Genomic DNA, 115,343 nt, shown 5'->3' on the forward strand with positions numbered 1-115,343 from the left:
TCTAAATTATTTAAATCTTCATCAAATTTTTCAAAATTCCTTTTTGTTTCTTGTTTGAATTCATCTACTTTTTTTTCAACTTGATTGATGTTTTCTTTTAAGTGTTCGCTTTTTAAATTGATATTGTCTTTTAAGTATTCGTTTTCAAGTTTCATGCCTTCTTTCAAATTATTATTATTGAAATTACAGATTATGATTGTTGTTAAAGTAAAAATTATTAAACAAATATAAGGTGAATATTTTTGAATAGTTTCCATTTTGTTTTCTCGCTTTCTAATTATTTATTTTCTTTTGTGTTGTGTTTTTGAGTGTATAGGGTGATGTAGGCTTGTTTGGGGTTGAAGTGGAGGTAGTAGGTTTTGTATTTCAAAGAACCTTCAGGACTTCTCTTGTTTGAGATGCAATTTACTTCATCCATGAAAAAGTCTTTGTCTTCTTCGAGTAACCATTTAGGGCCTTCGTATGTAATTTCTATGTAGTGATTTGTTGGATCTACACTAACATGACCGTCCTTTTTAAATTGTGAATCTTTATGTTGGAATTTTGTGTGGAAAACTCCAAACTTATCTGATGTTAAATCTCCGTCGTACCAATTATCAAATGGGTTTTTGACGAATGGTGCGAGGTCGGTTGGTTGGTGTTCGGTGTGTTTTCCGCGACCAAGGCCGTTTAGGCTATAAAAAACATATTTTTTTTCTACTTTTGTTTCGTCTTTTGGAGGTTTTAGGTGTTTTAATAGGCCTTGTTTCCATGCTTCATATTGGTCTTCGCATTCTTTTCTACGTTTTTTAATATCGGTTATATCTTTATTGATGCCTTGTTTTACATCCATCACTTCTTCTAAGTCGGACGGCAACATTACTTCATGAATTGGATTCATTGATTTATATTTATTAGTTTTATTGTAAGCTTCATTAATAATAGTTGTTAAATCACGGTTAGAATAGTTTTTACCTTTGCATCTTGTTGCAATTTCTTTTAAATGAAGGTAAGTATGATAACTAATTTGATAAGGGGTTGTTAAGAATTCCAAGAAACCTTCAATTTCTTCGTCTTTTATTAAATCAATTTTTATTTCTTTGGAAAATCTACTTCTTAAAGCTTTATCAATTTGGCCGAGGTGGTTTGTTGAGCCCATTAAAACTATTTTTTTGTCAGCGCTATTAAAACCATCTAATTTAGTTAACATATTATTGATTATATTTTTGCTTGTGTTGTTAACGTTTTTATCTTCTCTATTAGCAAGTCCGCTTATTTCATCAATGAAGATAATAGTTTTATTGTGATTTTGCGCATCTTTCCAGATGTTTTCCCATTCTTCGGTTCCTTCTCCAATATATTTTTTGTCTAATTTAGATGGTTCAAATTCAATAAAATAAGCTCCGCTTTCGTTGCATAAAGCTTTCATTAAAAAGGTTTTTCCTGTTCCTGGGGGACCATATAATAAGTATCCTTTTGGTTTAATTTTGTCATAATTTACTAAATCATTGTTATCATCTTTAAAATAATAAATTAAATCTTCTAATTCTTCTTTTTCTCTTTCCATTCCATATACATCTTTAAACATAACTTTCTTTTTTTCAAGTTTGGGTGTATTTGGGTTTTTAATTATTTCAATTTCATTGTTTAGCTGTTTAATTTGTTTTTCGAATTGAATTAATTGATCGTCTAAGAATAAATCATAGCTTTTTAAGTTTTGGATTTCTTGGGGATTATCCTGATTTTTAGTTATTTGTTCTTTTATTAATTCTTTGTTTGCGTTATTGTAATTAATTGCTTTTTGTAAGATGTTGATTTTTTCATAAATATCTTTAAAATTGGTAGTTTTATTTATTTCTGAGTTAGTTTCTTGAATTGTGTTGTGGTTGGTTAATTGAGATTGTGTGATTTCTATTCGTTTTTTAGTTAGTGGTTTTGTTTCATTATTGATGTTATCGCGTTGTTGTGTTAAATTAGAGATTTCTTGATTTAAGTTGTTTAAATCAGTTTTTAATTTCTTTTTTTCTTCGTCAGTTAAGTTAGTTTCTTTGTTGTTTAATTGTTTGGTTTTTTCTTCTAATTGGTTATTGAGGTTATTTATTTCTTGATTTAAAGTGTTTATCTTTGTTAAATTAGAATTGATTTTTTGTGATAAAATGTTGTCTTCTTCTTTTAATTTTTTTGAGTTTTCTATATTTTTTTGATTACTTTTTTCTAATTCTTGTAAACGAGCTTGTAATTTGGCAAGATCTTCTTTATCTTTGGGATTTAGTTCTTTTTGGTTTGTTGGGGGTTGTATTGTTGGATTTTGGTTGGGAATGGGTGTGGATGGTGATTTGGTTAATCCAACAATAAATAAAACAATTAGAATTAAACTAAATATTGCTAAAAAACTAAGATATATTTTGGTTGAAAGTTTCATATTTTCTCCTTTCTTTAAAGAGCGGTGTTTTTATAATGATAAGCGATGTATAATGAGTCGACTTTTGTTTTTGAGGGACCTTTATGGCTAAAATTTTGAGTCTATTTTTTTATGTTTTGTTTTATTACTTAATTTTAGTTAGTTTTTTTAAATAAGTAGTTTTAGCTAGTTCTTCTTTTGCTTTATTTAGAAGATTTAAATATTTTTTACTATCAGCAATCATTTTAGGGATGAAGGTTTTATCTTGATAAATGCGGACAACATGAAAGTTTATGTCATCAAAATAAACCAAAAAGTAAGCAAATTTAGCTTGACTACAATATAATTGGCATTGAACTTGGGCCCAGTAGTTAATGGGGACTTCTTTATTTGAAAAAAAGCCGTTCCAAGATGCAGATGTTTTATTGTTTTCATCCACATAAGGACATTTTATTTCTAACAAAGTGTTAGTTTTAGAATTATATCCATCAAGAGAGGATGAAAACATTTTTGTTTTATCGTCAGTAAAGATGGTATCAGGGAAATTTAGTTTAGTTGTTTTTTCAAAGAAACTACGTGCTAGGGGTTCAGTTTTGTTGCCGTGTTCGGTGTATTTGTTGGAAGTAAAAGTTGTTCCAAATATTTTGTCATGTATTAATTGTTCTAAGGTTCTAAATTTATCATTTCCAGTGATACTTCCTATTTCAGATGCATTGATGTATTTTTTACGGTGTTGGTACCATAATTTGGTGCGTTGATTTAAATTTTTGATTTGCATAATAATTATTCTTTTTCTATTTCTTTGTTATTTAATTCAATTGGTTTTTGTTTTGGATTAATTGGATTGTTGTTTTCTGTTTTAGTGTTTAATTGTTTGATTGATTCTAGTTCTTGTAATCTTTTTTTTATTTCTTTTGTTTCTTGGGGATGAGAATGTTGAAAAAGAGAGAAGAATAGTTTTTTAAAAAGGAACATCAAAGCAGTTGTAAACAAACAACCAATTAAAAAACCAATAGTAAAATTTAAATCATTCATTTTCGTTATCCTTTCTGATATTCGATTGATTGTTTTTATGTAATTTTAACAATCTTTTTCTTTCTTTTTTATCTTTCCAATGAGAAACTTTGATTCTTTGGGTGGCAATTTTGTTTTGGAGTTTTTCTTGGTTTTCGTTGATTTTATCTAATTTTTTTATTAATTGTTGTTCTAAGTATTCTTGTTTGGCATTTTTGATTTCTAAATTTCGGAGTTTTTTGTTGGGGAAAAAGATGCCGATGATGGTATCTTTGCAAAAAATAATGATGTTAAATAATAGTGTAAAAATTGGTTTAAAACCTGTGACAACAAAGATTGTTAAAAGAGTTGTTTGAATTACATCCATTCTTCGGTCAAGAATTTCGGTGATGGTAAATCCTTTGGTAAATTTAACAACAAAATTGCTAATGTACGTAAATATTGAAAAAATAAACATAATTTAAATCCTTCTTTCTTTAATAATTTTTAATTCTTTTAGTTTTAAGTTCTTTCTTTTTGTTTTTCATGGTTTTAGTTGGATGTTTTAAGTTAAGCCATGTACCTTTCGGATTTTTATATTTGTTGGTTTGTTTTTTTGAAGTTTTTGAACGGTCCTTGAAGTAAGTACCACAGTATGCTTCTGACATTCCATCGCTCATATTTTTTCCTCCTTTGGGTTTATTGAAATTAATATTAAAAAAATAATTATAAAAATTAAAGATATTATAATTGTCAGTGTTATTTTACTTACGGTTTCTATGCTTAAGGTAAAATATTCAAATATTTTGAAAAGCGAAAACGAAATTGATGTTGGAACTATAATAATAAGGATTGTTGATAATATAGCTTTTAAAAATTTATTCATTTTGTTTTATTCCTCCTTTGGGTTTATTGAAATTAATATAAAAAATAAAATATTTTGCAACAAAATTCCAAATGTTGTAATGTGGAATATAGTTTTTGCACTTAATTCAAAATAATTAATTATTTTGAAAGTAAAAAATGCAATTATTACGGAGTATATAGTAACCGCAAATATAGGTATGAAATTATTTTTTATTTTCATATTATTCTCCTTTGTTGGTTTTAATTTAATTCTAGTTTCTTAACTTCATCTTTGATGGTTTTAGAAAGTTTAAAAGTGACTACTGTTTTGGCAGGTATTTTTAGTTTTTTTCCAGTTTTAGGATTTCTTCCTATGTGGGCTTTTCTTGATTTTAAGATGAATTTGCCGATTTGTGGGGATAAAACCACTTCTGCGTTGGATGTTATTGCCATCTTTAAAGCATACTCAAATGAGTTATAAAATTCCTCGGTTTTTGTGATTGAGGTTTTATTTACCTCAGCTATTTTTCTAATTAATTCTTTTTTATTCATTTTTTTAAGTTCTCCTTTGGTTTTTTTGTTTTTTGAGTTGTTGGATTTTTTCTTTGTATTCTTGGGCTTCTGCTGTTCGTTTTCGTGCTTGCGTTTCATATTCTTTGGCCGCAACTGAAAACATTTGTGCTAATGCTGGGTGTTTTTTCGTTTTTATTGTGTATTTTTTTTCTTTTGTTCTGAATCGTTGAGCTTCTGTTGTGCTATTTTGTGACATTTTTATTAACACTTGTGATGATGCTTCGTATTCTTTTATTTTTGCTTCTAATTCTTTGATTTGTTTTTCAATGTCTTTTTTAGTCGTTTTTTTATTTTTCCTTCTTTTTATTGGTTTATTTATCATCATCGTTATTGTTTTCGTAGTCATCATCGTCATTTTCATAAACGATTTCAATGTTTTCATCTTTACAATATTCTAATAAATCATTAACTTCATCATCAAGTGATTCAAGCACGTTTTTGCTAATGTCATCTTTGAGTTTGTAAAAATAATATTGAATTGATGATAAAAAGGAATTAATTTCTTCTTTGTCATCATCAGTTAAATTTTTTGAATATTCAATTTTATCTGAAACTTCTACGTTCCAAACGGTGCCATTCGCAGCTCTAAAAATTCGCGATAATTTAAATCTTGTGCATCTTCCGTTAGGTATGTAATTGATGATAAAAATTCTAATAATATTTTTTTATTTTTCATTTTTTATTTCTCCTTATTTTTTTTGTTCGTTTTTTACGTAATTGGTGTTTGAGTGGTGAGTTTTTGTTGCGCGTTCGTCTTTGTTGTATTCGATGATGAAATCGATTGTTTTGCTGTTGTGTTGGAAATGGGTTGATTTGGTTAGGCGACCTGTTTGAGGATTGTAATCGGCGATGTACTCGATTGTTTTGCCGTTGGGTTGGTATTGGGTTATTTTGATTAGTTGTTTGTTTTCGTTAGTTTGTTTGATTATTCTATAACCGTATTTGTCGGTTGTTTCTTTGATTGTTGTTTTCATTTGATTTTGTTTCTCCTTTGGATTTGTTATAGTTTGTGTTGATTGTTTAGTTGTTTTTATAATTGGTGATTTTTTTGGTTTGAGTTTGTTTTTTATAGGGGTTGTTTTTGACATAATATTTTCTCACTTTCTTTATTTAATTTTTGATTTTAATAACCACAATATTCGCAATTGGCATTCGTGGTCGTCATCATCTTCGGGAAAAATTTTCAACCTCTTCAATTGTGCCGTCGGATTTGTAGTAGGTTGATTTGGTTTCGTTTCCTGTTTGGGGGTTGTATTCGGTGATGTACCAAATTGTTGTGCCGTTGGGGCGGAATGTGGTTTGTTTGATTGGTTTATTTGTTTTAGGATTGTATTCGATGATGTAGTCGATTGTTGTGCTATTGGAGTTGTATTCGGTTTTTTTGGTTTGGTATCCTGTTTTGGGGTCATATTCGTCGATGGAACTAATTGTTTTACCATTGGAGCCGTAATAGGTTTCTTTGGTTTGGTATCCTGTTTGAGGATTGTAGTTGGCGATGGCTTCGATTTTACCATCAGAACCGTACCAGGTTTGTTTGGTTTGGTATTCTGTTTGAGGATCGAATTCTTCGATGTACCAAATTGTTGTATTGTCGGAATGGAATGTGGTTTGTTTGATTACTTTATTTGATTGGGGGTCTAGTTCTTGGATTCCTTTGTAACCATATTCGTTGGTTGTTTCTTTTTTTATTGTTTGCATTTTTTTAATTCTCCTTTTATTTTTAGTTTGGTTCATCGGTTAGTTTAATGTGATTTCTTCATATTCTTTTATTTCGTTGGTTTGATTTATTGGGAGTATTTCTTTTTTTTGTTATTTTTTTCACTCTTTTTAATTTCTCCTTTTTATTTATTTTCTTCTTTGATAATTCAATTAAACAAACATTTTCATTGTTATAATCATCAAGAGATGTCTTAATTATTTTTCTTGTATACATTGAATTATAAGGGTTGAATTCGGTGATATACCAAATTGTCTTACCGTCATCGTGGTAATAGGTTCTTTTGAGGAAAGGGTCGTATTCGTAGATGTGGTCGATTGTTTTTCCGTCGGAGTTGTACCAGGTTTCTTTGGTTTCGTTTCCTGTTTGGGGGTTGTATTCTTTGATGCAACTAATGGTTGAGGCATGAATGCCGTAGCTGGTGTATTTGATTTGATTACCTGTTTTGGGGTCGTATTTGGCGATGAAAAGGAATTCACCATCTTCTTTGTAGCTGGTGTGTTTGATTTTTTTACCTGTTTCAAGGTCGTATTTGGTGATGGAATGAATTGTTTTTCCGTCGGAGTTGTACCAGGTTTCTTTGGTTTTGGTTCCTGTTTTTGGGTCGAATTCGTCGATGTGCCAAATTGTTGTGCCGTCGGATTTGTAGTAGGTTGATTTGGTTTCGTTTCCTGTTTGGGGGTTATATTCGGTGATGTGCCAAATTGTTTCGGTGTTGGGGCGGAATGCGATTACTTTTGATTAATTGGTTTTGTGAATTAGTTTCTTTGATTATTCTATAACCATATTTGTCGGTTGTTTCTTTGATTATATTCATTTTTATATTTCCTTTTTTAATCTTTCAATTTCATTTTCTAATTGTTGTGCTTTTACTGTGTATTCTTGCGCCTCCGCTATGTCTTCTTGCGCATAGGTTGTGTATCTTTGTGCCATCGCTGTGTATTCTTGCGTCAAAGATACGCATTCTTGTGCCTCCGCTGTGTATTCTTGCGCATTCTCTGTGTAATCTTGTACCTTCTCTCTGTAAGGTTTGGCGGTTTTAGTTAATGATTTAATTTTTTTGCTTGTTTTTTTACTCATTTTATTTTATTTCTCCTATTTGTTTAATTTTTATTATATTTTTTTAAAATGTTAATTGTGAAAGAAGTTAACCCATATAAAAAAGATGAATCTAAATAAACACGGGAGTAAAAATTAAGCTCAAAAATATTTTTACAAATGTGATTGTAAAGATGGATTGAATCAATTTCATACAATCTTTGATGTTGATTTAAAGAAATTAATTTTTCTTTCAATTTTTGAAAACCTACAATGTAATATTCTTGGATGATTTCAATTTTGTGTTGGAGTTCCTCGTTGTCTGCTAAAAGTTCTTGAATTTCTAGTTCTATTTCAAAATAAATATCTGAATAAGAGTTTTTAGATGGCAAAAGGTTAAATAATTTATTGATTTGTATGTTGTTTTTATCAATTATTGTTTTTAATAAATCAATTTGTAGGTGGTGGCGTTTGATGAAATTTTTTGTTTGAGATAAAAAAGTTAATGAATTTGTCATTTTTTATTACCTTTTTTTGAAAATTTAAAATATTTTTTTAATGGTTAAAATTTTAATTATTTGTTTTAGAATTTTATTTTTAGATTGTGTTGCATTAATTAAAAAACTATTGCAATTTTCGTGTTTGCAATTTGGATTATTGCAGTATTTGTGTTGGTTTAAGTAATTTTTGCGAACATTTGTAAAATAATTTAATGGTTTTTGTTCGATTGGATCTAATTTGTGATTGGGTTGATTTTGTTTTCTTTGTAATCCTATTTTAGGTGTAATATCTAGATATATAGTTAAATTAGGTTTAATTAAGAAATGATTTATGATTTTTGAAGTCGTTATTTCGTCGCCATAATCAAGGTTCATATCGTCACTTTGATAAGCAAAAGTAGAATCATACCAACGATCAACTAAAACAATGTAATTTTTGGATAAACCAGGAATAATGAGCTCTTCTTGGGTTTGGAGCATGTTAGTTAAACTAAGTAAAAATCTAGTATTAGGTGATAAATTTGATTGATTTAAAAATAAATTTCTAATTGGTTTACCAATTAAAGAGCTTCCTAATCCTTGACACAAAATTACTTTTTTGTTTTGGTTTTTGAAATATTTTTTTAATTGTTTAATTAAAGTAGTTTTTCCGCTGCCATCTAAACCTTCAAAAACGATTAATTTATTTGTCATTTGAGTGCACCATTTTTTTAATTAAATTAATTGGTGAAAAAGAGATGAATTGGTTGGTAAGTAAGTTTTGTAAAAAATGATTGGCGGTGTTAGAAAATAGATTAATGACTTGATTTATTCCTTGAACTTTGCCATTTGCAATTTTGTTGTTTAGTCTTTGGGATTCAATAGTGTTGTTAGTTAATAAATAGAATTCAAAACGGGTATCTAGTTTTTTTAATTGTTGGGCTTCGACAATTGTTTGTTTGTAACGGTCTCGTAGGGACGTTTTGAAATTGAATGCAATTATGCGCTTGGTTTTAGTGAATAAAACCAAATCGAATTTGATGTCGGGAATGAAGAATAAATAGGATTGCGTATAAAGGTTTGTGATTCCTTTGTTGTTTAGATAAAGTAAAATTAAGTATTCGTTTATTTTGCCACGAATTGCTTTTTGGCTTTGGGAGTTGTATTGGTTTTTATCTGGATATTTATTTAGATTATTGTGAGATTCTAACATATATTCATTAAAAGGCTTAGTAAAAAAAGATGGTTGACATATTTGTTTGGTTATGTTAACACATGAATTTTGATTATTAAAAACATTAATATTTTTGAAATGTAAATTAGTTAATTGATTCATTTTATTATTTCCTTTTTTAATTTAAAACTTCAAATTTTTGGATTTGTTTGTAAAAATTAAAATTACATTCACCTAGTTGTCCACTGCGGTTTTTGGCAATGATTAAATTAGTGAATGGGTTATTGTCTGGTTTTTGATAATAACTTTCGCGGTGTAAAAACATTACAACATCAGCATCTTGTTCGATAGTGCCTGAATCTCTTAAATCCGATAATTGTGGTGATTTGACTTCTCTTATGTTTGTCGCGCGATTCATTTGACTTAAAGCTATGATTGGAATATTAAGTTCACTTGCTAGTTTTTTGAGTTCACGCGAAATTACTGCTGTTGCTTGATAGGTATTGTAATTTTGTTCTTCTTTTAATAAGTGTAAATAATCAATAAAAACAACATCAAGTCCTTTTGTATATTTCATTTGGCGACATTTGTTTTTAATATCTTCAATTTTATTATTTCTATCATCATCAATTAAAATATTTAATTTAGTTAATTCAAATTCAGCTTTGGCTAATGCAAATCTATCTTCTTTATTTAAGGTTTTGTGTTGCAGTTTTGTTAAGGGTACTTGTGATACTGATGAAATTAAACGAATTCCTAATTCTTCTGATGTCATTTCTAAACTAAAAATTACTGCATTTTGTTTTTTTGGTTTTGATTCTAATTCTTGTTTTTGATGAAAATTTTTTGTAATGTTTGTGATTAAATTTAGCATAAAAGCGGTTTTACCCATTCCAGTTCTTGCGCCTAAAATAATTAATTGTTTATTTTTAAACCCAGAAACTAATTCATCGAGATTGTCAAAACCTGTTTTAATTCCTATAAACTGGTTATCTTCGTTATCAGTAATAATGTTTTGGCGAAGAGAAGGGATTAATGTTTTTGTAGAAATAAAAGGTGATTTAGTATTTTGGATAAATCCTTCAACTTGATTTTTGACTGTTTGTAAATAATTATGTATATTTTTAGTTTTTGATAATTCAATAGGTAAATGTTTGATTAAATCTAATAAATCAGTTTTAAGGGTGTTTTCTTTGATTAAATCAATATAAGTGTCTAAATATTGAGTTGGTGGGGTTTCTTCGGTTAATTCAATCAAATAGTCAATTCCTCCTATTTTGTTTAAATTATTATTAGTTTCTAAAGTAGAACTAACAGAAACGTAATCAATCTCGCGATTTAGTTTTCGTAGGTGCTTCATTGCCTCAAATATATAGCGATGTTGTGATGTGGTGAAATTGCGAGTTTCAATTAAAATTCTCACAGCATCCATCTTTTCTGGATTTAAAAACAAACTACCTAACAATGCACGTTCAGCTTCTAACATCTTTTCTCCTTTTTTGCATTTGGGTACAAAAAATACCCAAACTATTTATTTTTAATTAATAAATAATTTGGGTATTTTGTTGCTTTAAACCAGTTCACTTTTTTTGGGGCAGTCTAATAGAATAATCAAACAAACTAACGAAAACAAACAACTAATCAAAATAACCCAATACCAACCCAACGGCAAAACAATCGAGTACATCGCCGATTACAATCCTCAAACAGGTCGCCTAACCAAATCAACCCATTTCCAACACAACAGCAAAACAATCGATTTCATCATCGAATACAACAAAGACGAACGCGCAACAAAAACTCACCACTCAAACACCAATTACGTAAAAAACGAACAAAAAAAATAAGGAGAAATAAAAAATGAAAAATAAAAAAATATTATTAGAATTTTTATCATCAATTACATACCTAACGGAAGACGCACAAGATTTAAATTATCGCGAATTTTTAGAGCTGCGAATGGCACCGTTTGGAACGTAGAAGTTTCAGATAAAATTGAATATTCAAAAAATTTAACTGATGATGACAAAGAAGAAATTAATTCCTTTTTATCATCAATTCAATATTATTTTTACAAACTCAAAGATGACATTAGCAAAAACGTGCTTGAATCACTTGATGATGAAGTTAATGATTTATTAGAATATTGTAAAGATGAAAACATTGAAATCGTTTATGAAAATGACGATGATGACTACGAAAACAATAACGATGATGATAAATAAACCAATAAAAAGAAGGAAAAATAAAAAAACGACTAAAAAAGACATTGAAAAACAAATCAAAGAATTAGAAGCAAAAATAAAAGAATACGAAGCATCATCACAAGTGTTAATAAAAATGTCACAAAATAGCACAACAGAAGCTCAACGATTCAGAACAAAAGAAAAAAAATACACAATAAAAACGAAAAAACACCCAGCATTAGCACAAATGTTTTCAGTTGCGGCCAAAGAATATGAAACGCAAGCACGAAAACGAACAGCAGAAGCCCAAGAATACAAAGAAAAAATCCAACAACTCAAAAAACAAAAAAACCAAAGGAGAACTTAAAAAAATGAATAAAAAAGAATTAATTAGAAAAATAGCTGAGGTAAATAAAACCTCAATCACAAAAACCGAGGAATTTTATAACTCATTTGAATTTGTTTTGAATGAGGCAATCACATCCAATGAAGAAGTAGTTTTATCACCTTCTATCGGTAAATTTATTTTAAAATCAAGAAAAGCCCACATAGGAAGAAACCCTCAAACAGGTAAAAAACTAAAAATTCCTGCTAAAACAGTAGTAACTTTCAAACTTTCTAAAACCATCAAAGATTTAGTTTTCGTAGGTGCTTCATTGCCTCAAATATATAGCGATGTTGTGATGTGGTGAAATTGCGAGTTTCAATTAAAATTCTCACAGCATCCATCTTTTCTGGATTTAAAAACAAACTACCTAACAATGCACGTTCAGCTTCTAACATCTTTTCTCCTTTTTTGCATTTGGGTACAAAAAATACCCAAACTATTTATTTTTAATTAATAAATAATTTGAGTATTTTGTTGCTTTAAACCAGTTCACTTTTTTTGGGGCAGTCTAATTAAATCCGCTTTCGTGAACAATTAAAGCGAAAACCGGAATCAAATAAATGTTTAAAAAAAAGAAGATTAAGAAAATCACAAATAAAACTTTTATTTTAATATTTTTAAAAATCTTAAAAGACATAAAACCTCCTAAAAAATTATTTTTATATTTGATAAAATATTTAATCAAATTAAAATATTGTGTTTTTGATGATATTTTTTAAAAATAAATAATAATTTAAAAATTAATATTTCTTTTCAAAAAATTAAAAAAACTAGGATTGAAATTTATCAATTTTAAAAGATTGCTATAGTCTATCTTCTTTTTATATAATTAATTATATATTTTCATACAAGTTTTTGGTTATTTTTGTTTTAATACATCATCTCATGTCTTTTTGATATCGCAAATAAAATAAAATACACAATCACAAGCATATTATAACATTAATTATAATTTTTGTTACTTTTGTAATTAAAATGAGATGTTCCAAAAGTTTAGATACTTTTTATTTTTTAAAAATTATTTAAGACTAACTATCTAAGTTAGTCTTTTTTTCTATTCTCCCTTTAATCATTATAGAAATGAAAAACCGATATTTAATAAAAAAGTATAATGACAATGTTTTTTAAAACTTTTTACAATTTAATCAAACAATAGACTCATTTTTTAAGTGATTTTTTTTATATACTTTTTCAAAATTGAGAAATAATAAAAAAATGTAAAATATTACAAAAGAATTTGGACTGCCAAAAAAAAGAGACTCCTAAAAGTCTCTTATTTATTCATTTTCAATATCGTTATTGCAACAATTATTTTTTACAATAATTTTTCAATTTTTTCTCGAGTAATTGTTTCTTGTTCTAAAAGCGTAACTACTATTTTATCTAATAAAGATTTATTTTCTTTTATAATAATTTGAGCTTGCTTAAAACATTCATCGATGATTTTTTTTATTTCTATATCAATCGCTTTTTTATCTGAAAATTCGGAATCTTGTACTGGTCCTAATTCACTCATGCCATATTTAGTTACCATTAAGCGAGCTATTTTAGTTGCTTGTTTAAAATCGTCATAAGCACCACTAGAAATATCATCAAACACTAATTCTTCAGCGACTCTTCCCCCTAAAAAAGAAATAATATTTGCTAACATTCTTTTTTTAGAAGAAAAGAAAGTTTCTTTTTCTGGCATCATTAAATTATAACCCCCTGCAGAACCTCGAGGAATAATAGTAATTTTTTGAACAATTTGTGCATGAGGTAATTTGATACCAATCACCGCGTGTCCAGCTTCATGATAAGCTACCATTTTTCTTTCTTCTTCTGTATATTTAATAGACTTCTTTGCTGGTCCCATTAAAACACGGTCGATTGCTTCTTCTAATTCAGTCATTGTTATTAAGTCTTTTTGGTTACGAACAGTTAAAATGGAAGCTTCGTTTAAAACAGCCCCTAATTGTGCACCACTCATACCTGGTGTTTGTTTCGCTAATTGATGGAAATCAATATCATTAACTATTTTTTTATTACGAGCGTGAACTTTTAAAATAGCTTCACGTGCTTTGACATCAGGTAACCCTACTTTAAAAATACGGTCAAATCTACCAGGTCGTAATAAAGCAGGATCTAGGATATCAGCGCGGTTAGTAGCGCCAACAATAATAATACCTTTAGATTGAGTAAAGCCATCCATTTCAGTTAAAAGTTGGTTTAAAGTTTGATCTTTTTCTCGAGAACCACCAGAAAAATTTCCTCCTCTTTTACCACCTAAAACATCTATTTCATCAATAAATAAAATACAAGGAGCGTTTTGTTTGGCTTCTTGAAATAGTTTTCTGATACGGCTGGCACCAACTCCAACGTACATTTCAACAAATTCAGAACCTGAGGCGGCGTAAAAAGGTACTTGAGCTTCACCAGCTAAAGCTTTAGCTAATAAAGTTTTTCCAGTTCCTGGTGGTCCTTCAAGTAGAACTCCTTTTGGAACTTGAGCTCCAATAGAGGCGTATTTTTGAGGTTGTTTTAAAAAATCAATTAATTCTTTTATTTCTTCTTTTTCTTCTTCATTTCCTGCTACATCTTTGAAAGTAAAAAGGGATTTTTGTTTGGAAGATACTAAAGGATTGGAATTGAGTTGGCCTGAGGATTTCGTAATATTTATAAATATATAAAAGAAAAATAAAGTGGATGATATATTTTTGAAAAAATCATAAATAAAATCAACAAATCTAGAAATTCTTAAAATTGTATTAAATGTGGTTGGTAAATATTCTAAATAAGATATTTTTAACAAAATTTTAATTAATAAATGAATACAAACAAAATATATAAAAACTTTTAAAAAATTTATTTTTCTAATCAACCTATTAAACATAAAATTTTTCCTTTTTTTCGTATAAATATCTTATTTTTTAATTTATATATTTTTATATGTTAAAAACATGTTTCATGATAAAAAATTTTATATAGTGGAAATAGATTTATTATATTCATAATTTGTTTCATCGTTAAAATCTTTCAATTCATATTGGCCCGAAACTTTTTTATAATATTTTTTTATTTTTTTCTTTAATTTATTATCTTCATAATTGTTTATTTCTTCTATTTTAACTGGATCTACATTATTTGGTTGGAGAATTTCTTTTTTTATAATGTTATGGTTTGTATCATAGGTATACATTCTTGTTTCTATTATTTGTTGGTTAACATTATTGTAAATCGTCTCTTGTGTTAAAAGATTTGGCTCGTGATATTCGTTGCGTTGATAAGTTTTTAATAATATCGAGTTATTATTTGGACTTAAATTTTTATTATTATAATTATCAATTTTTATTATCGTTTTACCATTTGTATCATAAATAAATTTATATTCAAATGTTGTATTGAATATTTTTGCGGTTTTTTTAATCAATTTATTATTCGAATCGTATTCATATTCAACAGATTCATAAGGGGTGTTTTCGCCTTTGAAAAATCTCTCTTCCTTTTTTAATAAATTATGAACATTATATAAATAATTTACAAATTCATCATTCTTTATTCTTGTTTCAGAGTTAGTTTTAAAAGACATTTTTCTAGATATCAAGTATCCTTGATCATTATAATCGTAAATAATATTTTGGATATCTTCTGTTTCTGGTTGGTTGAGTAACTGGTTATTTGTATTTTTTTGAGTTTCTTTTATAATTTCTGACATAATTCTATTATTAGATTTGTTAAATCTTTTTTCATTCATAATATTGCATACTATATAACCTTTTTTTGTGTTAGTAATTGATAAATTATAATATGATTCCTGCCTGTTTTTATTTGCTTTGTTTTTTTGACCATTGTCATAATCTCTTTGTATTAACCAAACAATTATACTAATCGTCAAAACAATAAATACCAAAGAAAAAAAATAAAAGAGATATTTTTTATTTTTTTTAATAAATACTTTTAAATTCATTTTTTTCCTTTTCTCTTTTTTTATTCTATTTCAATAATCATAGCAAATATTTAAATTAACTATTTTGCAAATTCAAAAAATAATTTAAACTTCACTATTAGTTATAATTATACACCAAAAAAACAAGTTTAACACTCAGAAAAATTAATTTACTAAGGTTTTAACTTGATATCATCAAGTTTCTTAAAATTTTTTACAAATTCAAAAAAATTTAATTCAAGAAAGTTTTTTAACTAAAAAATTTATAATCTCGAAATAATATTAATTCCTATCAAAATAAAAAAATTAATATATTAGTAATACACATCAAAAAAAATAATTTTAGCGCTTAGTAAAATGTTTTTTTAAATTATCTTGGATTGCTTTTTTTCGCTTCTCATCAAATTTAATTAATAAATAATTGATTGTTTCTGTCAACATAAAAAAAAGACTCTAATGAATAAAGTCCTAATTAAATATTGTTTATTGATTAATTATAATGTTTTTATAAATCTTTTTTTTGATATCGTTTTAAATATCTTTTATGACTTTTTTAAAGGATATTTTTGACAAATATCGTAAAGTTCATCTCGTGATAAAATTTTTTTAATTGTCAAAAATTTGGCTATTTGATCTAAAGTTTCTTTGTTTAAAGAAAGTAAATCTTCACTTTGTTTTAACAACAAATTAAAATCATTTTTAGGATTTTTAGAATTTCTATTTAATATCTTGCGAGCTTTGCTAAAATCTGAACCAGAACCTTTTCCAACTTTTTGTTTATCTATTTGATTATTGCAAGCTACTAAAGATTCAGCTGCAGTACCAGCTAAAGCAACTAAAACATTATTTTTCCAATCATTTTTTAAAATTTTATGTTTAGAGTGTCCTAAAGTTGATCCGCGCGGAATAATTGTTACATAAGACATTTCATAATTATGTGGATATAAAAGGGTGATTAAAGCATGTCCGGCTTCATGATAAGCAGTTGTTTCTTCATTAGTTAATTTAGTTTTTGCTTCAGGTTGATAAAAACCAAAAACATTTAAAAAACAACGGTTGATTAAGGGGTGATGACCCCAATAAATAATAGTTAAAAAAAACACATTAAGAGATATTAAATAAATTATAATTAACCATTTTTTAGTATTATCAAAAGGTTTATTTGTTATCACGTGCCACCTTCACTTGTTTCTTTTTTTTATTGTCTTTTTAATGTTGTCTGAAGGTTAATCTTCATATTAATTTTTCAAAAAAATCATTAATTCTTGAATCTGAATTGCTTTTGTTTTGATTAATAAAATTTTGTTTATTTGTTTGAAAATTATTAGCGTTTCGTTGTTGTTCTGATATTATATTTCGTAATGCTGTTCTAGCTTCAGTTTCTTTTTGTTCTTCAGCTGCTCTTTGTGTTTCTTTATTCGGAATAGTGGTTTCTTTTAAAGTTTTAATTTTCCCTGCTAAATTATCTTTTGCTGTTTTAGCATCTTTTTCTTTTTGTTCTTCCGCTGCTCTTTGTATTTCTTTATTCGGAATAGTGGTTTCTTTTAAAGTTTTAATTTCCCCTGCTAAATTATCTTTTGCTGTTTTAGCATCTTTTTCTTTTTGTTCTTCCACCGCTTTTTCTTTTTCATAAAAAGGAATAGTGATTTCTTTTAAAGTTTGAATTTCTTGTGTTAATTCATTAACTTTGTTTTCTGCTTTTTTTATTTCTTGATGCTTCAGAACTATTTTTTCTTCTTTTTCTTTTACTGTTTTATTCGTAGTTTCTAAGTTTTTAATTTCTTGAATAAAGTTTAAATTTGACTCTAATTTAATAAAATTATTTAATTCTTCTTTATTAGGGATTATTTTTTCATGTGCCTCATTTAATAGCGAAAAAGCATCTTTTCCTTGATTAAATGTTTGTTGGGAATCAGTTGTAGAAGTTGTTGTTGAATCTGATAGTTGAAAAAATGTAACTATATTTATTTTTTCAACAACATATTCACTAAGGTTTTTTAATTTTTCTTGGGATGAATTTTTTATATTTTCAGCTTTTTGGCAATCTAAAAAAACTTTTTTAATTTCAATGTTAATTTGTTTAACAACTTCGTCTAAATAACTTTTTTCTTCAGATGTCAATTCAGTAATTTCAAATTTTTGGAATTGGTTGTTTAATATATCTTTATATTTTGTTAAACATTCTTTCATCCAATTTACATTTTGATAAGAATAAGTTGTTGTTTGAGAAGTGTTTTCTTGTGGGTTTATAGATTCAATTATTTGTTTTATTTGTTCTTGTTCTTGTTCTTTTTTATTTGGTGTTAACGAAGGATTATCAAGTTGTTGTATTAATTGTTTAATTTTTTCTTCCCTTAGTTTTAAGATGTTTTCTTTGACTGTTTTCAAATCTTTGTTATATTTGTTTAAATATGTGTTCTTGGTTTTATAAACATGTTGAAAATGAAGAATTTTTTTAAAATAATTGTCGACAAATTGACTAAAAAAATTTTTTTCTGCTTGTGGATTTTGAGAAGCTTTATTGATTTTTGTTAACGCATTTGTAATTTTTTCATAAAGTTTTTTTAAATCTTCGGGATATACTTTTGTTAACTCTTCCAAAGGAAGATTAATAAAAGTATTTTTTAACTCTTCAATCCCCTTAGTTAATTTATCTTTTACGTCTTGTTCTTTTTGTAAAAAAACTTCTCTTAGGTTATTACTTTGATCTTTATAAATTGCTTCTATATCTTTTGTTTGTTCTTCTAAATCTTTATTTAAAGAATTTAAATAATTGTTAAGATCCTCAATTTTGTTTTTATAATTTGTTTTAAATTCATTAATGGCTAGTTCTAATAAATTTCCTACAACTTTGTTTTGAAGATTTATGCTTTTAGTAAATTCATTTTTATCTTCTTCTTTTAAAAGATAACGTCTTTTCATCCATGATTTATATAATTCATTATAAATATCGTTTAAATTATTGATAATTGATTCATGGTTTCTTTTTAAGTTATAGAAATTATTACAATATAAGAAATTTAATGAATGGTTATGATTTTCAGAACCATCAAGCAAACTATTGTTTATTTTTGTGATACTTTTAATAATTTCTAATTTACCTAAATTAAACCCTGAGTAATTGTTGGGTAGTTCAAGTTGTAAGTTATTAAAATTTATTGAGGACGAATAATCATTCCCTTGATTTTGCCATATTTCATTAGTTAAAAAAATTTTAGCGTTTTTAACAAACTCATCATTTTGATTGATTGCTTCTTTTAACTCGGGTGAAGTAGTGGATTCATTTTTAAAGTCTTCTAAACGTTTTTCTATAAATTTCTCAATTAATCGGTTAATGGAATTTTCATTTTGGCTATTTGAAAATGAATTAAGTTCTTTTAGTTTTGTTTGCAATTTTGATGATAAAGAAGCATCATTTCCTTCACTTAACTCTTTTAACTCTTCAGGTGAATGAAATAAATATTTAAAATATGATAATTTCTTACTTAATTCTTTTTGAATAACTCTTATTTCTTTTAAGGTTTTTTGAAAAATACGTAAATATTCTATTTGAAATTGGAGATTAGTTGATTCTTTTAAATGACTAAAACTTTGCGTTCGTTTTAAATTTGCTTCTTTTCTTGGAGTATCATATTGTTCATTTTGATATAATTCAAACATCTTATCACAAACAAAGTAGAGGTATTCTTCTTTTAAATTAAAGTTATCTGGTTGTAAATGTGTTTGTAATTTTTTTAATTGCTTTAAATCTTGAATTGTTTTTTTTATATTTTCAATTTTTTTTTGCAATTCTTCTTTTTCTTTTACTAATTTTTCTAAATCACCTAATTTATTCAAATTTTGTTGGTAAGAATTCAATATTGATTTATGATAGTCAATGAATTCTAGAATAATGTTTGCCATAAAATCATTAAATAAAGTTATTTCTTTTTCTTGACCTTCAAAAACTTTAAAATTGTTAAATTGAATTACTATTTCGGAATTATTTTGTACTTCTTCTATGTTTTCCCTTTCGTTTAAACTCTTAGTTATTTTTTTAAAGTAATTTTGAAATTCATTCGTATTAAAGAAAGGTTGAAATATTTTTGTTGGACATTTTCTTATTTCATCTTCCAAATAACAAGTATATGCTTGTTTTTTTTGGCAATCCTTTTGTTGTTGTATATACTCTTCATCTGGTTGAACACCAAAAATTTGGTGTTTTGTTTGGTAAGGAAAAAAAGAATTGATAAAAATAGCAATCACAAGACAAAAAATAACAATAATAAAAACTTTTTTTTGAAAATTTTTTCTTTGTTTAACACTCATTTAAGTGATTGTCTCCTTTAATTATTTTTTTTGTTTTAATTGTTTTAATTGTTTGAATTGTTTGAATCATTTCTAGGATGTTGATTAACTTGATTAAATTCTTTTTGATAACCAAAAAAATCTTTAAAAGCTTCTTCTAAGTCACTGATTAAAATTTGATTGTGATTATTTAAAGCCGCTTTATAACCAGCATTTTCTACTAACATTTCTAATTTTCTACCTGAAAGAAGGTCATAAAAATGGACTTTAATTTTTTCTAAATCTTCAAGATTATAAGCTTTATCGTTTATGGATGGGGATTGCAAACATGCATAATCTCTTCTAATTTGCAAATGGTTTAACTCATCATTTATCGAGGATAAATTACCGTAAGGATGTGTTTTGTCACTTGTACCTTTGATTTCAGTTTTTCCTAATGCGGGAATATAATAACCATGTTTTAAGGCAATAGCAAACATTTCGGGATGTTCTAAAGCAAAATTAAATTTCTGCATTAAAATCGGTAAATATTCATTTAAGGCGTGTCGTTCTACTTTCAATGTTTTCTTTTTAAACATTAATTTGACAAAATCTAATCTTTCATTTTCAGAGAAATAACCGATATAAATACTTTCTAACCTTGATAAAATAGCTGAATCAACTTTATCTTTATGATTAGTTGCACCCATAAAAAAAACCGGATTTTCTTTGTCGGTTTTGACCCCATCGATTTCAGCTAATAATAAATCGGTTTTTTTAGTATCCCCTTCTTCTAACATTTTAGAAGTTCTTGATTTAATAATTTCTTCGGCTTCATCAGCAAAAATGATGGCAGGACTATTTTTACGCGCTCTTTTAAAAATATTTTCAATTTCTTCTAAGGTGTGTTTTGGCGTAATGATATAAAAATTCATTTCTGATTCTTTAGCAAAACACTCCGCTAATAAAGTTTTTCCGGTACCAGGAGGACCATAAAATAATACCCCTTTAGGGAAGGACATCGGGTTTTCGGGGCTTATTTGATTGTAATAATTCGCATTTTTAGGATTAAAACGATGAGAAATTTCTTTTAAGCGTTCAATTGGTTCTTTTAAACCATGTATTTCATCAAAACCAGGAAAATTTTCATAATTGGTTTCTGGTGGAGTAAAAAGATCAACAAAAGAACCTAAATTGCCGCGTCCACCAGCTGGGGTTTCGTTTTCTTGATTGGGAGGTTGAGATTCTGGAAAAGACTCAGGTTGTGATTTTGATTGTAAATGATCAATATAAACTATGGCACCAAAGACAAATGCTACAACAGTTAATAACACTAAAACAATAAAAATAATTATTAACTGCCAATTTTTTTTGGGTATAGCGGACTCGTTTTTATTATTTTTTTCCATCTATATTTAAACCTTTCTTTTTCAACAATTTTATTGATTTAGTTGTATGTTTAATCGAGATAATAACCTAGGTATTTCTCTTCTTGCGTTCAATCTAATTGATTTTAATAATTGTTTAGTTAAATCTTCAGTTAAAATATTAGTTATTTGCTTCAATAATGCTTTTTGACTTGGTTTGGCTTCAATGCTTTTTAATTTTTCTGCATCTTCTAAATGCATACTTATAATTTGAGCATAACTGTTTAAATAACTTCTAGCATCTTTTAAATTTTGGATTTTTTCAACTAGAGATGTAGTACTTTGCATGCTTTCTTGAGATAGAGATGGAGTGATATTCATCAAATTTTGATTTTCTTCTATTTGATTTTTGAGATCGTCCCTTAGTTTAGCACCTTGTTGAAATTGTTCAATTAAACGAATCAATTGTTCATAATTTTGCCTTTCTTCGTTGTTTTGAGTCACATTTAGAGAATTTTGAAAGCTTGTTATCGTGCGTTTAAAAATAGCATCTGTTTTTTCGTCTTCTTCGTTGTCTTTAATTATATTTTCTAAAGAATTTATTTTTTCATTTAATTTAAAAAAAAAATTGTTGTCAGTTGATTTTGATTTTAAACTATCCAATAAAAGCTTAAGCTCGTTTTTTGTTTTCGAATCTTCTTGTGGTTTTAATTCTTCTTTAATTTTTTGACATTCACCATATAATTCTTTCTTTAATTTTTTGTTATCAAAAAATAAAATAGTAATACAAATAATTATTATCAGATTAATAAAGATAAAAACATAAACAAATTTATTTTTTATTTTTTCTAACATTTTTTTCTTTTTCCTTTTTTTTTAATTGTCATTAATAAAAAACTAGATTCTTGATTCCAAACCAAAATCAAATACTTTTTCTAAAAAATCAATTAAGTTTGGGTCATAGGCGTTATTAACAAAGACAGTTTCGCAGCCGATAACAAAAAAACGATATAAAACACCATTATTAACATTATTTGGACTGAATTTATTAATAAAAGATTTTTCATCAGCAAAAATTTTTTCAAAATTTTCCCAATTTAATTGCTTAAATTCCAATAACTTTTTATTTTGTTCATTGTTAAATTCTTTTTCAAACTTACTTTTAATTTCGTCATCCCACTTAAAAAAGATATTTTTATCATCAACAATATTTTTTGAATTAATACAATTTATTTCTTCTGGAAATTTTTGGTTATTAATAGATAATTTTTCTTCATTATTGTTATTGCAGAGTGCATAAGGTAAAATAATTTTTTTGGAAATGTCGTTTTTATCGGTATTTTGCAAAAGTTCTAAATTAGCGTTAGTTATTTTTTTAACAAATGCCAAAGTTTGAGTTATTTTTTTGTTAATTTTTTCGTCATCTTTTTTGTTTGTATTCGTTATTGAGTCTGTTACTTCAATTATTTCTTTGAAATAATATTCCAATTCACTTAAAGCTCTTTGATGACTAAACATCTTGCTTATTTGAGTTTGTTTTGCTAACAAGTTTTTAACTTCAACGTAATATTGTTTTAAGAATTGGGTTGCAATTAATAATTTTCTTAATTGCATTTTTTCTTCTAATTGTTGTTCTTTTTCATTTAACTCTTTTTTTAACTCTTTTGTTTTGTTATCTAATACTTGTTGTCGTCTAGTTAATTCTTTTTTATATTCGTTTAATTTTGTTGGTAATTGTAATGTTTGTGTTGGGTCACCATTTTGTAAAAAGTTAAAAAATGAAATAAATTCATGTTTTTTCTTTTGTGCATCAGTTTCTATGTTTGCTTGTTCTTGTTGTGTTTGTGTTTTGAGGCTAATTTGGTTTTGTAATTCTGCAATTTCCCCTGTTAAATTATCTTTTGCTGTTCTAGCTTCAGTTTCTTTTTGTTCTTCCGCTGCTCTTTGTGTTTCTTTATTCGGAATAGTGGTTTCTTTTAAAGTTTTAATTTCCCCTGTTAAATTATCTTTTGCTGTTCTAGCTTCAGTTTCTTTTTGTTCTTCCGCTGCTCTTTGTGTTTCTTTATTCGGAATAGTGGTTTCTTTTAAAGTTTTAATTTCCCCTGTTAAATTATCTTTTGCTGTTCTAGCTTCAGTTTCTTTTTGTTCTTCCGCTGCTCTTTGTGTTTCTTTATTCGGAATAGTGGTTTCTTTTAAAGTTTTAATTTCCCCTGTTAAATTATCTTTTGCTGTTCTAGCTTCAGTTTCTTTTTGTTCTTCCGCTGCTTTTTCAGGTTCGCATTTTTGTTTGATTTCATTTTTGTAATTATTAAATTTCTTTTTCAATTTACCTATTTCTTTTTCTTTCTTTATTGAATCAAGAAATAAACGAGGATAAGTTTTATATTTTATTTCTGCAATGTCTTCTAATAATTTATCAAAAGTACCCTCTTCGTTGTTACATAAACGTCTTATTTCAGCTTCTAAATCTAACTTTTTCCTATGTGGTGTCACATTAAACCAACCCTGATACCGACCTAGGGCACCTATCATTGCTAAAAGCAATAATAAAATTGGTATTCCATAAATTAATATTTTTTTGTAATTTATTTGTCTTTTGTTCATTTACTAAAAATTTTTCCTTTCTTTGAAAATAAAAAAAATGTTGTCGTTACACAAATAAAATTTTTTAAATCTAGCAATTTTTGAAAATAAAACTACTATAATTAAAATTATACATCAAAAAAAAAAAAAAACAAGTTTAACACTCAGAAAAATTAATTTACTAAGGTTTTAACTTGATATCATCAAGTTTCTTAAAATTTTTTACAAATTCAAAAAAATTTAATTCAAGAAAGTTTTTTAACTAAAAAATTTATAATCTTGAAATAATATTAATTCCTATCAAAATAAAAAAAATGTTGTCGTTACACAAATAAAATTTTTTAAATCTAGCAATTTTTGAAAATAAAACTACTATAATTAAAATTATACATCAAAAAAAAAAAAAAACAAGTTTAACGCTCGGAAAAATTAATTTACTAAGGTTTTAACTTGATATCATCAAGAAAGTTTTTTAACTAAAAAATTTATAATCTCGAAATAATATTAATTCCTATCAAAATAAAAAAATTAATATATTAGTAATACACATCAAAAAAATTTAGTGCTTAATAAAATGTTTTTTTAAATTATATTGGATTGCTTTTTTCACCTCTAAAATTTATCATAAGTTCATAAAATACTTTTTTAATTTTTTTTTAGACACTAATCTAAATTGTAAAATTAAAAAAAGAAAATGAAAAGCAAGTGGACTGCTGATGATTTTTTGAGTGATAATTTTTTTTATATAATGCTGTTTAGCATTAACTTTATTTATAAAAAAATTATGATTTTAAAGAAAATAATAAGAAATAGTAAATACAACTAATTTACGCACTAAAACCCATTGGCTATACACTTTTTTAATTTAAAAATCAAAAAATTAATTTTTTTTAGCGTTAAACTTGTTTTTTATTTTTTTTGGTGTATAATGGTGATTGGTATTAATTTTCTTTATGGAAAAATCTTTATGGATGGGGATTTTAAATAGATAAGAAAGCGTAAATACAAAATTTATAATTAAATTAGAAGGGATTTGTATGAATAAGATTAATAATTTATTTTTTAACTTAAAAATTAAAAAATTATTTATTATTACATTTATTATTACTTTTTTACTTGGTTCTAAAGTTATAATGGCGGAGGAAATAGAAAAAAATAATTGTATGCCAATAAACATAGAAGAAGATAATCCATCAATAGACAAAGAAATTACAATAACATCGATGGAAAACAGTGCAGACTTTGAAAAACAAGAACTCGAAATATCGAATTTAAACATCGATATTGAATCATTTAAAACAAAATTAAACAATAAAGACAATCAACTTCAAGAACAAAGAATTAAACTCCAAGAACAAGAAACTCAAATTAACCTTCAAACAACTAAAATTCAAGAACAACTACAAACTAACACTTTTTTAGAAAAACAAATTAAAGAAGAACAAAATTCAAGAACAAATAAATCTGAAAACAATATAACAAACTCAAATAAACCTCAAGAAAATAATTCATCAATTTTATCATCTTTCATGGAAAAATTAAAAAACATCGCAAATAATATAAAAACTTCAATAAAAAACGATATACACTATGCAAAAACTTCAATAGTAGATCCAATAGTAGACGGTATATGCAAAACTATAAATTCAACATTAGATAAAAAAAAAGAATTAAATAATGAAATCGATAATTCAAAAGAACAATTTGAAAAACAAGAACTCGAAATATCGAATTTAAACATTGATATTGAATCATTTAAAACAAAATTAAGCAATAAAGAAGCAGAATTAAAAAATAAAGACAATCAACTTCAAGAACAAAGAATTAAACTCCAAGAACAAGAAACTCAAATTAACTTTCAAACAACTAAAATTCAAAAACAACTACAAACTAACACTTTTTTAGAAGAACAAATTAAAGAAAAACAAAAAGAAGAAAATCAAAATTCAAAAACAAATAAATCTGAAAACGATATAACAACCTCAAATAAACCTCAAGAAAATAATTCATCAATTTTATCATCTTTCATGGAAAAATTAAAAAACATCGCAAATAATATAACAACTTCAATAAAAAACGGTATACACTATGTAAAAACTTTTGCTGAAAACATAACAACTTCAGAAAAAACTAATTCCGAAGATAAACCTTCAACAACTATAAATCCAACATCAGATCAACAAATTCAAGAACAAAGTGTGAATTCAAAAGAAATAACTCAAAAAACACTTTTGCAAACAATAGTAAATGGCTTATACAACTTATGCAACGGAATAACTTTATCCTTAAGCGGCGCATTAGGAAAAAATAAGGAAACATCTAATAACGCAGAAAAGTCTCCTCAAGCAAATCAAAAAGTTCCAGTAACTCCAACAACACAAAAGCAAAAATTATTAATATGTTTGTGTGTAACTTTACTTGTTATCTTTATTTTTTCTTTAATTATATTCATTATTAAAACAACTAAGAAAAAGAACCCAACTAAAAAAACAAGAAAAAAATAATTTAGTTTTGGAAAATAATTTTTGATAAAAAGAGACTTTTAAAGGTCTCTTTTTTTCTTTTATTTATCTTTTAATTCAAATTTTTTAAAACCTTCAATGAATGACAGTATGGTTTAAAATAAGGGTAAACTTAATTGTTTAAAGTTACCGAAACACTTCATTCTATTTACATACTTATTTCATAATCATGTAAACATTATTTCTCACAATTGATTAAAATTGGAAAAATAACACCCTTTTTCTCATAATAATAACCAATTAGCTAACTTTTGTCACCAAAGCATTCATTTATAGCAAAATAAAGTTATAATTTTTTAAAACAAAACTAAAAATCTGTAATTCCCAAACTTAAAAAAATAAATAAGTGTTATAATATAATTGAAAGATAGTAGTTAATTTAAAAACAATGAAAGAGATAATAATTTATAGTTTATGATTTTAATTAAAACTAATCGTCTTTGTGATTTAAAACCTTATTTTTACTATGCTTTAGAATCCTACGTTCTTAATCATTTATTAAAAGAAAATCCGCAAGAAAGCTATTTTTTTCTTTGGAAAATTAAAGGGGTTGTAGTTGGTAAAAATCAAATTATTGAAAATGAAGTTAATTTAGATTATCTTAAAAAACATCAAATTCCTTTATTTAGAAGACCTACAGGTGGCGGTTGTGTTTATAACGATCCACAAACACCGATTTTTAGTATTATCGCTAAAAAAGACAAAAACTTTAGTTTTAAACCTTATTTATCTAAAATAGTTCTTGCTTTACAAAAATTAGGTTTAAATGTTGTTTTTGGTGGTAGAAATGATCTTTTATTGGAAGGTAAAAAAATTTCTGGAAATGCTTTTTTACAAAATCAAAATGGGATGGTGACTCACGGGACTTTACTTTATGATTGTGATTTTAATACCATGATTAATGTTATTACCCCCAATGACCAAAAACTAATTTCAAAAGGAATTGCAAGCATTCGTTCAAGAGTAACCAATCTTAAAAAATTTCTTCCTCAAGAAATATCGCAAAAAGTTTTCATACAATATCTCATTCAAGCTTTGACTGTTACAACATATTCATTAAATCAAGAAGAATTAAAAGTAATAGAAGAAGACGCTTTAAAATATAGTTTGCCTGAATTTATTTCTTTAGAACAACCACATCACACTAAAATACTTAAAAAACGCTTTTCATGGGGGATGTTAGAAATATTTTTAGATATTAGATTTGGTAAAATTCAAAATTTATCTTTAATCGGCGATTTTTTTCACAAAGAGGATAATTTAAAATATTTTTGTCAATTTTTTGAAGGAATTATCTATCAAATTAAGCATTTAGAAAAAGTTTTAGACCAAATTGATATTAACCTTTTTATTCTTGATGCTACTAATGATGATTTTTTAAATTTATTAAAAGAAGGCATTTTAGAAGAAAAACTTAATTATCAGTTTTTTCCTAAAAACCCAGAAGTAAAATCATAAAATAAAAGGGATATTTTTATGTTAAATAGCCAAAAAAATATTTTAAAAAAAATTATTGCGACGTCTTTTTTATTATTCTTAACTTTTTTTTTGGAATTAATTTCTCGATACACCATCAATTTCGGATCTTCTTGTGAATATTCTTTGTTTAAAATCGAATTAATTTTTATTATTTTAATCGGTTTTCTTTTTGGGTTTAAATATAGTTTTTTTGCTAGTTTAGCATATCTTGTAATTCACTATGCCTTCGAATATTTTATTATGGAAATATTATTATCAAGTCATAAACATAATCACGATCAAAATTTCAAATTTCAAATTTTTATTTACAAGTTTTTTTTGCCTTATGTTGTGTGTTGCATATCTGGTTTGTTTTATCAAAAAAAAAGAAATCAACTTTTTGAAAAATGGTCTTTAATTGTTGCTTTGACAATTATTAGTATAGTTCAAATTAGCGCAAGCATTTTATTTATTGATTTACTAAAAGAACATTTTTTAGAAGATCAAAGCGCTATTTTAACTAAAATTATGAAAAGTATAGGTTATTCTGATTTACTAAATGTCATCTATAGCTTTTTATCTGTAATCATCAATAACCTTTTTATTGGAGTCCTACTTTATTTAATTAATTTCCGTCTAAAAGATAAATTAAATTTTTTATATAATTTTACAACAAATTAGTTTTTTAAAGTTTAATATTTTTTCACAAATTTTACATGGAGTTTATACTTAGTGTTTTTCAAACATTTTTTTTTAAAAAACAAAATTATCTTTTTTATTATGATTTTTACTATTTTCATTTTTTTAGTCATTACTTTTTCAGAAATATTTTATTTCATCAAAGAACAAAAACAATTAAAAGACGCGATTTTAATTAATTTTTATGAATTAATCGAAAAAATCCAAGAAAACAATATTGAAAAAATTCATTATATTTATAAAAATAATAATAATTACTTATTTAAAGAATATTACCTCATTCAAGCCCAAGATTATTCAAAACAAAAATATTATTGTTACATTCCTGTTTCTTTTTATAATTTTCTTTTATATTACATCAATTATTATAAATCTTTTTTAAAAAATGTCACAACAACTACTAAAACTAATTATTTAGAATTATATATCAGTTTTATCCTTTTTCTATCTTCTTTTATTTTTATGTTTTATATTGTAATTCAACTTAAAAAACAATTTTTTTATCCGAAAAGAAATTTTTCACAAAAAAATTATCAAAATAAATCTAAAATAAATTTTGAAAATATTGCTGGATTAAAAAAAGAAAAAGAAGAAATATATGAATTAGTTGATTTTTTAAAAAATCCTCAAAAATACACAAATTTAGGAATTTCTATTCCCAAAGGTGTTTTATTGGAGGGTCCTCCGGGAACTGGAAAAACTTTACTCGCCAAAGCTTTAGCTGGAGAAAGTGGCTTCCCTTTTTACGCCACCTCAGGTTCAGAATTTGTTGAAATGTATGTTGGAGTTGGAGCGGCTCGTATTAGAAATCTTTTCCAAGAAATAAAACAAAATACTCCTTGCGTTCTCTTTGTTGATGAAATAGATGCTTTAGGAATCAAAAGAGGGTCGAATTTGCATAATAGTGAAAAAGATCAAACTCTGAACCAGCTTTTAATTGAAATGGATGGTTTTGAACCATTACATCAAATCATTGTTATTGCTGCTACCAATAGAGTCGATATTTTAGATCCTGCTTTACTTCGTCCTGGTAGATTTGATCGAATAATTAAAATTAATTTACCTGACCTAAAAGCTCGTAAAGCTATTTTAGAAGTTCATGCTCGTAATAAAAAAATAAATAATTATATTGACTTTGAACAACTAGCCAAACAAACTGAAGGTGCAAATGGGGCTCAATTAGCTGCTATTTTGAACGAAGCTTTAATTTTGGCTATTAGAGAACAAAAAGAATTTATTGATTTAATAATTTTAGAAAAAGCTTTGGACCGCGTTTTGTTGGGGGTGGCATAAAAACAAAGCCAATATACTTCTGAATAAAAAAAATAATAGCTTATTATGAGATTGAAAAAACTATCATTTGTTTAAAATCTCTTTTAACGTCTGAATTTTTTTAGAGAAGGAGGTCAACTATTAAATTATTTGTACTTAACAACTTGTTATTTAAACGGTATAGAAAACAAACAATTAATTTTTATGATTTTAGCCATACTCAAAAAAATTATTCAATAAATTCAAATTTCTGCAAAAAAATATTTATGCAAAAACAAAATTTTTTAATTTCTAAAATTTTTTTTATCGATAAAATATAAAAAAAGTTAACTTATTATTTTTAAGTTAACTTTTCTCTTTTTATTTACTTTTTATGTATTAAATATTTTTTTCAAAAATAAAAATTTTAGTCGGTATAATTAAACCAGAAACAAAAAATCGGTTTTTTAAAATATTGGTTTTTTCTTCTACACCTTCAATAAGGTGTTTTTCGCGTAAAAAAGGTAAAAAACGATATTCTACGAATTTAATGTTATTGGCCCTTATTACTTTTGAAAGACCCTCATTTAATTTGTTTAATTGTTCTTTTGAAAAATTACTTAAAGGAAGGGTAGAAACTATCCCTTTTATGTTTTTAGTTGCTTCTTTATTATCTTTTAATAAATTTATAAAATCAGCAGCATCTCCATGAATAACTTTTAATTTTGGATATTTATTTTTTAAAACTTGACATAAATCTGAATCATATTCAAGAGCAATAACTTTTTCTTCTCCGAATTTTTCCACTAAATATTTAGTTACGTTACCACTTCCTGAACCTAATTCTAAAATTTTTTCATTATCTTTTAAAGATTGGTTTTCATCTAAAACTAAATTAACCATTTGTAAAGCCATTTCTTGTGTTTCAGGAAAAAGAGAAGAACCCATTTGTTGGGGATGTAAAATTAATTCTTTAGCGTGATTCCAATCACTTATTTCCCTTGGGATAACTGAAGTTAAAAAGAAAACCAAAACCAACATTAAAGCTTTTAAAATAAAATTAATTTTAATTTTGCTAACTCCGATTAAAACCATGGTTAAAAAACTAAAGGCGATAAAAATTTTAAAATAATTTAAAAAATTATTTGTTAAAAAATCAGGAATGATAAAGGGTGATTTTACACTAAATTTTAGAGAAAGAAGAAAAAAGATCAAAAAATAAAGAAAAGGATGAATCAAAACTAACCATCCTTTCCTCCAAGTTACAAAAGTAAGTTTTTTTTGGTAAAAATAAAAACAATAAAATAAAGGTAACAAGATATATTGTAAATAATGGGCAGTTAAGGCAATTATTGATTCATTAGAAACATAAGATTGATTATCATCACGAATAAAATTACCAAAAACTAATCCTACGATTAAAATATTTATTAAAGCAACAAAACTCAAATTGAAATAAATTTGCTTCGTTTTATATTTAGAGAAAGTTAAAAGGGCGATAATAAAAATTAAAAAAACACTTTGTCTAGTAAAGTTAAAAATATTTTGAAAATAATCGACTTCTGGTAAATGGTTTTGAAAACAACTATGAACTATTCCCCAAATTAAAGTGATAAAAGAAATAATCACTAAGGAAATTGAAAGTAAATTTTTTTTTCTAAAAAAATCTTTAAAAAAATGTTTTTCGTTTAGTTTAATTAATTTTGTGATTTTTATGAATAATACTCCATTCAGTTTTTTGTAATATTAAAGTATTACTGTTATTAATTATAAACTAAAAATTAACAAAAATTAACAAAAAAATCTTGTCATTGTCAAAAAAAAATGTTATAATTATTTTATAATGGTTATGTTTCTTTTTTTGTAAACAATACTCTTATTCTAGATCTAGATTATATAACAAAATAAAAGGAAAATTATCAAAATGACTTTAGAAGCTATCAAAATAAAAATAGAAAAGATGATAAAAGATCTTTTAAACCAAGATATTTTTTTACAAGAACAAATCAATAATTGTGATTTTGATTTTTCCTTGCCTTTATTTGTTTATGCCAAAAACAAAAATTCCAAACCTTCTTTAATTTTTGATATTATCAAAAAAGAATTAATTATAAAAGAAGAAATAGAAAAAATAATGTTTTTAAATGGTTTTTTAAACATCAAAGTAAAAAGAGGACTTTTATCAAAAAATCTTTTATTACAAATAAATCAACTTCAAAATAACTATGGTAGTCAAAAAAAAAAGGATAAAACCATAGTCATTGACTATTCTTCACCTAATATTGCCAAAAATTTTTCTGTAGGTCATCTTCGTTCTACCGTTATTGGCAACGCTTTAAAAAATATTTATAAAAAATTAGGTTTTAAAGTGATAGGAATTAATCATTTAGGAGATTGGGGCACTCAATTTGGAAAAATGATTGTCGCTTATCAAAAATGGGGTCAAAAAGAAAAAATTTTAAAAAATCCGATTAATGAATTACAAAAACTCTATTTGCTTTTTCATCAAAAAGCTTTAGAAAATCAATCACTTAACGATGAAGCTAATGAAGCTTTTTTACAATTAGAAAAACAAAATCAAGAATATCTTAAATTATGGCACTATTTTCGTGATGTTTCTTTGCGTGAATTTTGTAAAATTTATGATATTTTAGGGATTTCTTTTGATTATTTTTTGGGAGAATCTTTTTATAACGATAAAATAGAAGATCTTTTAGAAGAATTAAAGCAAAAAAGACTTTTAAAACAAGAAGATCAAATGTTGTTAATACAACTAGATAAATTGCCTCCTGGTCTGGTTAAGAAAACTAACGGTAGTACTTTATATTTAACTAGAGATTTAACTGCTTTTAAATATCGTTACAAAACTTATCGCTGTCAAACTATTTTGTATGTAGTAGGTAATGAACAAAAACTTTATTTTCGTCAATTAAGTCAAATTATCCAAAAAATGGGATATCAGGATGTTACAATAGAAAATATTAATTTTGGTCTAGTTTTAATGGATGGCAAAAAAATTTCGACAAGACATCATAAATTTACTACATTGATGGATGTTATCAAACAAACGACTCACTTAGCACAAAAAATTATCCAAGACAAAAATCCGTCTTTATCTAATGTGGAAGAAACTGCTCAAAAAATTGCTGTTGGAGCTATCATTTTTAATGATCTAAAAAATGATAGGCATTTAGATATTGATTTTAATCTTGAAAATATTTTACAGTTCAAAGGTCAAACAGGTCCTTATTTGCAATATACAGCTGCTCGTCTTAATTCACTTTTAAAAAAAGAAAAAATAGATCTTAGTTTAATTGATGAAAAAATATATCAACAAAATCATTATTTTGTTTTAATCAAACTATTAGGTCAATTTCCTTTGATTTTAGAAAAAAGTCAACATGAAAAAATGCCAAGTATTTTAGCTAGATATCTCGTTAAAATAACGCAAAATGTTAATGGTTTATACGCACAAGAAAAAATTTTATCTACAGATAAAATAATTAAAAACACTAATCTTTTATTAATCAAAACCGTTTTAATTGTCCTTCAAGAAAGTTTAAGAATTTTAGGTGTTCCTTTTTTGGGAAATATGTAATTTTTTTTAATAATGTTTCAAAATAAACTTTTTTTATTAAAAAAAACTTTTTATTATTTTGAAAAAAATATAATAAATTAAATTTTTTGATATAATATACAGGTATAGTATTTTATTATATTTGAAGCTGATGTGGCGGAATGGTAGACGCACTTGACTCAAAATCAAGCGAGTAATTCTCATGTCGGTTCGAATCCGATCATCAGTACCATAAATTCAATAAATGAAATAATTATATCTTAAAATAATAAATAAAAAACCACATGGGATTTCACGTGGTTTTTTATTTATTTTATACTTTTTTTTAAACCAAATATTGTTTTTTTATCTTTATAAAATTAGGTGGTAATTTGCATGTCTATTGATTTATTTCAACATTTCATAAAAGAAAATAGTTTCGATAAAAATTATTTTCAAAAACCTCAATTACAAAAAGTCTCTATTTTAAGCCAAGAAAATAAATGGATTTTGCATATTAGTTTTCAAAAATTACCCTTTGTTAATGATTTATCATCTTTTTTAGAAAAATTAAAACTTTTTTTGGAAAAAAAATGTCAAAAACATAATCCATCAAAGGAAAATGTTATTACAATTGAATATCGTATACATTTCAAAAATTTTGATTATTTATCATCTTTAGCGCAAAGTTATTATCGTTATATTCTTTCTCAAGCTAAATTTAAAAAAAAATATTTAGATTTGGAATTTTTCGAAAATGAGAATTATCAGATTCAATTTGAAAAGGAAAAATTTATAATTTCTGTCAACCCTGAAACTTTTTCAATTTTAAATAATAAAATTAATCTTTTAAAAGAGTTTTTCAGCTATTTTTATAGTTTCCAAAATAATTTTATCTTAGAAAAAGATGATAAAATTAAAATAAAACAAAACAAAGAAAAGATGATAAATCTATTCCCTCAAAAAGAGTTAACAACAAACCAAATAAATACTAATCAAAACTCTATTAAAAAATATTTTAGCTTGGAAATGGAAGAAAATCAAAACAATCAGGTAAAAATTAAAGACATCCCCAAATCTAAAGAAGAATTTTATGACAAAAACAACAAAATTTATCATAAAACAACTTTTATAATTGAAGGTCTTTTGTCGCAATCAATTACAGAAAGTAATTTTCGTAAATATAATTGGAAAGAATTTTATTTTAGTTGTGTTTTAGAAGAAAATAATGGTTTTTCGATTGAAGATAGAGATGCTATTTTAATTAAATCAAAAGTATCAAAAGAAAAAAAAGAAGAATTTTTAAATCATAATATTAAAATTCATCAAAAAATTCAAATCAAAGCCAAAGTTGAATATAATATTTGGGATGATGTCCATTTACTTTTCAATCAAAACGATATTAAGATTTTAAATGAATCTTCTTTGTTTCCAATTAGAGAAGATCACGGTATTCAAGGTAAAAAAAGAATCGAATTTCATACCCACACTAAAATGTCTAATTTAGACGCTATTAATAGTGCTAAAGAATATTTACAAACAGCTGAATCATGGGGGCATGAAGCAATTGCTTTTACCGATCATGACGGTATTTATTCTTATCCTGAAATTTATGAATATTCAAAAAGCAAAAAGATTAAACCAATTTACGGACTAGAAATAGGTTTCATCAAAGAAAAACCAATTTATATTACTAATCAAATAGAAGATAATTTAACTCAAGACTTTAATTTAAAAGAAGCTACCTATGTTATTTTTGATTTAGAAACAACTGGTTTTTCAAGTATACGAGATAAAATTATTGAAATTGCTGGAGTCAAAATTAAGAAAGGTCAAAAAATTGAAGAATTTCAAGCTTTAGTTAATCCACAAGAAAAACTAAATCCAACTATTATTAGTATCACAAATATTACAGATGAAATGTTGGAAGGGCAAAATACAATTAAACAAGTTTTACCGAATTTTTTAGATTTTATTAAAAATTGTATTTTAGTCGCTCACAATGCTACTTTTGATATGAATTTTTTAAAAGAAAAAACAAAAGAATTAAATATAACATTAACCCCACAACCAGTAATTGACACCATGGCGTTATCGCAACGTTATTTCAGTGAATTTTTAAAATATTTTTCTTTAAAAAGATTAACTACTGTTTTCAAAGTTAAAATGGAAAGTCATCACCGTGCTTTAAGTGATGCTAACGCAACAGCTCAAGTTTTTATTAAAATGATAGATCAATTATCAGTTCCCAATAAAGATCCTAAAAATTCAGTAATTACGAATTTTTTCGATTTAAAAGATCCAATTGACCCCAAATATGAAAGGGCTTATCATATCAATATTTTAGTAGCTAATCAAAAAGGTTATCGAAATCTTTTTGAACTTTTAAGTATAGCCTTAACAAATGATTTTCATAAAATACCAAGAGTTTTAAAATCTAGTTTAATTAAATATAGAAAAGGTCTTTTAATTGGTAGTGGTTGTTATAATAGTAATATTTTTGAAATAGCTTTAAATTCAAATATTAAAAAATTAAGAAAAGCAATTGCTTTTTATGATTATATTGAAGTTCAGCCGCCTCAAGCCTACAAACATTTATTTTTTGAATTAGGATCTCAAGGAAAACAAATCATTCATTCAACTTTAATTAAAATCATTGAAGAAGCCAAAAATCAAAATAAAATAATTATTGCAACTGGAGATGTTCATTATATCCACCCTTGGGAAAAAGATTATCGCCAAATTTATATAAGCGCGAAACAAGTAGGAGGGGGATTGCATAAATTATCTAAATATGACACTGACTATTTACCGGATAACCATCTTTTAACTACCAAAGAAATGATTGATGCTTTTAGTTTTTTACAAAATGATAATTTAGCGCGTGAAATCGTTATTGATAACACTCATTTACTTAATTCTAAAATCACAAAAATTAAACCCTTCACTAAAGAGCTATTTTCTTTGAAAGATGATTCTTTTAAAGATGTTTTAAATATACCAAGTGTTAAAAAAGAAATTCAACGTTTAGTTCAAATAAAAGTTCAAAAATTATACAGCGTAAATCCTCATCCTTTGATTAAGGAAAGATTAAAGCAAGAGTTAAAAAACATTATTGGTGATGTCAACGACGCAAAAAGTAATCAAGAAATTGCTCCTATTTATTATTTGTCCCATTTATTGGTTAAAAAATCTTTAGAAGATGGTTATTTAGTTGGTTCTAGGGGTTCTATTGGTTCTTCTTTAGTAGCTACCATGTTAGATATCACTGAAGTTAATCCTTTAAAACCGCATTATCATTGTCCTAATTGTTGTTATGTTATTATCAAATTAAAGCCTGAAGAAAAGGCAAAATATGGTGTTTTAAAAGAACAAAATTATTATGAGGCTTTAGAAAAAGTTTTTTCAGGTTATGACTTAGAAAATAAAAACTGTCCCAAATGTCAATCTCCTTTCAAAAAAGACGGGCACGATATTCCATTTGAAACATTTTTAGGTTTTGAAGGTAATAAAACTCCTGATATTGATCTTAATTTTGCAGGTGATTATCAAAATCAAGCTCATAATTATATTAAAAGTTTAATCGGTGAAAAACATGCTTTTCGGGCTGGCACCATTCAAACGATCGCCAAAAGAAATGCTTATGGTTATGTCATGGGTTTTGTTGAAGAAACCAAAAGAAACTGGCGTAAACAAAAAATATCGCAAATAACAACTAAAATAGAAGGGGTAAAGCGTTCAACTGGACAACATCCAGGTGGTATCGTCATTGTGCCACCAAATCGAAGCATTTATGAAATAACTCCGATTCAATTTCCAGCCAACGATACCACTTCTCAATGGAAAACTACTCATTTTGATTATCATTCTTTTGAGAACAATTTATTTAAATTAGATATTTTAGGTCATGATGATCCTATGATGATAAAATTTTTAATGGATTGTGTCAAAAAAAATCCAAGTAGATTTCCTTTTGAAAAAGCCCAAGATATTCCTTTAGATGATCCTCAAGTCTATAAATTATTTTGTGAAGACCTGAAAATAACTTCTTCTCAAAATGAAACAATTACTATTGATTCTTTAGGGATTCCAGAATTTGGAACTATTTTTGTTAAACAAATGCTTAAAGATATCAAAAATAATCATAAAAATTTGATTAATTTTGCTGATTTAGTTAAAATTTCTGGGCTTTCCCACGGAACTGATGTTTGGCATCAAAATGCTAAAGATGTTATTAATCAAACAGGTGATTTCGAAAAATATAAAAACCAAAATATTTCTTTTGATGATATCATTGGTTGTCGTGATGATATTATGTTACAACTACAAGAAAAAGAAATTGATGTTTTAAAAGCTTTTGAAATTATGGAATTTGTTCGCAAAGGAAAACCACAAAGTGATTCAAAAACTTGGCAATCTTATAAAACTCTGATGGAAGGAAAAGTTGAAAACTGGTATATTGATTCAGCTGAAAAAATAAAATATTTATTTCCAAAAGCTCATGCTACTGCTTACGTTATTATGGCTTTAAGAATTGCTTGGTTCAAAGTTTATGCCCCTTTGATTTTTTATAGTGGTTATTTTTCGAAGCGAGCAGAACAATTTGATCATAAAATTATGATTAGTAATGATGTAACAATCATTGGAAAAAAAATTGAAACATTAAAACAATTAAAAACTAGTAAAAAAATTAAAGCAAAAGATGAAGTTTTAATTAACACTCTCCAAATTGCTAAAGAAATGTTGCAACGAGGTTTTAAATTTTTAAGTGTTGATTTTAATAAATCAGATATTAGTGTTTTTCAAATAGAAAACTATAATTATTTGAGAATGCCTTTACTTTGTCTTGATGGTTTGGGGGTGATTGCTGCCAAAAAAATTATAGAAGCTCGCGAAGAAAAGCCATTTACTAAGGAAAATTTTCGTATTCGTTCTAAGGTTAATAAAAGTGTCTTTGAACAAATTACAAAAGAAAATCTTTTAGATTCCTTATAAAAATAGTGAAAAAAAATAATGATTATTCTAAAAATCCAAACAACTATTTTTTCAAAAAAAAAAAAAAACAAAAAAAAGGGGTTTAAAAATTGATCCAAAAAAAAAGATTAGTATCAGGAATTAAACCAACAGGAGAATTAACTTTAGGTAATTATATTGGTGTTTTACAACCTTTACTTTTTTTGCAAAAATATTTAAAAAATTTTGATTTTTATCTTTTTATAGCTGATTTGCATGCTCTTACTTTTTATCAAGAACCAGTACAACTAAAAAAACAAATTAAAAAAGTAGCAGCTCTTTATTTAGCAGCAGGATTGGAGCCAGAAAAAATAAACTTATTTGTCCAATCAGAAATTATTGAACATTCTTATTTGGGGTATCTTTTGGAATGTAATTCTTATTTTAATGAACTTCAAAGGATGATTCAATATAAAGAAAAAAGTAAAAAAAATAACGATAGCATACGTACTTCTTTATTCACTTATCCAACATTAATGGCAGCTGATATTTTGATTTATGATGCTAACCTTGTGCCAATCGGTCAAGATCAAAAACAGCATTTAGAACTAACTAAAACATTAGCTATCAGGTTTAATAATTTATATGGAAATACTTTTATAGTTCCAGAAGCTTTTTTTAATCCTTTAGGCACTAAAATTAAATCTTTGCAAAATCCTTTAAAAAAAATGAGTAAAAGTAAAACCGAAAATGATAAAAATTATATTTTACTTTTAGATGAACCCAAAGAAATTAAAAAAAAAATCATGTCTGCTATGACTGATTCTGAAACAATCATCAAATATGATCCTGAAAATAAGCCTAGTATTTCTAATCTTTTAACTATTTATGCTTCTTTAAAAAAAGTTAGTATGCAAGAAAGTGAAAAAATATTTCAATTATCTTCTTATAAAAACTTAAAAGATAAAGTTTATGAAGTTATTATAGAATTTATCGTTCCTTTACAACGAAAATTTTATCAGTTAATTGATAGCCCTCAATTAAATGCAATTTTAGATGAAGGAGCTAAAAAAGCTCGTTTTATTGCGGCCTACAAAATCAAAGAAGTACAAAAAAAATTAGGGATTGCTAGATTTTAAAAACTAAAAAAATAAGACCACCTTTGAAGGTGGTCTTTTATTTCTTTTTTTGAATTATTTTTTCCAAAGCCTGCCAAGGAAGAGCAATACAAGCTCTTCTTCCTGAAAATTGGCAAAAATGTTTAAACAATAATAAATCATTTTCTATTTGTTTTTCGTCTAAAGTTTGATTATTGATCATAGATAAAAAATGATTTATTTTATTTAAACATTCGTTAATTTCTATCTTTTTTAAATAAATAGACATTAAACTAGCCGATGCACGACAAATAGCGCAAGATTGAGTTTCATATTTGATATCTTCTATTTTTTGGTGGAAAAACTTAATTTGTAAAATAATGGAATCTCCACAAGAAACGTTTTTATGAGTTAAAGAAATAAAACTGTTATCTTTAGATAAACCCCAATTTTGAGGATTTTTATAATGCTTCATAATTACATCACGATATAATTTATTTATTTCTAACATTTTAAAACCTTTTTACTTTTTAGAAAATTGCATAAAAAAATCTTGTGCTTTTTTCAAGTTTTTTATTAAGATATCAACATCTTTTTGATTGTTATAAATACCTATAGAAATACGTACCACACTAGACTGTTTTATTTTTTTGGCTGCTAAAAAAGCACAACATCTTCCTGTTCTTACGTAAATATTTTCTTGAGCTAAAAAAGTTTCTACATCATGAGCATGAATTTGATTTAAATTGAAAGTAATAATATTAAAAGATTTAGGGTTGTAAATCGTTATTTTGGGAATTTTTTTTAATTCTTTAAGAATTTTTTGATGAATGTTTTTTTCGATTCTTTGAATTTCTTGGAAATTAATTTCTTCAATCAATTCTAAAGCTTTTTTAAAAGCAATAATTCCTGCAATATTAAGAGTTCCTGATTCAAATTTATGAGGAGAATTATTTAACACAAGATGATTTAACGAAAATTCTTGAATAGAATTACCACCAAAAAAGGTTGGTTTTAATTTTTTCAAAAGAGAAATTTTTCCAAATAAAATTCCTACTCCGAAAGGACCATATAATTTATGAGCTGAAAAAGCTAAAAAATCAACATCTAAAAATTTAACATCTATAGGAAAATGACTTGCTGATTGAGCAGCATCCAAAACCACTAAAGCATTTTTTTGATGAGATAAAGCAATTATTTCTTTGATAGGGGTAATATATCCTAATAAATTAGAAATATGCGTTAAAGCTACTATCTTGGTTTTTTCGGTTAAAACTTTTGAAAAATTTTTAACAGTTATTTCGTTTTGGTGATTCAAAGGAATAAAAATTATTTTTGCTTTTTTCATTTTGGCTTGCTTTAGCCAAGGTAATATAGAAGAATTATGTTCTAATTCTGATGTAATAATTTCATCACCTTCTTCTAGGAGATCACCTAAACTTTGGGCTAATAAATTAAGAGAATCAGTAGTTCCTTTGGTAAAAATAACCTCTTCAGATAAACAATTGAGAAAAAAAGCTGTTTTCTCCCTAGTTTCATTTAATAATAAAGTTGTTTGAGATGATAAAAAAGCAAAAGATTTATTACTCATTCCATTATTGTGATAAAAGGAAATTAATTCATCTATTACTTTTTTAGGCTTTAAAGAAGTTGCAGCTGAGTCAAAATAAACAAGTTTAGGGTTGGTTGTCAAAATAGGAAAAAGAGAACGGAAAGATTTTTTTAACACTGTTTATACCCCATTTTATTTGTAAACAAAATTTAAAAAAACATTAATTAAAGATAATTAAAGCGTTGTGTTTTTTACCTTTTTTTAAAAGGGTGTATTTAGTGAATAAAGTAGTTTCTTTAGTAATCAAATAATCAGGATTTTTGATTTTTTGGTTAAAAATTTGAATATTTCCTTTTTGAATAAATTTACGAGCTTCACTTTTAGAAGTTGTTAATTTAGTTTTAACTAAAACATCAACTAAGGAAATGGAATCTAATGGAGTTGAGTAGCAAAATAATGTTTTAGCTAATAAAATGAAATCTTTTTCTTGAAAAGCTTCTTTTTGATTTAAAAATAAAATTTCATTGGTTTTAAGACATTCTTGCAAAACTTTTTGAGAATAAATTAAACAAATGATGTTATTGGCTAAAGTTTTTTGAGCTAATCGCTTTTGAGGATTTTGGAAAGTTGCTTTTTCTAATTCTAAAATCTCTTCTTTAGGAATTAAAGTAAGTTTTTTTAAGTAATTAATAATTTCTTCATCAGAAACATTTAAAAAATATTGATAAATTTCATAAGGAGAGGTTTTTTTAGGATTTAACCACAAAACACCTTGTTCACTTTTGCCAAATTTAGTACCATTAGCATTTAATAAAAGAGGTGTACTAACACCAAAAGCAATATGGTCTTTTGATATTTTTCTAATTAATTCTAAACCACTTGTAATATTACCCCATTGATCAGAACCACCTAATTGCAATTGAACATTATGGTTTTTATATAAATGGTAAAAATCTAAAGATTGTAAAATCATATAAGTAAACTCAGTAAAAGAAATGCCAGAAAACAATCTTTTGGCCACTGTTTTTTTTCCTAACATATAATTAACATTAAAAAACTTACCATATTTTCTTAAAAAAGTAATTATATCTAACTTAGAAAGCCATTCATAATTATTCATAAAATTTATTTTTTCTTGAAATAAAATTGCTTTCAATTGCAATTCAAGATTTTGAGCGTTTTTTAATGATGTTTCCAAAGATAATAATTTTCTTTCTTCTGTCTCTTTTGGATCACCAATTAAACCAGTAGCTCCACCAATCAAAATAAAAGGTAAATGTCCTTGTTTTTGTAATAATAAAATCATTGTTATCTGAACTAAATGTCCTACAGTTAAAGAATCGGAAGTGGGATCAAAACCACAATAAAATTTAACTTGTTTATGATCTAAAATATCTTTTAATTCTTTTTCATTACTACAATCTTTAATTAAATTACGCCATTTTAATTCTTCATAAAAAGACATCTCCAAACTCCTATTTTTTATTTCAAAAACATTTTATTTTTTTGGGAATAAAAAATAACTTATATCAAAAAAATATTGTATTTTAAGAAATTAAGTTATCTTTTTTCTTTAATTCGTGAAGCTTTAGAAGAAAGATTGCGAACATAATGTAATTTAGCACGACGAACAATACCATAACGTACAATTTCTATTTTTTCGTTAGAAGGTGAATACAACGGGAAAGTAAGTTCTACCCCTACCCCTGAAAAGATTTTTCTAACAGTAAAAGTTTCTGACATAAGACGTCCTTGTCGTTTGATAACCAAACCTTCAAAAATTTGAATTCTTTTGCGATTTATTTCTTCAATTTTAATAAAAACTCTAACAGTATCTCCGGGTTTAAAAGAAGGAATTTCTTTCAGTTGGTGTTGAGTGACTGATTCTATTAAATTTTGTCCTTTTAATTGAGACATGCACTTTCTCCTTTGTTTTTTAAAAAAATATTTTAAGAATTATTTGTCAATTCTTGTTTAATTTCTTCTAAAATTACTTTTTCTTTTGGGGTTAATTTCTTATTTGCTAAAAGATCAGGTCTTTTTTGTAAAGTAATTCTTAAACTTTCTTTTTGACGCCAACTTTTAATTTTGGCATGATTGCCAGATAACAAAACTGAAGGTACTTCCTGGTTTTGATAACTTTGTGGTCTTGTATATTGAGGAAATTTCAATAAACCTTGTTGATGTGAATCACAAAGATAAGATTCTTGTTTGATAACACCAGGAATAAGACGAACAATGGCATCAATTAAAACGGTGGCAGCAATTTCTCCTCCGGTTAAAACATAATCACCTATTGAAATTTCTTGATCAATGTATTTTAAGATTCTTGCATCCACCCCTTCATAATTACTACATAAAATAATTAAATGAGATTCTTTTAAAACGTAATTAGTTGCTTGCAATTGATTAAAAAGTTTACCCTGAGGAGAGAGTAAAATAACTTTACTTTGGGGAGTTTTGATTTCTTGAAGACAATCAAAAAAAGGAGGAAAAGAAAGTAACATTCCTGCTCCCCCTCCATAAACACAATCATCTACTTGGTGATGTTTATTAACGCTGTATTTTCTTAAATCATGAACTTTTATTTGAACTTTTTTTTGTTCTAAAGCTCTTTTGATAATAGAATTATCACAAAAACTTCTAAAAAAAAAAGGAAAAATAGTTATAATTTCAATAATCATAATTAAGGGTCACTTTCGATATAATGTGAAATTAACATAATTAAAAAAATTATTTTGTAACACTTGACTTTTTCATTTTGGTTGTTGTTTTGGTAACAAAATTATCTTTTTTCAAGATTTTTTTAACTGTTTTAGTTAGTTGAGCACCATTGGATAACCACTTTTGAATTTTATCATGATCTAACTTGATAATGTTTAAAATAGTATCATAAGTTCCTAAAATTTCTAAAAATTTACCGTCTCTAGCGTTTCTAGAATCACTTGTAACTACCCTATAAAAAGGTCTTTTATGCACTCCGAATCGTTGCAAACGCATTTTTATCGCCATATTAATAAAACTCTACTTTCTTTTTGTAATTAATCTTGAAATTAACAAATTCATCCTAACTATTATGACATAAAAGTCGTTAATTGTCAAGTTTTGTATGTTTTAGATGAATAAAATTATTAAAAAAATATTTTTTTAGTATTTTATTCATTAAAAGGTATTTTACTTAAATATCCATTAATAAAATCATCAATATTGCCATCCATTACTTGTTCTAATTGAAAAATTTCTTGATTAGTGCGATGATCTTTGACCATTTTATAAGGATGAAAAATATAACTTCTAATTTGAGAACCCCAGCCGATTTCTTTTTGCTCGCTTTGAAATTTTTTAGCATTTTCTTCTTTTTGCTGCTTTAAGGCTAACTGAAATAACTTAGTTTTAAGCATTTGTAAGGCTTTTTCGCGATTTTTAATTTGACTACGTTCATTTTGACAACCAACCACCAATCCGGTTGGTAAATGAGTAATTCTAACTGCTGAATCTGTAGTGTTGACATGCTGTCCTCCGGCACCACTACTTCTAAACACATCAATTTTTAAATTCTCTGTTTGCAAATTAATTTTAATTTCATCTTTGATCTCAGGCAAGACATCACAAGAAACAAAAGAAGTATGCCTTTTGGCATTAGCATCGAAAGGAGAAACCCTAACTAAACGATGAACTCCTTTTTCAGCTTTTAAATAACCGTAAGCATAATCACCTTTAACCAATAAAGTAGCCGATTTAAGACCAGCTTCCTCACCTGATTGATAATCAAGGATTTCTATTTTAAAATTCTTTTTTTGAGCGTATTTTTGATACATTCTAAAAAGCATTTCACACCAATCTTGTGATTCAGTTCCGCCTGCTCCAGGGTGAAAAATTAAAATAGCGTTATTATTGTCATAAGGCTGATTTAAAAAAATTTTAATTTTAAAGTTAAAAACAGCTTCTATTAAGTTTTTTAATTCCTCTTCCAAAAAAATAGTTTCATTATTTTGGCTATCTTCGAAATTAAAAAAATCTACTAAATCTTGATAATTATTTTCCAAATGAACTAAAGTGTTTATTTTTTCTTGTAGATCATTAAACTTTTGACTTATTTTAATTGCTTTTTGTGGATTATCCCAAAAATCTTTTTTTTGCATTAAATCATTAAGTTTTATCAAAGTTTGATTATTTTTATTTAAATTAAGAGCTTTTTTTAAATCTCTTAAATTTTGAGATATGTTTTCTAAATTTTGGTTAATTTCATATTTTTCCATAAATTAATTCCAAGGTTTTTTAGAAATGCGAATTTTTCTTCTTTTTTTGACTATATTAGCATTATCAGAATTATTATCATTTAAAATGTTTTTTTGTGGTTTCGGCATGTTTTTAAAGTTTTGTAATAAGGAAAATTTTAAAATAGTATTAGTGATATCAATAGCTATTTGATGAATCATTTTATTAAAAAATAGTTGTCCTTCTTTTTGATATTCAATAAAAGAATCTTGTTGTCCATAACCCACAAAACCAATACCTTGCCTTAAAATACTCATATCGTTAATATGACGTTTATAATGATTATCAATTATTTTTAACATAATCCATCTTATAACTTGATAAAAAAATTGAATATCGCTATTTTCCTTTTCAAAAAAAGTTTTTTGACTTTTTAAAATAGTTGTAATTTTGTCTAATAAGTGTTTTTTAAATTCAATAAAGGTTTTGTTGGTAAATTTTTCAAATATCACTTGGACTTCTTTTAAATCAAAAGTTTCTTTGGGGAAAAAGTTTTTTTCTAAAAAAAGAATTAATGATTTTGCTTGGTTAGAACTTTTTTTATTGGAAAAATAAGGAATAATAGCTTGATTAATTGTTTTTTCAATTAAATTAAGAGCTATTTTTTCAGGATGAGAACTATTTAAAATTTCTTTTCTTTGACCGTATATAATTTCTCTTTGAATTCGCAAAATATCGTCATATTTTAAAAGATATTTACGATAATCAAAATTAGAAGATTCTACTTTTTTCTGTATTTTGGTGAAAAATTTAGTAATCATTTTAGAAGATGTTTTTTTTTCACTAGTGTTTATTTGTTGCAACAAAGAAATAATTTTTTCAATTTTTGTACCACCAAATCTTTGCGCTAGTTCATCTTGGCTAGAAATAAAAAAACGAGAATAACCAGGATCTCCTTGACGTCCAGCGCGTCCTCTCAATTGGTTATCAATTCTTCTTGATTCATGTCTTTCGGTTCCTAAAACAGCCAACCCCCCTAAAGCAATTACGCCTTCACCTAAACGAATATCAGTTCCTCTTCCCGCCATATTAGTAGCTATCGTAACTGAGTTTTTTAGTCCAGCTTTGGTAATTATTTCAGCCTCTTTAGAGTGATTTTTAGCATTTAATATTTCATGTTTAATTAAATGTTTTTTTAGTTTTTTGGCAATAATCTCAGAAACTTCAACTGTAGTTGTCCCAATTAAAATAGGTTGTCCTAATTTATGTCTTTCTAATATTTCATCAATTAAAGCATCATATTTTTCTTTCATAGTCACAAAAATAAAATCAGGTTCATCAATCCTAATCATAGGAAGGTTAGTAGGAATTTCAATCACTTCCATATTATAAATATCTCTAAATTCATCTTCTTCAGTTTTAGCAGTTCCTGTCATCCCTGATAATTTATGATAAAGACGGAAAAAATTTTGATAGGTAATAGTAGCTCCAATAGAAGTTTCTTCTTTGATTAAAACCCCTTCTTTGGCTTCTAAAGCTTGGTGCAAACCATCACTAAATTGACGCCCTTTTAAAACCCTTCCAGTAAATTGATCAATAATTAGAACTTGATTTTGATCAACCAAATAATCTTTATTTTTATGCATTGTAAAAAAAGCTTTTAGGGCGTTTTTGATATGATGAAGCAGTGAAGAATATTGTATATCATATAAATTTTCAATTTGAAAAAAATTTTCAGCTTTGTTCATCCCTTCTTCAGTTAATTCAATGGTTTTGCTTTCTAACTCAATAAGATAATGTTGACTTTTTAGTGTTTTTACAAAGCGATTAGCTTCTTTATATAAATTTTTAGTTTCTTTCGTGCTTTGAGAAATGATTAAAGGAGTGCGGGCTTCATCAATCAAAATAGAATCTACTTCATCGACAATAGCGTAGCTATAAGGTCGTTTCATCACTAAATTATGAGCATCAATTTCCATATTATCTCTTAAATAATCAAAACCAAGTTCAGAATTGATAGTATAAAGGACATCACATAAATAAGCTGCTTGTTTTTCTTCAATGTTTTTATCTTTAATGTTAATTCCAACTGAAAGTCCTAAAAAACGAAAAACTTCCCCAATCTTGCCTTCAAATTCTCTTTTAGCTAAATATTCATTAACTGTAACTATATGCACTGAATCACCACTTAAAGCGTTTAAATAAGCAGGCATAATAGCTGTTAAAGTTTTTCCTTCACCAGTTTTCATTTCAGCAATATTGCCTTGATGCAAAATAATAGCTCCTAAAACCTGAACGTAATAAGGAGTTAAACCTGTAACTCTTTTAGTGGCTTCTCTTGCTAAAGCATAAGCTTCAGGTAATAATTGATTAAGGGTTTCTCCCTTTTGATATCTTTGTTTGAATTTGTTTGTTTTTTCAACAAAATCTTGATCCTGTAATAAAGACATAGTTTGACTTAGATTTTGCACTTTATTAGCAATAACTCTAGCTTTTCTTAAAGCTCTTTTAGAAGAATTAAATATTTTTTTTAAAAAATTAAACATAATGGCTTTAATCCCTTTTCTATATTTTCATTAATTAAACAAAAAATAAAATCTTTTTCCAAATTAGTTATTTTTAATAAATTTTAAGCTCAAAGATAACTAAAAGTCTAAAAGGAAAAAACTAATTTTTTTAAAAAGATTTTTTAATTTCAATTTACTTTTTTTAATTTATGACAAAAGTTAATGTGAAATAATTAAAATATTTAATTTTTCACTTTTTTCCAAAAAAATCATCATATCATTAGGAAATAAAAAAATTAAAAAAAGCAAATATCAATAATATTATACCTTTTTTTAAACTAACAAAAAACTTATTTTAAAATATAGTTTAAATATTTCTTATTATCTACAAAATTGAAAAAAGACAACTTTTTATCTTAAAAATATTTTATTAATTTTAAGTTTAAAATGTTTGAAATCAAAGACTTAATTACTTTTTGACTGTTGACAAATATTGATAATAGGGTTATAAGTTTTACAAAGTTTACCTAAAGAATCATAAAGATTAACCAAACAAGTTTCTGACGATTCTCCAAAAAAATTAGTCCTAATTTTTTTTCCAGTTTGAGGATCGATTTGAGTAATTCTTTTAATAAAACCATTACGAGAAAAATCAATTAAAAGCCCCATTCTTTTTAGTTCTTCTTTTGAATATCCAAATTCTTGAATTAATTTAGATGAACAATTAAGATTTAAACATTTTTGAGGGGTAATTTTTAGTTCTCTTAAATCTAAACCAATATTTGATAATTGAATTAATTCTTGCAACGTATAACCAGCTTTTTGTAATTCTTTAGCGGTGCAACCTGCATTTTTTAATTCATCAAGAGTATAGCCACTTTCTTTTAATTCTTGAATTTTAATTCCCGCAAACAAAAATTGTTCCAAAGAAAATCCTTTTTCTTTTAATTCATCAAGAGTGTAACCAACTTCTTTTAGTTCTTTAGCACTAAATTTAAAATCTTTTAGTTCAGAAATTAAATAACCAGCTTCTTTTAATTGTGAAATAGAAACACCATTTTGATTTAAAACTTTTGGGGTGTAACCAGCTTCTTTGAAATCTTGTAAACTAAAATTGGCATCTTGGAATAATTGCTTAATTGAATATAAAGCAGGTTTTAATTCTTGCAAACTATAACCCATTTCTTTTAAAGCTTTTGCACTAAATCCTGCTTTTTTCAATTCTTGTGGAGTATAACCGATTGATTTGAAACCATATAATGGTAACGTAGTATATCTAAATTGTACCGCTTTAAAACCTACGTCTTTTAATTCTTGAGGAGATACACCAAGATAAAGCATTAATTCTTTTGGGCTAAATCCAGCTTTTTTTAATTGAAAAAGATTATATCCAGATTCCAATTTGATTTTATTAATGGTATATTTAAATGCTAATTCTAAAGGGCTATAACCAATTTGAATTAAATTAAAAATGCTGTATCCTTTTTGTTCTAATTGATCGAATCCAATAAAATCTTTTTTAAAATCTTGAACTTTATATCCAATTTGTTGAAAAATTTTATTATCAAGATTTATAAGTTCTCGTGGAGTATAACCAGCTTTTTTAAAATCTTGGGGGACATAACCAGCTTTAATTAGTTCTTCTGGTAAAAAACCAGCATTTTTTAAATCTTTAATTTTGAATTGTGCAGCTTTTAATTCTTTAGCTGTATATTCTCCTTGTTTTAACTGTTTTGCAGAAATTAAAACTTTTTTTAAAAGATTAGCGGTATAGCCTTTTTGTTTGAGTTCTGAAATACTAAGTCCTTGTTTTATTAAGTTCTTTATTTCGTTAATGTTTGCTTTTGATGGTTCGTTTGGTAAAGTTTTGAACTGTAAGTTGGTTTTTTGAAAATGTTGAAATTGCTCTTTTTTAATTTGATAATCTAACTTTTCATCAAGAGAAATATCTTGAACTTCTTGCTTTAAAACTCTATTTTTTATTTTTTTTTGATTATCTAAATAAAAAAGCAAAAGAAACAATAAAGTTATTAAAATCATTAAAAAAGTGACAATAAAGCGTTTTTTAGAAAAAAAACTAATGCTCATTTTAAAACATTCCTAATTACTTTATAATGAATATTTTTTTTAATCTTTTAATTTTTAAAAACTAAAAATTAATTATAAAAAATTAAAAAAGGGGGGGAGTAAACACAATATTATTATAACCCATATAAACATTATGTAAACTAAAATAATACGTTTTTGGCATATAATTTAATTATTTTTTATTTTTTTTAGTTTTGATTGTTGTTGTTTTTTTGTTCTGATATCTATTTAAATTAACAAAGATTGTTAAAAAAATAGATATTTTTTAGTTCAAAAAAACAAATCACAAATAATTTTTTAAATTTAAAAATTTTTAAGTTATAATGAAAGTATACATAAGATATATCAGTATATATAAGAAATTTAAAATACAAAAATATTAAACTATCCTCAATGTTATTTAACTTAAAAAATTAACGAAAGGGTTTTTTATATAATTTTATGATTAATATAGATAATTTAAAAGTTATTAATTATTTGAATAAAAATTATTATTTAATTATTTCTGGTTTCAATTCCTTTTTTAGCTTGTTTGAAGGTTCTTATTTGCACATTAACAGAAGATATTATTCTTTTAGTTTGTTTACAAAACGAAATACATTAGTTGTAACCTTTCGGTTAATTATTGGATTCTTTCATTTATTTTTTGACTATTCATTTTATTTTTGTTTCAGGTGGTTGCCGTTTTTGGTCCGGCGCCTATATTTAAACTTACAAAAAAAATTTTGTTTGACAATTGTTTTCTTTTTACTTTTTTTTATTTTTCGGCTCAATTCCTAATAATTTAATAATTTTTTTACACATCAAAATTACCATCAAAATCAACAAATATGGATCTTATAATACTCTTTTTTTAAGTTTTTTTGTTATATTTAAAATTATTTTAAAATATTTCATAAATTAAATAAAAATTAAAAAAGGGAGCTAATAATAGATTGTCTGAAGAAAATAACATTATTAATGTTGTTGCTTGCGCAACAAATAAGGGAAAAGATGGTATTATAAATCATTTAAAAGATAACATAGAAGATTGTTATTATTATTTTAAAGAGGAAAATATTTCGGTTTTATCGAATCATTATTGTGAAATAACGATTAACGAAATGAAGAACCAAATATTTTTTAAAATAACCAAAACACTAGACAAAAACATAATTGGATTTAAATTTATCATAGAAAAAGAAGAAAATAAAGAAGAGAGACGAGAACAAAATACAGAAAATAATGATAACCAAACAATTAAAAAATTAGAGTTAAAAATAAAACTTATTACAAAGGAATTCGAAGAACATAAATATAATATACAACACCTAACAACCAATACAACAAAAAATGAAACAAAATTAGAAATCAATGAACAAAGAAATATTATTATCTATTTGATAAAATCTACTAAAAAAATGTTAAAAGATAATAAAAATGATTATTGTATAAATATTTTATTAAATCTTCTTCTTTTGCCAGAACTTTGCTATCATATGGAAAATCTTTCAAAAATTTCACACACAAGTGAAAAAAAATATAAATATTTTATTAGTTATATAGAACAAATAACAAAATGGGATACAAATGTTGAGAATAATAATTTTTTTTCTAAAACATTGATGTATCAACTAAGATGTGATTTATATCATGGAAATATTACTTTCTCCAAGTACAATTTTATATCAAAATCTAAAAAATCAAACGAAGACAACCAAACATATCCTTTTTACATAACAGAAGATTCAGTTCCGATAGAAAAAAACTATAATGAAGACAAAATACAATTTTATTATGAACGAGTTAAACAGATTGTAAATTTTTTTAAAATAACTTTAGATTTAAATATGGATTTCGAGGATAAATTTAATTATAATGTTATTTTCAATGAAATACCATTAGAAAAAAAACCAAAAGGTTTAAAAGGTTTAATAACAAATTTAATAACAAAAATAGATAAAATAAAAGAATTAATTAAACCCAATAATAATAATGATGATGAAATAAATTTACAATATTTACAAAAATTTGCTAACTCAGCTTTTAAATTAAAAAAAAATCAATTAGATTTTTTATCCAAACAAATCTTAAATAATATAAAATTTTTAATTAAAAAAAATAAGAAAAATAAAAAAAATGAAAAAAATAAAGATCTGCTTTATTCTGTTTTGAAGGAAAATTTAGAACCAAACGAAAGAAAAGAAAAAATAGAAAAAATAATCAAAAAAATAAAAAAAATTATAACACCAGAAAACATAACAAATAATGAAAATATATTCGCTATTTTATATCAATATAATTATGAAATAAGAAAGTTATCTCTTTTGATAAAAAACATTCCCGAACTTATATCAACTAATAATGTTTCTTCTGATAAACAATATTTAGATAATAAAAATATAATAGCAGAAGCATCATTTAACGCAATATTTAAAACTAAAACAAAAATATTAAACAATTTTAATAATAACATAGATGTTAAATCTTTCTTAAATGAAATTGATTTATCTTGTTATATATATAAAAATAAATCCTGCTTTGAAAAAAATAAAAATAATAATTGTACCCAAATACTAAAAGATTTCATCGATAAATATAAAAACATTAATAAAGAAAACAATAAACATAATCGCTATTATAAAGAAATTAATAAGTTGTTAAAAACCGATATAACTGATATAAAAGAAATTAATATCGATGTTTTAAAAAACATTAATGATATATTTAACAAATTTAAAATAGAATATAAAGAAAATGGTACAGATAAATTGTTCAAAATGCTAACAGAAAACGACAAATCTAAAGTTTCAGACACAAATCAGTATTTAAAAAATATTATAAAATATGTTATTATTAATGAAATTAAAGAAACAAACTCCTCCGATGAAAAATTAATTAAAAGTTTTTCTACAAAAATAAAACGAAATAAAATTTTTAATAAAATATTTACAATTTATACGGGAACAATATCAAATGAGCTAAAAGACGAAAAACTAGAAAACAAAATACTTAAAGAAATAGAGAAATTAAAAAAAGGCAAAAATATTAAAACATTAAATAACACAAAAAAAAATTTTGCAGATGAATTAGAAAAAATAATAAAGGTAAGATCTAATAACAAACCGTCCACATTATTAAAAAATTTTACCCCTTTATTAAATTTATTTAAGAAAATAAAATCACCTATCATAAATATTGATATTAACGCTTTATTTAATTTTTTTTATAACTTTTTATTTAATAAAACAGAAAAATCTTGGTTAGACAAAAATCACAAAAATATTTTATTGTATAATTTAAAAGTTGATTTCGAAAAAATCAAACATGACCACAATCAAAAACCATTGCTTCCAAAAAATACACTTAGCAAATAAAATTCTATAATTTATTTTTAGCTAATTATAAATATTTTCAAAAATAGCAAAAGATGACAAATTACTGAATTAAAATAAGTAAAAGACACTTTTTTAAGAGTCTTTTTTTTGTTAATCTAAAATAATGATAACAGTAATTAATAAAATCAAGATAATAAAGTTTTAAATTTGTAATTAGAAACAAGCTTTTTTTTATTTTAATTTATTTCTAATTTTTTAACTTTTCTTATTTTTTTCTAAAAACAATTTTTTTTCAACGAAATATACGGTTAAAAAAACGCCATTTTTTGGTATAATTAAGATTAATGTTTTAAAATAAAAAAAATAAATTAACTAGATTTAGGAGAAGATAAAATGACTAAAAAAATGACAGAACAAGAAGCTATTAGATATCAAAAAATCAAGAAGTTAAAAAAATTAAAAATTGATCCTTTTGGTAAAAAATTTATTTGTTCACAAACAATTGAAAATCTTATTTTAAATTATCAAAATATAAATAAAGAAAAGTTAGAACAAACAAAAATTGATGTAGCTATAGCAGGAAGGATTGTTTTAAAAAGAGGGCAAGGAAAAGCTGGTTTTTTACATTTACAAGATTTTAATTTTAGAATCCAAGTTTATCTAAAACTTGATTTATTAGGTAATGATCCTTTTAGTCTTTATCAAAATTCTGATTTAGGCGATATTATAGGAATTAAGGGTTTTTTATTTAAAACTAAAACTCAAGAACTAACAATTAAAGCTTTAGAATTTATTCATTTAACCAAAACTTTAAAACCATTACCTGATAAATTTCATGGTTTGCAAAAACGCGAAGAAATGAGAAAAAAACGTTATGTTGATCTTATTGTTAATGAGAAAAGTAGACAAGTTTTTTTTATTCGTAGTCTGATTGTTAAAGCAATTCGTAATTTTTTTGATAATGAAGGTTTTTTAGAGGTAGAAACTCCTATTTTGCAATCAACTTTGGGAGGGGCAGCCGCTAAACCCTTTATCACGCATCACAACGCTTTAAATTGTGACTTTTATTTGAGAATAGCTACTGAATTGCCTTTAAAAAAATTGATTGTTGGTGGAATGAACAAGGTTTATGAAATTGGACGTCTTTTTCGCAATGAAGGGGTTGACGCAACTCATAACCCTGAATTTAGCACCATCGAAGCTTACCAAGCTTATGCAGATATGCAAGATATTATGGAATTAACTCAAAAATGTCTTCAATATGTTTGTCAAAAAGTGTTAAAAAGTTTAGATTTTAGTTATCAAAATAAAAAAATTAGCTTTCAAAATTTTCAAAAAATCAGCATGACTGACGCTATCAAAGATCAAACAGGAATTGACTTTCAAAAACATTTATCTTTAGAAACTTGTTTGCAGTTAGCAAAACAACATGATATTAACGTTATGTCTCATTTTATTCAAGGTCACATTATAGAAGCTTTTTTTGAAAAATATGTCGAAAATAAATTAATTCAACCTACTTTTATTTATGGACATCCAGTAGAAATTAGTCCTTTAGCAAAAAATAACGAAAAAGATCCCCGTTTTGCCGACCGCTTTGAACTTTTTATTGATGGAAAAGAGTTTGCTAACGCTTTTAGTGAATTAAACGATCCAATAGAACAAGAAAATCGTTTTTTAAATCAATTAAAGCAAAAAGAATTAGGTAATGATGAAGCCAACGAAATGGATTATGATTTTTTAAACGCTTTAAGTTACGGAATGCCTCCAACTGGCGGCTTGGGAATGGGGATTGATCGAATAGTTATGCTTTTAACCGATACCGCCAACATTCGTGATGTTATTTTATTTCCTCATTTCAAAAATAAAAATGTTTTAAAAGAGAACCTTAAAAAAAAATAAGGACAGCAAGGATTGTTATTATGAGAGGTGTTTTTTATTTACAAAGTTATTATTCTTTATTACAAAGTCTAAATTCTTTAGAAAAACTAGTTTTAAAAGCTAAAGAAAATGATTATGATTTTGTAGCTTTAAGTGATGAATCTAATTTATATGGCATGCCAACTTTTTTGAAATTATGCCAAAATCATAAAATAAAACCTATTTTAGGTATCAAAATTAATTTTTTATGGAAACATCAAATAGGAGAATTTTTAGTTTATGCCAAAAACGATGAAGGAATTAAAAATTTAATCCAATTAGCAACTGTAAGCAAAAAAAAAAATCAAAACAACATTCCTTTAGAAAAAATTTCTCAATTAGGACAAAATTTATTTATTATTATTACTGGTATTTGCCCTTTTTGGGAAAAGATTTTTGTAGGTAACCAAAAAGATGAATTTAATCAATTGTTAAAAGAGCTAAAAGTAATATTTTCTGAAATTTTTTTAGGAATTTCTTTCCAAAGTTTTTTTTTAGAAAAACTAACTGATAACATCTTTGAATTTAGCTCTCATTTTGGAATCCCTTGTTTACCTGTTCACAAAACTAATTATGATAATCCAAAAGCTAAAGAAGCTTATCAAATTTTAGCCCAAATGGAAAATAAAAAAATTGATTCTCAAATAGATTTATCTTTTTTAACTAAAAATGAGTTTGACGCTAAATATCAAAAAAAACCACAAATCATCAACCCTTTAAAACAATTGATTACTAAAATTAATTATCAAACTGATTTGCCAAACAATTTTACCTTACCTTCTTATCTTGATTTTGTAGAAAGTAATAAAAAACAAAAAAAAGAAAACGAAATAAAAAAAGAAAGTATTTCTTCAAAAATAAGCAAAAAAACTCCTAAAAATATTACTTCCAAGAAATACTTAAAAAAAATAGCTTATCAAGGGTTAAAAAAAATTTTAACTTCCTCAAACTTAAAATATGATCAATATCAAAAAAGACTTGACCAAGAATTAGCTATCATCAATGATTTAAATTACGAAAATTATTTTTTAATTGTTAGCGATTTAGTTAAATATGCTAAACAAAATAATATTTTAGTAGGTCCTGGAAGAGGTTCTTCTTCTGGTTCTTTAGTTTGCTTTTGTCTTGAAATTACAGAAATTGATCCTTTAAAATATCATCTTATTTTTGAAAGGTTTTTAAATCCCCAAAGAAAAACTATGCCAGATATTGACCTTGATTTCCCTGATAACAAAAGAGAAATAATAATTAAATATATTTGTCAAAAATATGGGTTATCTCGTGTAGCTAATATTATTACTTTTGGTCGTTTCATCAATAAAAAAGCTATCATCAAAGAATTACTCAAATTCAAAAAAATAATGCCTTTTCAAATAAAACAGCTTTTTAATTTCTTAGACAATAAAACCACACAAGCAACTAATAATTTAGACGACCAAATAAACAATTTATTACAAATAGCATCATTTTTAGAAGGAGTGCCGCGATTTACAGGAACCCACCCTGCAGGAATTATTTTAAACAAAGATAACTTATTACAAAGCATCCCTTTACAAAAATCAAATTATCTAAATTTATTACAAACCCAATGGGAAGCATCAGATTTAGAATCAATGGGTTTGTTAAAAATTGATTTGTTAGGACTTCATAGCCTTACTATCATCGAACAAATAATAGCAGCAATTAAAAAAAAAGAAATTACTTTTGATCTTTTTTCTATTTCTTTGGATGACCAAAAAACTTTTCAACTTTTATCAAGTGGAAAAACATTAGGTATTTTTCAATTAGAATCTTACAACGCAAAAACCTTTTTAACCAAAATGGCGCCTCAAAATTTTGAAGATTTAATTGCTTTATTAGCTTTAAATCGACCAGGACCGATTGATTCTTTTAATTTATTTTTAAATAATCGTAATCAAAATAAAAAGAAACAAACTTATTTTGATCCTCTTATTGATCAAATTTTAAAACCAACTTATGGTGTTATCCTTTATCAAGAGCAAATTATGCAAATAGTGGCTGCTTTTGCTAAATATAATCTAGCCGAAGCAGATCTTTTTCGAAGAGCTATCAGCAAAAAAGACAAAAAAGTTTTACTACAAGAAAAAAAATATTTTATTAAAAAAAGTCAAAAAGAAGGTCATGATATCTTTTTATCAAACAAAATCTATGATTATATTTTAAAATTTGCTAATTATGGCTTTAATAAAAGTCATAGTGTTGCTTATTCTTTGATTAGTTATCGTATGTCTTATTTAAAAACTCACTATTTTATCGAATTTATGATAACTTTATTAAACGATGCTTTAAACGACTCTTTACAAACTACCATTTTATTAAAAGAAGTATCACAAGCCAATATTACTTTAGTAAAACCAAATGTTTTGTTTAGTTTAGATCAATATTATTTTAAAAATAAGCAATTGTTTTTACCTTTAAACATAATTAAAAGTGTTAGCAATAATTTTTGTAAAGAATTAATCAAAGAACGCCAAAAACAAAATTTTTTATCTTTTAAAGATTTTAAGCAAAGATTGTGTTTTTGTTTAAATGAAACTATTCTCACTAATTTAATTTTTAGTGGCGCTCTTGATCAAATGGGTTTAAATCGAAAAACTTTATTCCATAATCAAGATTTAAACGAAGTTAAATATTATAGCTTTTTGCCAAATCACATCATCATTTATCATCAAGAATTTTTACCACAGCAATTAAATGAAGCTGAAAACAAAGTTTTTGGTTTTAATCTCAATAATTACATAAAACAAAAAAATTAAAATAGAAAATTTAAGAAATAATTATGATAAATTTTAATATATACTTATTTGAAGAAAGTAGAAAAAATAATTAATTATGAAAAATAAATTATTTTTTTGATATCAAACATACTTTATAAAACAACGAAAAAAAAGTAATCCTTTCGCAAACCAAAAAGTTATTACACCAATTATCACAAAACCCTAATAATATTTTAGGAATTGCAACAGGTAGAAAACGTAGAGGGCTTGAAGTTTTAAAAGAACTAAAAAAATTATTTCAGTATTTTGTTGTTTTTAATGAAGTCATCACTTTTTAAAAAAAAGAAATAATCATCCACAAAACCCCAATACTTCAAGAAGATGTCTTATAAATAAATAAAAAAGCTTTTGAACACCAAATAACAATTATTAATTTTTCTCTTCAACAAAAAGGATTTCTTTCTTGAATTGATCCCGATGCCAAAGAGTTTATTGCTAGTGGAACAAGGAACAAAAAAACTTCAATTAAATTAACTTTAGCTCAACCAATCTATAAAATTAATTTATTTCACTCTAATTCTTTAAAAATAATTAATTTTATCAAAAAATTTTAATTAATTTAATAGTTATTTTTAAAAAAGTGGGATTGTAAGTCTAAGCGTCAAGGAAGTTAATAAAGCTTATGGCATTTTTTTAATTGAAAAAATGCATCAACAACATCAATTAATTTGTATCGGAGATGGTTGTGTAATAATGTAAGAAATGTTTTTCAAGCAGCTCACTTGGCCATTGTCATTAAAAATACTAAATATAATTATTTAAAAAAAATAGCTAACTTAGTGGCTTCTGACATATAAGACAATAATTTATTTGATTTTTTTCAAAAAAAATGGCTTCATTTATTTTTAGATATTAATTCATAAAAAAATAGAAAGGATATTCAAAAAATGAATTCAACACCAAAAAAAGCTATCATTAAAAAAAATAATCTTCAACCTAACAATTGCAATCCTTATCAAATTTTATTGCAAAATAAATTTTTTCATGTAGCAGTTTTTTGTGCTGCTTTAACCCTTAATTTAATCATCATTTATCTTTTTCGAAATAATTATAATAATGATGATGAGTATAAAAAATTATCACAATTGCATTTAACAACTATCTTTTCTGGGATGTTTTTAGGAGGGGTTGTTTTAGGACTTAAAAAAGGTGCTTTAGGAATTTCTTTAGGAATTTTTTTAGGCGCTACTTTAGGTATGTGGTTGTCTTTGTTAACAGATGGTAAAATCATTTCTGGTATGATAATATGATGCAGCGCAAAAAAACAAAGATAAAAGAAAAGGAAAAAGAGTAATATTTTTATGAAAAATAAAATTAAGCTTTTAAAAGACCAATTTGAACTTAGTTTAGCAAAAAATAAAAATAGCTTGGAAGATTTAATTTTTTTAGAACAAACATTTTTAGGGAAAAAAGGACTTTTGCAAGAGCTAAATCAAACATTAAAAAACATTCCTTCAGAACAAAAACCTGTTATTGGTAAATTAATTAATGACTTTAAACAAGCAATTATCTACACCTTACAACAAGAACAAAAACATTTAAAAGAAAAAGCGCTTAATTTAGAATTAATGCAAGAAGATGTTGATGTTAATTTACCAGGTTTTAACTTTTTTTCAGGAAGTATCCATCCCCTTTATCAAATTATCGAACAATTAGAAGATTTATTTTTATCTTTAGGATATGAAATTAAAGATGGCAACGAAATTGAAAGCGATTTTTATAATTTTGAAATGTTAAATATTAGCAAAAATCACCCAGCCCGAGCGATGCAAGATTCTTTTTATATTGACTCAGAAAATCTTTTAAGAACCCATACTTCTAATATTCAAATTAAAGAGATGTTAGCTCACCAAGGAAAACCATTGAAAATTATTTCTTCTGGCAAAGTTTTTCGCAAAGATAACGATGACGCTACTCATAGTCATCAATTTATGCAATTAGAAGGTTTAGTGATTGATAAAAAAATCAATTTTTTAGATTTAAAAGAAACTCTTTTAACAATCATTAAAGAACTTTTTGGTGATTCACAAGAAATAAATTTAAGACCTTCTTATTTTCCTTTTACAGAACCAAGCGTAGAAGTTGATTTAGTGATTAAAAAAAAAGACAATAGCAAAGAGTATTTAGAAATTTTAGGAGCTGGTTTAGTTCATCCTCAAGTTTTAATTAATGCCAATTATGATCCTGAAAAATACCAAGGTTTTGCTTTTGGTATTGGAATTGAAAGAATTGCTATGATTAAATATCAAATTGAAAATATTCGTTATTTTTATCATAATGACATTCGTTTTTTAAAACAATTCGCAAGGAAGGTAAAACATGAAAATTCTTGAACCGATTTTGAAAAAATATTTTTATAACTTGCCTGAAAATAACAATATTTTTAACTTAATTAATAATTATATTAGTGAGGTGAAAGCTTTTCATCCCATTTCTAAAAATACTAATTTAGTTGTTGGAAAAATTATTCACTATCACAAAATACCTAATTCGCAAAAACTAAACTTAGTAACAGTTGATATAGGCCAAAGAATTTTAAAAATTGTTTGTGGTGCTTCTAATTTAGTTAATAATCGCAAAATAATTGTTGCTTTAGAAGGAGCTTTTTTAGAAGGATTGCAAACAACTCTTAAAAATAAACAAATTTATGGTGTTTTTTCTGAGGGTATGCTTTGTACTTTAGAAGAGTTAGGGATTAACCCAACTATTTTGACCCAAAAAGAAAAAGAAGGGATTTATCTTTTAGAAGATCCAAATGATGAAATAATATTAGGAAGTAATGCTTTAATTCCTTTAGGTTTAGATGGTTTTCTTTTGGAATTAGGGGTAACCCCTAATCGAACTGATCTTTTATCTTATCTTGGTTTTGTTAAAGATTTCGAAGCTGTTTTAAAAAGTATACCTTTAAACAAAGATAATCAAATATTAGAAAATAAAAAAAATTTGTTGGCTTGTCAAAAAACAAAAAACCCTTTTTTATCTTTGCCAGATTCTTTTTTTAAAGTAACTATAAAAAGTGATTCTTGTTATGAATATCATGCTTGTATTTTGGAAAATATCACAATTAAAACCTCTCCTTTGTGGTTAAGAAATACTCTTTTAAAATCAGATATCAAACCAATTAATAATGTCGTGGATATAACTAATTTAATAATGCTTGAATACGGTATCCCTTTACATGCTTTTGAATCTCACAACATTAAAGAAATTAAAATAAGGCAAGCTTTGTCGCAAGAAAAAATTACGACTTTAAACCAAAATACCTTTCAATTAGATCAAAATGATTTAGTTATCACAGATGGCGCTTATCCAATTGCTTTAGCTGGTATTGTTGGACTTTTAGAAAGTGGTATCAAAGAAGACACTAAAAAAATAATTTTAGAATGTGCCTATTTTAAACCAGAAACTATTGCCAAAACTAGTCATAAACTTAAAATAAAAACCATGAGTTCTTTACGATTTGAAAAGGGAATTGACCCTAGTTTAATCCCTTTAGTTTTGCAAAAAGCATGCAATCTTTTAATGACTTTAGCTGATGGCAAAATAACTTATCAACCAATAAGTCAAAAAAAAGAAGAATTAAAATTAAAAACAATTGATTTAAGTTTAGATTTTGTAAAAGAAAAAATCGGTATTTCATTTTTACCAACACAAATAAAAAACTGGTTGGTAAATTTAGATTATCGTGTTTTAGAGTCAAACTCAACTGCTTTAAAAGTGATACCTCCTTTGCGTAGATATGATGTCAACATCAAAGAAAACATTATTGCTGATTTAATTCGTCTTTATGGTTGTAAAAATTTAATTGCCCAAAAAGATATCAAAAACAAACAAACTAAAATGACTTTAAAACAAAAAAATCTTAGAGAATTAAAAAAATTGTTAGTTAATTTAGGTTTTTATGAAACTGTCACTTATAGTTTAATCAGTCAAGAAATGTTTGAAGCTTTTAATTATCAAAAAGAATCAATCAAAATATTAAATCCTTTGTCGCAAGATAAAATTATTTTAAGACAAAGTTTATTAAGTAGTTTGATCGAAGTCATAAGTTATCAACACAAAAGGAAAACTTTCGACAATGCTTTTTTTGAAATTGGCAAACTTTACTATCCGCAAACAGAAAGATTAAGTTTATCTTTAGTTTTAAGTGGCAAAATATTTAATAGTGGTTGGCTAAAACAAGGTTTTATAAGTTCTTTTTTTGTTTTAAAAGGGATTGTGGAAAAAATTAGTGCTCTTTTAGGAATTAAATTAACTTATCAAAAAAGTTCTTCTAACCCTAATCTTCATCCAGGAATTCAAGCCAAAATTTTATATCATCATCAAACAATTGGATTAATAGGAAAAACTCATCCCACATTAAATGAAAAATATCATTTAAAAGAAAGTTTTGTTTGTGAATTATTGTTATTAGACCAATTTTTAACTCAAAAAAACAAAATTGTATATCAACCAATCAGTAAGTTTCCAATTATCACTCGTGATTTAGCCTTTTTAATCGATCCAAAATATTGTTTTTTAGATATTACAAAAACTATTAAAACTAATTTATCACTTGATTTAATTGATTGTCAATTGTTTGATGTTTATCAAATAAATAATGACAAAAAAGAACTTTCTTTGGCTTTTAGATTATCTTTTTCTAATCCTTCGCAAAACTTAGAAAAAAACATGATCGAACAAAGAATGCACATAATTATTGAAACTTTAATCAAACATTATCAAATTAAAATAAGATAAAGTTTTTTTTGTTTTTTCTTAATATATCAAAAAAAATAAGATATGATATAATAAAAATGTATTTGAATAAAAAAAATAAAAGAGGTGTCAAATGTTCGATATTAAAAAAATTAGCAAATTTTTTACTACTGCAACTGGTTTCCGTACATTAGCTTTAAATGATATTTCCTTAAAATTACCACAAAAAGGCTTAGTTTTTATTTTAGGAAAATCAGGTTCTGGTAAATCAGCTTTATTAAATCTTTTAGGTGGTCTTGATTCTTATGAAAAAGGCGATATCACCATTAAAGGGCATTCAACTCGTTTCTTTAAACAAAAAGATTTAGATACTTATCGTAATGGAACAATTGGTTTTATTTTTCAAGATTTTTATTTAATTGAAAATATGAGTGTCCATGAAAATATTGCTTTAGCGTTAGAATTGCAAGGTAAAACTCCGAAATATCAAGTGATTTCTAACTTATTAAACGAAGTAGAAATGCAAGATTTTCAAAATCGCAAAATCAATGAACTTTCCGGGGGACAAAAACAAAGAGTTGCAATTATAAGAGCTTTAATTAAAGATCCAGAAATTATTTTAGCTGATGAGCCAACTGGCAACCTTGATTCTCAAACAAGTCATCAAGTTTTCAAAATTTTAAAACAATTGTCTCAAGAACGTTTAGTGGTTGCTGTTTCACACGATCAAGAAAGTGCTTATCAATTTGGCGACCGAGTGATTGAATTTAAGGATGGCGTTATTATTTCAGATATAACTAAAAAACTTAATCCGAGTAAAACTCGAAAATCTCAATTTACTAAAGGGGAAGTTTTAACTGAAGAAATGATTAAAATAATTCAAACACAACAACAAAGTCCTTTGAAAGAAAACTTTGAACTTACCCAAGAAGTTTTGTTAGAAACTCAATCAACTCCTTTTAAACAAATTAATAGCCAACTACCTTTAAAGAAATCTTTTAAAATGGGTACAAGCGCTTTAAAAACAAAAAAAGTTTTATTAGTGTTTTCACTATTAATATTGAGTTTGACAGCTTTTATGTGTGGAATGGCTTCACAATATATATTTTATTTAAAAGATTCAAAAAAAGTTGCAATAGAAAGTTTAGAAAAACAAACTCGGTACAAACAACTAGAAACAGAAGAAAAAGAAAAATTAAAAGAAATTGTTGTAAAAAGCGAAGAGGAATTTTTAAAACCATTATTAATTTTTGTTACTGTTTTGAGTTTAATTGCTTTTTTTACTATTTATATGTATTTTAACGCTAGCGTTAAAATAAAACAAAAGGAAATTGGTACTTTAAGAGCGTTAGGAGCTAAAGGTTCAACTGTTTCTAAAATCTTTTTTTGCGAAGGAGTTGTTTATTCTTCTATTGCTTGCGTACTTGTTTTTGGATTTACATTTCTTCAACTTTATTTAATAAGAAACAAATTATTTCCCACATTAAGTTTCTTTGATTTTGTGAAAAATTATTTTAAAGACCTAAAAAGCTGGTTATTGTTAGGAATTGATGTTGTTTTTATTTTTGCTTTGACATTTATTGCTATTTTCTTTCCGATTACTAAACTTTCTCGTAAAAAACCAATTGATGTTTTATTAAACAAATAATATTTACAAACTAAAAAATTATCATTAATTCAAATAAATAAAATTATCTTTGATTATATTAATTTTTATAACTACCACCGCGAAATAACTACATTAGGTAATTTAACCCCAATCGAATATAAAAACTTTTATAAAAACAACCCTGAACTGATGCCTGTTTACATTAAATCTAAAACCAAAACAATAAGACGTTATAATTAATAAAAAATACTTATAAAGCGCTTTATTTTGCCTCTTAGTGGCGTTCAATTTAGTTTTATGATTCCCTCTTCATATACCCATTTTTAAAAGTTATTAAAATCAATTATTTTAAAACCCTTCATAACTAAGGAAGGTGTTTTGGTTGTTTATTAAGTTTTTAACAATAAATATTAATTTTAATATTTTGAAAGAGTACAAAAAGAAATTAAAATGAAAAGAAAAAATAGAAAAAGTCTAGTCTTGTCTTGTATAGTTTTTTTGTAAAAAAAACGAATACTAATTTCTTTGAAAAAATTATTGACAAATAAAAAAAAATTGTATACTGTATATAATATTAATTATATTAGTATTCAGACTCGACTAGACTTTCTTTTTTTAGTCTTATTTTCTTTTTATTTTATTCTTTATTTGATAATTCTTTTTCTTTGCTTCTTTCTTTTTCTAGACTGTCCAAAAAAAGTGAACTGGTTTAAAGCAACAAAATTCCCAAATGCAAAAAAGGAGAAAAGATGTTAGAAGCTGAACGTGCATTGTTAGGTAGTTTGTTTTTAAACCCCGAAAAAATGAAATACTTAACCGAAAATCAAGTTAAAAATATTATTCATAAATATATGCATTATTATAACTACAAACGAAAAATGAAAATTCTTAATTATTTATCTCCGATTGAATATAAAAAAAAATATTTTAAATAATTGCCGTTCTATTTTGGAATGGTTATTTTTTTTGATTTTTTTAAATTCTTTCAAAAAAAGGTTTAATTAATTTTTATAATATTGATATAGCGCTTAATTTTGCCCCTTAGTGACGTCTTAGGGGGTATATTAATAAATCCTCAAATACTCCTTTTAAAATCTTATTAAAGGGCAATATTTTTAGTTTTTAATAAACGATGGTATTTATATACAATAATAAATAGCATACATTTTTCTAAATAAGGTCGTTTTGATTTGTTATTTACTTGCGATTTTTTGCAATGGCGCATACATTTTTACAAAATTGGCATACATTGCTAAAAAGCAAGTAAAACACTAGCAAATCGTCCTCGCGGGGATATATTTTTTTATAATATACACTTAAATTATGTCTTTTATTAAATGTTATTGTCAATAGTAAAATTAAATGAAAGTTATTTTTTTACGCAATTATGTTAAAAAACATAAAAAATTAATATTTATGTTTTTTTGTACCAATTAAAGAACAACAAAAAAATTTCATTTTTTTATGTTGAAATTCGATTTTAGCAGTATATAATAAAAGTAATAGTAAACATTTTTTTGAGTCATGTCTTTTTTGTCTCAAAAAGTGTTGTTCTTTATCAGTTCACTTTTCGTGGAGCTTACCAAAGCTTGTATATTCTCTCATCAAATAATTTTCTTTTGTTTTTTTGTATTCACTAAAAAAATAGCATAAGTATAAAAAATAAGTTTTTGTAATTTAGTATTATTTAATTCAAATTTTTTTCCTTGCTTTTTTCGATAATATAATTAGCAAAATCAAAAACATGATTTCTTTTTTTTGTTGTCCATTTTTTTACTCCCTTTTTTTTACTAATCTATTCAGAATATACTACTAAAAATAAATTCTTCAACTTGTTTTTATGTTGAGGGGGGATAAAAGTTAAACTGTTTATCGTTTTGTTAACTTTTTAGATTTTAATTTTGTTTTTTTATTCAATATGAACAAAAAAACTTTCTTAATCATTAAGAAAGTTTTTTATCTTTAAACAAAAGCAATAATAGCCATTGGTGCAGCATCGCCGCGTCGAGGGACGGTTTTAATCACTCGAGTATATCCACCTTGACAATTCAAATACTGAGAAGCTATTTTTTGAAATAATTTTTGCAAAACAGTTGTTTCTTCGTTAATTTGTTCATCAAAAAGATGTCTTGCAGCTTGACGTCTTGTATGCAAAGTCCCTTTTTTTGCTAAAGTGACCATTTTATCAGCTAATTTTTGTAATTCTTTGGCTTTTGATTCTGTTGTTATAATTTGTTCTTGCACAATTAAATCAGTCATTAAGGTTCTTAATAAAGCTCTTCTTTGAGATTTATTGCGTCCTAATTTACTAAAAGACATAATAAGTCCAGTTCCTTTCTAATTTGAATCTTCTTCTTCACTGTGATGCAAAGCTTCTTTTAAACAATCATTAAATTCTAAACCGTATTCTACAAATTTATCTTTTAGTTCTTGGAATGATTTACGACCTAAACTTTTTAATTCAGCTACTTCTTTTTGGCTAAGTTTAACTAAAGCAGCAACTGTATTAATTCCGGCTCTTTTAAGACTGTTAAAAAGTCTAACTGATAAATCTAGTTGTTCAATTTCCAAATCAAGGACATAATTATGAGCTTCTACTTTGGCTTCAGAAACAAATTCAACATGAGATATTTGTTTACTTAATTCAACTACTACATTAAAATGATCTACTAAAATTTTTGCCGCTGTTGCAAGCGCTTCTTTCGCTAAAAGAGCTCCATTGGTGGTGATTTCCATAGTTAATTCTTCTTTGTTACCTAATTTTTTTTCTACTTGATAAGAAACATTTATAACTGGTGTAAACAAAGAATCGATTGGAATGACACCTATTTGATTTTCACTGTGAACTTTATTTTCTTTTGAACCCACATAACCAATTCCTTTTTTGATAGTAACTATCATATGAAAGTTGATATCGGAAGAAATAGTTGCAATCAGTGCTTCCGGATTGATAACCTTAACACCAGCAGGTAGTTTAAACGAAGATGCAGTAATTTTTTGAGGACCAATAAGAGAAATTTCTAATTTTTCTTCAAAATCATTTGATTCATCGTCAACTTTAAAAATAATTTTTTTTAAGTTTAAAATAATGGCCATAACATCTTCATAAATGCCAGGAATAGTAGTGAATTCTTGTTCAACGCCTTCAATTTTGACATTAACAATTGCAGTTCCAGGTAAAGAAGATAATAAAACTCTTCTTAAAGCGTTTCCGATGGTAATGCCGTAACCTCTCTCTAAAGGATGAATGATAAATTTGCCAGAAGTAAGTTTGTCATCTAGTTCTTCAACAAAAAAAGGTTTAATAAATTTAAGATTTTTCATAATTACTCCTTAAGATTTCAAACAAATTTTTTCACACTCTCCGAAGTTTTGGTGGACGACAACCATTATGTGGTACTGCAGTCACATCTTTAATAACAGTAATTTCTAATCCTGCTGCCTGCAAAGAACGAATAGCTGCTTCTCTACCTGGTCCTGGACCTGTAATAAAAGCTTCAATTTGTAACATTCCGTGTTCTATGGCAGATTTAGCAACTGCTTCGGCTGCTAATTGAGCTGCAAAAGGGGTTGATTTACGACTACCTTTAAAGCCTAAAGCTCCAGCACTACTCCAAGTGATAGCATTACCATTGATGTCTGTAATAGTGACAATAGTATTATTAAAAGTGGAGTGAATATGAGCTATTCCCAAAGGAATGTTTTTTTTAACTTTTCGTTTGGTGGTTTTTTTTCTTGCCAATGACTTTCTCCTTTATTATTTTTTTTTCCCAGCAATAGCTTTAGGTTTACCTTTGACGGTATGAGCGTTATTTCTTGTTTTTTGACCTCTAACAGGTAAACCTTTACGATGACGTAAACCTCTATAAGCACCAATTTCCATTAAGCGTTTAATGTTAAGAGTAATTTCACGTCTAAGATCGCCTTCAACATTGTATTTAGTGATTTCACTTCGCAAAGAGGATAATTGCTGTTCTGTCAAATTTTTAACTCTAATATCTTGATTGATGTTTAATTCAGTTAAAATTTTTTGAGATAGTTTTTTGCCTAAGCCATAAATATAAGTTAAAGCAATGACTACTCTTTTATCACTAGGAATATCTATTCCTGCAATTCTCGCCATAAAATTCTCCTTTTATCCTTGTCTTTGATTGTGCCTACGGTTTTTTTTATTAATAACATAAACGCGTCCTTTACGACGAACAATGATATCGTCTTTACTACGTTTTTTTACCGATGCTTTAACTTTCATTATTTTTCTCCTTATTTAAAACGATATGTAATACGTGCGCTAGTTGGATCATATGGAGATAATTCAATTTTTACTTTATCACCAGGTAAAATACGTATATTGTTGATACGTATTTTACCAGAAACATAAGCATTGATCGTTTTTTTATTTGGAAGTTCTACTTTAAATTTAGCATTTGGCAATACTTCAACAATAATAGCTTCCGTTTCAATAATATTTGTTTTTGACATTTAAAAGATTCCTTTAATTTCTTAATTTTTTTAACATTAGGCTAAAATTTCATAACTTGTATTGGTAACTACAACTGTATGTTCAAAATGAGCACTTAAACTTTTATCGATGGTGACAACAGTCCAATTATCAGTTAAAATTTCTACTTCTGGACTGCCTAACGTTAACATTGGTTCAACACAAAAAGTCATTCCTTTTTTGAGAATATCGCCTTGATGTGGTTTGCCAAAATTAGGAATATAAGGTTCTTCGTGTAGATATTTGCCAATCCCATGACCAGTAAAATCTTTCACAATTCCTAAATTATGATGTTCGGCAAATGTTTGAATAGCATAAGAAATATCAGAAAAATGATTTCCTGGTTTAATTTGTGCAAGTCCCTTCATTAAAGCTTCTTTAGTTAAATCAATAAGTTTTGGAGGGATCATGCAAGCATTACTGACAAAATAAGTATAAGCACAGTCAGCATAATAACCTTGATAGCTGACACTTATATCTAACGTAACAATATCGCCTAATTTTAAAATTGCTGTTTTTAAAGGAATACCATGAACAACTACTTCATTAATAGAAGTACAAATGTGTTTCGGAAAACCATGATAACCTTTAAAAGCGGAAAAAACATTTTGCTTTTGATAAAATTCTTGAGCTAATATATCAAGTTGCTCTGTTGAAGTTCCTGGAACAATAAAAGGCGCAAGCATTTTATGAGTTTGTTGTAAAATGATGCCAGCTTGCCTCATTAAAGAGATTTCATAAGGAGTTTTGATAGAAATCATTTTTGCTCCATTTCTAAAACTTTTAAAATTATTTGAGTAACTTGTTGAATGTTTTGCATGCCATCAACTTCGAAAAGTTGCTTTTTTTGACGGTAATACTTCACCAAAGGTAAAGTTTCTTGGTTAAACACTTTTAAACGTTTTAAAAAAGTATCAGGTTTATCGTCTTCTCTTTGGATTAATTTTTTTTGGTCTTTATCACAAACACCTTGAACTCGAGGTGGAATATGATTTAAATGATAGACTTTACCACATCCATGACAGATTCTTCGACCAACAATACGTTTCATTAAATCTTGAGTTCCAGCGTTAAAATAAATTACTTTTGTTAAAGTTAAATTCGATTTGGCAAAAAAAATTTCTAAAAATTGTGCTTGCAAGACATTTCGCGGGAAACCATCTAATAAAAAACCTGAGTTAAAAACTATTTGAGATAAATAATCAGCAATCATTTGATTAGTGATGTCATCGGGTACTAAAAGCCCTTTAGCGATGAATTCTTTACTTTCCTTACCTAATTTAGTATTTTCTTGAAAATTTTTGCGAAAAATATCACCTGTTGCAACATGATGAATCTTTAAAATATCTGATAAAACAGCTGCTTGAGTTCCTTTTCCAATTCCGGGAGGTCCTAATAATATTAATATCATAGTTATTTTGTCTACCTAATTAAAATAATTTTGCATATTCTTTTTTGTTAGCAGTAGCCATAATACGTTGAATAGTTTCCATTGCAACACTGACGATAATTAGTAAACTGGTTCCTCCTAATTTCATATTTTTTAAACCAAAAAAAATGTCCATAAGGTAAGGAGTAGTAACAAGAGTAATCATAAAAAGAGTACCTATAACAGTGATTTTAAACAAAAGAGAAGATAAATAATAAGTGGTTTGCTCTCCAGGTCTTAAACCGGCAATATAAGCGTCTTGTTTTGATAAATGTTCGGAAATTTCTTCAGGATTAACATTCATAAAAGTAGAGAAAAATGAAAAAACAATGATTAATAAAATATGTAACCCAAAAGCAAAATTAATAATTTTAATATTAGTTAAATATGTAATAATGTTATTAAATGTTTGATTATTGATTACTTGAGTTAAAAAATTAAAAGGTTGCAACAAGGCATTGGCTAAAATCAAAGGCATAACTCCAGCAGTGTTAATTTTCAAAGGGATATAACTATTACCTTGAGATGCAACTTGATTGCGAGCATAATGAATTGGTATTTTCAAAGAAGTTATTTGAACAATCACAGTAATAACTAAAAACAAGATCAAAACTAAAACAATAATAATAAAATTTATAAACTCTTTTGCATTAAAACTTTGAACCATTGGTAGCAAAAAAATGTTTTTTAATTCTTGAAAAGAAGAAATTAAGCTACCACTCATAGAAGCTATAATCAAAAGAGAAGTACCATTACCAATTCCTTTAGAATTGATTAAATCAGCAAACCAAATGAGAATAGCACATCCCGCTACAGCAATCAAAGAGATTAAAAAGCAATCTCCCGACAAAATTTTTGATTCTGGTGATAATAATACTTTATTAAAATTATTAAGAAAGGCAAAAGTTTGTCCAAAAACAAATAAAAGAGCTAAAACGCGAGTTAAAAGATTAAGTTTTCGTTTACCGATTTGACCTTGATCTTTCCATTCGTGACAAATAGGTAAAAGCTTTTGTAAAAATTGGACTACAATAGAAGCTGTAATATAAGGATAGATACCTAAGCCAAAAAGTTTTTGAGGCTCAATTGGAAAAAATCGTCTTTCTGATAATCCAAATTGTTTAACAGGAATAAAAGGCAAATTTAAAGTAGAACCTAATTTAAAAAGAAAAAGAATCAAAAAAGTAAATAAGATTTGAAAAATCAATTTTGGATTACCTAAAATTAATTTTAGTTTACGTTTCATCTTAAATAACCTCTATTTTTCCACCAACTGCTAAAATAGACGCTTCTGCTTGGTGAGAAAATTTAGAAGCTTTGACAACTAGTCTTTTAGTTAAAGTTCCTTGCGCCAAGACTTTAACACCAGATAATTTATCTTTAATAATTTTTTGATCTAATAATAATTGAGGAGTGATAATGCTGTCTTCTGGAAAATTTTGTAAAGTTTTTAAATTAAGAATAGCATATCTTTTTTGCGCAAAATTATGAAATCCTCTTTTAGGAATTCTTTGAAAAAAAGGGATTTGTCCCCCTTCGAAACCAGGTCGAAGAGTTTTACCTGAACGAGCTAATTGACCTTTATGACCTTTACCAGAAGTCTTACCAGTACCGCTACCAGGACCACGACCTAAACGTTTAGTAGTTTTGCGAGCATTAGCAATGGGTTTTATGGTGTGTAACATTATGCTTCCTCCTTTGTATCAAAAACTTTTTGAACCGAAACAAGATGACTGATAGTTTTAATCATTCCATGGATGGCTGGAGTATCATCTTGGATTACTTGACTATTTATTTTTTTTAAACCTAAAGAATAAGCAGTTCTAATTTGATTCTTACGACAAGCAATTAAACTTTTGATTAAGGTTATTTTAAGTTTCATTGTTCATTTTTGGCTAAAGTAAGACCTCTTAATTTAGCTACTTCTTCTTTCGTTCTTAAACTTTTTAATCCATCCATTACAGCTCTAATAACATTAATAGAGGTACGAGAACCAAAGGTTTTAGTTAAAACATCACTAATGCCAACTAATTCTAAAATAGTTCTTGCTGCTGTCCCTCCGGCAACAATTCCAGTTCCTTTAGAAGCGGGTTTTAAAAAAAACTTGGAAGCGCCAAAACGGCCAATAGTATCATGAGGAATAGTGGTTCCCATAAGAGGAATACGAATTAACTCTTTTTTGGCTTTTTCTAAAGCTTTTTTGATAGCATCAACGATTTCTTGAGCTTTAGCGGTGGCAAAACCAATTTGACCTTTTTTATCGCCAACAACTACCAAAGCAGAAAAACGAAAACGACGACCACCTTTAACTACTTTAGTGATCCGTTTAATTTTAACAACTTTTTCCTCGTAAGGAGATACTTTTTTGATAAATTCTTTTTTTATTGTTTTCATCTTGCTTTTCTCCTTTAAAATTGTAATCCTGATTGGCGACAAGCTTCAGCTAAAGCTTTTATTTTACCGTGATACAAATACCCAGAGCGATCAAAGACAATATTTTTAATTCCTAAAGATAAAGCTTTTTTTGCTATTAAAGCGCCAACTGCTTGAGCTGTTTTGATATTTGCACCGATAATACTAGTTTCTTTGCTGTGAACACTGCATAAAGTGTTTTTACTATTATCGTCAATTAATTGGACATAAATGAATTTGTTAGACCTAAAAATATTTAAACGGGGGCGAGTGTTTGACCCTATAACAATTTTTCTGAGACGAAGATGACGTTTTTTACGTAAAACATTAGAAGATTGTTTAATTATCATAACTTATTTTTAGTCCTTTCTGGTTTTTTTAGCGCTTTTACCGGCTTTTTGTCTAATATATTGCCCCACATAACGAATTCCTTTACCTTTATAAGGTTCGGGTTTGCGTAATTTAACTATTTTAGCAGCAAATTCACCAACAAGTTGTTTATCAATTCCTTTAATAACAATTTCTGTATTTTGATTAACTACGATTTCGATATAATCAGGAATGTCAACACTAACAGGGTGAGAAAAACCTAAAGATAAAATGAGTCGTTTATCTTTGATTTGGGCGCGGTAAGCTAAACCAACGGTTTTTAAAGTTTTTTGAAATCCTTTATCGACCCCTTGAACCATATTAGCAAGTAAAGCTCTAGTGGTTCCATGAATTTTTTTCATAAAAATTTCATCACTAGGACGTGTTACTGCAATAACTTTGTTTTCATGAGTAATTTTTAATCGATGATTAAATTGATATGATAATTGTCCTTTATGACCTTTAACTAAGATAATATTTTTATCTTGAATATCAACTGTAACTGTATCAGGGATTTCAATTACTTTATTTCCGACGCGTGACATACATTTTCTCCTTTAATTTCTTTTAGTCTTTACCAAACATAAGCTAAAATTTCTCCACCAACCTGAGAAATTCGAGCTTGAGCGTCAGTTAAAATACCTTTAGAAGTAGAAACTAAAGCTATTCCTAAACCATTTAAAACTTTAGGCATTTGTTGAGCTGTTGCATAAACCCTTAGTCCTGGTTTAGAAACTCTTTTCAATCCTTTAATCACTTTTTCTTTATTGGAAGCATATTTTAAACTAACAATTATGTCTCGAGATGATTGAGGTAGATAAAAACTTTTAATAAATCCTTCATTTTTTAAAACTGATAAAATTTCTAATTTTAACTTTGAAGTAGGGATTAACACTTTTAAATGTGACATTTGATTAGCATTACGGATACGTGTTAACATATCTGCAATAGGATCAGTCATAACCATATTTTAGTCTCCTTTTTACCAACTAGTTTTTTTAACGCCAGGTAACTTTCCTTCGTGCGCTAACTGTCTAAATTTAATCCTGGAAATGCCAAATTTGCGAATATATCCTCGAGGTCTACCATCGATAGAATCTCTATTTTTTAAACGCACAGGAGACGCTTTAACAGGAATTTGAGATAAGCCAAGATAGTCAGCTTTTTTTTTAAGTTCTAAACGTAAAGGAGCATATTTTAAAACTAGCGCTCTTTGCTTACGATCTTTTACTATTTTAGATTTTTTAGCCATAAATATTTTTTTCCTTTAATTTTTAAACGGCATGCCATAAAGTTCTAACAGCTTTTTGGCTTGAACGTTATTTTTAGCAGTAGTGACAATAATGATATCCATCCCGCGGATTTTTTTGACTTTATCAATGTTAATTTCTGGAAAAACAATTTGTTCTTTCAGACCTAAAGCGTAATTACCTCTGCCATCAAAAGATTTACCTGAAATACCTCTAAAATCTCTTACACGAGGGAAAACAAGACGAGTTAATTTATACAAAAAAGCTTCTTTGCGAACACCTCTTAAAGTAACTTTAGCACCAATTGGCATCCCTTCACGTAATTTAAAATTAGAAATAGATTTTTTAGCTTTAGTAATTATAGGACTTTGTCCTGTTAACAATTTCAATTCTTCTACTACATCATCTAAAACTTTGACGTTAAAAATAGCATCACCAACACCCATATTAACAACAATTTTTTCAATTTTAGGGACTTGCATAATTGATTTATAGTTGAAAGTTTCCATTAAGGTAGCAGTTATCTTTTGATGATCTAATTGATATAAATTATTTTCTTTTTTCATTTAACAAAACTCTCCTTAAATTATGCCATCTAGTTGATTGTTGGAATTTTTAGCGTAACGAATTTTTTTCCCTTTTTCGAAACGAATACCTACTTTAGTGGGAGTTTGGGTTGTGGGGTCAATTAAAGCGACATTGGAAATATGAATTGAACCTTCTTGTTTAATTATGCTACCTTTTTCTTGATCTTTAGAGGGTGGTTGATGTTTAGTTTTGATGTTGACACCTTCAACAATGATTCTTTGTTTTTGATTAAAAATTTTAAGCACTTTACCTGTTTTAATTTTTTTTTGACCAGTTTCATCCATAAAATAACGATCTTTACCGGCTAAAATAGCAACAGTTTCACCTACTTTAATACTCATATTGACTCCTCCTTATAAAACTAATTGAGCTAAAGAAACTATTTTTGTAAATTTCTTATCACTTAATTCACGAACTACTGGACCAAAAATACGGGTGCCAATGATGTTTAAATCTTCTTTTAAAAGTACTAAAGCATTATCATCAAATTTAATATAAGAGCCGTTTTTGCGTCTTAAACCTGTTTTTGAACGAACAATCACTCCTTTTAAAACATCATGTTTTTTAACCGTCCCTGATCCTGATTTAACAGTCACAACAACAATATCACCAATATTAGCATAACGACGACGAGTACCGCCTAAAATACCTATTACAAGAACTTCTTTAGCGCCACTATTATCAGCAACAACTAATCTACTTTCTCTTTGAATCATCTTAGTTTCTCCTTAGTGTCTTAATTTAGACTCTTTGCATGAGTAAGGACTTTGAATAATCGAAATCTTTTAGTTTTAGATAAAGGTCTTGTTTCCATAAAATTAACTAAATCACCGATTTTTGCTAGTTGATTTTCATCATGAACATGGAATTTTTTCGATTGCTTCACTCTTTTGCCATATAAAGGATCTTTTTTGTAAATATCAACAACAACAGTAATAGTTTTTTGCATTTTATCAGAAACTACTTTTCCAACAAAAGTTTTTCTACAATTACGATTCACTATTTTCCTCCTTAGTGGTGACAGTTTTATGGTTAGACAGTAATTCAGGATTAGTTGGGTTTATTTTAAGATCATCTTTTTCATTTGAAAATTCTAAAATTTTATCATTTTTGTTATTCTTCGCTAAATTTTTAGTTTCAGAAGGGAAATCTTTCAAAGTTAAAGTTGATTTAAAATTAGTATTTTTTTGAGTAAGGATAGTTTTAATGCGAGCAATACTTTTTTTAAGCTTACGAATTTGAGCAGTGTTAGTCAGTTTTCCTAAAGCTAATTGAAAACGCAAATCAAATAGTTCTTGTTTTAAAAATGTTACTTTATTTTCTAATTCTTCTGAGCTCATTTTTAAAATTTCTTGAATTTTCATACTTGAACACCTTTTTTAACTATTTTTGTTTTAATTGGTAATTTATGAGAAGCTAGTCTTAAAGCTTCAATTTCAATTTTATCTAAATTAGAAGTGTCTTTGACTTCAAATAAAATTTTACCAGTTTTAACAACAGCAACCCATTCTTCAGGAGAACCCTTACCGGAACCCATTCTTACTTCCAAAGGTTTTTTAGTTAAAGATAAATGAGGGAAAATATTGATCCAAACTTTTCCTGTTCTTTTCATATAACGAGTCATAGCAATACGAGCAGCTTCAATTTGTTTGTTAGTAATAAAAGATCCTTCTTTCGCGATTAAAGCATAATTACCGTTAACAATGACATTTTTTCCTTTAACTTTGCCTTCGTAACTAACACGATGAGGACGACGATATTTGGTTCTTTTTGGCATCAACATAATTATTTACCTCCTTTAAAATAACGAGGACGTTTAATGAATTTATTTTGAGAAACAAAAGGTTTACGAGTGTCTAAAATAGTTTGACCTGGTAAAACTTCTCCATGAAAAATCCAAACTTTAATCCCTAAAACTCCATAAGTAGTGTGAGCTTCTAAAGAGGCATAATCAATATCAGCTCTTAAAGTATGCAACGGAACACGGCCTTCAGCGTGACCTTCACTACGTGCTATTTCATCACCGTTAAGACGTCCAGAAACTAAAACTTTGATGCCTTTAGCACCAGCTTTTAAAGCTTTTTGAATAGCCATTTTTTGAACACGACGAAATTTCATCCGGTTTTCTAGTTGTTCAGCCATACTTTGAGCCACTAATAAAGCTGTTTTGTCGGGATTTTTAACTTCTAAAATATTTAAATTAATATCTTTTTGAGTTATTTTTTTTAATTGAGTTACTATTTTATTGCGAGTTTCACCGTTTTTACCGATAATAAAACCCGGTTTAGCTGTGTGAATTGAAATTGTGATACGATTTTTAGTTTTTTCTTTTAAGCGTTGAATTTCAATTTGACTAATAGAGCTTTTTTTGCTAAAATTATTAATTAATTTACGAATTAAAAAATCTTCTTTAATTAAAGTGGGTATTTCTTTATCGTTTACAAACCATTGAGAATCCCAAGTTCTAATAATTCCTAACCTTAAGCCGTTAGGATTAGTTTTTTGACCCACTTTCTTCCTCCTTTAATGTTTGTACTAATAAAGTGATGTGGCTAGTTCTTTTTTTAATCATATTCATAGCACCTTTAGCTCTAGGAAACATTCGTTTTAATTGTAATCCTTCATTGACAAAAACTTCTTTTACATAAAGTTTTTCACGCTGTAATTTTAAATTATTTAAAGCGTTAGCAACAGCACTATTTAAAAGTTTTAGAACAACAAGAGCAGAAGCTTTAGGAGTAAAAGTTAAAATTGCTTGGGCTTGGTCGATTTTTTTTCCTCTAATTAAATCAACAACTAAACGGACTTTTCGAGGAGCAATTGAAACTTTACGAACAATTGCTTTAGCGTTTTTAATTTCCATAGTCATTCCTTACCATTATTTTATTTTTTTGTCCTTTTTTTATCTTTTTTGTTATGACCACGATAAGTCCTAGTAGGAGAAAATTCTCCTAATTTATGACCAACCATGTTTTCTGTAATATAGACAGGGATATGTTCGCGTCCATTATAAACAGCAATTTTGTGACCTACAAAGATAGGTGTAATTGTCGAACTACGTGACCAAGTTTGAATCACTTTTTTGTTTTTTAAGTTTTTTTGTTTTTCTATTTTTGCTAACAAATGAATAGCAACAATAGGACCTTTTTTAACTGAACGTGCCATATTTACCTCTCAATTATTTTGTACGACGTCTAATGATTAATGCATTAGATGCTTTTTTACGATCACGAGTTTTAATACCGCGAGCTTTTTTACCCCAAGGGGTCATGGGCGATTTACGTCCAATTGGAGCTCTACCTTCGCCACCTCCATGAGGATGATCGTTAGGATTCATGGCAGAACCTCTAACTGTCGGTCTAACACCTAAAAAACGTTTTTTACCAGCTTTACCATAATTAATAAGTTTGTAAAATTCATTACCCATTTCACCAATAGTAGCACGACAAGTACCAAGCACTTTACGAACTTCACTTGATTGTAAACGTAATAAAACATATTTATCTTCTCGACTGATAATTTGAGCAGAAGTACCGGCGCTACGAGCGATTTGTCCGCCTTTTCCTGGTTTTAATTCAATATTATGAATAGTAGTTCCTACTGGAATGTTTAACAAAGGTAAACAATTACCAACTTTAATATCGGAACTTAAACCAGAAATGATTTGCATTTCAACAGTTAGTCCTTTAGGAGCTAAAATGTATCTTTTTTCGCCATCAGCATAAAAAATCAAAGCAATATTAGCACTACGATTGGGATCATATTCAATAGTGGCCACTTTGCCTACAATGTTATCTTTATTTCTTTTAAAATCAATTAAACGATATTTTCTTTTAACACCACCACCATGATGTCTAACTGTTATTTTACCTTGATTATTGCGTCCAGCTTGATTTTTATAAGGAACTAATAAACTTTTTTCAGGAGTTTGAGTCGTTAATTCTGCAAAGCTAGAAACACTCATATTGCGAAGCCCGTTGGTAGTAGGTTTATATTTTTTAATTGCCATTATTTATACCTGCCTTATCCTTTTTTTAATCGTTTGCTAAGATTCCTATTTTATCTCCTGAAGCTACTTTGACAATAGCCTTTTTGTAACCAGCAGTATAACCTTCAAATTTACCTTTTCTTTTAAAACGTGGTAAAACATTTCTAGTATTAACCGATAACACTTTAACTTGAAAAATATGTTCTAAAGCTTTTTTTATTTCAATTTTGTTGGCTGTTTTATCAACTTTAAAAGTATATTTATTTTGTCTTTCAATTAATTTATTAGTTAATTCAGTGATAATAGGAGTTTTAATTAATTCGTAATAATTAGTCATAATTATTTTAAAACCTCCTCAAAATAAGCAACAGCATCTAACGTTAAGACTAAATTTTTACAATTTAGTATTTGATAAACACTTGCATGAGCGGCTGTTTCTAAAGTAATATAAGGTAAATTACGCGAAGCTAAAGTTAATTTTTCTGTAATTTGTGTTACTATAATTAAAGTTTTGACAGTAATATTTAATTTTTGTAAAATTTGTTGAAAAGTTTTTGTTTTGTGAGTTTCTAAATTAAAATTATCAATTAAAATTAATTGTTTTTGACGAGAATGCAAAGACAAAGCTGATTTTAAAGCTAAATGACCTACTTTTTGATTAACTTTAACTGAATAATCGCGTGGAGAAGGTCCAAAAGCAACTCCACCACCACGCCACAAAGGAGAACGAATAGAACCGTGACGAGCCTTACCAGTTCCTTTTTGTTTCCAAGGTTTTTTACCTCCTCCAGAAACTAAAGCACGTGTTTTAGTAGCGTGAGTGCCTTGTCTCATAGCAGCTCTTTGAGCGTTAACAACATCGTATAACGCTTGTTGATGAGGTTTAATATCGAAAACACTGTTCTCTAAATCCTTAGTAGAAATCAAATCACCTAATTGGTTGATAATATTATATTTTGGCATTTGTTTTCTCCTTTGTTAATTTTTTGACAGCAGATTTCACCATGACAAAACCTTTGTTAGGACCCGGAACATTACCCTTAATTAAAAATAAGTTTTTGTCTTTATCAACGAAGACAAGAACCAAATTTTGAATAGTAACGGTTTCATATCCCATATGTCCTGGTAATTTTTTTCCTTTAAGTTTTCCTTTTATAGGTCCCATAGAACCAGGACGGCGATGATGACGAGAACCATGAGTTTCAGGGCCTCTACTTTGATTATGCCTTTTAATTGAGCCAGCAAAACCTTTACCTTTAGAAGTACTTGTCACATCTACCAAATCACCTGCTTGAAATAAATCACAAGTTACTTGATCACCTACTGATAAAGTAGCTAACGAGGAGATGTTTTCTTTTTTAAAGGTTATTTCTTTAATGAAGCGCTTAGGAGTTGTTTTGGCTTTTTTAAAATGTCCTGACATTGGTTTAGTGGTATTTTTTTCTCTTTTGTCACCAAAACCAATTTGGGTAGCGTTATAACCATCAATTTCAATTTTTTTTTGCTGTAAAACAACATTAGTAGAAACTTCTAATATTGTTATTGGAATTAAAACTCCTTGTTCATTAAAAATTTGAGTCATTCCTATTTTTTTTCCTAAGATTCCTTGAACCATTTCCTTCCTCTTTTCTTTTTTTCTTAAAACTAAAATAAAAGTTTTATAATTTTTTCAAACTGTTTTATTTTTTCAATAAAATATCTATTGCAGATGGTAAACTAATATGCATTAAAGATTCAATTGTTTTATTATTAGGATTAACGATTTGAATTAAGCGTTTATGGGTGCGGCGCTCAAATTGTTCTCTTGAATCTTTATTCACAAAAGGGGATCGCAAAACAGTAAATACTTCTTTTTTAGTTGGAAGCGGGATTGGCCCTTCGATTTGTGCTCCCGTTTTATTTACAATATCAATAATTTTTTTAGCAGCTTGATCAATTAAATGATGATCATAAGCTCTTAAAAGTATTTTGATAATTTCTCTTTCTTTATTGTTCATTGATGTGCTCCTTTTTTCAAAATATATCAAAACTTTTTTGGTTTCAATAATTGTTTTCTAGACAACGGACATTGGTGTTTAGTTTTTTTAATCAAAAAATAAAAAAAATCTTAAAGAGATAATAAATGTTTTTTAAACTAACAATAAAAAAAATAATTAATATCTAAAAACAATTTCAGTGAACTTTAATTTAAATTATCAGTTTTAACGATTTTATTGTTTTTGAAAATAAGTTTTCCCCTATAATAACCACTATTTTTAGTTACTCGATGAGATAAAGTGAAATTGTTTGTTTGTTTGCACACAATTAAAGCAGGACTACTTAACTTATAATGAGTACGTCTTTTTCTTTTGGAAGTTTTGCTAGTGCGTCTAAAAGGAACAGCCATTCTTACATCCTTTCTTTTTTATCTTTATTATTTTTTACCAGTTTATTCAAAGAAATTGTCTAAAAATTAAATTATAAAAAAAATAATTAAGCTTAAATAATTAAAAATTGAATTTTAAACCTAAAAATATTGTAACCTAAAAAGAGATTTTTGTCAACCTTAAAATATTTCAACAAAATAAAAAAGTTTTTTTCAAGTTTAAAGAAGTGTATCTTAGATTTAAAAAAGTTAAATCTTTAAAAACATTATTTTCATTCTAAACTTTTAAATATGAAATGTCAGAAAAAAGTAATTTAGTTTGAAGTTTTTTTAATTCTTCTAAATAATTATCTAATTAGTTAGCAATAATGTTATCTAAAAACTAAAATTACTTCATCCGACAGCCAAAATAATTTTATCATAATCATCAATCCGTTTAACAATAAAATCAAGCTTGATGTTAATTTTTTCTTTTGTTTTTTCGTCGCCACATTCAATCAAACTTATTTAGTTTTTTCAATTAAATAAAACGTTTAGTTGGACTGCCGATGATTTTTTGAACTTTTTGAAAAAGTTTATAAAAATTAAATTCAAAAAGTTCAAAAAAAACATAGTCACTGCAAGGTAAAAAAAGATTGATTTTAATATAAGAATCATCTATAAAAAAATTTTATTAATTTTATTGTAAGCTATTTAAGGAATTTTTTAATTGGTCTATTTTTTCTTTCAATTCTTTATTTTCTATTGAAGTCATTTTGTCATCTTTTTTTTGAAATATTTGTTTAAGGTCTTCAAAACCAAACCAAATAAAAAAAGAAATCATAATAATTGCCATTACCCTTAAGAATATTTTTTTTTTTAATTAAAGTTATAAGAACAGATTTACTAAATTTTTCAATTAAAAAATTACCTAAAAACACTATAAAAGGGATGGTAAAAGCAACTATCAAGTATTTAATGTGGCTTTTAGTTACATTTGTGTTTCCTTGTTGTAATTCTTGTCGAACAGTTTTTAAATTATTTTTGCTATTTTCAACTTCATTAAAAATTTTTATGATATAATTTATATATTCTTTATTGTTATCAGTAAGATCAATCAAGTCTTCAACCATCTTTTCTTTATCTTCAATAACTTTAATTTGAGCTGCAATTTTAGCTTTGATAGCTTTACGTTGAATTTTGTGGTCTACGTACTGAACCCGAAAATAAGCGATTAAATAAGTTTGCACTAAAGGCAAGATCGATATTATAATTATTTTTAAAATTTTTTCTTTAATTTGCATTTTCATATATTCTTGTTTCTCTTTGCTTTTTCAAAAAAACTAAATAATGGTAAAAATAACTATTTTAATCAAATAATAAAGCGGATAAAAATGTTATTAATAAAATATTAACAGCTAAATTTGTTCTGATGTTTACAAAGGTTCAAAGGAAAAACAAGAATAAAAAGAAATATTTACAAATATTGCCTTCAAACAAATAAAAAAATAAAATTGGTGTTGATTATCTTTTTATTGATAATTCAAAGATTTATTTTGATTTTTTGACTAGAAAATATGATTTCCAAACTAAAAAAAATTAAATAATAAATAAAATAGTTAAAATAAGTTCATATGTATTGAATAATAATTTTTTACTGTTTTTTGAGTTTAGGATTACTATGAAAAATCATAATTATTTGGTCATCCTTTAAAAATTAGTTACAAAAACTATTAAATTTATTTACAGTTATCATGATTTATTTAGAAAATTTTTTTTATTAAAAAATTAAATAAAATCAAATTCATAATTACAAATTTTAACTTGATCTCCTGGTTTGACTCCTTGTTTTTTCAAAATTTCTTCGATTCCTATTTTCTTTAATAAAAGATTAAACCTTTTAACAGCTTCTTCATTGTTGAAATCAGTCCGATGAAAAAAAAGTTCCACTTGATTACCTGAAACAATAAAAACACCTTCTTTTTCTTTAGTTATAGTAAAAGTATTGGTTTTAGGGTTTAAGTTATATACTTTAAAATTATTATGTTTAGTAATGATAAGAGGAGTTTTTTGAAGTAAAGAGCTGATAGAATACTTTAACTTTTCAATGTTGTAAAAATTAATTAAAGAAAGAGGGATAATCGGTGTATCAAACATCTTTTTTTGCAAATCTTTTAGTTTTTTAGGGGCATCAGCTAAATCCATTTTATTAGCTACAATAATTTGTTTTTTTTGAGCTAACTTTGGATTATATTGTTTTAACTCTTCATTTAAATTCACAAAATCACGATAAGGATCCGGACTTTCCATACTGATAAGATGAACTAAAATACGACATCTTTCAATATGTTTTAAAAATTGAATACCTAAACCTTCTCCTAAGTGAGCATTAGGGATTAAACCAGGTAAATCAGCAACTACAAAACTAAAACCATCAATTGAAACAACACCTAAATGAGGAAAAATGGTAGTAAAGTGATATGAAGCTATTTTTGGTTGAGCTTTAGAAATTAAAGAAATTAAAGAGGATTTGCCAACACTAGGGAAACCTAATAAACCAACATCAGCTAAAACTTTAAGTTTAATTTTAATTTTTAAACGCTCACCTAAATCACCTTTTTCAGCATAACTAGGAGCTTGATTTTTAAAAGTAGCCAAAGATTTATTACCTCTACCACCTTTTCCTCCTTTAGCAATAACTAAATTTTCTTGATGATGTAAAATTTCTCCTAAAAACTGATTATCCACAGTATAAAAAACAGTCCCCAAAGGAACTTTAATATATAAATGAGGAGCATTAGCGCCATTTTGACTCTTATTTTTACCATTAACGCCATGACAAGCTTTGAGGTGTTTTTGATATTTTAGTTTTAATAAAGTAGTTTCACCTTGTTCTCCTATAAAAATAACAGAACCACCATTGCCACCATTGCCACCAGCAGGACCACCAAAAGGAACATACTTTTCTCTACGAAAAGCAACAATCCCGTGACCACCATTGCCAGCAAAAACTTCGTTAAAGGCTTCATCAACAAAATGCAAACTAAACACCTTCTTTCATCAATTTAAAACAAAAAAATTATTGAACATAAACAGAAACTTTTTTGCGATTGCCTCTTTTTGATTCGTATTTGATAATGCCACTAATTTTAGCAAACAAAGTATCATCGCCACCAATACCAACATTAAAACCAGGATGGATCTTAGTGCCTCTTTGACGATAAATAATAGAGCCTGCTTTGGCATATTGTCCATCAGAAAGTTTAGCTCCTAGTCTTTTAGAATGAGAATCACGTCCATTTCTAGTGGAACCTGCTCCTTTTTTAGAGGCAAAAAGCTGAATTTGTAGCTTTAATAACATTTTTTTAATCTCCTTTCTCTTTTTTTAAATGATTGGGGTATTGATTTCTCAAATTATCTAAAGTATACTCTAAATTAGATAACAAAAGAAAGATCTTTTTTTCATCAAAATTAAGAACATCTAAATGAAAAAAATTGTCTTCCAAAAGATAAGAAAAAGAGATGTCTTTTTGATAACCTAACATTTCTAAAGCATTAAGGGAAACAATAATAGCAGTAGAAACAGAAGCACAAACAATGTCAAAACCTTTAGGAGCATATAAAGCATGTCCTAAAACTTCAACCATAATAATGTTATGATTTTCTTTTTTTTTAAAAAAATAGCGAATCATAACGAATTTTAAACAACAATTTTAGTAATTAAAAGTTTAGTATAAGCTTGTCTATGACCTTGCTTACAACGATACTTTTTACGCTTTTTGTATTTAAAAACAATAATTTTTTTAGCGCGATCGTTTTTAATAACCTCAGCTTGAACCTTAGCGTTAGGAACATAAGGTTGTCCTAAAATGACTTTTTTACCACCAATAGCTAAAACTTCTTTAAATTCATAATTTTGCTGAGGTTGAACTTCTAATCTTTCTACAAAAATTTCTTGCCCTTCATAAACACGCAGCTGTTTTCCGCCAGTTTTAATAATTGCAAACATGTTTTGTCTCCTTTAAAAAATAATATTTTTTTTTAATTTGTTTAACTTTAATCAAAAAAATAACAATAATTAAAGACAAAAAAACAATCAAATAATATTATAACATAATTTTTAATAAATTATTTTTTTATTTTGTTATAATTGTTGATTATTTCGTTTTAAAAGATATCTATTAGAAGGATGTAAGCGACATTTTTGACAACAAGCTCCTAAATATTTGTGTTCGTTTTTTTCATGACATAAAATTTGTTTGTTACATTGAGGATTGGAACAATTAATATAACGCTCGCAAGGAGTTTGATCAAAATAATCTTTACCGACAATAACATGTTCTTTTTGATTAACAGGAGCAGTGATTCTTTGATCAAAAACATACATTTGTCCATCCCATAGCGTTCCTTGAGTTTGAGCGTTTTGACTATAAGAAATAACGCCACCTTCTAATTGATAAACTTCTTGAAAACCTTTTTGTTTAAGTAAAGAGGAAAATTTTTCACAACGAACACCGCCAGTGCAATAAGTTAGAATCTTTTTATCTTGGAGTAATTTGCTATTTTTCTCAACCCACGCAGGTAAATCACGAAAATGTTTAATTTTGGGATTCAAAGCATTACGAAAATGACCGACGTCATATTCATAATCATTACGAGCATCTAAAATCAAAGTGTTTTGATCTTGCATCGCTTGATAAAAGGCTTCTGGATTTAAATAAGTACCTTTATTTTTTTCAAGATCAAGCTCTTTGTCAAAATTAAGATTAACAATTTCTTTTTTAACTTTAACAGAAAGACGCGGGAAAATATGTGTCGAAATTTGTGCTGTTTTAAAAACAAGATTACTAAAACGATGATCTTTTTTTAAATGTTGCATATAAGTTTGAAGGTTGCTTTTAGTCCCTGATAAAGTGCCATTAATACCTTCTTGAGCAATAATGATGCGCCCTAATAATTCTAAAAACTGACAATATTGAAAATGTTTTTTACGAAAGGTTTGAACATCATCTATTTTAGTGTATTGATAATATAAAATAACTTGATATTCTTTGGTTGTTGTCATAAAATAATTCAGCCTCACTTCGGTTTGATTTTAATTAAAAAAGCTAAAGTTTCTAGACTTATTTTATCATAAAAAAAGAGATTAAAAACTTGTTTTTTTATTAGTTTAATTTAGAAAAAATTCCAAAAAAAGATACATATTTTTTTACTCCATTTGGCATTTTTTTTAAATCAGTTAAAGAATGTGAAATTTTACTTTTGGAACTTGTATCTCTTTTACTGCCATCAAAATAAACACCTAACAAACTTAAAGGAGTGTTCTTTAATCCTACATAAAAGATAAGGATATATAACAATAGCTTCTGAATTATAGCAAGGGTATTTCGAAATTATACCCCGAAAAGTTGGATGAATGTTTTTTTGGTATAAATTTGGATTTTTTAATCGCAATTGGTTTTGCTTCAATAAATATTTTTCTATATTCCTATTTTTAACAATAAAAAAGGCCGAATCAGCTATTTTGTATAAAAGATTCGACTTCAAACACAAGATTTATTTAATAATATTAGTTCCTAAATAAGGAATTAAGACTTGAGGAACTTGAATAGTGCCATCTTGGTTTTGGTAATTTTCTAAAATAGCAATCATTGTACGTCCAATAGCCAAACCAGAACCGTTTAAAATATGTAAATACTCTTTTTTATTGTTATCAGGATTATGAAATTTAATATTAGCGCGACGAGCTTGAAAACTTTCAGAATTACTAATAGAACCAATTTCACGATAACAATTAGAGCTTGGTAAAAAAACTTCTAAATCATAAGTTTTAGACATACTAAACCCTAAATCACCAGTAGATAACACTACTACTCGATAAGGAAGTTGTAAAAGTTCTAAAACAGCTTGTGCATCTTTTAACATTTGTTCTAACAAAAAATATGAATTTTGGGGATGACAAAATTGAATCAATTCTACTTTGTTAAATTGATGTTGGCGAAAAATACCTCGCGAATAAGAACCAGCTGAACCAGCTTCTTGACGAAAAGCAGTTGTGTAAGCTACATATTTAAGTGGTAAGCAATTGTTTTTAAAAACTTCATCTCGATGCAAATTAATAGTTGGTACTTCGGCTGTTGGATTGAGATACCAACTATTCTTATGATGTGATATTTGAAAAACTTCAGAGGCAAACTTAGGTAACTGACCGGTAGCAAACATGGATTTTTCGTTGATAATATAGGGAGGGATAATTTCTTGATAACCTTTTTTACTATGTAAATCCATCATAAACTGAATCAAAGCTCTTTCTAAGCGTGCCCCCAAGCCTTTACAAACAACAAAACGACTACCCGTAATTTTAGTAGCTCTTTGAAAATCTAAAATATCAAGCTTTTGTCCTAAAATAACATGATCTTTAACAGGAAAATTAAATTGAGAGATAGCACCATGACGTGTTATTTCTTGATTAGCTGTATCATCTTTTCCGATCGGTAAAGAATCATGTGGTAAATTAGGAGTATTGCTTAAAATATTAAAAATAGTAGCTTCGATTATTTTTAACTGTTCTTCTAATTGTTGTAAATGATGACGAGAAAAAGTTTTATCAGCATTTAAAAGGGTTTTTTGAGATATTTGAAATTTCCTTGCGTTTGTTTGAGCGTTCTTATTTTTTTGTTGTCTTAATTGTTGGATTTGTAATAACAACTCTTTTCTTTGGGAAGATAAAAGAGGAAGTTTTTGCAAATCATGTAAAGGATAATTTCTTGTTTGTAATTTTGCTAAAACATATGATAAATGATTAACTACATAATTGAGTTCTAACATGCAATACCTCTTAATTTTAAGAAAAAATGAAATCGAAAAAATCAAAAAAACGTTATCTTTTTTTAAATTAAAATTCACAAACCATCTATTTATAATTTTGTTAAAACATATGATAAATGATTAACTACATAATTGAGTTCTAACATGTAATAACTTTTGATTTTAATAAAAATAAGAAGAAAAATTATTATTCTTTAAAAATAGTTTTAAAAATGTCATCAATATGTTTAACTTTTTTATCAAAAATTTTTTTAGTAATATTATCATTAACAAACTCCAACCAAAAATGATAAACTTTGTCTAAAAAAGTAATATTTCTTTTTTTTACAGTTTTACCTGTTATTGCTTCTGTTAAATCTTTGTAGTATTCGTTTTTTGATAACTGTTTGTCTTCTGAAACTTTGTTAAATTGATATTCTGGTTCATTAACTAAACCTTTAAAATATAAACAAACTCCTAAAAAAGCGCCAATAATAACGCCTAACAGCAAACAAAAAAATTCTTTAATCACTTTACTGTTTTCCTTTGCTAGATTTATAATGATATACATTTAAAAATCAGTTGATTTTTTTTGATAAATTATCTTTACTATTAAAATGTAAAAAGTTATTGCTTTTGCCTACTAAATATTTTAAAATTATTATTTTTTAAAAAAATTGGTTATATGACCTTGAAAGTACAATCCTAAAATACCTATTAAAACCACAACAGTAATAAAAATTAAAAGAAATAAAAAACTTTTTTTGCTACTCTTACTGGTTGGATTTGATTGAGAAACATTAGCTGTTTTTACAACCTCTTTTGCTATTTTAGGTTTAACATTTTTTTTAACTGCACTATTTTTATTTTTATTATTGGAATTTTTTTTATTTGCCATTTTGACATTCCTCTCTTCTTACTAAATTAAATAAATTTTTTTAACAAATCACAAGGGTATTAACTAGTTTTTGTAAATTAGCTTTACTACGAGATGTAAAATTATTATGATAGATTTTTTTAGAAGCACCTTTATCTAGTTTTTTATAAGCAAGACTTAAGCATGATAGTGCTTTTGCTTTATCAGATTTTTCAACTGCAGTTTTAACTTGTTTGATAACTGTTTTTGTAGCTGATTTAAAAGAAATATTTCTTAAACGACGTTTTTCGTTAGTTTTATTGCGTTTTATTTGTTGTTTAATGTTAGCCATTTTTAATTTTAATCTCCTTCTTTAGTATAATAATTACATTATCAATTTAATATTAATAACTCTAACTAGAATTATATCAAAAAATTCTTTGAAAAACAAGTCTATTAATATAATTAATTTTTAATTATTTTGAGAATAACAAAAAAACCCTTAATTCTATATTTTGGTTTGGTTTTTTAGGAAAAAAGATTCCCTTTAAAAAAAATGACTATATAAGGACATTGATGTAACACTAGCTTCTTTGTAGTTAAAAAAAATAATTATATAATTCTTTTAGTATATATATACTATGTATATATATGATAGAGTTTTTTATTTGTTTCCTTTAAACTCGATAATTTTTTTAATCCTTTTTGAAATGGTAGTATCTTGATATATTTTTTAAAAGCTTTATTTTTTTAATTTGAAAGATATTTTTTGTAGCAAAAAAAATAATTATTATTCCTTTTTAATTGTTTTTATTTTAAAATATTTTTTTGTCTAACAATCATTATTTTATTAAAAGTAGACAAAATAAAATGATGAAAATTAGACTGCCCCAAAAAAAGTGAACTGGTTTAAAGCAACAAAATACCCAAATTATTTATTAATTAAAAATAAATAGTTTGGGTATTTTTTGTACCCAAATGCAAAAAAGGAGAAAAGATGTTAGAAGCTGAACGTGCATTGTTAGGTAGTTTGTTTTTAAATCCAGAAAAGATGGATGCTGTGAGAATTTTAATTGAAACTCGCAATTTCACCACATCACAACATCGCTATATATTTGAGGCAATGAAGCACCTACGAAAACTAAATCGCGAGATTGATTACGTTTCTGTTAGTTCTACTTTAGAAACTAATAATAATTTAAACAAAATAGGAGGAATTGACTATTTGATTGAATTAACCGAAGAAACCCCACCAACTCAATATTTAGACACTTATATTGATTTAATCAAAGAAAACACCCTTAAAACTGATTTATTAGATTTAATCAAACATTTACCTATTGAATTATCAAAAACTAAAAATATACATAATTATTTACAAACAGTCAAAAATCAAGTTGAAGGATTTATCCAAAATACTAAATTGCCGTTTATTTCTACAAAATCCTTAATCCCTTCTCTTCGGAAAAGTATTATTACTGATAACGAAGATAACCAACTTATAGGAATCAAAACAGGTTTTGATAATCTCGATGAATTAGTTTCTGGGTTTAAAAACAAACAATTAATTATTTTAGGCGCAAGAACTGGAATGGGTAAAACTGCTTTTATGTTAAATCTAGTTACAAACATTACAAAAATATTTCATAAAAACCAAAAAAACCAAAACGCAGTAATTTTTAGTTTAGAAATGACAGCAGAAGAATTGGGTATTAGGATGTTTTCATCAACATCACAAATCCCTTTAAATAAACTTCAACACAAAATATTAAACAAAGAAGATAGATTTGAATTAGCTAAGGCAGAATTTGAGTTAACTAAATTAAATATTTTAATTGATGACGATAGAAACAACAAAATTGAAGATATCAAAACAAAATGTCGTCAAATGAAATATACAAAAGGACTTGATATTGTGTTTATTGATTATCTTCATTTATTAAAAGAAGACCAAAATTTTAATACCTATCAAGCAATAGCAGTAATTTCACGCGAACTCAAAAAACTAGCAAGTGAATTAAACATTCCAATCATAGCTTTAAGTCAAATGAATCGTGCAACAAATATAAGAGAAGTTAAAAGCCCACAATTAACAGATTTAAGAGATTCAGGAACAATCGAACAAGACGCTGATGTTGTAATGTTTTTACATCGCGCAAGTTATTATCAAAAACCAGACAATAACCCATACACTAATGTAATTATCGCCAAAAATCGCAGCGGTCAATTAGGAGAATGCAATTTTAATTTTTATAAACAATGCGCTGTTCCGTTTTTTTGGACATTTTTTTATTTAAAAATTACTCTTTAAGACTTAAAAATAAGTAGATAATTTCATATCTTTTCAAACAAACAAATTATTAAAATTACAAATAAAAAATGTCTAAACTTTTTTTAAATTTGCTAGTTTCAAAAGATATTTTTTTTAAATATTACCTAAAATCCCTTCCTGGTATAAATCCTCTTTAGTCAAAACTCGCGGATAGAAATTAAATTTGTTTGATAATTTTTTTGCTAACGGATAATGAAGTTCAATTAATTGATTGCGGGCCTCTAAATTCTTTTTATTTTTTAAAAAATCTTTAAATAATTTTTGTCTTAACATTTTAATCCTTTCTAAAAACGTTTTTAGAAAAGATATGAAATTATTTTTTAGTCTTTAAAACAAAAAAAGACTAACTTAATAGTTAGTCTTAAAGAATTTTTAAAAAATAAAAAGTGTCTAAAGTTTTGGAACAGTGCACAAATTCAAAAATTTGAAGTTTTAAAATAAAAAGGAATAAATAAAATGAATCAATTAACTAATTTACATTTCAAAAATATTAATGTTTTTAATAACCAAACTTCATGTGTTAACATAACTAAACAAATATGTCAACCATTTTTCTTCACTAAACCTTTTAATCAATATATGTTAGAATCTCACAATAATCTCAACAAATATCTAGAAATTAACAACTACAACTCCCAAAGCCAAAAAGCAATTCGTGGCAAAATAAACGAATACTTAATTTTACTTTATCTAAACAACAAAGGAATCACAAACCTTTATACGCAATCCTATTTATTCTTCATTCCCGACATCAAATTCGATTTGGTTTTATTCACTAAAACCAAGCGCATAATTGCATTCAATTTCAAAACGTCCCTACGAGACCGTTACAAACAAACAATTATCGAAGCCCAACAATTAAAAAAACTCGATACTCGTTTTCAGTTTTTTTTATTAACTAACAACGCCACTGAATCCCAAAGACTCAACAACAAAATTGCAAACGGAAAAGTTCAAGGCATAAATCAAGCCATCAATCTATTTTCTAAAAATGCAAATCAATTTTTACAAAACTTACTCACAAACCAATTCATCCCTTTTTCACCAATTAATTTAATTAAAAAAATGGTTCACCCTAATGTTAAATAAATTAATCGTTTTTGAAGGTTTAGATGGTAGTGGAAAAACTACTTTAATCAATGAATTAAAAAAATATTTAAAAAATCAAAAACAAAAAGTAATCTTAATTCAAGGATTAGGAAGTTCTTCAATCGGTAAACCAATTAGAAATTTATTTTTACATCAAGCAAATTTATCGCCTAATACTAGATTTTTACTTAGTTTAACTAACACGCTCCAAACCCAAGAAGAGCTCATTATTCCTGGTTTATCCAAAAATTACATTGTTTTAGTCGACCGTTGGTATGATTCTTCTTTTGCTTATCAAGGTGATGATATAAACCTTGATTATGGCGACAAAATATTAACTTCAAAATTCATAAATTATTTTTTAATTAAACCTAATTTAACTGTTTATCTAGAAATTTTAGATAATATTTTTTATTTAAATATTCAACCTTGAAAAAGGTTATCTTTTTGCACCTTTTTTTAAAAACAACATAATTGCGTAAAAAAATAATTTTAATTTCATTTTCTAGGGGGATTTTCCACTTTTTTTCCCTAGCTAGTTAGTGAAATGATATAATATTTAAAAAAAATATCTTTTGAAACTAGCAAATTTAAAAAAAGTTTAGACACTTTTTATTTGTAATTTTAATAATTTGTTTGTTTGAAAAGATATGAAATTATCTACTTATTTTTAAGTCTTAAAGAGTAATTTTTAAATAAAAAAACGTCCAAAAAAACGGAACAGCGCACCCTTTCCAATCATGCAATCGCCCAAAAATTAAATTTAGCTTTAAAACAAATTGCAATAAAAGTAAATGTTAGAAAAACTTTTTTGATAAAAAGTGTATTAAAAATTAAAGAAATATGGAAATAAAATGAAAAATTACAAAAAAAAGAAAGGAGGGAAAAGGGTATGAAAAAATATTTTTTAACATTATAATGAATTAATTATGATAATATATATATACAGGAGGAGGAAAACTATATTTGTATATATTTTCAAAATTAGGAGGATTGGTAATTGTTTAAAAAAAATTTTTTTAAATATAATTATTTAATTATCTTGATGTTAACTACAATGTCGTTTAGTGTTTTATTCTTGATGCCTTTACAAAATGTTTGGGGTCTTAATGATGATCAACCAAATTCACAAGAACAAACCAATCATATTTCTGCAGGAGAAACAGTGTTAGAAACTATTACAAGTTCTTTGAGCGTTAAAACCAAATTATCCACTTCTAAATTAGTTGATGAAATAAAAAAAGAATTATTGCAATCTTTTCCAGATAAAAAAAGATATATCACGGTTTTTATAAATCTTTTAAATGATGATATTTTAGTAGCTGAACGTTGGTCTGACGTTGCAGTTTCTAAATTTACCAAAGAAAAATACGATGATATTTGGATGAAACCAATTTTAAAAAGTACTTTAAAAAGTATTTTTGAAAAATCAAAAGAAATTTTAATTGTAAAACAAGATCCATCATGTAAATTTTTAAACGATCACATAACTTCATCATTGATGATAGACAATATCGAAAGCGTTGTCAATTCACTTTGGCCAACTGCATAAGCATTTATTTTTTAAAGTTTCAACAGTAAAAAAAACTACTATTTAGAAGTAGTTTTTTTAATTTTTAGTTGAAAAAAAATTAAAAAGAGTATAATAATAGTAGAATTATTTTTTTAATTTTAAATTGATAATTCTAAAGAAATAAAATTGTCTAAAATATGATAGAAAGGAAATATTAAAATGGAACAACAACAAAAGAAAAAGCTAATAATTGGCTCTATTATTTCAACTGTTTGTGTAGTTTTACTAGTAGTTTTATTAATTTTTATGTTAGGAAAAACAGAATTATCAGAAGTTTTAAAACCTAACAAAGATAAAATTGAATTAACACAAGTTGAAAAAGGTGAACCAGAAGTTGAATCAGTTTTAAATAAAGTCAAAAAAGAAAACGCTAAAGTGGAATTAAAAGATGTAACAATTGCTATTGTTGATAATAAATTAAAAGTAGCAGTTAAAGCAAATTCTAATAATCTTAAAGGCGACCCAGTAAGTTTTGATTTTGAAGTTAAAACAGAACAATCATCAACTCAAAAAGAATTATCAGAAGTTTTAAAACCTAACAAAGATAAAATTGAATTAACACAAGCTGAAAAAGGTAAACCAGAAGTTGAATCAGTTTTAAATAAAGTCAAAAAAGCAGACGCTCAAGTGGAATTAAAAGATGTAACAATTGCTATTGTTGATAATAAATTAAAAGTAGCAGTTAAAGCAAATTCTAATAATCTTAAAGGCGACCCAGTAAGTTTTGATTTTGAAGTTAAATAAGTTTAAACAAACACAAACAAATAATAAATATTTATCTCAAGTTAATTAAACATTTTTATTTCCCCTTATCATTTTAGAAAAATTAAAGACTATCTTTTTAGATAGTCTTTTTTTGTTCTTTTTTTTGAATTTTTTCATTATTATTTATTTTAATAAAAATAAAAAGATAAAAGGGGGATTACTTTTAAAAAGACGATTAGTAACTAAAAAATTATATAATTAAAATGTAATAATGATGTCATACATAAACATTATTACAAAATAACTCCATTGGAAAAAACAAATGTGACTTGAAACATTATTTTTCGGCCCTATAGCCAAGTGGTAAGACATGGCTCTGCAAAAGCTTGATCATCGGTTCAAATGAATAGGTGAAAAGTGAACAAAGTTTTTTTTAAATGCTATTTTTACTTTAAAAACTAAAAAAAACAAAGATAATCAAAAACAATAATAATTATGTTATTTAAATTATACATATTTTTTTCGATAATATTGTAATAAAAGTAAATGTGAGAAAAACTTTTTTGATAAAAAGTATATTAAAAATTAAAGAAATATGGAAATAAAATGAAAAATTACAAAAAAAATAAAGGAGGGAAAAGGGTATGAAAAAATATTTTTTAGTATTATAATGAATTAATTATGATAATATGTATATACAGGAAGAGGAAGACTATATTTGTATATATTTTAAAATTAGGAAATACTAAATATTAAAATGGGACAGCAACAAAAGAAAAAGCTAATAATTGGCGCTATTATTTCAACTATTTGTGTAGTTTTACTAGTAGTTTTATTAGTTTTTATGTTAGGAAAAACAGAATTATCAGAAGTTTTAAAACCTAACAAAGATAAAATTGAATTAACACAAGTTGAAAAAGGTGAACCAGAAGTTGAATCAGTTTTAAATAAAGTCAAAAAAGCAGACACTCAAGTGGAATTAAAAGATGTAACAATTGCTATTGTTGATAATAAATTAAAAGTAGCAGTTAAAGCAAATTCTAAGAATCTTAAAGGCGACCCAGTAAGTTTTGATTTTGAAGTTAAAACAGAACAATCATCAACTCAAAAAGAATTATCAGAAGTTTTAAAACCTAACAAAGATAAAATTGAATTAACACAAGTTGAAAAAGGTGAACCAGAAGTTGAATCAGTTTTAAATAAAGTCAAAAAAGCAGACACTCAAGTAGAATTAAAAGATGTAACAATTGCTATTGTTGATAATAAATTAAAAGTAGCAGTTAAAGCAAATTCTAAGAATCTTAAAGGCGACCCAGTAAGTTTTAATTTTGAAGTTAAAACAGAACAATCATCAACTCAAAAAGAATTATCAGAAGTTTTAAAACCTAACAAAGATAAAATTGAATTAACACAAGTTGAAAAAGGTGAACCAGAAGTTGAATCAGTTTTAAATAAAGTCAAAAAAGCAGACACTCAAGTAGAATTAAAAGATGTAACAATTGCTATTGTTGATAATAAATTAAAAGTAGCAGTTAAAGCAAATTCTAAGAATCTTAAAGGCGACCCAGTAAGTTTTAATTTTGAAGTTGAAGACTTATTATAAGTTTTATATTCTGACAAAGAAACAATTACATTAACAAAAGCTGAAAAAGGTAAACCAAAAATTCAAGAAGTTTTAGATAAAGTCAAAAAAGCAGACGCTAAAGTGGAATTTGAAGATGTAACAATTGCTATTGAAAATGATCAATTAAAAGCAACAGTTAAAGCAAATTCTAATAAATCTTAAAGGCGACCCAGTAAGTTTTAATTTTGAAGTTAAATAAGTTTAAACAAACACAAACAAATAATAAATATTTATCTCAAGTTAATTAAACATTTTTATTTCCCCTTATCATTTTAGAAAAATTAAAGACTATCTTTTTAGATAGTCTTTTTTGTTCTTTTTTTGAGTTTTTTCATTACTATTTATTTTAATAAAAATAAAAAAATAAAAAGGGAAATTACTTTTAAAAAGACGATTAGTAACTAAAAAATTATATAATTAAAATGTAATAATGATGTCATACATAAACATTATTACAAAATAACTCCATTGAAAGACAAATGACTTGAAAAGAAAAAAAATATACTTAATTTTTATTTGCCTTTTAATCTTAGTGATAAGTGCTACTATTATTGGATTAATATATTGGCCCAAGGAAGAAATAATAAAATTGCCTGAAAAGTTTAAAACAGAAAAAGCTAACACTATCTATCTTAATTTAACTAAAAAAGAAAACAGTATAGAAATTTTAAATGATTATATTATCTTTGAAGACACAAAACTTTCTAACAACCCAAAATATTTTTACAATAACGAAGGCAAAATAACCTCTTTACAATATTATAACTCTGATAACTCTAAAAGTGAAAAATGTAATTTAATTTACCAACGAAACGGACGAATAAAACAAAAAGAATGTTATAATCCTGATGGAATATATGAAAAAAACTATATATATAAATATAACAAACTAGGACAAATTATCACCAAAGAAGAAGACAATCTACAAACAAGCAATAATTTTAAATATGAATATATTTATAATGATTTGCATCAACTAACATATCTACAACAATATTTCCCTAATGGTGTTACAGGGGTAAAATTAGCTTATGTTTATAAGCCTTCAAATTAAAAAAACTTTGAAATAATTTTAATTTTTAGTATAAAAAATAAGCGAAGTGCGCTCCAAAAAACCCACACAAAATTAAATAAAAGATTAACTTTTAAGTTGGTCTTTTATTTATAATTTTTAAGTTATTTTTTTATATGACAATAATTCTTTTTCAGAAAAAAACTTTTCATTAATCAATAAAAAAGGGAGCTATTAATTAATGTTTAAATTTAAAAATAATTTTAACATATTTTCTTTTTTTATAAGTTTGATTATTGAAATTATTGCAATTTTTTATTTTACTAATAGTATTAACTTAAAAGAAACATATCAATTTTAAAAGTGAACATTTAAAGGAAAAATGTAAACTCAGTTTTTTTGGGACGCTCTAAAGTGAATTTTTTTTGATATTTCGAGGTTTGATCGTGATAGAATCATGGCGTTTCAGAGTTTAATCTTATTACCATGAGCCCCACACACCACCGTGCGAGCAAGTTTCCAAGCACACGGCGGTTCCGAATCTCCGCTGATTTTCATCAGTCCGTCATTGAAACCTTCAGGGTTTAGGGTTAATGGAATCACTCTGTTTCATCCCCCAGGTAACAGTTTTACTCTATTGCATTTCTCATTTCTGAGTTTGCTTTACATCCTCCAGACTATCTCCGCTTTGTGAGTCTGTCTTTGTTGGGATCACCTGCTTTCCCATCTATTATGTTTGACGTGAAGAGATTTGGTTCCCCTTTCGCCTTGTGAGGGTTGTTATCCCTTTCCTTGGTAGGTCAGTGCATTAATTTATTCCAAAATTAACTTTGAACTTTCTACGACTACTATACGGTTCTGATTTTTCCTTGAATCTATCAACTTAATGATATTTTAACTAGTTACCTAGTGATTTTTAGGGAGATAAAAGTTACTCTAATTTACTACCAATTCCCTTAGGTGAGATGACCTTGGCTTAGGTAAATACCGTTTAGCCAGGTGAATAATTAGCTTTTTTAATTGATAATTTTAAATATCCAGCTCCATGATATCTAAATAGCTAACTTCAGAGTGTTTTGCTATTATCTCTGAGCTCTAATATTGCATTTCTTTATTCTCTTAGGTTCATTTCCGAACTTATCCGTAGGAATATCATCTTGCGGGTTCATCTTAGGTTATAGCTTTCCTTCAATCCGCTTTCGATCTCTGTGCTGTAATTTTTGGTTCTTTCGTTCCGAAAACCGAGATCATGATGTCACATATTATCTTGTGTGTAGGAGTGGTTAATTCCCTAGTAAATTAGGCATCTTTCTCGCCCAAGCTGAATTATTAATTGAAATCATTTAAATTTGTTTTTTGAGTAAATTAAAAGAGAATAAAAATATCTCTTTTTTAGTGTGGTGTTAAAACTTGATTTAAAATAAAATATAAATTTTATAAATTAGTTTTATTTTCAAAAATTGTTGCTAGTTTTAATGAATGATTTTTTTGTGATTAATTTATTTGATGAATTAAATAAATTAATTGAATTTTTATTTTCTTGAAAATTTGATTTTAATTTTGCCAATTTTTCGATTGAAAATTTTTTTTTGAGGGTAAATCTCTTTTCAAATTAAAAAGTAAACTTTTAATTGTTTTATAAAAATAAGCATTTAAGCTTTTATTTTCTATTTTTTTAAAATGGCCACTTTTCTCACTTACAATTTCAAACATTTTTAAAAATAAATCTTTTTTTCTAAAAATTCATAATTAAAATTCCAATTTGAAACTTCTTTCAAAATTTTTCTAATTATCGTTTCTAAAATTGAATCTGCTTTTTTTTGTCAATTTCATTTTTATCAAATTTTATTTTTTTTAAATACGGTATAACTATAAAATCTTTAAAACTTATTTTAATTTCTTGAATAATTTTTTTTTGTAATTGTTTTCATTTTTTTCTTCTTTCTTTAAACTAAGAAAGTCAACAAAAAAAGACTTACGATTTTGTAAGTCTTTTACTTTATTAAATTGTAAAAAGTTTTAAATTTTATTGTCAGTGCAAAAATTAAAAAACCATAAATAAGAAATGGTATTTTTTTTATGATTTTATTGATGTTTTTATCCTCCTTTTGATATTTTTTATATTAATTATGAACGCCTTTTTACGTAGTGTAGTATGTGAAAAAAAGAGAAATTAGGGTATAAAAAAGACTCTCATAAAGGAGAGTCTATTAAAATTTTAGTTTTCTTTTGGGATTTTATTTAAATCTAATTTTTTTTTATTGTTATTTGTTCGTTGTTGGTTTATATTAAAAAACAAGAAATTTTCTATTTCTTTTATGGGAGCATTTTTTAAATGAGGATATTTTTGTTTTATTTGTTTGATATTTTCTTGACTTTTTTTTACTAATTTAAAAAAATCATTAATTTCTTTATCACTAGGTTTGTCATTTAAAATTTGTTTACCTTTACTGTTTTCTGTCGCCATGACTTGATGAATATTAGTAATTAAAAATAACCCTAAACAAACTAATAAAACTATTTTAAATAAAAATAATTGTTTTTTTACTTTAAACATTAATTGATAACTCCTTTGTTTTTTTATCCTTTAATTGAGGGGGGGGAGATTTTGTAGAGGGTTTGAAGGGTGGTTAGTTTATATAATGTGATTTAATGAAATTCATTTAATTTGTATTGTAAATTAATATATTTTTCTCTCAAATTATTAATTTTTTGAATTATTTCTTGATATTTATTATTAAGTTCTTCTATTGTTGTATCTTGATATGTTCTACTTAAAATTTTTATAGCTACTTGATTGCGTTCGTATGAATAACGCCAAATTTTTTCATTTATATATTTTAAAGTATTGATAACAGAAAGTCTTTGATAAAGTTTTTCAATTGTTTGATCTAAAATTTTTAATTGTTGTTTTAAATTCATAGTATTTAAATTAAGTTTATCACAATGTAAAATTTTCTTAGATAAGTTTTCTTTTTTTAATGAAAGTTGATATATTTTATTATTTATTGCATTTTGATCATTTAAATTATAATTATCCATCGCCATGACTTGATGAATATTAGTAATTAAAAATAACCCTAAACAAACTAATAAAACTATTTTAAATAAAAATAATTGTTTTTTTACTTTAAACATTAATTAATAACTCCTTTTGTTTTTTTATCCCTCAGTTGAGGTGATTTCATAGAGGGATTGGAGAGAATTGAAAGTTTAGAATAACTATTTTTCTTTTCAATCAGAGAAATTTGTTTACATTATAAAATCCGTTTAAATAAACACTATTTTATATGTAGATTATTTTTTTGTAACAAAAAAATATATTTATATTTAATTTATTTAATAAATCAAGTTCTTTAATCAAATCAATTATAGGAATAATTTTCAATTTTGTCTTCTTTAATGCCGTTAATAATAATCTATTTGATTTGTTCTTGCACTTGTTTATTAATTAAATGTGGATATTTATTTATTGAATTTTGTACCATTTGTAAAAATAAAATATTATCTATGTATAATTCTTTTTCATTTTGATTGCTATCACTATCATATAAGTTTTTAGTTTGTTAATTTTTGCATAGATTTTCTATTTTTTCAATGAAAACATTATTATCAAATATTTTTTTATTTGCTTGTTTTTTTGTGACATTATTATTTTCCAATCGCTATTAACTTGATTATTATTAAACAATAAATAATAACCTTAAACAAACGAATAAAATTATTTTAAATAAGTGTAATTGTTTTTTTACTTTAAACATTCATCAATAACTCCTTTTATTTTTATCCCTCGGTTGAGGGTGATTTTCGTAAAAAAGGAGTTTAGTCGAGAAATTACACTGATTTTTGGCACTTTTTTTAAATTCCTCTAATTCATCACGTAATTGAATTAATTCATTTTTTAATCTTTTTAGCTTCTCCTAGTTGTTAAGTGAAATATTTTTTTTATTTTTTGATTTACCAATGTGTCAATTTTAACTTGTCTAATTGGACTGGCTATTTCCGATTTTTCGTCTTGTAATTTAGAGATTTTAGGATTTTATTATAGATTGGTTGTCCTCGGGTTTGTAGTTGTAATTGTATTTGATAGATTTCTTTTACAATTGCATTTTTATCTTGTTCTAATTTGGTTTGTTGCAATTTTAACGAAGGGGATTTATTTTTAATTTGTTGAGTGATTTGGCGATTATAATCATCACATGTTTTTTGATATGAAAGTTCTTCTGGTAATAAAGTTTTGTCGTCAATTTCTGAAAGAATATAAGTTTTTATTTTGTTAAAATGAAATTGTGTTATTTTTATTTTTAGAATTATTTGTTTTATTTTATACTTAAATTTGGTTATCTTTTATTAAATTTCATTAAATTCATTTTCGTAATAATTGTTTTTAACGATGTTTTCTATGCAATATTTAGTTATATCTTGACCGCAAAATATTTTAGGTAATTCATTTTAGTCCATTAAATGTTTTAAGCCCCAATTTAAAATCAGTATTCTAAATTATTTAAATCACCGGGGGGAAGATTATAATATTTATTAATATTAATATTTTTAATTTCAAACTCTTTTATTAAAATCAGAAAATCTTTTTTTAAATTTTTTATTAGTTTTTGTTTTTTTGTGATTTTATTTTTTGTTGAAGGTTCTACGTTAATCAAAATATTTGTGGTTGATTTATTATGATTGTCTTTTGGTGTTTTGTGATTAATAATTATGCGTGAAGTTGTAACTCCCACAACTACAACTAAAATAGTTAAAAAGTTTTTTACAAAAATATTATCATTCATAAATTTCATTTCCTCTCCGATAATAATGATTATTATCAAATATTTAAAATATGAATGTATCACTATTATACAATTTTATATTTTAAATATACAAAAAAAAGTTATTAGGTCAAATTTAATGATTATTTATCAGTAATATAAGTTGATAAAATTTGGCATATTGTTTTTTTGTTTCAGTTCTTCTTTTGTTTCTTTCGATTTTAATGACTTTTTCTCCTAGTTCTTATTGTAAAAGATATAATTAAATTAACTAAAATTCTCTTTTTTATTGCTGTTATTATTTTTTTGATGATTCTAGGGGTTTAATACTTCTTATCAAATTAGATGATAAAGTAATTTTTTTGATATTTTAATATTTGAAACTAATTCATTAATTGAAATATTTAAATTTATTTTTTTGGTAAATTAAATGCAAATCGAAATATTTCTTTTTCGTACGTTATTAGTTCTCGGTCTAAAATGAAATATAAATTTTTCTAATTCAATTTCATTTTTAAAATTGATTTCTGGATTAAATAAATGGTCTTTTGTGATTGATTTATTTAATTCGTCAAATAAAAAAAATCAAAATCATTTTGATTTTCTTGAAAATTGGATTTAAATTTTGCTAATTTTTCGATTGAAAAAGTTTTTTTAGAGTAAAATATATTTTTTTTAAATATGGGCATATTATAAATTCTTTAAAACTTGTTTTCATTTGCTTCTTCTTTTTTTCAAACTAAGAAAATCGACAAAAAAAGACTTACAATTTCGTAAGTCTATTACTTGATTAAAATTGTAAAAAGTTTTAAAAATTGTTGTCAGTGCACTTTTTCTTGGTAAAGCGAACCTAAAAGAAAAAAACTTTTAACTATTATCTTTTTTTAAATTACGTTGTGCTTGGGTTTGAAGAAGGTAATTAGGAACTAATAAATGAGGATTAGATACTTTTGTCATCAACTGATAAACACAAGGAAGAGAAATTTTAATTGTTTCAGGAGTAATTAATAAATGATTCGGAAAAGTTTGCAAAAAAGGTAACTCATAACGATCTTCTTTTAAACAAATTTGGTTATTTTTAAGGCTTAGAGCAAAAGAAGAGTTATTTCTAGCATCAATTAAAGGGGTTAGGGATGAAAAATCATAACCACTAGATAAAAGGAGTAAACTACTGATTCGATATAAAGGAACTTGTAAGCTTAAAGAAAGCATTTTAGCTGTTAGCACAGCTACTCTTGAACCTGTATAAGAACCAGGTCCCACACCAACAATTAAAGTGTCAATTTCTTTTAAAGTAACTTTATTAGCTTGCAAAACTTTGTCAATTAAAGGAATAATGGTGGCAACGTAATCCTTACAAAAGAGTTTTTGTTGCAAAGTTTTAATTTGATGGTTTCTTGAAAAAATTACTATTTGACTTTTGGTAGAAGTATCTAAAATTAAAATATTTTTTTGGGTCATTAGTTAAAAATTCTTTCTTACGATATTTTTGCTTGTTCGATCGTAATTTTTCTTTGCTTTTCGTTTAAAAAATCAATTTTGACTAAAAAATTAAAATGAGGGAAGTAGTTACTACAATCTTCTGGAAATTCAACAATTAAAAAATCTTGATTGTTAAAATCTTCTAATAAATCTTCGCAAAAATCTATCGACAAAGAAGCGCGATACAAATCTAGATGATAAATTTTTTGTTTGGTTCCAAAATAAGTTTTTAACATAACAAAAGTAGGACTTGCAACTAGTTGTTTAATTCCAAAAGACTTGATAAAACCTTTAGTAAAAGCTGTTTTTCCTGTTCCTAGAGAACCTTGTAATAAAATAATAGTTTTGTCAGTTTGATAGGATAAATGTTTTCCTAACCAAAAACCTAATTTTTTAGTTTGAGAAAAAGAATTAGTAATTTTAGTCAAAGAGATTATTTTTTTCGAAGACATGGAAAAGTTGTACCTTTTTTTATTTTTTAATCATTGATTTTTAAAGAATCATCATTTGGAACAACTGCGACTAAAACAGCTTTATGAGAGGTTTTTAATTTAATAATTTTTGTTCCTTGGGTGACTTTATTTTTAGTTTCTTTGATTTGAGCAATTGACACCCTTACAACTTGTCCTTTATCAGAAGAAACAATTAAATCTTCTAAAGGGGTAACTGTTTTTAAGGCAATCAGTCTTCCTTTTTCTTCATTGATTTTGATAGTTTTAGAACCTTTGCCGCTACGTGATTGAATCCGATATTGATTAACGCTTGTAATTTTTCCAAAGCCGTTTTCAGTCATTACCAAAATACTTTGTTCTTTGGAATTTTCATCGAATAAAGCAGTTCCAATTAAAAACTCCTCTTCGTTTAAACGCATCCCAATAACGCCCATACTGTTACGACTAGTTTTTCTGGTTTGAGTTTCGTTGAAACAAATAGCATTACCGTTGTTAGATGCTAAAATAATGCTTTGACGACCATTAGTTTTGGCAACTGTAAGAACTTCATCACCTTCTTTTAAACGGATGGCAATTAAGCCTCTTGTTTTAATATTACGATATTCTTTTAAAGGGGTTTTTTTAACTATCCCTTTTTTAGTGGAGAAAAATAAATATTCGTCTGATTGATCAAAATTTTTAACACTAGTAAAAGAAGTTAAAGATTCTCCTTTTTCTAAAGAGAGTAAATTAACCAAAGGAGTTCCTTTAGAAATTCTTTCACTTAAATTAATTTGATATCCTTTTAATTGATAAACTTTGCCTTTGTTAGTGAAAAACAAAAGATAATGGTGAGTGGAAGTGATCGCTAAATGTTCGAGGACATCTTCTTCATATATTTTCATTCCAGCAACACCTTGACCGCCTCTTTTTTGTTGTTTGTAAAGGTCAGTATCCATACTTTTAATGTAACCTTTATTGGTTATTGTAATGACAATTGTTTTTTCTTCAATTAAATCTTCATCTTTATAATCTAAAGGGGCATCCAAATTAAGAACTGTTTTTCTTTGATCTTGATATTTATTTTTAATTTCTAAAAGTTCTTTTTCTAACATTTTTTCTTTTTTTTCCTGAGAATCAATAATACTTCGACATTCAGCAATTTCTTGTGTTAAATTAGTTTCTTCAGAAATTAATTTTTGTGTTTCTTGGTTAGATAATCTTTGTAAACTCATTTCTAAAATAGCTTTACTTTGAATTTCATCAAATTGATATTGAGCCATTAATTTTTGCTGGGCTTCTTTGGCATCCGAAGAATTTTTAATTAATTGAATAACATTTTGGATATCTTTTAAAATAGTTAAAAGAGCGATAACTAAATGTTTTCTTGCACTAGCTTTTTTTAGTTCAAAAGTCTTTTGTTTGTTAATAACTTGAATTCTAAATTGAAAAAAAGCTTCTAAAATTTGTTTTAAAGAAACTAATTGGGGCTTTCTATTAACTAAAGCAACCATGTTAATCCCGAAAGATACTCTTAATTGTGAATGTTTATATAGTTGATTTAAAATAATTTTAGCATTGGCATCTCTTTTTAATTCAATAACTATTTTCATCCCTTGACGGTTGGATTCGTCTCTTAAATCGGTAATTCCTTCAACAATTTTATTTTTAACTAAAAGAGCTATTTTTTCAATTAAAACACTTTTTTTAACTTGATAAGGGATTTCTGTCACAATAATCAAAGGTTTGTTGCCTTTTTCTTCTAAAATATGAGCTTTAGCTTTGAGAATAACTGCTCCTTTTCCAGTTTTGTAAGCACTTTCAAGATTTTTTAAGCCCAAAAGTTCTCCGCCAGTGGGAAAATCAGGTCCTTTGATGTGTTGCATTAATTCATTTAGAGAAATATCTTTATTATGGATATAACTGATTAAACCGTCAACTACTTCACCTAAATTGTGAGTGGGAATTTTAGTTGCCATCCCAACAGCAATCCCAGTAGCACCGTTAATTAACAAATTAGGAATCGCTGTTGGCAAAACTAAAGGCTCTTTTTCGCTACCGTCATAATTATCAACAAAATCAATAGTTTCTTTATCAATGTTTTTAATTAATTCCATTGCAATTTTAGCCATTTTAACTTCAGTATAACGCATAGCAGCTGCTTTATCGCCATCAACGGAACCAAAATTACCATGACCATCAACTAAAGGATAACGATAGCTAAAATCTTGAGCCATTCTTACCATAGCTTCATAAATACTAGAATCACCATGAGGATGATATTTACCTATCACATCCCCAACAACACGAGCTGCTTTTTTATAACTAGTATAACTATAAACACCTAATTCTTTCATTCCATATAAAATACGTCTTTGAACCGGCTTTAAACCATCTTTAATATCTGGTAAGGCTCGAGAAACAATTACACTCATTGCATAGCTTAAAAAAGATTTTCGCATTTCTACACTCAGATTAACTTCTTTGATCTTTCCTTGGTTCAAAATATCTTTTTCTAATTTGGAATTTTGATCACTCATGTTTTTTTGCCTCTTTACTTTTTTTGTTGATTATATAATCGAAGGGTTCAGGGTTAAAAATTAAAAAAGTTAAATGTAAATATGCACAAAAACTTTTTATTATTTTTTTATTTTTTTTGAATTTCGCTTTTTTTAGTGCAGTTTATAAGAAAGGGGGGGGTTAATCAAACTGCATTTAATTTTTAAACATCTAAGACTGCTTCTAAAGCATTATCTAAAATGAATGCTTTTCTTGGAAAAACTTTTTTACCCATTAAGATATTAAAAGTTGAGTCATCTCTTTGGATAGTTTTTTCTTGATGTAAAACACTTAAAGAAGCTTGCAAAAGAGTTCTTGTTTTAGGATTCATCGTAGTTTCCCAAAGTTGATTAGGGTTCATTTCACCTAACCCTTTATATCTTTGAAAACCATCTTTAATATTTTTTTTCATGGCAAAAACAAGTTTATCTTTTTCTTCATAAAAATAAGTAATGTTTTTTCCTTTTTGATATTTATATAGAGGAGGTCTTGCAAAATAAATATAACCTTTTTCAATTAAAACCTTAAAATTTCTGAAAAAGAAAGTTAAAAGTAAGGTTCGAATGTGAGCGCCATCAACATCAGCATCAGTCATAATAATAATTTTATGATAACGAAGTTTATCAAGGTTTATTCCTTTTTCTTTGTTAATATTAATACCTATGCCAATTGCTTGAATTAAGGATTTAATTTCTTTGTTGGCTAAAATTTTGGAAGATTTAGTTTTTTCAACATTCAAGACTTTTCCTCTCAAAGGTAAAATAGCTTGAAAGTGTGAATCTCTACCTTGTTTAGCAGAACCACCAGCAGAATCTCCTTCAACAATATACAATTCAGAAACATAAGGATCTTTACTGCGACAATCAGCCAATTTAGAAGCAAAACCCAAAGAATCAAGTGGTTTATTTCTTACAATTTCACGCGCTCTTTTAGCTGCTAATCTAGCGTTGGCAGAAAGTAAGCATTTATCAATAATTTTTCTAGCATCAAAAGGATTTTCTAATAAAAATTTTTCTAAAAACTCGCCAAAAACTTGCGAAATAATTTGTCTTACTTCAACATTACCTAATTTAGCTTTAGTTTGTCCTTCAAATTGAGGATCTTGATGTTTCAAAGAAATAATAGCTGTAATTCCTTCTAAAATATCTTCACTTAACAAACTTTCATCTTTTTTTAAAAGATTAAATTCCTTAGCATATTTAGATAAATTACGGCTTAAAGCTAATTTGAATCCTTCTTCGTGTGTGCCACCTTCGTGGGTGTGAATGTTATTGACGAAAGAATAAATTTTTTGAGCTTGAGTATAATTTTTAATTATTTGTTCATCTTCTTGGTTGTTTTTTTCATTGTGATTAATAGTATATTCAAAAACAATTTCTAAAACCAAATTAGGAAGTTCTTTTTCTAAATAAAAAACTTCATGAAAAGGTTTTTGAAGATGAGAGTGATTAACAAAATTAAGATAATCTTGTAACCCTTTTTCATGATAAAAACTAAAGCTGATAGGTTGTTCTTGTCTTTGATCGATTAAATTTAATTTAAGACCTTTATTTAAAAAAGATAATTGTTGCATTCGAGCTTTTAAAGTTTTTAAATCATAAACAGTAGTTTCTTGAAAAATTGAAGAATCAGCTAAAAATTTAATAATCGTTCCTTGACGGTTGGTTTTGCCAATAATTTCTAAAGGGGTGACGGTAATCCCTTTTTCATATTTTTGATAATAGATTTTTTTATCCAAATGAATTTCAACACTAAACCAACTAGATAAAGCGTTTACAACTGAAGCACCTACCCCATGTAAACCACCAGAAACTTTATAAGAAGAGTTATCGAATTTTCCCCCTGCATGTAAAGTGGTTAAAATAGTTTCAACCGCTGGTTTTCCGGTTTTAGGGTGAATTCCTACAGGAATGCCTCTACCATTATCGGTAACACTAATAACTTCTCCTGGCAAAACTTCTAAAGTGATTTCATTAGCAAAACCAGCTAAAGCTTCATCAATTGAATTATCAATAATTTCCCAAACTAAATGATGTAATCCTTTGGCAGCGGTAGAGCCAATATACATTCCTGGTCTTTTGCGAACCGCCTCTAAACCTTCTAAAATGTGAATACTATCTGCATTATAATTTTTCAAAAGAAATACCTACTCCTTTGTTGGTTTTAATTGAATTTTAGATAAAAGAATATAAAAATATCAGTATTTTATAATTCTAATCTTAAGATATTATAACATAAAAGAGATCATCATTATCTAAATATCTTTACTAAAAACAGTAAAATCATATGAAAAGATCATTTTTAATAATTTTATCATTTTCACTAACAATCATAATAATTATCAAAAAAGACTATCAAATGATAGTCTTTTTAATTATTTTTTTCAATTTTAACTAATAATCTTGTTTTTTTAATTAAATTTTATTTATCCCAGTTACTTTTAAAAAAGAATATAAAAATTTATCAAATAAATGATTTTCCTCTAAAATGATGAAATTATTTTCTCTTAACCATTGTTTTAAAAAATAATATTTACTTTGAGTTCCTAATAAAAAATGCTTGCTTTTATCGGGGGCTTGTTCCATGATTTTGATAATAGTATGCGTGCCCATACCACAAATTAAAGCTAAATCAAAATCTTGATTGATATTTTGAAAACCATCACTTAAACAAAAAGTTACAGGATAATTTTTAAGATTTTTTTGACATTGCAATAAAGGTTTAACTCTTAAATCAGAAGCGATCGCCTTTTTGATATAACCTTTTTGGAAAGCTTTTTTCAAAACCCAACCATGATCAGCACCAATATCTAAAACAGTATTATAATTTTTAGTTAAAGTGGCAATAAAGGGGATGCGTTTCATTTTTTTATTTTTAATTTTGATATAAACTTTTTAATTTACTTTGTTTGGCTGGCGTTCTTAAACGTCTTAAAGCTTTGGATTCAATTTGACGAATTCGCTCCCTGGTGACGCCAAATAATTGTCCAATTTCTTCTAAAGTATGGGTTTTTCCATTGATAAGGCCATAACGCATTTTTAAAACTTTTTCTTCACGATCGGTTAAAGTATTTTCTAAAACTTCATCTAAAAGTTTTTTAGTCACTTCTTTCATCATGTATTCATGAGGGGATAAAATGTTAGGATCAGAGATAAAATCACCCAAAGAAGTTTCATCTTCTTTATTTTCTCTTGGTGGTGCTTCCAGGGAAATTGGTTTTTTTTCGATGTATTGAATACTTCTTATTTTTTCCACAGGAATTTCCATTTTGCTTGCTAACTCTTCAACTGTTGGTTTTTTCTTTAATTGTTGGGTTAATTTTCTCGTACAAAGAGCCATTTTGTTAATAGTTTCGACAATGTGAACAGGAATTCTAATGGTTCTTGCTTGATCAGCAATGGCTCTTGTTATAGCTTGTCTAATCCACCAAGTGGCATAAGTTGAAAATTTAAAACCTTTTTGATAATCAAATTTATCAACTGCACGCATTAAACCCATGTTACCTTCTTGAATCAAATCTAAAAACAAAATTCCTCTACCAATATAACGTTTAGCAATAGAAACTACCAAACGATAATTTGATTCTACCAAAACATCTTTGGCTTGATGAGCTTGAAAAATTTGAGATTCTAATTCTTCAATTTCTTTGTCGGATAAATAAATTTCTTGCTTGTGGAATTTAGCCATTTTTTGTTTAGCTTTCTTACCCCAAAAGACTGCAATTGATTTTTTTTGTTCTTCTTTTGTTGAAAGCAAAGAAATACGACCTATTTCTTTTAAATACATTCTAACAGAATCATCCATTTTAATGTCAGAACTAATTTGTGAAATATCTTCTTTAGTAAATTTATCATCTTCTGGAACGAATTCTGATTCTATGTCAAGTTCTAAATCTAAGTCTGTCTCTGATTTTGAATCATTTTCTATAAAACAATTAAGAGAATTTAATTCTTTTGTTTCTACTTCTTTTTCCTGAAATTCATCTATTAAAAGAGGGTCTTCTGTGTTTTTTTCTTCATTATTTATATTATCAATATATGAGGAGTTTTTTTCAATATTGTCTAAATTAATTATACTTTGATTTTCATTTGTTGGAGTTATCTTTAAAAAAGAATTATTACTAGAAGAAGAAATAATTTTAATCCCTTGTTTTTTTAACTCTTGTTCAATTTGTTGATAAGAAATTTTTGAGTTTTGGTCCTTGATAAAAGAATTAATTATTTGCGAAGTGATTTCTTTTTTTGTATTGGATTTATCATTTAAGGTTTTAATGATGTCCTTAAAATTCATTTTTAATACCCCTTTTTTTTATTAAATTATTTTCTTATTTTTTTCAAAAATTGGTAAGTTAACAAATTAGTTGATTTTTAATATCACTTTGTTTTTAGTTCTTTTTGTAAATCACTTAATTCATGTAAATATTTTTCTTTTTCTTTGAAGTCAGTAATTGTCTTTAAACTTAATTTTATCCTATCAATTTCTTCTTGTAATTCTTGTTTGTTTTTAGCAATTTTTAATTCTTGAATATATTTTTCAAAGTTAACTTGTTCCAAAGAAACTTTATCTTTAAAAAAATGATGTTTTTTAATTTCTTCCAGCAATAAATTAGTTTCTTCGTTATTACTTTCTGATTCCAAAATAGACCAAGGAATTGATTTTGCTTGTGGATTATTTTGATAATAATTTTTAATTTTGGCAACAAAATAAAGGACTGCAATGCATGAATAAACTGATGCATCATCATTTGTTTGATAATTTTTTTCAAAAAAGAGCCTATTATTGATAAATTCTATTAAAATATGAATTTCTTTATCAAATTTTTTATAGTTAATTGTTTTTTTTGCAGGAATCAAAATTGGAGTGCTTTTGCTTGGTTCGTTAATGGTTAAATTGATAAATAGTTGATATTTTTGTTCAAGATATGCTTGATAAACTGTTTTAGTCGCCAAATCTTGATTTTGAAATAACATTTTTAATTCATTTTCAATCTTTTTTCTATTATTCGAACTAACTTTTTGACAAATTAAATCAATTCGCAAAGATAAAAAATCTATTAAATGATCAGTTAACAATTGATGGTATTTTTGTGCCCCTTTAGTTTTAATATATTCATCAGGATCTAAATTATCAGGGAAATCAAGAATTTTAACTTCAAAATCTTTTTTTTGTAAAGTTGAACCAATTACTAAGGATGCTTTTTTTCCTGATGAATCTCCATCATAAGCAATAATAATTTTTTTAGCCAATTTGTATAAAAGTTGAATATGTTTTTCAGTAAGATTTGTTCCCATGGTGGCAACAACATTTTTCACTCCCGCTTTAAAAGATGCTATAACATCAAAAAAGCCTTCATGCAAAATAATTTTTTCTTTTTTTCTGATTTCCGCTTGATTTTCAAAATATTGATATAAAACTTCACTTTTTTTAAAAAGAATCGTTTCTGGGCTATTTAAATATTTAGGGGTTTGATTGGTTAAACTACGACTTGAAAAAGCAATTATTTTTCCGTTTTGATTAGTAATCGGAAAAATTAATCTATTTTGAAAAAAATCATAAAATTTTCCTGTCTGCTCATCTTGATTAACCAAACTTAAAATTTTTAAATCATGATAATTAAAATTTGTTGCTTCAGTTAAGTAACGTGATAAATAAGTACCATTGGGAGCATAACCTAATTTAAAATGTGTAATAATTTTTTCATCTAATCCTCTTGCATTTAAATATTGTAATGCTTCTTTATTATGTTTTAATTGGACGCAATAAAAATCAGTTGCTTCTTTCATAATTTTATATAAATGGGCATGTTTATTATTGCTTTCGATAGATGTTAAAGAAGTTATACCTAAACGAGATCCTAATTGAATCACTGATTCTCGAAAAGAAACATTTTTAATGATTTGATAAAAAAAAACAGGATTGCCCCCTTTTTTACAAGACATACAAACTGCAATGTTCTTTTCGGGAGAAACCGAAAAAGAAGGGCTTTTTTCGTCATGAAAAGGACATAAACCCATATAATTTTTGCCAGCTTTTTTTAATTGAACGAACTCTTGGACTAAATCAACTATTGAAGTTTTTTCGTTAATTTCTTGAATTAATTGTTTTTGCATGTCTTCACTTTAAAGTTATTTGTTCTAAAACATAGTTTTTAACTTCTTCTAAAGTCATAATTTCTTGTTGCAAAGTATCACGATTTCTTAAAGTAACTGTATTATGTTTCATGGTTTCATTATCAACTGTTAAACAAAAGGGGGTACCTATCATATCTTGTCTACGATATCTTTTACCAATACTTTGGGTATCATCATAACAAACATCAAAATATTTCATCAAATAATTTTGTATTTCTTGAGCTTTATAAGCATGTTCTTTTTTAATTAAAGGCAAAATAGCTATTTTATAAGGTGCTAAAAAAGGATGAAAAGTCAAAACTTGTCTAGGTGTTTTTTGCACTACAGTATCTTCGTGATAATTATTAATTAAAAAAGCTAAAAATAACCTTTCTACCCCTAAAGAGGGTTCAACAACATAAGGAAAATATCTTTTTTGGTTGGTTTCATCAAAATAAGTAAGGTCTTTTTGAGAATGATTATGATGGTTTTTTAAATCAAAATCAGTTCTTGAAGCAATTCCCCAAAGTTCATCTAGGCCCCAAGGAAATTTAAATAAAATATCAGTTGTTTTTTCGGAATAATGACTTAATTCTTCTTTCTTGTGATTTTTTAAAACCAAATTGTCTTTTTTCATTCCTAAATCGATTAAAAATTGATACATAAAATTTTTCCAATATTCAAACCATTCATTTTGTGTTCCTGGCTCACAAAAGAACTCTAGTTCCATTTGTTCAAATTCACAAGTACGGAAAATAAAGTTACCTGGAGTAATTTCATTACGAAAAACTTTACCAATTTGACAAACACCAAAAGGAATTTTTTTACGAGTCGCCTTTAAAATATTTTTAAACTGAATAAAAATACCTTGAGCTGTTTCTGGTCTTAAATAAAGAAGTTTGGAATTTTCTAAAATAACTCCTTGATGAGTTTGAAAAAGCATGTTAAAAGACTTGATTGGAGTCCAATTACTTTTTCCTAAAACTTTATTTTGCACCAAATATTGATGCATTTGTTCGTAAGTCCAATCACCAACATCTAAACCTGGTTGGTGTTCTTCAATTAATTTATCAGCCCGAAATCTTTTATTGTTATCTTTGTTTTCTGTAAGAGGATCAGAAAAAGAATTCAAATGACCAGAGGAGCACCAAACAGAAGAATTCAACAAAATAGAACTATCTAATAAAACATTGTTGCTTTGTTCTTGAACAAACTTTTGCAACCAAGCTTTTTTAAGATTGTTTTTCAATAAACTACCTAAAGGACCGTAATCCCAGCTATTAGCAAGCCCACCATAAATTTCACTGCCAGAAAAAACGAACCCTGTTTGTTTAGCTAAATTAATAATTTTTTCGAAGTATTCCATCAAAAAACTCCTTTTTGTTTTTTTAATTTAATTGTTTAAGTGGAATATAAATGCGCAATACAATTAATGATGATGTCAATATACCATATAATACCTAAGGTAATAGAATTAATCTATTAAACAAAAAAATATTAATTTATAGCAGACATAAACGCGAAATTATCCGAATTAACTGGACAAAAAGTTATTACAAGTCAAAGAGTGATCGCAAAAAAAGATACAAACTAGATATTGTAATAACATAACTTATCGAGTAAGTTAACGAAACTAAGGAGATTGGAAATATTTATAAAACAGTGTTTAACCCCAAAGAATCATCATTATCAGCTATTTAATTATCAATTTCAATAATATTTTGTTATATTTAAATAATATAACTAAAAAATTGATCTAAAACTATAAAGGAATATTACATATGAAACTTGCAGGCCCCTAAAAGTCAAACAAAATACGTTCAGAGAATATATTTTCTAAACATCATTCAATTGATGAATTTCAAAAAAAAAAGAGAAACTATTTAATAATCGTTAGAGTGTAATTTAACTTGAAATAGTGAAAAATAATCGATCAACCAATAAAATAGATAATAGTCGTTATAAAGTGAAAATAATAAATATTTATTTACATATTCAGTTGGAAGAAAAAAAATTGGTAAATTGGTAAATATGAAACAATCAATTGACAAAGCGTAATAGAGTCTAAACTTTCGAACTTACTAGATATAAATACAAGAAAAATTATTAAACAACTAACCTAATCAATACAACCAATCTAAACCCAAAATCAAAATTGGAATGCATTCGCTATACTATTTGACTTCATCATCGGAGTTCAAGGTATCAAAAGAGTAAGTTGGAAAAATTAACCAGTTAGTCAATAATGGAATAATAAAACACTTAATTTCAATAATTTCAAAACAAAAATCGAAAAGTGTTAAAACCATAAAAAGTACGATATTTCTATCATATCTTTTAAAAGTAAATCCAAAAATACTAAAAAAAATAATGAAATTACAAAAAATAGTTTAAATAGTAAAACCACAATCAAAATTACTCAAGAGGAAATTAAAAAAACGGATCAAAATAAATGGATGAATGAAATAATTCATAATAATAAATTAACTAATTGTGCCAAATACAGTTGTTTAAAGACGATAGGACAAAGAAACACAAAACTTCTATAACGGAAAAGTGTCATAAATAAGAAAATACTAACGCTTTATAAAGATTGCCAGCTCAACAAAAAGAACCAACAAATTAAATAATTTTTGAAAAAGGAAGTAAAACACATAAAAATATAAGCTATCCCTAGAAAGGGGGGGATATATTAAAAGTTGTATGTTTCTAAAGTTGTTCGTACAGTTAATTTGTAATTGAAGATAATAAATACAAACCTTCATTTTGATAAGCAACATTTATAACATAAACGCGTCATTTAAAAAAATCTTAATTTTTTTGATTTTTTTGTAATTTAATTAAAAAATTTATCTTTGAATTAAAGCTGTGTTATTTTTTTTAAAGAATTTAATAGCCAAAACGACTTAATAATTCTTTTTGATTGCGCCAATTAGAAACAACTTTGACCCATAAGTG

General features: G+C 26.1%; 115 protein-coding genes, 1 tRNA gene and 4 pseudogenes (2 of these 120 running past the window's edge). 28 read left to right on the plus strand and 92 right to left on the minus strand.

Annotated elements, in window-relative coordinates:
- The 18 genes from PSOL_RS01970 to dnaB all read right to left on the minus strand — a co-directional run.
- Window positions 1–257 carry the 5' portion of a hypothetical protein gene (locus PSOL_RS01970; protein ID WP_349401657.1) on the minus strand. Its footprint begins 46 nt before the window's first position, so the window shows 257 of its 303 coding nt (coding positions 1–257); its start codon is at window positions 255–257; its stop codon lies off the left edge, out of view.
- Between the two features lie 20 nt (window positions 258–277).
- A complete protein-coding gene (locus PSOL_RS01975; protein ID WP_349401658.1) occupies window positions 278–2,401 on the minus strand; it encodes an AAA family ATPase in 2,124 nt (707 codons plus the stop codon).
- Window positions 2,402–2,525: 124 nt separating this feature from the next.
- The gene (locus PSOL_RS01980; protein ID WP_349401659.1) at window positions 2,526–3,158 is read right to left on the minus strand and encodes a YqaJ viral recombinase family protein; all 633 of its coding nucleotides are present in this window, start codon (window positions 3,156–3,158) and stop codon (window positions 2,526–2,528) included.
- Between the two features lie 5 nt (window positions 3,159–3,163).
- On the minus strand, window positions 3,164–3,415 hold the full coding sequence (locus PSOL_RS01985) for a hypothetical protein (protein ID WP_349401661.1): 252 nt from the start codon (window positions 3,413–3,415) through the stop codon (window positions 3,164–3,166).
- The gene (locus tag PSOL_RS01990; protein WP_349401663.1) at window positions 3,408–3,851 is read right to left on the minus strand and encodes a hypothetical protein; all 444 of its coding nucleotides are present in this window, start codon (window positions 3,849–3,851) and stop codon (window positions 3,408–3,410) included. Before PSOL_RS01990 ends, PSOL_RS01985 begins: the two co-directional genes overlap by 8 nt.
- A gap of 19 nt (window positions 3,852–3,870) precedes the next feature.
- Window positions 3,871–4,053 carry a hypothetical protein gene (locus tag PSOL_RS01995; protein ID WP_349401665.1) on the minus strand — a complete coding sequence of 61 codons (183 nt, stop codon included), beginning with the start codon at window positions 4,051–4,053 and terminating at the stop codon, window positions 3,871–3,873.
- A gap of 427 nt (window positions 4,054–4,480) precedes the next feature.
- Complete coding sequence (locus tag PSOL_RS02000) at window positions 4,481–4,771, minus strand: HU family DNA-binding protein (RefSeq protein ID WP_349401667.1); 291 nt, start codon at window positions 4,769–4,771, stop codon at window positions 4,481–4,483.
- A gap of 4 nt (window positions 4,772–4,775) precedes the next feature.
- Window positions 4,776–5,114, minus strand: a complete 339-nt coding sequence (locus PSOL_RS02005) for a hypothetical protein (protein ID WP_349401668.1) — start codon at window positions 5,112–5,114, stop codon at window positions 4,776–4,778.
- Window positions 5,104–5,226: a hypothetical protein gene (locus PSOL_RS02010; protein WP_349401670.1), complete on the minus strand. Its 123-nt coding sequence runs from the start codon at window positions 5,224–5,226 to the stop codon at window positions 5,104–5,106. Before PSOL_RS02010 ends, PSOL_RS02005 begins: the two co-directional genes overlap by 11 nt.
- A 255-nt stretch (window positions 5,227–5,481) precedes the next feature.
- A complete protein-coding gene (locus PSOL_RS02015; protein ID WP_349401672.1) occupies window positions 5,482–5,880 on the minus strand; it encodes a DUF2963 domain-containing protein in 399 nt (132 codons plus the stop codon).
- Between the two features lie 76 nt (window positions 5,881–5,956).
- Complete coding sequence (locus PSOL_RS02020; RefSeq protein WP_349401674.1) at window positions 5,957–6,490, minus strand: DUF2963 domain-containing protein; 534 nt, start codon at window positions 6,488–6,490, stop codon at window positions 5,957–5,959.
- Window positions 6,491–6,548: 58 nt separating this feature from the next.
- Window positions 6,549–7,241, minus strand: a complete 693-nt coding sequence (locus tag PSOL_RS03410; RefSeq protein ID WP_434062264.1) for a DUF2963 domain-containing protein — start codon at window positions 7,239–7,241, stop codon at window positions 6,549–6,551.
- Window positions 7,192–7,326, minus strand: a complete 135-nt coding sequence (locus PSOL_RS02040) for a hypothetical protein (RefSeq protein WP_349401678.1) — start codon at window positions 7,324–7,326, stop codon at window positions 7,192–7,194. The genes PSOL_RS03410 and PSOL_RS02040 overlap by 50 nt, the downstream gene beginning before the upstream one ends.
- A gap of 2 nt (window positions 7,327–7,328) precedes the next feature.
- Entirely contained in the window at window positions 7,329–7,589 is a 261-nt protein-coding gene (locus PSOL_RS02045) for a hypothetical protein (protein WP_349401680.1), read from the minus strand.
- A 23-nt stretch (window positions 7,590–7,612) separates the two neighbouring features.
- The gene (locus tag PSOL_RS02050; protein WP_349401682.1) at window positions 7,613–8,065 is read right to left on the minus strand and encodes a hypothetical protein; all 453 of its coding nucleotides are present in this window, start codon (window positions 8,063–8,065) and stop codon (window positions 7,613–7,615) included.
- Between the two features lie 24 nt (window positions 8,066–8,089).
- A complete protein-coding gene (tmk, locus tag PSOL_RS02055; protein WP_349401684.1) occupies window positions 8,090–8,740 on the minus strand; it encodes a dTMP kinase in 651 nt (216 codons plus the stop codon).
- Window positions 8,730–9,362, minus strand: a complete 633-nt coding sequence (locus PSOL_RS02060; RefSeq protein WP_349401686.1) for a hypothetical protein — start codon at window positions 9,360–9,362, stop codon at window positions 8,730–8,732. Before PSOL_RS02060 ends, tmk (PSOL_RS02055) begins: the two co-directional genes overlap by 11 nt.
- A 16-nt stretch (window positions 9,363–9,378) precedes the next feature.
- Window positions 9,379–10,686 carry a replicative DNA helicase gene (gene dnaB / locus PSOL_RS02065; protein ID WP_349401688.1) on the minus strand — a complete coding sequence of 436 codons (1,308 nt, stop codon included), beginning with the start codon at window positions 10,684–10,686 and terminating at the stop codon, window positions 9,379–9,381.
- 103 nt (window positions 10,687–10,789) lie between these two features.
- Here dnaB and PSOL_RS02070 point away from each other — a divergent pair, with 103 nt between their 5' ends.
- From PSOL_RS02070 to PSOL_RS02085, 4 genes are all read left to right on the plus strand, one after another.
- Window positions 10,790–11,047, plus strand: a complete 258-nt coding sequence (locus PSOL_RS02070) for a DUF2963 domain-containing protein (protein ID WP_349401690.1) — start codon at window positions 10,790–10,792, stop codon at window positions 11,045–11,047.
- 255 nt (window positions 11,048–11,302) lie between these two features.
- Entirely contained in the window at window positions 11,303–11,425 is a 123-nt protein-coding gene (locus PSOL_RS02075; protein WP_349401670.1) for a hypothetical protein, read from the plus strand.
- Complete coding sequence (locus PSOL_RS02080) at window positions 11,415–11,753, plus strand: hypothetical protein (protein ID WP_349401668.1); 339 nt, start codon at window positions 11,415–11,417, stop codon at window positions 11,751–11,753. The genes PSOL_RS02075 and PSOL_RS02080 overlap by 11 nt, the downstream gene beginning before the upstream one ends.
- A gap of 4 nt (window positions 11,754–11,757) precedes the next feature.
- Entirely contained in the window at window positions 11,758–12,078 is a 321-nt protein-coding gene (locus tag PSOL_RS02085; RefSeq protein ID WP_349401692.1) for an HU family DNA-binding protein, read from the plus strand.
- Here PSOL_RS02085 and PSOL_RS02090 read toward each other — a convergent pair.
- The 8 genes from PSOL_RS02090 to PSOL_RS02125 form a co-directional block, all read right to left on the minus strand.
- Window positions 12,014–12,169 (minus strand): DnaB-like helicase N-terminal domain-containing protein, encoded by a 156-nt coding sequence (locus tag PSOL_RS02090; RefSeq protein WP_434062260.1) that lies wholly within the window; start codon window positions 12,167–12,169, stop codon window positions 12,014–12,016. The genes PSOL_RS02085 and PSOL_RS02090 overlap by 65 nt on opposite strands.
- A 920-nt stretch (window positions 12,170–13,089) precedes the next feature.
- Window positions 13,090–14,646, minus strand: a complete 1,557-nt coding sequence (gene ftsH, locus PSOL_RS02095) for an ATP-dependent zinc metalloprotease FtsH (protein WP_349401694.1) — start codon at window positions 14,644–14,646, stop codon at window positions 13,090–13,092.
- A gap of 87 nt (window positions 14,647–14,733) precedes the next feature.
- Window positions 14,734–15,720 (minus strand): hypothetical protein, encoded by a 987-nt coding sequence (locus PSOL_RS02100; protein ID WP_349401696.1) that lies wholly within the window; start codon window positions 15,718–15,720, stop codon window positions 14,734–14,736.
- A gap of 521 nt (window positions 15,721–16,241) precedes the next feature.
- Window positions 16,242–16,871: a hypothetical protein gene (locus PSOL_RS02105; RefSeq protein WP_349401698.1), complete on the minus strand. Its 630-nt coding sequence runs from the start codon at window positions 16,869–16,871 to the stop codon at window positions 16,242–16,244.
- Between the two features lie 61 nt (window positions 16,872–16,932).
- Window positions 16,933–20,007: a hypothetical protein gene (locus PSOL_RS02110; RefSeq protein ID WP_349401700.1), complete on the minus strand. Its 3,075-nt coding sequence runs from the start codon at window positions 20,005–20,007 to the stop codon at window positions 16,933–16,935.
- 44 nt (window positions 20,008–20,051) lie between these two features.
- A complete protein-coding gene (locus tag PSOL_RS02115) occupies window positions 20,052–21,299 on the minus strand; it encodes an ATP-binding protein (protein ID WP_349401701.1) in 1,248 nt (415 codons plus the stop codon).
- A gap of 105 nt (window positions 21,300–21,404) precedes the next feature.
- A complete protein-coding gene (locus PSOL_RS02120; RefSeq protein ID WP_349401703.1) occupies window positions 21,405–22,187 on the minus strand; it encodes a hypothetical protein in 783 nt (260 codons plus the stop codon).
- Window positions 22,188–22,229: 42 nt separating this feature from the next.
- Entirely contained in the window at window positions 22,230–23,936 is a 1,707-nt protein-coding gene (locus PSOL_RS02125) for a hypothetical protein (RefSeq protein ID WP_349401705.1), read from the minus strand.
- A gap of 1,016 nt (window positions 23,937–24,952) precedes the next feature.
- Between PSOL_RS02125 and PSOL_RS02130 the strand changes: the two genes are divergently transcribed.
- The 4 genes from PSOL_RS02130 (at window position 24,953) to PSOL_RS02145 (ending at window position 29,887) form a co-directional block, all read left to right on the plus strand.
- Window positions 24,953–26,419, plus strand: a complete 1,467-nt coding sequence (locus tag PSOL_RS02130) for a hypothetical protein (protein WP_349401707.1) — start codon at window positions 24,953–24,955, stop codon at window positions 26,417–26,419.
- Window positions 26,420–26,851: 432 nt separating this feature from the next.
- Entirely contained in the window at window positions 26,852–27,895 is a 1,044-nt protein-coding gene (locus PSOL_RS02135) for a lipoate--protein ligase (protein ID WP_349401709.1), read from the plus strand.
- An 18-nt stretch (window positions 27,896–27,913) separates the two neighbouring features.
- Complete coding sequence (locus tag PSOL_RS02140; RefSeq protein ID WP_349401711.1) at window positions 27,914–28,576, plus strand: hypothetical protein; 663 nt, start codon at window positions 27,914–27,916, stop codon at window positions 28,574–28,576.
- Between the two features lie 99 nt (window positions 28,577–28,675).
- Window positions 28,676–29,887 carry an AAA family ATPase gene (locus PSOL_RS02145; RefSeq protein WP_349401713.1) on the plus strand — a complete coding sequence of 404 codons (1,212 nt, stop codon included), beginning with the start codon at window positions 28,676–28,678 and terminating at the stop codon, window positions 29,885–29,887.
- 357 nt (window positions 29,888–30,244) lie between these two features.
- Here PSOL_RS02145 and PSOL_RS02150 read toward each other — a convergent pair whose 3' ends face one another.
- Entirely contained in the window at window positions 30,245–31,474 is a 1,230-nt protein-coding gene (locus PSOL_RS02150) for an rRNA adenine N-6-methyltransferase family protein (RefSeq protein WP_349401715.1), read from the minus strand.
- A gap of 295 nt (window positions 31,475–31,769) precedes the next feature.
- Here PSOL_RS02150 and argS point away from each other — a divergent pair, with 295 nt between their 5' ends.
- The 4 genes from argS (at window position 31,770) to trpS (ending at window position 39,493) form a co-directional block, all read left to right on the plus strand.
- Window positions 31,770–33,443 carry an arginine--tRNA ligase gene (gene argS, locus PSOL_RS02155; protein ID WP_349401717.1) on the plus strand — a complete coding sequence of 558 codons (1,674 nt, stop codon included), beginning with the start codon at window positions 31,770–31,772 and terminating at the stop codon, window positions 33,441–33,443.
- A gap of 126 nt (window positions 33,444–33,569) precedes the next feature.
- Window positions 33,570–33,654 (plus strand) — tRNA-Leu (locus PSOL_RS02160).
- 143 nt (window positions 33,655–33,797) lie between these two features.
- On the plus strand, window positions 33,798–38,396 hold the full coding sequence (locus tag PSOL_RS02165; RefSeq protein WP_349401719.1) for a PolC-type DNA polymerase III: 4,599 nt from the start codon (window positions 33,798–33,800) through the stop codon (window positions 38,394–38,396).
- Between the two features lie 92 nt (window positions 38,397–38,488).
- Window positions 38,489–39,493 carry a tryptophan--tRNA ligase gene (gene trpS / locus PSOL_RS02170; protein ID WP_434062265.1) on the plus strand — a complete coding sequence of 335 codons (1,005 nt, stop codon included), beginning with the start codon at window positions 38,489–38,491 and terminating at the stop codon, window positions 39,491–39,493.
- 37 nt (window positions 39,494–39,530) lie between these two features.
- On the opposite strand, the gene sufU is transcribed toward trpS, so the two are convergent.
- From sufU to PSOL_RS02215, 9 genes are all read right to left on the minus strand, one after another.
- The gene (gene sufU, locus PSOL_RS02175) at window positions 39,531–39,962 is read right to left on the minus strand and encodes a Fe-S cluster assembly sulfur transfer protein SufU (RefSeq protein ID WP_349401722.1); all 432 of its coding nucleotides are present in this window, start codon (window positions 39,960–39,962) and stop codon (window positions 39,531–39,533) included.
- Window positions 39,963–39,974: 12 nt separating this feature from the next.
- Window positions 39,975–41,180 carry an aminotransferase class V-fold PLP-dependent enzyme gene (locus PSOL_RS02180; protein ID WP_349401724.1) on the minus strand — a complete coding sequence of 402 codons (1,206 nt, stop codon included), beginning with the start codon at window positions 41,178–41,180 and terminating at the stop codon, window positions 39,975–39,977.
- 43 nt (window positions 41,181–41,223) lie between these two features.
- Window positions 41,224–42,468, minus strand: coding sequence for a tyrosine--tRNA ligase (tyrS, locus tag PSOL_RS02185; RefSeq protein WP_349401726.1), 1,245 nt, complete (start codon window positions 42,466–42,468; stop codon window positions 41,224–41,226).
- Between the two features lie 95 nt (window positions 42,469–42,563).
- Window positions 42,564–42,920, minus strand: coding sequence for a 50S ribosomal protein L19 (gene rplS, locus PSOL_RS02190; RefSeq protein ID WP_349401728.1), 357 nt, complete (start codon window positions 42,918–42,920; stop codon window positions 42,564–42,566).
- A 32-nt stretch (window positions 42,921–42,952) separates the two neighbouring features.
- Window positions 42,953–43,687 (minus strand): tRNA (guanosine(37)-N1)-methyltransferase TrmD, encoded by a 735-nt coding sequence (gene trmD / locus PSOL_RS02195; RefSeq protein ID WP_349401730.1) that lies wholly within the window; start codon window positions 43,685–43,687, stop codon window positions 42,953–42,955.
- Window positions 43,688–43,736: 49 nt separating this feature from the next.
- Window positions 43,737–44,015 (minus strand): 30S ribosomal protein S16, encoded by a 279-nt coding sequence (rpsP, locus tag PSOL_RS02200; protein WP_349401732.1) that lies wholly within the window; start codon window positions 44,013–44,015, stop codon window positions 43,737–43,739.
- Between the two features lie 143 nt (window positions 44,016–44,158).
- Window positions 44,159–45,262, minus strand: a complete 1,104-nt coding sequence (prfB, locus tag PSOL_RS02205) for a peptide chain release factor 2 (protein ID WP_349401734.1) — start codon at window positions 45,260–45,262, stop codon at window positions 44,159–44,161.
- A gap of 3 nt (window positions 45,263–45,265) precedes the next feature.
- On the minus strand, window positions 45,266–47,767 hold the full coding sequence (gene secA / locus PSOL_RS02210) for a preprotein translocase subunit SecA (protein ID WP_349401735.1): 2,502 nt from the start codon (window positions 47,765–47,767) through the stop codon (window positions 45,266–45,268).
- 426 nt (window positions 47,768–48,193) lie between these two features.
- Window positions 48,194–49,816, minus strand: a complete 1,623-nt coding sequence (locus PSOL_RS02215; protein ID WP_349401737.1) for a hypothetical protein — start codon at window positions 49,814–49,816, stop codon at window positions 48,194–48,196.
- A gap of 935 nt (window positions 49,817–50,751) precedes the next feature.
- Between PSOL_RS02215 and PSOL_RS02220 the strand changes: the two genes are divergently transcribed.
- The 9 genes from PSOL_RS02220 to PSOL_RS02255 all read left to right on the plus strand — a co-directional run bounded on the left by PSOL_RS02220 (window position 50,752) and on the right by PSOL_RS02255 (window position 65,093).
- The gene (locus PSOL_RS02220) at window positions 50,752–53,172 is read left to right on the plus strand and encodes a hypothetical protein (RefSeq protein WP_349401739.1); all 2,421 of its coding nucleotides are present in this window, start codon (window positions 50,752–50,754) and stop codon (window positions 53,170–53,172) included.
- A gap of 354 nt (window positions 53,173–53,526) precedes the next feature.
- Complete coding sequence (lysS, locus tag PSOL_RS02225; protein ID WP_349401741.1) at window positions 53,527–55,035, plus strand: lysine--tRNA ligase; 1,509 nt, start codon at window positions 53,527–53,529, stop codon at window positions 55,033–55,035.
- A 20-nt stretch (window positions 55,036–55,055) separates the two neighbouring features.
- A complete protein-coding gene (dnaE, locus tag PSOL_RS02230; protein ID WP_349401742.1) occupies window positions 55,056–57,830 on the plus strand; it encodes a DNA polymerase III subunit alpha in 2,775 nt (924 codons plus the stop codon).
- Window positions 57,831–58,738: 908 nt separating this feature from the next.
- Window positions 58,739–59,101, plus strand: coding sequence for a hypothetical protein (locus PSOL_RS02235; RefSeq protein ID WP_349401744.1), 363 nt, complete (start codon window positions 58,739–58,741; stop codon window positions 59,099–59,101).
- Window positions 59,102–59,152: 51 nt separating this feature from the next.
- Window positions 59,153–60,184: a phenylalanine--tRNA ligase subunit alpha gene (gene pheS / locus PSOL_RS02240; RefSeq protein WP_349401746.1), complete on the plus strand. Its 1,032-nt coding sequence runs from the start codon at window positions 59,153–59,155 to the stop codon at window positions 60,182–60,184.
- On the plus strand, window positions 60,171–62,591 hold the full coding sequence (gene pheT, locus PSOL_RS02245) for a phenylalanine--tRNA ligase subunit beta (RefSeq protein ID WP_349401748.1): 2,421 nt from the start codon (window positions 60,171–60,173) through the stop codon (window positions 62,589–62,591). The genes pheS and pheT overlap by 14 nt, the downstream gene beginning before the upstream one ends.
- 91 nt (window positions 62,592–62,682) lie before the next feature.
- Complete coding sequence (locus PSOL_RS02250; protein ID WP_349401750.1) at window positions 62,683–64,197, plus strand: ABC transporter ATP-binding protein/permease; 1,515 nt, start codon at window positions 62,683–62,685, stop codon at window positions 64,195–64,197.
- A 33-nt stretch (window positions 64,198–64,230) separates the two neighbouring features.
- A complete protein-coding gene (locus PSOL_RS03415; protein ID WP_350340401.1) occupies window positions 64,231–64,398 on the plus strand; it encodes an IS3 family transposase in 168 nt (55 codons plus the stop codon).
- Window positions 64,399–64,907: 509 nt separating this feature from the next.
- Window positions 64,908–65,093 carry an IS3 family transposase gene (locus PSOL_RS02255; RefSeq protein WP_349401751.1) on the plus strand — a complete coding sequence of 62 codons (186 nt, stop codon included), beginning with the start codon at window positions 64,908–64,910 and terminating at the stop codon, window positions 65,091–65,093.
- Window positions 65,094–66,120: 1,027 nt separating this feature from the next.
- On the opposite strand, the gene rplQ is transcribed toward PSOL_RS02255, so the two are convergent.
- The 42 genes and pseudogenes from rplQ to rpsT form a co-directional block, all read right to left on the minus strand.
- On the minus strand, window positions 66,121–66,477 hold the full coding sequence (gene rplQ / locus PSOL_RS02260; RefSeq protein WP_349401752.1) for a 50S ribosomal protein L17: 357 nt from the start codon (window positions 66,475–66,477) through the stop codon (window positions 66,121–66,123).
- Between the two features lie 18 nt (window positions 66,478–66,495).
- Window positions 66,496–67,482 carry a DNA-directed RNA polymerase subunit alpha gene (locus PSOL_RS02265; protein WP_349401753.1) on the minus strand — a complete coding sequence of 329 codons (987 nt, stop codon included), beginning with the start codon at window positions 67,480–67,482 and terminating at the stop codon, window positions 66,496–66,498.
- Between the two features lie 31 nt (window positions 67,483–67,513).
- A complete protein-coding gene (rpsK, locus tag PSOL_RS02270; protein WP_349401754.1) occupies window positions 67,514–67,900 on the minus strand; it encodes a 30S ribosomal protein S11 in 387 nt (128 codons plus the stop codon).
- A 15-nt stretch (window positions 67,901–67,915) separates the two neighbouring features.
- Window positions 67,916–68,281: a 30S ribosomal protein S13 gene (rpsM, locus tag PSOL_RS02275; RefSeq protein ID WP_349401755.1), complete on the minus strand. Its 366-nt coding sequence runs from the start codon at window positions 68,279–68,281 to the stop codon at window positions 67,916–67,918.
- A gap of 12 nt (window positions 68,282–68,293) precedes the next feature.
- Window positions 68,294–68,410, minus strand: coding sequence for a 50S ribosomal protein L36 (rpmJ, locus tag PSOL_RS02280; RefSeq protein WP_349401756.1), 117 nt, complete (start codon window positions 68,408–68,410; stop codon window positions 68,294–68,296).
- Window positions 68,411–68,421: 11 nt separating this feature from the next.
- Complete coding sequence (gene infA, locus PSOL_RS02285; protein WP_349401757.1) at window positions 68,422–68,640, minus strand: translation initiation factor IF-1; 219 nt, start codon at window positions 68,638–68,640, stop codon at window positions 68,422–68,424.
- A gap of 36 nt (window positions 68,641–68,676) precedes the next feature.
- Window positions 68,677–69,420: a type I methionyl aminopeptidase gene (map, locus tag PSOL_RS02290; RefSeq protein WP_349401758.1), complete on the minus strand. Its 744-nt coding sequence runs from the start codon at window positions 69,418–69,420 to the stop codon at window positions 68,677–68,679.
- Entirely contained in the window at window positions 69,417–70,070 is a 654-nt protein-coding gene (locus tag PSOL_RS02295; protein ID WP_349401759.1) for an adenylate kinase, read from the minus strand. The genes map and PSOL_RS02295 overlap by 4 nt, the downstream gene beginning before the upstream one ends.
- A gap of 19 nt (window positions 70,071–70,089) precedes the next feature.
- A complete protein-coding gene (gene secY / locus PSOL_RS02300; RefSeq protein WP_349401760.1) occupies window positions 70,090–71,334 on the minus strand; it encodes a preprotein translocase subunit SecY in 1,245 nt (414 codons plus the stop codon).
- Between the two features lies 1 nt (window position 71,335).
- The gene (rplO, locus tag PSOL_RS02305; protein WP_349401761.1) at window positions 71,336–71,773 is read right to left on the minus strand and encodes a 50S ribosomal protein L15; all 438 of its coding nucleotides are present in this window, start codon (window positions 71,771–71,773) and stop codon (window positions 71,336–71,338) included.
- Window positions 71,773–71,970 carry a 50S ribosomal protein L30 gene (gene rpmD / locus PSOL_RS02310; protein WP_349401762.1) on the minus strand — a complete coding sequence of 66 codons (198 nt, stop codon included), beginning with the start codon at window positions 71,968–71,970 and terminating at the stop codon, window positions 71,773–71,775. Before rpmD ends, rplO begins: the two co-directional genes overlap by 1 nt.
- Window positions 71,967–72,482 carry a 30S ribosomal protein S5 gene (gene rpsE / locus PSOL_RS02315; RefSeq protein ID WP_349401763.1) on the minus strand — a complete coding sequence of 172 codons (516 nt, stop codon included), beginning with the start codon at window positions 72,480–72,482 and terminating at the stop codon, window positions 71,967–71,969. The genes rpmD and rpsE overlap by 4 nt, the downstream gene beginning before the upstream one ends.
- A gap of 14 nt (window positions 72,483–72,496) precedes the next feature.
- Entirely contained in the window at window positions 72,497–72,850 is a 354-nt protein-coding gene (gene rplR, locus PSOL_RS02320; protein ID WP_349401764.1) for a 50S ribosomal protein L18, read from the minus strand.
- 9 nt (window positions 72,851–72,859) lie between these two features.
- The gene (gene rplF, locus PSOL_RS02325; RefSeq protein ID WP_349401765.1) at window positions 72,860–73,414 is read right to left on the minus strand and encodes a 50S ribosomal protein L6; all 555 of its coding nucleotides are present in this window, start codon (window positions 73,412–73,414) and stop codon (window positions 72,860–72,862) included.
- A 29-nt stretch (window positions 73,415–73,443) separates the two neighbouring features.
- Window positions 73,444–73,836 (minus strand): 30S ribosomal protein S8, encoded by a 393-nt coding sequence (rpsH, locus tag PSOL_RS02330; protein WP_349401766.1) that lies wholly within the window; start codon window positions 73,834–73,836, stop codon window positions 73,444–73,446.
- A 15-nt stretch (window positions 73,837–73,851) separates the two neighbouring features.
- Window positions 73,852–74,121: a 30S ribosomal protein S14 gene (rpsN, locus tag PSOL_RS02335; protein ID WP_349401767.1), complete on the minus strand. Its 270-nt coding sequence runs from the start codon at window positions 74,119–74,121 to the stop codon at window positions 73,852–73,854.
- A 15-nt stretch (window positions 74,122–74,136) separates the two neighbouring features.
- Window positions 74,137–74,685: a 50S ribosomal protein L5 gene (gene rplE, locus PSOL_RS02340; protein WP_349401768.1), complete on the minus strand. Its 549-nt coding sequence runs from the start codon at window positions 74,683–74,685 to the stop codon at window positions 74,137–74,139.
- A gap of 15 nt (window positions 74,686–74,700) precedes the next feature.
- Window positions 74,701–75,048 (minus strand): 50S ribosomal protein L24, encoded by a 348-nt coding sequence (gene rplX / locus PSOL_RS02345; protein ID WP_349401769.1) that lies wholly within the window; start codon window positions 75,046–75,048, stop codon window positions 74,701–74,703.
- 12 nt (window positions 75,049–75,060) lie between these two features.
- The gene (rplN, locus tag PSOL_RS02350; RefSeq protein ID WP_349401770.1) at window positions 75,061–75,423 is read right to left on the minus strand and encodes a 50S ribosomal protein L14; all 363 of its coding nucleotides are present in this window, start codon (window positions 75,421–75,423) and stop codon (window positions 75,061–75,063) included.
- A gap of 20 nt (window positions 75,424–75,443) precedes the next feature.
- Window positions 75,444–75,656, minus strand: a complete 213-nt coding sequence (gene rpsQ / locus PSOL_RS02355; RefSeq protein ID WP_434062266.1) for a 30S ribosomal protein S17 — start codon at window positions 75,654–75,656, stop codon at window positions 75,444–75,446.
- A 235-nt stretch (window positions 75,657–75,891) separates the two neighbouring features.
- Window positions 75,892–76,071: pseudogene (gene rpmC / locus PSOL_RS02360) on the minus strand (50S ribosomal protein L29); the annotation flags it as partial.
- Window positions 76,068–76,490, minus strand: a complete 423-nt coding sequence (rplP, locus tag PSOL_RS02365; protein WP_349401771.1) for a 50S ribosomal protein L16 — start codon at window positions 76,488–76,490, stop codon at window positions 76,068–76,070. The pseudogene rpmC and the gene rplP, both read right to left, overlap by 4 nt.
- Window positions 76,444–77,218: pseudogene (gene rpsC / locus PSOL_RS02370) on the minus strand (30S ribosomal protein S3). The gene rplP and the pseudogene rpsC overlap by 47 nt, the downstream one beginning before the upstream one ends.
- A complete protein-coding gene (rplV, locus tag PSOL_RS02375) occupies window positions 77,202–77,570 on the minus strand; it encodes a 50S ribosomal protein L22 (RefSeq protein ID WP_349401772.1) in 369 nt (122 codons plus the stop codon). Before rplV ends, rpsC begins: the two are co-directional and overlap by 17 nt.
- A gap of 20 nt (window positions 77,571–77,590) precedes the next feature.
- Window positions 77,591–77,872, minus strand: a complete 282-nt coding sequence (gene rpsS / locus PSOL_RS02380) for a 30S ribosomal protein S19 (RefSeq protein WP_349401773.1) — start codon at window positions 77,870–77,872, stop codon at window positions 77,591–77,593.
- Window positions 77,873–77,885: 13 nt separating this feature from the next.
- Complete coding sequence (gene rplB, locus PSOL_RS02385) at window positions 77,886–78,716, minus strand: 50S ribosomal protein L2 (protein ID WP_349401774.1); 831 nt, start codon at window positions 78,714–78,716, stop codon at window positions 77,886–77,888.
- Window positions 78,717–78,741: 25 nt separating this feature from the next.
- The gene (gene rplW / locus PSOL_RS02390) at window positions 78,742–79,032 is read right to left on the minus strand and encodes a 50S ribosomal protein L23 (protein WP_349401775.1); all 291 of its coding nucleotides are present in this window, start codon (window positions 79,030–79,032) and stop codon (window positions 78,742–78,744) included.
- 2 nt (window positions 79,033–79,034) lie between these two features.
- Window positions 79,035–79,658, minus strand: coding sequence for a 50S ribosomal protein L4 (rplD, locus tag PSOL_RS02395; RefSeq protein WP_349401776.1), 624 nt, complete (start codon window positions 79,656–79,658; stop codon window positions 79,035–79,037).
- Entirely contained in the window at window positions 79,645–80,310 is a 666-nt protein-coding gene (gene rplC / locus PSOL_RS02400) for a 50S ribosomal protein L3 (protein ID WP_349401777.1), read from the minus strand. Before rplC ends, rplD begins: the two co-directional genes overlap by 14 nt.
- Window positions 80,311–80,374: 64 nt before the next feature.
- On the minus strand, window positions 80,375–80,692 hold the full coding sequence (rpsJ, locus tag PSOL_RS02405; protein ID WP_349401778.1) for a 30S ribosomal protein S10: 318 nt from the start codon (window positions 80,690–80,692) through the stop codon (window positions 80,375–80,377).
- A 185-nt stretch (window positions 80,693–80,877) separates the two neighbouring features.
- Complete coding sequence (gene rpmF, locus PSOL_RS02410) at window positions 80,878–81,081, minus strand: 50S ribosomal protein L32 (RefSeq protein ID WP_349401779.1); 204 nt, start codon at window positions 81,079–81,081, stop codon at window positions 80,878–80,880.
- Between the two features lie 658 nt (window positions 81,082–81,739).
- The gene (locus PSOL_RS02415) at window positions 81,740–81,883 is read right to left on the minus strand and encodes a hypothetical protein (RefSeq protein WP_349401780.1); all 144 of its coding nucleotides are present in this window, start codon (window positions 81,881–81,883) and stop codon (window positions 81,740–81,742) included.
- Complete coding sequence (locus PSOL_RS02420) at window positions 81,852–82,349, minus strand: hypothetical protein (RefSeq protein ID WP_349401781.1); 498 nt, start codon at window positions 82,347–82,349, stop codon at window positions 81,852–81,854. The genes PSOL_RS02415 and PSOL_RS02420 overlap by 32 nt, the downstream gene beginning before the upstream one ends.
- Window positions 82,350–82,827: 478 nt before the next feature.
- Window positions 82,828–84,090: a GTPase ObgE gene (obgE, locus tag PSOL_RS02425; RefSeq protein ID WP_349401782.1), complete on the minus strand. Its 1,263-nt coding sequence runs from the start codon at window positions 84,088–84,090 to the stop codon at window positions 82,828–82,830.
- Window positions 84,091–84,118: 28 nt separating this feature from the next.
- Window positions 84,119–84,400, minus strand: coding sequence for a 50S ribosomal protein L27 (rpmA, locus tag PSOL_RS02430; RefSeq protein ID WP_349401783.1), 282 nt, complete (start codon window positions 84,398–84,400; stop codon window positions 84,119–84,121).
- Window positions 84,401–84,404: 4 nt separating this feature from the next.
- On the minus strand, window positions 84,405–84,731 hold the full coding sequence (locus tag PSOL_RS02435) for a ribosomal-processing cysteine protease Prp (RefSeq protein WP_349401784.1): 327 nt from the start codon (window positions 84,729–84,731) through the stop codon (window positions 84,405–84,407).
- 8 nt (window positions 84,732–84,739) lie between these two features.
- A complete protein-coding gene (gene rplU / locus PSOL_RS02440) occupies window positions 84,740–85,048 on the minus strand; it encodes a 50S ribosomal protein L21 (RefSeq protein ID WP_349401785.1) in 309 nt (102 codons plus the stop codon).
- A 135-nt stretch (window positions 85,049–85,183) separates the two neighbouring features.
- A complete protein-coding gene (locus tag PSOL_RS02445) occupies window positions 85,184–86,104 on the minus strand; it encodes a rhodanese-related sulfurtransferase (protein WP_349401786.1) in 921 nt (306 codons plus the stop codon).
- A 491-nt stretch (window positions 86,105–86,595) separates the two neighbouring features.
- Window positions 86,596–87,867, minus strand: a complete 1,272-nt coding sequence (serS, locus tag PSOL_RS02450) for a serine--tRNA ligase (RefSeq protein WP_349401787.1) — start codon at window positions 87,865–87,867, stop codon at window positions 86,596–86,598.
- A gap of 187 nt (window positions 87,868–88,054) precedes the next feature.
- The gene (locus PSOL_RS02455; RefSeq protein WP_349401788.1) at window positions 88,055–88,378 is read right to left on the minus strand and encodes a hypothetical protein; all 324 of its coding nucleotides are present in this window, start codon (window positions 88,376–88,378) and stop codon (window positions 88,055–88,057) included.
- 129 nt (window positions 88,379–88,507) lie between these two features.
- Window positions 88,508–88,744, minus strand: a complete 237-nt coding sequence (locus PSOL_RS02460) for a hypothetical protein (RefSeq protein WP_349401789.1) — start codon at window positions 88,742–88,744, stop codon at window positions 88,508–88,510.
- Between the two features lie 40 nt (window positions 88,745–88,784).
- The gene (gene rpsT, locus PSOL_RS02465; protein ID WP_349401790.1) at window positions 88,785–89,054 is read right to left on the minus strand and encodes a 30S ribosomal protein S20; all 270 of its coding nucleotides are present in this window, start codon (window positions 89,052–89,054) and stop codon (window positions 88,785–88,787) included.
- A gap of 645 nt (window positions 89,055–89,699) precedes the next feature.
- On the opposite strand from rpsT, the gene PSOL_RS02470 reads away from it, so the two are divergent.
- Complete coding sequence (locus PSOL_RS02470; RefSeq protein WP_349401791.1) at window positions 89,700–91,013, plus strand: replicative DNA helicase; 1,314 nt, start codon at window positions 89,700–89,702, stop codon at window positions 91,011–91,013.
- Window positions 91,014–91,130: 117 nt separating this feature from the next.
- On the opposite strand, the pseudogene PSOL_RS02475 reads toward PSOL_RS02470, so the two are convergent.
- Window positions 91,131–91,307 (minus strand): annotated as a pseudogene (locus PSOL_RS02475) (sigma-70 family RNA polymerase sigma factor); the annotation flags it as partial.
- Between the two features lie 183 nt (window positions 91,308–91,490).
- Between PSOL_RS02475 and PSOL_RS02480 the strand changes: the two are divergent.
- The 6 genes and pseudogenes from PSOL_RS02480 (at window position 91,491) to PSOL_RS02505 (ending at window position 97,079) form a co-directional block, all read left to right on the plus strand.
- Window positions 91,491–92,123, plus strand: coding sequence for a hypothetical protein (locus PSOL_RS02480; protein ID WP_349401792.1), 633 nt, complete (start codon window positions 91,491–91,493; stop codon window positions 92,121–92,123).
- Window positions 92,113–92,520: pseudogene (tmk, locus tag PSOL_RS02485) on the plus strand (dTMP kinase); the annotation flags it as partial. The gene PSOL_RS02480 and the pseudogene tmk (PSOL_RS02485), both read left to right, overlap by 11 nt.
- A 603-nt stretch (window positions 92,521–93,123) precedes the next feature.
- The gene (locus PSOL_RS02490) at window positions 93,124–93,675 is read left to right on the plus strand and encodes a hypothetical protein (RefSeq protein ID WP_349401793.1); all 552 of its coding nucleotides are present in this window, start codon (window positions 93,124–93,126) and stop codon (window positions 93,673–93,675) included.
- A 180-nt stretch (window positions 93,676–93,855) separates the two neighbouring features.
- Complete coding sequence (locus PSOL_RS02495; RefSeq protein ID WP_349401794.1) at window positions 93,856–94,440, plus strand: hypothetical protein; 585 nt, start codon at window positions 93,856–93,858, stop codon at window positions 94,438–94,440.
- A gap of 718 nt (window positions 94,441–95,158) precedes the next feature.
- Window positions 95,159–96,004: a hypothetical protein gene (locus PSOL_RS02500; protein ID WP_349401795.1), complete on the plus strand. Its 846-nt coding sequence runs from the start codon at window positions 95,159–95,161 to the stop codon at window positions 96,002–96,004.
- Between the two features lie 610 nt (window positions 96,005–96,614).
- Complete coding sequence (locus tag PSOL_RS02505) at window positions 96,615–97,079, plus strand: hypothetical protein (RefSeq protein WP_349401796.1); 465 nt, start codon at window positions 96,615–96,617, stop codon at window positions 97,077–97,079.
- Window positions 97,080–99,255: 2,176 nt separating this feature from the next.
- Here the strand turns inward: PSOL_RS02505 and PSOL_RS02510 are convergent.
- The 13 genes from PSOL_RS02510 to era all read right to left on the minus strand — a co-directional run.
- Window positions 99,256–99,594, minus strand: a complete 339-nt coding sequence (locus tag PSOL_RS02510; RefSeq protein WP_349401797.1) for an SVM family protein — start codon at window positions 99,592–99,594, stop codon at window positions 99,256–99,258.
- 92 nt (window positions 99,595–99,686) lie between these two features.
- Window positions 99,687–100,175 (minus strand): SVM family protein, encoded by a 489-nt coding sequence (locus PSOL_RS02515; protein ID WP_349401798.1) that lies wholly within the window; start codon window positions 100,173–100,175, stop codon window positions 99,687–99,689.
- A 545-nt stretch (window positions 100,176–100,720) separates the two neighbouring features.
- Complete coding sequence (locus tag PSOL_RS03420; protein WP_350340402.1) at window positions 100,721–100,798, minus strand: SVM family protein; 78 nt, start codon at window positions 100,796–100,798, stop codon at window positions 100,721–100,723.
- A gap of 726 nt (window positions 100,799–101,524) precedes the next feature.
- Window positions 101,525–101,824 carry a hypothetical protein gene (locus tag PSOL_RS02520; RefSeq protein ID WP_349401799.1) on the minus strand — a complete coding sequence of 100 codons (300 nt, stop codon included), beginning with the start codon at window positions 101,822–101,824 and terminating at the stop codon, window positions 101,525–101,527.
- 846 nt (window positions 101,825–102,670) lie between these two features.
- Window positions 102,671–103,264, minus strand: coding sequence for a tRNA (adenosine(37)-N6)-threonylcarbamoyltransferase complex dimerization subunit type 1 TsaB (tsaB, locus tag PSOL_RS02525; protein ID WP_349401800.1), 594 nt, complete (start codon window positions 103,262–103,264; stop codon window positions 102,671–102,673).
- Between the two features lie 17 nt (window positions 103,265–103,281).
- The gene (tsaE, locus tag PSOL_RS02530; protein WP_349401801.1) at window positions 103,282–103,737 is read right to left on the minus strand and encodes a tRNA (adenosine(37)-N6)-threonylcarbamoyltransferase complex ATPase subunit type 1 TsaE; all 456 of its coding nucleotides are present in this window, start codon (window positions 103,735–103,737) and stop codon (window positions 103,282–103,284) included.
- Between the two features lie 26 nt (window positions 103,738–103,763).
- Window positions 103,764–106,256, minus strand: coding sequence for a DNA gyrase subunit A (gyrA, locus tag PSOL_RS02535; protein ID WP_349401802.1), 2,493 nt, complete (start codon window positions 106,254–106,256; stop codon window positions 103,764–103,766).
- 182 nt (window positions 106,257–106,438) lie between these two features.
- Window positions 106,439–108,412 carry a DNA topoisomerase subunit B gene (locus tag PSOL_RS02540; RefSeq protein ID WP_349401803.1) on the minus strand — a complete coding sequence of 658 codons (1,974 nt, stop codon included), beginning with the start codon at window positions 108,410–108,412 and terminating at the stop codon, window positions 106,439–106,441.
- A 277-nt stretch (window positions 108,413–108,689) separates the two neighbouring features.
- Window positions 108,690–109,139: a class I SAM-dependent methyltransferase gene (locus tag PSOL_RS02545; RefSeq protein ID WP_349401804.1), complete on the minus strand. Its 450-nt coding sequence runs from the start codon at window positions 109,137–109,139 to the stop codon at window positions 108,690–108,692.
- 10 nt (window positions 109,140–109,149) lie between these two features.
- A complete protein-coding gene (gene rpoD / locus PSOL_RS02550) occupies window positions 109,150–110,565 on the minus strand; it encodes an RNA polymerase sigma factor RpoD (protein ID WP_349401805.1) in 1,416 nt (471 codons plus the stop codon).
- An 83-nt stretch (window positions 110,566–110,648) separates the two neighbouring features.
- On the minus strand, window positions 110,649–112,385 hold the full coding sequence (gene dnaG, locus PSOL_RS02555) for a DNA primase (protein ID WP_349401806.1): 1,737 nt from the start codon (window positions 112,383–112,385) through the stop codon (window positions 110,649–110,651).
- Window positions 112,386–112,389: 4 nt separating this feature from the next.
- On the minus strand, window positions 112,390–113,751 hold the full coding sequence (locus tag PSOL_RS02560) for a glycine--tRNA ligase (protein WP_349401807.1): 1,362 nt from the start codon (window positions 113,749–113,751) through the stop codon (window positions 112,390–112,392).
- A 1,523-nt stretch (window positions 113,752–115,274) separates the two neighbouring features.
- Window positions 115,275–115,343, minus strand: the final stretch of a protein-coding gene (gene era, locus PSOL_RS02565; RefSeq protein ID WP_349401808.1) for a GTPase Era. Its footprint extends 810 nt past the window's final position; the window shows 69 of its 879 coding nt (coding positions 811–879); its start codon lies beyond the right edge, outside the window; it ends in the stop codon at window positions 115,275–115,277.

Origin of the sequence: Candidatus Phytoplasma solani (genome assembly GCF_040126175.1) — a bacterium.
Classification (GTDB): domain Bacteria; phylum Bacillota_I; class Bacilli_A; order Acholeplasmatales; family Acholeplasmataceae; genus Phytoplasma; species Phytoplasma solani_A.

Excerpts from the sequence above, each read along its gene's own strand:
- rplE (WP_349401768.1), bottom strand. The coding sequence starts at position 74,685 with ATGAAAAAAGAAAATAATTTATATCAATTAGATCATCAAAAGATAACT.
- PSOL_RS02145 (WP_349401713.1), top strand. The coding sequence starts at position 28,676 with ATGATTTTTACTATTTTCATTTTTTTAGTCATTACTTTTTCAGAAATA.
- tyrS (WP_349401726.1), bottom strand. The coding sequence starts at position 42,468 with ATGTCTTTTTATGAAGAATTAAAATGGCGTAATTTAATTAAAGATTGT.
- rpoD (WP_349401805.1), bottom strand. The coding sequence starts at position 110,565 with ATGAATTTTAAGGACATCATTAAAACCTTAAATGATAAATCCAATACA.
- PSOL_RS02560 (WP_349401807.1), bottom strand. The coding sequence starts at position 113,751 with ATGGAATACTTCGAAAAAATTATTAATTTAGCTAAACAAACAGGGTTC.
- PSOL_RS02445 (WP_349401786.1), bottom strand. The coding sequence starts at position 86,104 with ATGACAACAACCAAAGAATATCAAGTTATTTTATATTATCAATACACT.
- trmD (WP_349401730.1), bottom strand. The coding sequence starts at position 43,687 with ATGATTATTGAAATTATAACTATTTTTCCTTTTTTTTTTAGAAGTTTT.
- PSOL_RS02130 (WP_349401707.1), top strand. The coding sequence starts at position 24,953 with ATGAATAAGATTAATAATTTATTTTTTAACTTAAAAATTAAAAAATTA.
- rplX (WP_349401769.1), bottom strand. The coding sequence starts at position 75,048 with ATGAGTATTAAAGTAGGTGAAACTGTTGCTATTTTAGCCGGTAAAGAT.
- PSOL_RS02515 (WP_349401798.1), bottom strand. The coding sequence starts at position 100,175 with ATGTTTAAAGTAAAAAAACAATTATTTTTATTTAAAATAGTTTTATTA.
- PSOL_RS02460 (WP_349401789.1), bottom strand. The coding sequence starts at position 88,744 with ATGGCAAATAAAAAAAATTCCAATAATAAAAATAAAAATAGTGCAGTT.
- PSOL_RS02480 (WP_349401792.1), top strand. The coding sequence starts at position 91,491 with ATGAATCAATTAACTAATTTACATTTCAAAAATATTAATGTTTTTAAT.
- rpsQ (WP_434062266.1), bottom strand. The coding sequence starts at position 75,656 with ATGCAAAAAACTATTACTGTTGTTGTTGATATTTACAAAAAAGATCCT.
- PSOL_RS02415 (WP_349401780.1), bottom strand. The coding sequence starts at position 81,883 with ATGATTTCTTTTTTTATTTGGTTTGGTTTTGAAGACCTTAAACAAATA.
- PSOL_RS02050 (WP_349401682.1), bottom strand. The coding sequence starts at position 8,065 with ATGACAAATTCATTAACTTTTTTATCTCAAACAAAAAATTTCATCAAA.
- rpsS (WP_349401773.1), bottom strand. The coding sequence starts at position 77,872 with ATGGCACGTTCAGTTAAAAAAGGTCCTATTGTTGCTATTCATTTGTTA.
- rplV (WP_349401772.1), bottom strand. The coding sequence starts at position 77,570 with ATGGAAATTAAAAACGCTAAAGCAATTGTTCGTAAAGTTTCAATTGCT.
- PSOL_RS01995 (WP_349401665.1), bottom strand. The coding sequence starts at position 4,053 with ATGAGCGATGGAATGTCAGAAGCATACTGTGGTACTTACTTCAAGGAC.
- tsaB (WP_349401800.1), bottom strand. The coding sequence starts at position 103,264 with ATGACCCAAAAAAATATTTTAATTTTAGATACTTCTACCAAAAGTCAA.
- PSOL_RS02085 (WP_349401692.1), top strand. The coding sequence starts at position 11,758 with ATGAATAAAAAAGAATTAATTAGAAAAATAGCTGAGGTAAATAAAACC.
- PSOL_RS02005 (WP_349401668.1), bottom strand. The coding sequence starts at position 5,114 with ATGATAAATAAACCAATAAAAAGAAGGAAAAATAAAAAAACGACTAAA.
- PSOL_RS02020 (WP_349401674.1), bottom strand. The coding sequence starts at position 6,490 with ATGCAAACAATAAAAAAAGAAACAACCAACGAATATGGTTACAAAGGA.
- PSOL_RS02420 (WP_349401781.1), bottom strand. The coding sequence starts at position 82,349 with ATGAAAATGCAAATTAAAGAAAAAATTTTAAAAATAATTATAATATCG.
- rplS (WP_349401728.1), bottom strand. The coding sequence starts at position 42,920 with ATGTCTCAATTAAAAGGACAAAATTTAATAGAATCAGTCACTCAACAC.
- rpmJ (WP_349401756.1), bottom strand. The coding sequence starts at position 68,410 with ATGAAAGTTAAAGCATCGGTAAAAAAACGTAGTAAAGACGATATCATT.
- serS (WP_349401787.1), bottom strand. The coding sequence starts at position 87,867 with ATGTTAGAACTCAATTATGTAGTTAATCATTTATCATATGTTTTAGCA.
- argS (WP_349401717.1), top strand. The coding sequence starts at position 31,770 with ATGACTTTAGAAGCTATCAAAATAAAAATAGAAAAGATGATAAAAGAT.
- PSOL_RS02090 (WP_434062260.1), bottom strand. The coding sequence starts at position 12,169 with ATGTTAGAAGCTGAACGTGCATTGTTAGGTAGTTTGTTTTTAAATCCA.
- dnaB (WP_349401688.1), bottom strand. The coding sequence starts at position 10,686 with ATGTTAGAAGCTGAACGTGCATTGTTAGGTAGTTTGTTTTTAAATCCA.
- infA (WP_349401757.1), bottom strand. The coding sequence starts at position 68,640 with ATGTCAAAAACAAATATTATTGAAACGGAAGCTATTATTGTTGAAGTA.
- PSOL_RS02500 (WP_349401795.1), top strand. The coding sequence starts at position 95,159 with ATGGGACAGCAACAAAAGAAAAAGCTAATAATTGGCGCTATTATTTCA.
- rplD (WP_349401776.1), bottom strand. The coding sequence starts at position 79,658 with ATGCCAAAATATAATATTATCAACCAATTAGGTGATTTGATTTCTACT.
- rplQ (WP_349401752.1), bottom strand. The coding sequence starts at position 66,477 with ATGTCTTTTAGTAAATTAGGACGCAATAAATCTCAAAGAAGAGCTTTA.
- PSOL_RS02495 (WP_349401794.1), top strand. The coding sequence starts at position 93,856 with ATGGAACAACAACAAAAGAAAAAGCTAATAATTGGCTCTATTATTTCA.
- PSOL_RS02125 (WP_349401705.1), bottom strand. The coding sequence starts at position 23,936 with ATGAACAAAAGACAAATAAATTACAAAAAAATATTAATTTATGGAATA.
- prfB (WP_349401734.1), bottom strand. The coding sequence starts at position 45,262 with ATGGAAAAATATGAAATTAACCAAAATTTAGAAAACATATCTCAAAAT.
- rpmD (WP_349401762.1), bottom strand. The coding sequence starts at position 71,970 with ATGAAACTTAAAATAACCTTAATCAAAAGTTTAATTGCTTGTCGTAAG.
- PSOL_RS01975 (WP_349401658.1), bottom strand. The coding sequence starts at position 2,401 with ATGAAACTTTCAACCAAAATATATCTTAGTTTTTTAGCAATATTTAGT.
- rpmF (WP_349401779.1), bottom strand. The coding sequence starts at position 81,081 with ATGGCTGTTCCTTTTAGACGCACTAGCAAAACTTCCAAAAGAAAAAGA.
- rpsP (WP_349401732.1), bottom strand. The coding sequence starts at position 44,015 with ATGGCGATAAAAATGCGTTTGCAACGATTCGGAGTGCATAAAAGACCT.
- dnaE (WP_349401742.1), top strand. The coding sequence starts at position 55,056 with ATGAGAGGTGTTTTTTATTTACAAAGTTATTATTCTTTATTACAAAGT.
- PSOL_RS02060 (WP_349401686.1), bottom strand. The coding sequence starts at position 9,362 with ATGAATCAATTAACTAATTTACATTTCAAAAATATTAATGTTTTTAAT.
- dnaG (WP_349401806.1), bottom strand. The coding sequence starts at position 112,385 with ATGCAAAAACAATTAATTCAAGAAATTAACGAAAAAACTTCAATAGTT.
- PSOL_RS02140 (WP_349401711.1), top strand. The coding sequence starts at position 27,914 with ATGTTAAATAGCCAAAAAAATATTTTAAAAAAAATTATTGCGACGTCT.
- rpsH (WP_349401766.1), bottom strand. The coding sequence starts at position 73,836 with ATGGTTATGACTGATCCTATTGCAGATATGTTAACACGTATCCGTAAT.
- rplW (WP_349401775.1), bottom strand. The coding sequence starts at position 79,032 with ATGACTAATTATTACGAATTAATTAAAACTCCTATTATCACTGAATTA.
- PSOL_RS02215 (WP_349401737.1), bottom strand. The coding sequence starts at position 49,816 with ATGAGCATTAGTTTTTTTTCTAAAAAACGCTTTATTGTCACTTTTTTA.
- rpsJ (WP_349401778.1), bottom strand. The coding sequence starts at position 80,692 with ATGAACAATAAAGAAAGAGAAATTATCAAAATACTTTTAAGAGCTTAT.
- PSOL_RS02265 (WP_349401753.1), bottom strand. The coding sequence starts at position 67,482 with ATGAAAAATCTTAAATTTATTAAACCTTTTTTTGTTGAAGAACTAGAT.
- rplP (WP_349401771.1), bottom strand. The coding sequence starts at position 76,490 with ATGTTGATGCCAAAAAGAACCAAATATCGTCGTCCTCATCGTGTTAGT.
- rplR (WP_349401764.1), bottom strand. The coding sequence starts at position 72,850 with ATGATAATTAAACAATCTTCTAATGTTTTACGTAAAAAACGTCATCTT.
- PSOL_RS01990 (WP_349401663.1), bottom strand. The coding sequence starts at position 3,851 with ATGTTTATTTTTTCAATATTTACGTACATTAGCAATTTTGTTGTTAAA.
- pheS (WP_349401746.1), top strand. The coding sequence starts at position 59,153 with ATGAAAAATAAAATTAAGCTTTTAAAAGACCAATTTGAACTTAGTTTA.
- PSOL_RS01985 (WP_349401661.1), bottom strand. The coding sequence starts at position 3,415 with ATGAATGATTTAAATTTTACTATTGGTTTTTTAATTGGTTGTTTGTTT.
- rplF (WP_349401765.1), bottom strand. The coding sequence starts at position 73,414 with ATGTCACGCGTCGGAAATAAAGTAATTGAAATCCCTGATACAGTTACA.
- ftsH (WP_349401694.1), bottom strand. The coding sequence starts at position 14,646 with ATGTTTAATAGGTTGATTAGAAAAATAAATTTTTTAAAAGTTTTTATA.
- sufU (WP_349401722.1), bottom strand. The coding sequence starts at position 39,962 with ATGTTAGAAATAAATAAATTATATCGTGATGTAATTATGAAGCATTAT.
- PSOL_RS02135 (WP_349401709.1), top strand. The coding sequence starts at position 26,852 with ATGATTTTAATTAAAACTAATCGTCTTTGTGATTTAAAACCTTATTTT.
- tmk (WP_349401684.1), bottom strand. The coding sequence starts at position 8,740 with ATGACAAATAAATTAATCGTTTTTGAAGGTTTAGATGGCAGCGGAAAA.
- rpsM (WP_349401755.1), bottom strand. The coding sequence starts at position 68,281 with ATGGCGAGAATTGCAGGAATAGATATTCCTAGTGATAAAAGAGTAGTC.
- secY (WP_349401760.1), bottom strand. The coding sequence starts at position 71,334 with ATGAAACGTAAACTAAAATTAATTTTAGGTAATCCAAAATTGATTTTT.
- pheT (WP_349401748.1), top strand. The coding sequence starts at position 60,171 with ATGAAAATTCTTGAACCGATTTTGAAAAAATATTTTTATAACTTGCCT.
- PSOL_RS02000 (WP_349401667.1), bottom strand. The coding sequence starts at position 4,771 with ATGAATAAAAAAGAATTAATTAGAAAAATAGCTGAGGTAAATAAAACC.
- rplU (WP_349401785.1), bottom strand. The coding sequence starts at position 85,048 with ATGTTTGCAATTATTAAAACTGGCGGAAAACAGCTGCGTGTTTATGAA.
- PSOL_RS02235 (WP_349401744.1), top strand. The coding sequence starts at position 58,739 with ATGAATTCAACACCAAAAAAAGCTATCATTAAAAAAAATAATCTTCAA.
- rpsT (WP_349401790.1), bottom strand. The coding sequence starts at position 89,054 with ATGGCTAACATTAAACAACAAATAAAACGCAATAAAACTAACGAAAAA.
- PSOL_RS02100 (WP_349401696.1), bottom strand. The coding sequence starts at position 15,720 with ATGAATTTAAAAGTATTTATTAAAAAAAATAAAAAATATCTCTTTTAT.
- PSOL_RS02520 (WP_349401799.1), bottom strand. The coding sequence starts at position 101,824 with ATGAATGATAATATTTTTGTAAAAAACTTTTTAACTATTTTAGTTGTA.
- rplO (WP_349401761.1), bottom strand. The coding sequence starts at position 71,773 with ATGTTACACACCATAAAACCCATTGCTAATGCTCGCAAAACTACTAAA.
- rpmA (WP_349401783.1), bottom strand. The coding sequence starts at position 84,400 with ATGTTATTAAAGCTACAAATTCAGCTTTTTGCCTCTAAAAAAGGAGCA.
- lysS (WP_349401741.1), top strand. The coding sequence starts at position 53,527 with ATGACTAAAAAAATGACAGAACAAGAAGCTATTAGATATCAAAAAATC.
- PSOL_RS02120 (WP_349401703.1), bottom strand. The coding sequence starts at position 22,187 with ATGTTAGAAAAAATAAAAAATAAATTTGTTTATGTTTTTATCTTTATT.
- PSOL_RS03420 (WP_350340402.1), bottom strand. The coding sequence starts at position 100,798 with ATGTTTAAAGTAAAAAAACAATTACACTTATTTAAAATAATTTTATTC.
- PSOL_RS02255 (WP_349401751.1), top strand. The coding sequence starts at position 64,908 with ATGTTAGAAGCTGAACGTGCATTGTTAGGTAGTTTGTTTTTAAACCCC.
- rplB (WP_349401774.1), bottom strand. The coding sequence starts at position 78,716 with ATGGCAATTAAAAAATATAAACCTACTACCAACGGGCTTCGCAATATG.
- PSOL_RS02110 (WP_349401700.1), bottom strand. The coding sequence starts at position 20,007 with ATGAGTGTTAAACAAAGAAAAAATTTTCAAAAAAAAGTTTTTATTATT.
- rpsE (WP_349401763.1), bottom strand. The coding sequence starts at position 72,482 with ATGAAAACAATAAAAAAAGAATTTATCAAAAAAGTATCTCCTTACGAG.
- PSOL_RS02015 (WP_349401672.1), bottom strand. The coding sequence starts at position 5,880 with ATGTCAAAAACAACCCCTATAAAAAACAAACTCAAACCAAAAAAATCA.
- PSOL_RS02435 (WP_349401784.1), bottom strand. The coding sequence starts at position 84,731 with ATGATTCGCTATTTTTTTAAAAAAAAAGAAAATCATAACATTATTATG.
- map (WP_349401758.1), bottom strand. The coding sequence starts at position 69,420 with ATGATTTCTATCAAAACTCCTTATGAAATCTCTTTAATGAGGCAAGCT.
- tsaE (WP_349401801.1), bottom strand. The coding sequence starts at position 103,737 with ATGTCTTCGAAAAAAATAATCTCTTTGACTAAAATTACTAATTCTTTT.
- PSOL_RS02470 (WP_349401791.1), top strand. The coding sequence starts at position 89,700 with ATGTTAGAAGCTGAACGTGCATTGTTAGGTAGTTTGTTTTTAAATCCA.
- PSOL_RS02045 (WP_349401680.1), bottom strand. The coding sequence starts at position 7,589 with ATGAGTAAAAAAACAAGCAAAAAAATTAAATCATTAACTAAAACCGCC.
- rplC (WP_349401777.1), bottom strand. The coding sequence starts at position 80,310 with ATGGTTCAAGGAATCTTAGGAAAAAAAATAGGAATGACTCAAATTTTT.
- secA (WP_349401735.1), bottom strand. The coding sequence starts at position 47,767 with ATGTTTAATTTTTTAAAAAAAATATTTAATTCTTCTAAAAGAGCTTTA.
- PSOL_RS02545 (WP_349401804.1), bottom strand. The coding sequence starts at position 109,139 with ATGAAACGCATCCCCTTTATTGCCACTTTAACTAAAAATTATAATACT.
- rpsN (WP_349401767.1), bottom strand. The coding sequence starts at position 74,121 with ATGGCTAAAAAATCTAAAATAGTAAAAGATCGTAAGCAAAGAGCGCTA.
- PSOL_RS02040 (WP_349401678.1), bottom strand. The coding sequence starts at position 7,326 with ATGAATATAATCAAAGAAACAACCGACAAATATGGTTATAGAATAATC.
- PSOL_RS01980 (WP_349401659.1), bottom strand. The coding sequence starts at position 3,158 with ATGCAAATCAAAAATTTAAATCAACGCACCAAATTATGGTACCAACAC.
- rplN (WP_349401770.1), bottom strand. The coding sequence starts at position 75,423 with ATGATTCAAAGAGAAAGTAGATTAGTTGTTGCTGATAATAGTGGCGCT.
- PSOL_RS02165 (WP_349401719.1), top strand. The coding sequence starts at position 33,798 with ATGTCTATTGATTTATTTCAACATTTCATAAAAGAAAATAGTTTCGAT.
- gyrA (WP_349401802.1), bottom strand. The coding sequence starts at position 106,256 with ATGAGTGATCAAAATTCCAAATTAGAAAAAGATATTTTGAACCAAGGA.
- PSOL_RS02250 (WP_349401750.1), top strand. The coding sequence starts at position 62,683 with ATGTTCGATATTAAAAAAATTAGCAAATTTTTTACTACTGCAACTGGT.
- PSOL_RS02510 (WP_349401797.1), bottom strand. The coding sequence starts at position 99,594 with ATGTTTAAAGTAAAAAAACAATTATTTTTATTTAAAATAGTTTTATTA.
- PSOL_RS02295 (WP_349401759.1), bottom strand. The coding sequence starts at position 70,070 with ATGATATTAATATTATTAGGACCTCCCGGAATTGGAAAAGGAACTCAA.
- PSOL_RS02080 (WP_349401668.1), top strand. The coding sequence starts at position 11,415 with ATGATAAATAAACCAATAAAAAGAAGGAAAAATAAAAAAACGACTAAA.